103 protein-coding genes (2 of these 103 only partly in view) are annotated in these 113,662 nt (G+C 73.0%); 41 read left to right on the forward strand and 62 right to left on the reverse strand.

What is annotated here, in order from left to right; all coding sequences use genetic code 11:
- The 7 genes in view from IE237_RS04670 to IE237_RS04700 are tightly spaced (at most 17 nt apart) and all read right to left on the reverse strand, a layout consistent with a single transcriptional unit that may run on beyond the window.
- Window positions 1–2,390, reverse strand: the 5' portion of a protein-coding gene (locus tag IE237_RS04670; protein ID WP_189800461.1) for an NADH-quinone oxidoreductase subunit G. The gene continues 109 nt to the left of window position 1, outside the view; 2,390 of the gene's 2,499 nt are visible here — the first part of the coding sequence; it begins with the start codon at window positions 2,388–2,390; its stop codon lies beyond the left edge, outside the window.
- Window positions 2,387–3,739, reverse strand: a complete 1,353-nt coding sequence (gene nuoF / locus IE237_RS04675; protein ID WP_189800462.1) for an NADH-quinone oxidoreductase subunit NuoF — start codon at window positions 3,737–3,739, stop codon at window positions 2,387–2,389. The genes IE237_RS04670 and nuoF overlap by 4 nt, the downstream gene beginning before the upstream one ends.
- Window positions 3,736–4,476: an NADH-quinone oxidoreductase subunit NuoE gene (gene nuoE / locus IE237_RS04680; RefSeq protein ID WP_189800463.1), complete on the reverse strand. Its 741-nt coding sequence runs from the start codon at window positions 4,474–4,476 to the stop codon at window positions 3,736–3,738. Before nuoE ends, nuoF begins: the two co-directional genes overlap by 4 nt.
- A complete protein-coding gene (locus IE237_RS04685) occupies window positions 4,473–5,795 on the reverse strand; it encodes an NADH-quinone oxidoreductase subunit D (protein WP_189800464.1) in 1,323 nt (440 codons plus the stop codon). The genes nuoE and IE237_RS04685 overlap by 4 nt, the downstream gene beginning before the upstream one ends.
- Complete coding sequence (locus IE237_RS04690) at window positions 5,792–6,523, reverse strand: NADH-quinone oxidoreductase subunit C (RefSeq protein ID WP_189800465.1); 732 nt, start codon at window positions 6,521–6,523, stop codon at window positions 5,792–5,794. The genes IE237_RS04685 and IE237_RS04690 overlap by 4 nt, the downstream gene beginning before the upstream one ends.
- Window positions 6,520–7,074 (reverse strand): NuoB/complex I 20 kDa subunit family protein, encoded by a 555-nt coding sequence (locus tag IE237_RS04695; protein WP_189800466.1) that lies wholly within the window; start codon window positions 7,072–7,074, stop codon window positions 6,520–6,522. The genes IE237_RS04690 and IE237_RS04695 overlap by 4 nt, the downstream gene beginning before the upstream one ends.
- A gap of 17 nt (window positions 7,075–7,091) precedes the next feature.
- Window positions 7,092–7,451 (reverse strand): NADH-quinone oxidoreductase subunit A, encoded by a 360-nt coding sequence (locus IE237_RS04700; protein WP_019888619.1) that lies wholly within the window; start codon window positions 7,449–7,451, stop codon window positions 7,092–7,094.
- Window positions 7,452–8,121: 670 nt separating this feature from the next.
- Between IE237_RS04700 and IE237_RS04705 the strand changes: the two genes are divergently transcribed.
- Entirely contained in the window at window positions 8,122–8,997 is an 876-nt protein-coding gene (locus IE237_RS04705; RefSeq protein WP_189800467.1) for a C40 family peptidase, read from the forward strand.
- A gap of 86 nt (window positions 8,998–9,083) precedes the next feature.
- Here the strand turns inward: IE237_RS04705 and IE237_RS04710 are convergent, their stop codons facing one another.
- Both IE237_RS04710 and IE237_RS04715 read right to left on the reverse strand, forming a co-directional pair.
- Window positions 9,084–10,370 (reverse strand): geranylgeranyl reductase family protein, encoded by a 1,287-nt coding sequence (locus tag IE237_RS04710; RefSeq protein WP_189800468.1) that lies wholly within the window; start codon window positions 10,368–10,370, stop codon window positions 9,084–9,086.
- Window positions 10,371–10,497: 127 nt separating this feature from the next.
- Complete coding sequence (locus IE237_RS04715; RefSeq protein WP_189800469.1) at window positions 10,498–11,190, reverse strand: demethylmenaquinone methyltransferase; 693 nt, start codon at window positions 11,188–11,190, stop codon at window positions 10,498–10,500.
- Between the two features lie 206 nt (window positions 11,191–11,396).
- Here IE237_RS04715 and IE237_RS04720 point away from each other — a divergent pair, with 206 nt between their 5' ends.
- Both IE237_RS04720 and IE237_RS04725 read left to right on the forward strand, forming a co-directional pair.
- A complete protein-coding gene (locus IE237_RS04720) occupies window positions 11,397–11,957 on the forward strand; it encodes a SigE family RNA polymerase sigma factor (protein WP_189800470.1) in 561 nt (186 codons plus the stop codon).
- An 8-nt stretch (window positions 11,958–11,965) separates the two neighbouring features.
- The gene (locus tag IE237_RS04725; RefSeq protein WP_189800471.1) at window positions 11,966–12,808 is read left to right on the forward strand and encodes a hypothetical protein; all 843 of its coding nucleotides are present in this window, start codon (window positions 11,966–11,968) and stop codon (window positions 12,806–12,808) included.
- A gap of 13 nt (window positions 12,809–12,821) precedes the next feature.
- Here the strand turns inward: IE237_RS04725 and IE237_RS04730 are convergent, their stop codons facing one another.
- The 3 genes from IE237_RS04730 to IE237_RS04740 all read right to left on the reverse strand — a co-directional run bounded on the left by IE237_RS04730 (window position 12,822) and on the right by IE237_RS04740 (window position 15,790).
- Window positions 12,822–13,421 (reverse strand): hypothetical protein, encoded by a 600-nt coding sequence (locus IE237_RS04730; RefSeq protein WP_189800472.1) that lies wholly within the window; start codon window positions 13,419–13,421, stop codon window positions 12,822–12,824.
- Window positions 13,422–13,428: 7 nt separating this feature from the next.
- Window positions 13,429–14,628 carry a cyclic dehypoxanthinyl futalosine synthase gene (gene mqnC / locus IE237_RS04735; RefSeq protein ID WP_189800473.1) on the reverse strand — a complete coding sequence of 400 codons (1,200 nt, stop codon included), beginning with the start codon at window positions 14,626–14,628 and terminating at the stop codon, window positions 13,429–13,431.
- 289 nt (window positions 14,629–14,917) lie between these two features.
- On the reverse strand, window positions 14,918–15,790 hold the full coding sequence (locus tag IE237_RS04740) for a menaquinone biosynthetic enzyme MqnA/MqnD family protein (RefSeq protein WP_189800474.1): 873 nt from the start codon (window positions 15,788–15,790) through the stop codon (window positions 14,918–14,920).
- Window positions 15,791–16,050: 260 nt separating this feature from the next.
- On the opposite strand from IE237_RS04740, the gene IE237_RS04745 reads away from it, so the two are divergent.
- Entirely contained in the window at window positions 16,051–16,254 is a 204-nt protein-coding gene (locus IE237_RS04745) for a cold-shock protein (protein WP_041130679.1), read from the forward strand.
- Between the two features lie 100 nt (window positions 16,255–16,354).
- Here IE237_RS04745 and IE237_RS04750 read toward each other — a convergent pair whose 3' ends face one another.
- Window positions 16,355–17,191, reverse strand: coding sequence for a M23 family metallopeptidase (locus IE237_RS04750; protein WP_189800475.1), 837 nt, complete (start codon window positions 17,189–17,191; stop codon window positions 16,355–16,357).
- 154 nt (window positions 17,192–17,345) lie between these two features.
- Between IE237_RS04750 and IE237_RS04755 the strand changes: the two genes are divergently transcribed.
- The 11 genes from IE237_RS04755 to IE237_RS04800 all read left to right on the forward strand — a co-directional run bounded on the left by IE237_RS04755 (window position 17,346) and on the right by IE237_RS04800 (window position 33,484).
- Window positions 17,346–17,744, forward strand: a complete 399-nt coding sequence (locus tag IE237_RS04755; protein WP_189800476.1) for a DnaJ family domain-containing protein — start codon at window positions 17,346–17,348, stop codon at window positions 17,742–17,744.
- 23 nt (window positions 17,745–17,767) lie between these two features.
- A complete protein-coding gene (locus IE237_RS04760) occupies window positions 17,768–18,277 on the forward strand; it encodes a mycothiol transferase (RefSeq protein ID WP_189800477.1) in 510 nt (169 codons plus the stop codon).
- Between the two features lie 84 nt (window positions 18,278–18,361).
- Entirely contained in the window at window positions 18,362–20,587 is a 2,226-nt protein-coding gene (locus IE237_RS04765; RefSeq protein ID WP_189800478.1) for an FG-GAP-like repeat-containing protein, read from the forward strand.
- A gap of 110 nt (window positions 20,588–20,697) precedes the next feature.
- On the forward strand, window positions 20,698–20,883 hold the full coding sequence (locus IE237_RS04770; RefSeq protein WP_189800479.1) for a hypothetical protein: 186 nt from the start codon (window positions 20,698–20,700) through the stop codon (window positions 20,881–20,883).
- A gap of 253 nt (window positions 20,884–21,136) precedes the next feature.
- Window positions 21,137–23,398 (forward strand): FG-GAP repeat domain-containing protein, encoded by a 2,262-nt coding sequence (locus IE237_RS04775; protein WP_189800480.1) that lies wholly within the window; start codon window positions 21,137–21,139, stop codon window positions 23,396–23,398.
- Window positions 23,399–23,463: 65 nt separating this feature from the next.
- Complete coding sequence (locus IE237_RS04780) at window positions 23,464–25,704, forward strand: FG-GAP repeat domain-containing protein (protein WP_189800481.1); 2,241 nt, start codon at window positions 23,464–23,466, stop codon at window positions 25,702–25,704.
- Between the two features lie 83 nt (window positions 25,705–25,787).
- A complete protein-coding gene (locus IE237_RS04785; protein WP_189800482.1) occupies window positions 25,788–28,037 on the forward strand; it encodes an FG-GAP repeat domain-containing protein in 2,250 nt (749 codons plus the stop codon).
- A 100-nt stretch (window positions 28,038–28,137) separates the two neighbouring features.
- Window positions 28,138–30,345, forward strand: coding sequence for an FG-GAP repeat domain-containing protein (locus IE237_RS04790; RefSeq protein ID WP_189800483.1), 2,208 nt, complete (start codon window positions 28,138–28,140; stop codon window positions 30,343–30,345).
- Window positions 30,346–30,450: 105 nt separating this feature from the next.
- Window positions 30,451–32,685 (forward strand): FG-GAP repeat domain-containing protein, encoded by a 2,235-nt coding sequence (locus IE237_RS04795; RefSeq protein ID WP_189800484.1) that lies wholly within the window; start codon window positions 30,451–30,453, stop codon window positions 32,683–32,685.
- A 41-nt stretch (window positions 32,686–32,726) separates the two neighbouring features.
- On the forward strand, window positions 32,727–32,849 hold the full coding sequence (locus IE237_RS40475; RefSeq protein ID WP_229842289.1) for a DUF397 domain-containing protein: 123 nt from the start codon (window positions 32,727–32,729) through the stop codon (window positions 32,847–32,849).
- Window positions 32,846–33,484, forward strand: coding sequence for an HAD family hydrolase (locus IE237_RS04800; RefSeq protein WP_189800485.1), 639 nt, complete (start codon window positions 32,846–32,848; stop codon window positions 33,482–33,484). Before IE237_RS40475 ends, IE237_RS04800 begins: the two co-directional genes overlap by 4 nt.
- On the opposite strand, the gene IE237_RS04805 is transcribed toward IE237_RS04800, so the two are convergent.
- Together IE237_RS04805 and IE237_RS04810 are read right to left on the reverse strand one after the other, a co-directional pair.
- On the reverse strand, window positions 33,466–34,749 hold the full coding sequence (locus tag IE237_RS04805) for a tachylectin-related carbohydrate-binding protein (protein WP_189800486.1): 1,284 nt from the start codon (window positions 34,747–34,749) through the stop codon (window positions 33,466–33,468). The genes IE237_RS04800 and IE237_RS04805 overlap by 19 nt on opposite strands.
- A gap of 73 nt (window positions 34,750–34,822) precedes the next feature.
- Window positions 34,823–36,088, reverse strand: a complete 1,266-nt coding sequence (locus tag IE237_RS04810) for an alpha/beta fold hydrolase (protein ID WP_189800487.1) — start codon at window positions 36,086–36,088, stop codon at window positions 34,823–34,825.
- A 168-nt stretch (window positions 36,089–36,256) separates the two neighbouring features.
- Between IE237_RS04810 and IE237_RS04815 the strand changes: the two genes are divergently transcribed.
- The 3 genes from IE237_RS04815 to IE237_RS04825 all read left to right on the forward strand — a co-directional run bounded on the left by IE237_RS04815 (window position 36,257) and on the right by IE237_RS04825 (window position 39,692).
- Complete coding sequence (locus tag IE237_RS04815; RefSeq protein ID WP_189800488.1) at window positions 36,257–36,811, forward strand: nitroreductase family protein; 555 nt, start codon at window positions 36,257–36,259, stop codon at window positions 36,809–36,811.
- Window positions 36,812–36,947: 136 nt separating this feature from the next.
- Window positions 36,948–37,622 carry a DUF998 domain-containing protein gene (locus IE237_RS04820; protein WP_189800489.1) on the forward strand — a complete coding sequence of 225 codons (675 nt, stop codon included), beginning with the start codon at window positions 36,948–36,950 and terminating at the stop codon, window positions 37,620–37,622.
- A 99-nt stretch (window positions 37,623–37,721) separates the two neighbouring features.
- Entirely contained in the window at window positions 37,722–39,692 is a 1,971-nt protein-coding gene (locus tag IE237_RS04825) for a serine/threonine protein kinase (protein ID WP_189800490.1), read from the forward strand.
- Here the strand turns inward: IE237_RS04825 and IE237_RS04830 are convergent.
- Both IE237_RS04830 and IE237_RS04835 read right to left on the reverse strand, forming a co-directional pair.
- Complete coding sequence (locus IE237_RS04830) at window positions 39,662–40,081, reverse strand: Zn-ribbon domain-containing OB-fold protein (protein ID WP_189800491.1); 420 nt, start codon at window positions 40,079–40,081, stop codon at window positions 39,662–39,664. The genes IE237_RS04825 and IE237_RS04830 overlap by 31 nt on opposite strands.
- Window positions 40,081–40,530 (reverse strand): DoxX family membrane protein, encoded by a 450-nt coding sequence (locus tag IE237_RS04835; RefSeq protein WP_189800492.1) that lies wholly within the window; start codon window positions 40,528–40,530, stop codon window positions 40,081–40,083. Before IE237_RS04835 ends, IE237_RS04830 begins: the two co-directional genes overlap by 1 nt.
- A 152-nt stretch (window positions 40,531–40,682) precedes the next feature.
- Between IE237_RS04835 and IE237_RS04840 the strand changes: the two genes are divergently transcribed.
- The 4 genes from IE237_RS04840 to IE237_RS04855 all read left to right on the forward strand — a co-directional run bounded on the left by IE237_RS04840 (window position 40,683) and on the right by IE237_RS04855 (window position 45,842).
- Complete coding sequence (locus tag IE237_RS04840; RefSeq protein ID WP_229842247.1) at window positions 40,683–41,846, forward strand: flavin-containing monooxygenase; 1,164 nt, start codon at window positions 40,683–40,685, stop codon at window positions 41,844–41,846.
- Window positions 41,847–41,997: 151 nt separating this feature from the next.
- A complete protein-coding gene (locus tag IE237_RS04845; protein ID WP_189800494.1) occupies window positions 41,998–44,220 on the forward strand; it encodes an acetate--CoA ligase family protein in 2,223 nt (740 codons plus the stop codon).
- Window positions 44,211–45,053, forward strand: a complete 843-nt coding sequence (locus tag IE237_RS04850; RefSeq protein WP_229842291.1) for an enoyl-CoA hydratase/isomerase family protein — start codon at window positions 44,211–44,213, stop codon at window positions 45,051–45,053. The genes IE237_RS04845 and IE237_RS04850 overlap by 10 nt, the downstream gene beginning before the upstream one ends.
- Before the next feature lie 189 nt (window positions 45,054–45,242).
- Window positions 45,243–45,842 (forward strand): flavin reductase family protein, encoded by a 600-nt coding sequence (locus tag IE237_RS04855; protein ID WP_229842248.1) that lies wholly within the window; start codon window positions 45,243–45,245, stop codon window positions 45,840–45,842.
- On the opposite strand, the gene IE237_RS04860 is transcribed toward IE237_RS04855, so the two are convergent.
- From IE237_RS04860 to IE237_RS04870, 3 genes are all read right to left on the reverse strand, one after another.
- Window positions 45,829–46,335: a hypothetical protein gene (locus IE237_RS04860; RefSeq protein WP_189800495.1), complete on the reverse strand. Its 507-nt coding sequence runs from the start codon at window positions 46,333–46,335 to the stop codon at window positions 45,829–45,831. The two genes, IE237_RS04855 and IE237_RS04860, sit on opposite strands and share 14 nt — an antisense overlap.
- Before the next feature lie 23 nt (window positions 46,336–46,358).
- Complete coding sequence (locus IE237_RS04865) at window positions 46,359–47,660, reverse strand: MFS transporter (protein ID WP_229842249.1); 1,302 nt, start codon at window positions 47,658–47,660, stop codon at window positions 46,359–46,361.
- Between the two features lie 186 nt (window positions 47,661–47,846).
- Window positions 47,847–49,100 (reverse strand): MFS transporter, encoded by a 1,254-nt coding sequence (locus tag IE237_RS04870; protein ID WP_189800497.1) that lies wholly within the window; start codon window positions 49,098–49,100, stop codon window positions 47,847–47,849.
- 58 nt (window positions 49,101–49,158) lie between these two features.
- On the opposite strand from IE237_RS04870, the gene IE237_RS04875 reads away from it, so the two are divergent.
- Window positions 49,159–50,139, forward strand: a complete 981-nt coding sequence (locus IE237_RS04875) for a GlxA family transcriptional regulator (RefSeq protein WP_229842251.1) — start codon at window positions 49,159–49,161, stop codon at window positions 50,137–50,139.
- Window positions 50,140–50,170: 31 nt separating this feature from the next.
- Here the strand turns inward: IE237_RS04875 and IE237_RS04880 are convergent, their stop codons facing one another.
- Together IE237_RS04880 and IE237_RS04885 are read right to left on the reverse strand one after the other, a co-directional pair.
- Window positions 50,171–51,220, reverse strand: a complete 1,050-nt coding sequence (locus IE237_RS04880; RefSeq protein ID WP_189800498.1) for a Zn-dependent alcohol dehydrogenase — start codon at window positions 51,218–51,220, stop codon at window positions 50,171–50,173.
- The gene (locus IE237_RS04885) at window positions 51,217–52,149 is read right to left on the reverse strand and encodes an SDR family NAD(P)-dependent oxidoreductase (RefSeq protein WP_189800499.1); all 933 of its coding nucleotides are present in this window, start codon (window positions 52,147–52,149) and stop codon (window positions 51,217–51,219) included. The genes IE237_RS04880 and IE237_RS04885 overlap by 4 nt, the downstream gene beginning before the upstream one ends.
- Before the next feature lie 101 nt (window positions 52,150–52,250).
- On the opposite strand from IE237_RS04885, the gene IE237_RS04890 reads away from it, so the two are divergent.
- Window positions 52,251–53,177, forward strand: a complete 927-nt coding sequence (locus tag IE237_RS04890; protein WP_189800500.1) for a cyclase family protein — start codon at window positions 52,251–52,253, stop codon at window positions 53,175–53,177.
- A 202-nt stretch (window positions 53,178–53,379) separates the two neighbouring features.
- Here IE237_RS04890 and IE237_RS04895 read toward each other — a convergent pair whose 3' ends face one another.
- The 4 genes from IE237_RS04895 to IE237_RS04910 form a co-directional block, all read right to left on the reverse strand.
- Window positions 53,380–53,820, reverse strand: a complete 441-nt coding sequence (locus IE237_RS04895; protein WP_189800501.1) for an ATP-binding protein — start codon at window positions 53,818–53,820, stop codon at window positions 53,380–53,382.
- A 363-nt stretch (window positions 53,821–54,183) separates the two neighbouring features.
- On the reverse strand, window positions 54,184–55,119 hold the full coding sequence (locus tag IE237_RS04900) for an acyl-CoA dehydrogenase family protein (RefSeq protein WP_189800502.1): 936 nt from the start codon (window positions 55,117–55,119) through the stop codon (window positions 54,184–54,186).
- A gap of 5 nt (window positions 55,120–55,124) precedes the next feature.
- On the reverse strand, window positions 55,125–56,261 hold the full coding sequence (locus IE237_RS04905; RefSeq protein ID WP_189800503.1) for an acyl-CoA dehydrogenase family protein: 1,137 nt from the start codon (window positions 56,259–56,261) through the stop codon (window positions 55,125–55,127).
- A complete protein-coding gene (locus tag IE237_RS04910; protein ID WP_189800504.1) occupies window positions 56,261–57,469 on the reverse strand; it encodes an amidohydrolase family protein in 1,209 nt (402 codons plus the stop codon). Before IE237_RS04910 ends, IE237_RS04905 begins: the two co-directional genes overlap by 1 nt.
- Window positions 57,470–57,643: 174 nt before the next feature.
- Here IE237_RS04910 and IE237_RS04915 point away from each other — a divergent pair, with 174 nt between their 5' ends.
- Window positions 57,644–59,158, forward strand: a complete 1,515-nt coding sequence (locus IE237_RS04915) for a class I adenylate-forming enzyme family protein (protein WP_189800505.1) — start codon at window positions 57,644–57,646, stop codon at window positions 59,156–59,158.
- On the opposite strand, the gene IE237_RS04920 is transcribed toward IE237_RS04915, so the two are convergent.
- Window positions 59,130–59,504 (reverse strand): STAS domain-containing protein, encoded by a 375-nt coding sequence (locus IE237_RS04920; RefSeq protein ID WP_189800506.1) that lies wholly within the window; start codon window positions 59,502–59,504, stop codon window positions 59,130–59,132. The two genes, IE237_RS04915 and IE237_RS04920, sit on opposite strands and share 29 nt — an antisense overlap.
- A gap of 159 nt (window positions 59,505–59,663) precedes the next feature.
- Between IE237_RS04920 and IE237_RS04925 the strand changes: the two genes are divergently transcribed.
- Window positions 59,664–60,245, forward strand: coding sequence for a sigma-70 family RNA polymerase sigma factor (locus IE237_RS04925; protein ID WP_189800507.1), 582 nt, complete (start codon window positions 59,664–59,666; stop codon window positions 60,243–60,245).
- Window positions 60,242–61,540 carry a DinB family protein gene (locus IE237_RS04930; protein ID WP_189800508.1) on the forward strand — a complete coding sequence of 433 codons (1,299 nt, stop codon included), beginning with the start codon at window positions 60,242–60,244 and terminating at the stop codon, window positions 61,538–61,540. Before IE237_RS04925 ends, IE237_RS04930 begins: the two co-directional genes overlap by 4 nt.
- A gap of 107 nt (window positions 61,541–61,647) precedes the next feature.
- On the opposite strand, the gene purU is transcribed toward IE237_RS04930, so the two are convergent.
- Window positions 61,648–62,499: a formyltetrahydrofolate deformylase gene (gene purU / locus IE237_RS04935; RefSeq protein ID WP_189800509.1), complete on the reverse strand. Its 852-nt coding sequence runs from the start codon at window positions 62,497–62,499 to the stop codon at window positions 61,648–61,650.
- 59 nt (window positions 62,500–62,558) lie between these two features.
- Window positions 62,559–63,002 carry an SCO4402 family protein gene (locus IE237_RS04940; protein WP_189800510.1) on the reverse strand — a complete coding sequence of 148 codons (444 nt, stop codon included), beginning with the start codon at window positions 63,000–63,002 and terminating at the stop codon, window positions 62,559–62,561.
- A gap of 203 nt (window positions 63,003–63,205) precedes the next feature.
- Between IE237_RS04940 and IE237_RS04945 the strand changes: the two genes are divergently transcribed.
- Window positions 63,206–64,471, forward strand: a complete 1,266-nt coding sequence (locus IE237_RS04945; protein ID WP_189800511.1) for an ABC transporter substrate-binding protein — start codon at window positions 63,206–63,208, stop codon at window positions 64,469–64,471.
- A 6-nt stretch (window positions 64,472–64,477) separates the two neighbouring features.
- On the opposite strand, the gene IE237_RS04950 is transcribed toward IE237_RS04945, so the two are convergent.
- Complete coding sequence (locus IE237_RS04950; protein WP_229842254.1) at window positions 64,478–65,863, reverse strand: hypothetical protein; 1,386 nt, start codon at window positions 65,861–65,863, stop codon at window positions 64,478–64,480.
- Between the two features lie 179 nt (window positions 65,864–66,042).
- Complete coding sequence (locus IE237_RS04955; RefSeq protein ID WP_189800512.1) at window positions 66,043–67,425, reverse strand: NsdA family TPR-like regulatory protein; 1,383 nt, start codon at window positions 67,423–67,425, stop codon at window positions 66,043–66,045.
- Between the two features lie 289 nt (window positions 67,426–67,714).
- Between IE237_RS04955 and IE237_RS04960 the strand changes: the two genes are divergently transcribed.
- From IE237_RS04960 to IE237_RS04970, 3 genes are all read left to right on the forward strand, one after another.
- Window positions 67,715–68,377 (forward strand): bifunctional DNA primase/polymerase, encoded by a 663-nt coding sequence (locus IE237_RS04960; RefSeq protein WP_229842255.1) that lies wholly within the window; start codon window positions 67,715–67,717, stop codon window positions 68,375–68,377.
- A 75-nt stretch (window positions 68,378–68,452) separates the two neighbouring features.
- Window positions 68,453–69,319: an ABC transporter ATP-binding protein gene (locus tag IE237_RS04965; protein WP_189800514.1), complete on the forward strand. Its 867-nt coding sequence runs from the start codon at window positions 68,453–68,455 to the stop codon at window positions 69,317–69,319.
- Window positions 69,316–70,965, forward strand: coding sequence for a transporter (locus IE237_RS04970; protein WP_189800515.1), 1,650 nt, complete (start codon window positions 69,316–69,318; stop codon window positions 70,963–70,965). Before IE237_RS04965 ends, IE237_RS04970 begins: the two co-directional genes overlap by 4 nt.
- Here the strand turns inward: IE237_RS04970 and IE237_RS04975 are convergent.
- Entirely contained in the window at window positions 70,952–71,854 is a 903-nt protein-coding gene (locus IE237_RS04975) for an aminoglycoside phosphotransferase family protein (protein ID WP_189800516.1), read from the reverse strand. The two genes, IE237_RS04970 and IE237_RS04975, sit on opposite strands and share 14 nt — an antisense overlap.
- A gap of 144 nt (window positions 71,855–71,998) precedes the next feature.
- On the opposite strand from IE237_RS04975, the gene IE237_RS04980 reads away from it, so the two are divergent.
- Complete coding sequence (locus tag IE237_RS04980; protein ID WP_189800517.1) at window positions 71,999–72,577, forward strand: GNAT family N-acetyltransferase; 579 nt, start codon at window positions 71,999–72,001, stop codon at window positions 72,575–72,577.
- Between the two features lie 69 nt (window positions 72,578–72,646).
- On the opposite strand, the gene IE237_RS04985 is transcribed toward IE237_RS04980, so the two are convergent.
- The 3 genes from IE237_RS04985 to IE237_RS04995 form a co-directional block, all read right to left on the reverse strand.
- The gene (locus tag IE237_RS04985) at window positions 72,647–73,864 is read right to left on the reverse strand and encodes a peptidase inhibitor family I36 protein (protein ID WP_189800518.1); all 1,218 of its coding nucleotides are present in this window, start codon (window positions 73,862–73,864) and stop codon (window positions 72,647–72,649) included.
- 84 nt (window positions 73,865–73,948) lie between these two features.
- Complete coding sequence (locus IE237_RS04990) at window positions 73,949–74,938, reverse strand: alpha/beta fold hydrolase (protein WP_189800519.1); 990 nt, start codon at window positions 74,936–74,938, stop codon at window positions 73,949–73,951.
- A gap of 739 nt (window positions 74,939–75,677) precedes the next feature.
- Window positions 75,678–76,367, reverse strand: coding sequence for an iron-dependent transcriptional repressor DtxR (locus tag IE237_RS04995; RefSeq protein ID WP_053644941.1), 690 nt, complete (start codon window positions 76,365–76,367; stop codon window positions 75,678–75,680).
- A 162-nt stretch (window positions 76,368–76,529) separates the two neighbouring features.
- Here IE237_RS04995 and IE237_RS05000 point away from each other — a divergent pair, with 162 nt between their 5' ends.
- Window positions 76,530–77,285, forward strand: coding sequence for an SIS domain-containing protein (locus IE237_RS05000; protein WP_189800520.1), 756 nt, complete (start codon window positions 76,530–76,532; stop codon window positions 77,283–77,285).
- A gap of 29 nt (window positions 77,286–77,314) precedes the next feature.
- Here the strand turns inward: IE237_RS05000 and IE237_RS05005 are convergent, their stop codons facing one another.
- Window positions 77,315–77,650 (reverse strand): hypothetical protein, encoded by a 336-nt coding sequence (locus tag IE237_RS05005; RefSeq protein ID WP_229842256.1) that lies wholly within the window; start codon window positions 77,648–77,650, stop codon window positions 77,315–77,317.
- A gap of 100 nt (window positions 77,651–77,750) precedes the next feature.
- Window positions 77,751–78,638 (reverse strand): NAD(P)-dependent oxidoreductase, encoded by an 888-nt coding sequence (locus tag IE237_RS05010; RefSeq protein ID WP_189800521.1) that lies wholly within the window; start codon window positions 78,636–78,638, stop codon window positions 77,751–77,753.
- Between the two features lie 64 nt (window positions 78,639–78,702).
- Here IE237_RS05010 and IE237_RS05015 point away from each other — a divergent pair, with 64 nt between their 5' ends.
- Window positions 78,703–79,053 (forward strand): winged helix-turn-helix transcriptional regulator, encoded by a 351-nt coding sequence (locus IE237_RS05015; RefSeq protein WP_189800522.1) that lies wholly within the window; start codon window positions 78,703–78,705, stop codon window positions 79,051–79,053.
- 121 nt (window positions 79,054–79,174) lie between these two features.
- Here IE237_RS05015 and IE237_RS05020 read toward each other — a convergent pair whose 3' ends face one another.
- Together IE237_RS05020 and pdxH are read right to left on the reverse strand one after the other, a co-directional pair.
- Window positions 79,175–80,503: a PAS domain-containing protein gene (locus tag IE237_RS05020; protein ID WP_189800523.1), complete on the reverse strand. Its 1,329-nt coding sequence runs from the start codon at window positions 80,501–80,503 to the stop codon at window positions 79,175–79,177.
- 339 nt (window positions 80,504–80,842) lie between these two features.
- A complete protein-coding gene (pdxH, locus tag IE237_RS05025; protein ID WP_229842293.1) occupies window positions 80,843–81,472 on the reverse strand; it encodes a pyridoxamine 5'-phosphate oxidase in 630 nt (209 codons plus the stop codon).
- A 222-nt stretch (window positions 81,473–81,694) separates the two neighbouring features.
- Here pdxH and IE237_RS05030 point away from each other — a divergent pair, with 222 nt between their 5' ends.
- Window positions 81,695–82,795: a citrate synthase 2 gene (locus IE237_RS05030; protein ID WP_189800525.1), complete on the forward strand. Its 1,101-nt coding sequence runs from the start codon at window positions 81,695–81,697 to the stop codon at window positions 82,793–82,795.
- A gap of 244 nt (window positions 82,796–83,039) precedes the next feature.
- Here the strand turns inward: IE237_RS05030 and IE237_RS05035 are convergent, their stop codons facing one another.
- Entirely contained in the window at window positions 83,040–84,080 is a 1,041-nt protein-coding gene (locus tag IE237_RS05035) for an isopenicillin N synthase family dioxygenase (RefSeq protein WP_189800526.1), read from the reverse strand.
- Between the two features lie 124 nt (window positions 84,081–84,204).
- On the reverse strand, window positions 84,205–84,327 hold the full coding sequence (locus IE237_RS41280; protein WP_267259004.1) for a hypothetical protein: 123 nt from the start codon (window positions 84,325–84,327) through the stop codon (window positions 84,205–84,207).
- Window positions 84,328–84,447: 120 nt separating this feature from the next.
- On the opposite strand from IE237_RS41280, the gene IE237_RS05040 reads away from it, so the two are divergent.
- A complete protein-coding gene (locus IE237_RS05040; protein WP_189800527.1) occupies window positions 84,448–85,485 on the forward strand; it encodes a M4 family metallopeptidase in 1,038 nt (345 codons plus the stop codon).
- A gap of 34 nt (window positions 85,486–85,519) precedes the next feature.
- Here IE237_RS05040 and IE237_RS05045 read toward each other — a convergent pair whose 3' ends face one another.
- From IE237_RS05045 to IE237_RS05055, 3 genes are read right to left on the reverse strand one after another with little or no spacing between them, the layout of a single operon-like run.
- The gene (locus tag IE237_RS05045; RefSeq protein WP_189800528.1) at window positions 85,520–86,119 is read right to left on the reverse strand and encodes a TetR/AcrR family transcriptional regulator; all 600 of its coding nucleotides are present in this window, start codon (window positions 86,117–86,119) and stop codon (window positions 85,520–85,522) included.
- Window positions 86,107–86,835 (reverse strand): enoyl-CoA hydratase family protein, encoded by a 729-nt coding sequence (locus IE237_RS05050; protein WP_189800529.1) that lies wholly within the window; start codon window positions 86,833–86,835, stop codon window positions 86,107–86,109. Before IE237_RS05050 ends, IE237_RS05045 begins: the two co-directional genes overlap by 13 nt.
- Window positions 86,832–88,406, reverse strand: a complete 1,575-nt coding sequence (locus tag IE237_RS05055; protein ID WP_189800530.1) for an AMP-binding protein — start codon at window positions 88,404–88,406, stop codon at window positions 86,832–86,834. The genes IE237_RS05050 and IE237_RS05055 overlap by 4 nt, the downstream gene beginning before the upstream one ends.
- Window positions 88,407–88,608: 202 nt before the next feature.
- Here IE237_RS05055 and IE237_RS05060 point away from each other — a divergent pair, with 202 nt between their 5' ends.
- Window positions 88,609–89,136 carry a hypothetical protein gene (locus tag IE237_RS05060; RefSeq protein WP_189800531.1) on the forward strand — a complete coding sequence of 176 codons (528 nt, stop codon included), beginning with the start codon at window positions 88,609–88,611 and terminating at the stop codon, window positions 89,134–89,136.
- A gap of 21 nt (window positions 89,137–89,157) precedes the next feature.
- Here IE237_RS05060 and IE237_RS05065 read toward each other — a convergent pair whose 3' ends face one another.
- The 5 genes from IE237_RS05065 to IE237_RS05085 are packed head-to-tail and all read right to left on the reverse strand — an operon-like array spanning window position 89,158 to window position 96,286.
- Window positions 89,158–90,291: an acyl-CoA dehydrogenase family protein gene (locus IE237_RS05065; RefSeq protein ID WP_189800532.1), complete on the reverse strand. Its 1,134-nt coding sequence runs from the start codon at window positions 90,289–90,291 to the stop codon at window positions 89,158–89,160.
- Window positions 90,288–92,174, reverse strand: coding sequence for an acetyl/propionyl/methylcrotonyl-CoA carboxylase subunit alpha (locus IE237_RS05070; RefSeq protein WP_189800533.1), 1,887 nt, complete (start codon window positions 92,172–92,174; stop codon window positions 90,288–90,290). Before IE237_RS05070 ends, IE237_RS05065 begins: the two co-directional genes overlap by 4 nt.
- A 7-nt stretch (window positions 92,175–92,181) precedes the next feature.
- The gene (locus IE237_RS05075) at window positions 92,182–93,780 is read right to left on the reverse strand and encodes an acyl-CoA carboxylase subunit beta (RefSeq protein WP_189800534.1); all 1,599 of its coding nucleotides are present in this window, start codon (window positions 93,778–93,780) and stop codon (window positions 92,182–92,184) included.
- The gene (locus IE237_RS05080; RefSeq protein WP_189800535.1) at window positions 93,777–95,498 is read right to left on the reverse strand and encodes an acyclic terpene utilization AtuA family protein; all 1,722 of its coding nucleotides are present in this window, start codon (window positions 95,496–95,498) and stop codon (window positions 93,777–93,779) included. The genes IE237_RS05075 and IE237_RS05080 overlap by 4 nt, the downstream gene beginning before the upstream one ends.
- Complete coding sequence (locus IE237_RS05085; protein WP_189800536.1) at window positions 95,495–96,286, reverse strand: TIGR03084 family metal-binding protein; 792 nt, start codon at window positions 96,284–96,286, stop codon at window positions 95,495–95,497. Before IE237_RS05085 ends, IE237_RS05080 begins: the two co-directional genes overlap by 4 nt.
- 228 nt (window positions 96,287–96,514) lie before the next feature.
- Here IE237_RS05085 and IE237_RS05090 point away from each other — a divergent pair, with 228 nt between their 5' ends.
- Entirely contained in the window at window positions 96,515–99,010 is a 2,496-nt protein-coding gene (locus tag IE237_RS05090) for an FtsX-like permease family protein (protein ID WP_189800537.1), read from the forward strand.
- Here IE237_RS05090 and IE237_RS05095 read toward each other — a convergent pair.
- On the reverse strand, window positions 99,007–99,429 hold the full coding sequence (locus IE237_RS05095; RefSeq protein ID WP_189800538.1) for a hypothetical protein: 423 nt from the start codon (window positions 99,427–99,429) through the stop codon (window positions 99,007–99,009). The two genes, IE237_RS05090 and IE237_RS05095, sit on opposite strands and share 4 nt — an antisense overlap.
- A gap of 165 nt (window positions 99,430–99,594) precedes the next feature.
- Window positions 99,595–100,740, reverse strand: a complete 1,146-nt coding sequence (locus IE237_RS05100; RefSeq protein ID WP_189800539.1) for an acyl-CoA dehydrogenase family protein — start codon at window positions 100,738–100,740, stop codon at window positions 99,595–99,597.
- Window positions 100,741–100,898: 158 nt separating this feature from the next.
- On the opposite strand from IE237_RS05100, the gene IE237_RS05105 reads away from it, so the two are divergent.
- Window positions 100,899–101,477 carry a TetR family transcriptional regulator gene (locus IE237_RS05105; RefSeq protein ID WP_189800540.1) on the forward strand — a complete coding sequence of 193 codons (579 nt, stop codon included), beginning with the start codon at window positions 100,899–100,901 and terminating at the stop codon, window positions 101,475–101,477.
- 229 nt (window positions 101,478–101,706) lie between these two features.
- Here the strand turns inward: IE237_RS05105 and IE237_RS05110 are convergent, their stop codons facing one another.
- From IE237_RS05110 to IE237_RS40480, 3 genes are read right to left on the reverse strand one after another with little or no spacing between them, the layout of a single operon-like run.
- Window positions 101,707–102,459, reverse strand: a complete 753-nt coding sequence (locus IE237_RS05110; RefSeq protein WP_189800541.1) for an HAD family hydrolase — start codon at window positions 102,457–102,459, stop codon at window positions 101,707–101,709.
- Window positions 102,456–102,827 (reverse strand): LysR family transcriptional regulator, encoded by a 372-nt coding sequence (locus IE237_RS05115; protein ID WP_229842257.1) that lies wholly within the window; start codon window positions 102,825–102,827, stop codon window positions 102,456–102,458. The genes IE237_RS05110 and IE237_RS05115 overlap by 4 nt, the downstream gene beginning before the upstream one ends.
- 53 nt (window positions 102,828–102,880) lie before the next feature.
- A complete protein-coding gene (locus IE237_RS40480) occupies window positions 102,881–103,954 on the reverse strand; it encodes a ScbA/BarX family gamma-butyrolactone biosynthesis protein (RefSeq protein ID WP_229842258.1) in 1,074 nt (357 codons plus the stop codon).
- 133 nt (window positions 103,955–104,087) lie between these two features.
- Between IE237_RS40480 and IE237_RS05125 the strand changes: the two genes are divergently transcribed.
- Complete coding sequence (locus IE237_RS05125) at window positions 104,088–104,708, forward strand: ScbR family autoregulator-binding transcription factor (RefSeq protein WP_189800542.1); 621 nt, start codon at window positions 104,088–104,090, stop codon at window positions 104,706–104,708.
- Between the two features lie 94 nt (window positions 104,709–104,802).
- Here the strand turns inward: IE237_RS05125 and IE237_RS05130 are convergent, their stop codons facing one another.
- From IE237_RS05130 to IE237_RS05160, 7 genes are all read right to left on the reverse strand, one after another.
- On the reverse strand, window positions 104,803–105,843 hold the full coding sequence (locus IE237_RS05130; RefSeq protein WP_189800543.1) for a DMT family transporter: 1,041 nt from the start codon (window positions 105,841–105,843) through the stop codon (window positions 104,803–104,805).
- Between the two features lie 103 nt (window positions 105,844–105,946).
- The gene (locus IE237_RS05135) at window positions 105,947–107,545 is read right to left on the reverse strand and encodes a class I adenylate-forming enzyme family protein (protein WP_189800544.1); all 1,599 of its coding nucleotides are present in this window, start codon (window positions 107,543–107,545) and stop codon (window positions 105,947–105,949) included.
- 30 nt (window positions 107,546–107,575) lie between these two features.
- The gene (locus IE237_RS05140; protein WP_189800545.1) at window positions 107,576–109,252 is read right to left on the reverse strand and encodes an aminotransferase class I/II-fold pyridoxal phosphate-dependent enzyme; all 1,677 of its coding nucleotides are present in this window, start codon (window positions 109,250–109,252) and stop codon (window positions 107,576–107,578) included.
- Between the two features lie 192 nt (window positions 109,253–109,444).
- Window positions 109,445–109,630: a DUF1272 domain-containing protein gene (locus tag IE237_RS05145; protein ID WP_189800546.1), complete on the reverse strand. Its 186-nt coding sequence runs from the start codon at window positions 109,628–109,630 to the stop codon at window positions 109,445–109,447.
- A 100-nt stretch (window positions 109,631–109,730) separates the two neighbouring features.
- Window positions 109,731–110,108, reverse strand: coding sequence for a VOC family protein (locus IE237_RS05150; RefSeq protein ID WP_189800547.1), 378 nt, complete (start codon window positions 110,106–110,108; stop codon window positions 109,731–109,733).
- Between the two features lie 20 nt (window positions 110,109–110,128).
- A complete protein-coding gene (locus IE237_RS05155) occupies window positions 110,129–110,320 on the reverse strand; it encodes a hypothetical protein (protein ID WP_189800548.1) in 192 nt (63 codons plus the stop codon).
- Between the two features lie 21 nt (window positions 110,321–110,341).
- Window positions 110,342–111,256, reverse strand: a complete 915-nt coding sequence (locus IE237_RS05160) for an EamA family transporter (protein WP_189800692.1) — start codon at window positions 111,254–111,256, stop codon at window positions 110,342–110,344.
- A gap of 175 nt (window positions 111,257–111,431) precedes the next feature.
- On the opposite strand from IE237_RS05160, the gene IE237_RS05165 reads away from it, so the two are divergent.
- On the forward strand, window positions 111,432–112,292 hold the full coding sequence (locus tag IE237_RS05165) for a LysR family transcriptional regulator (protein WP_229842259.1): 861 nt from the start codon (window positions 111,432–111,434) through the stop codon (window positions 112,290–112,292).
- Between the two features lie 28 nt (window positions 112,293–112,320).
- Here the strand turns inward: IE237_RS05165 and IE237_RS05170 are convergent, their stop codons facing one another.
- Window positions 112,321–113,662, reverse strand: the final stretch of a protein-coding gene (locus tag IE237_RS05170; RefSeq protein WP_189800550.1) for an FAD-binding and (Fe-S)-binding domain-containing protein. The gene runs 1,499 nt beyond the window's last position; the window shows 1,342 of its 2,841 coding nt (coding positions 1,500–2,841); its start codon lies off the right edge, out of view; it ends in the stop codon at window positions 112,321–112,323.

Below are 113,662 nucleotides of genomic sequence, written 5' to 3' on the forward strand. Positions count from 1 at the left end.
TTCAGCGGGAGCCAGACGACGCGGTCGGGCATCTCGGTGACCTGGAGCGGGAAGGCGACGGAGCCCGCGGGGCCGGTCACCTCCAGGACGTCGCCGTCCTTGACGCCGGTGTCGGCGGCGGTGGCGGCGGAGAGCCGGGCGACCGCCGCGTGACGGGTGCCGGCCAGGGCGGTGTCGCCCTCCTGGAGCCTGCCGAGGTCGAGGAGGAGCCGGTGTCCGGCGAGGACGGCCTCGCCGTCGCCGGGCCGGGGCGCGGGCACGCCGTGCCCGGTGGGCTCGGAGGCCCGCTCCTCGGTCCAGCCGCCGAGCCGGTCCAGCTCCCGGCGCACGGACCGCAGGTCGGGCAGACCGAGGTGGGCGTCGAGGGCGTCGGCCAGCATGTGCAGCACGCGGGCGTCGCTCGGCGCGAGCGGCCGGGTCATCTGCTCGGGCTTGAGCGCCGCCTCGAAGAGCCGGGCCCTGCCCTCCCAGTTGAGGAAGGTGCCGGGCTTCTCGGCGACGGCCGCGACCGGCAGGATCACGTCGGCGCGCTCGGTGACCTCGCTCGGCCGCAGCTCCAGGGAGACCACGAAGGCCGCGTCGAGGGCTTCACGCGCGCGTGCCGGGTCCGGCAGGTCGGCGACCTCGACCCCGGCGACGAGCAGCGCGCCGAGCTCGCCGCCGGCGGCGGCCTCCACGATCTGGCCGGTGTCGCGGCCGTAGCGGTGCGGGAGTTCGCGGACGCCCCAGGCGGCGGCGACCTCCTCACGCGCGCGGGGGTCGGTCGCGGGCCGGCCGCCGGGCAGCAGCGCCGGGAGCGCTCCGGCCTCGACGGCGCCGCGTTCGCCGGAGCGGCGCGGGATCCACACGAGGCGGGCGCCGGTCGCGGCGGAGGCGCGCAGGGCGGCGGTGAGCGCGCCGGGCACGCCGGCGAGCCGCTCGCCGACGGCGAGGACGGCGCCCTCCTGTCGGAGGGCCTCGGCCGCGGCCGCGCCGTCCTCGGAGAGGCCGACCCGGGAGGTGAGGGCGTCGAGCCACTCGGTCTCGGTGCCGGGGGCGGCGGGCAGCAGGGTGCCGCCCGACTTCTCCAGGCCGCGGGTCGCGAACGGGGCGACGGCGTAGGTCTTCTGGCCGTGCTTGCGCCAGGCCTTGCGGAGCCGCAGGAAGACGCCGGGGGCCTCCTCCTCGGACTCCAGACCGACGAGGAGCACCGCCGGGGCGGCCTCCAGCGAGGTGTACGTGACCCCGCTGCCGTCCAGGTCGCGTCCCCGGCCCGCGACGGCGGAGGCCAGGAAGTCGGCCTCCTCGCCGGAGTGGATCCGGGCCCGGAAGTCGATGTCGTTGGTGTCGAGGGCGACCCGGGCGAACTTGGCGTACGCGTAGGAGTCCTCGACGGTCAGCCTGCCGCCGGTCAGGACGCCGGTCCGGCCGCGGACGAGGCCGCGGGCGGCGGCCTCCAGGGCCTCGGGCCAGGAGGCGGGCTCCAGCTCACCGGTCTCGTGGTTCCGGACGAGCGGGGTGGTGAGCCGGTCGCGCTGCTGGGCGTACCGGAAGCCGAAGCGGCCCTTGTCGCAGATCCACTCCTCGTTGACCTCCGGGTCGTCGGCGGCGAGCCGTCGCATGACCTTGCCGCGCCGGTGGTCGGTGCGGGTGGCGCAGCCGCCGGCGCACTGCTCGCAGACGGACGGCGAGGAGACGAGGTCGAAGGGGCGGGAGCGGAAGCGGTAGGCGGCCGAGGTGAGGGCGCCGACCGGGCAGATCTGGATGGTGTTGCCGGAGAAGTACGACTCGAAGGGGTCGCCCTCGCCGGTGCCGACCTGCTGGAGCGCGCCGCGCTCGATGAGCTCGATCATCGGGTCGCCCGCGACCTGGTTGGAGAAGCGGGTGCAGCGGGCGCACAGGACGCACCGCTCGCGGTCGAGCAGCACCTGGGTGGAGATCGCGACCGGCTTCTCGTAGGTGCGCTTGACGCCCTCGAAGCGGGACTCGGACTGCCCGTGGGACATGGCCTGGTTCTGCAGGGGGCACTCGCCGCCCTTGTCGCAGACGGGGCAGTCCAGCGGGTGGTTGACGAGCAGCAGCTCCATCACGCCGTGCTGGGCCTTCTCGGCGACGGGGCTGGTCAGCTGCGACTTCACCACCATGCCGTCGGTGCAGGTGATGGTGCAGGAGGCCATGGGCTTGCGCTGGCCCTCGACCTCGACGATGCACTGGCGGCAGGCGCCGGCGGGGTCGAGGAGCGGGTGGTCGCAGAAGCGCGGGATCTCGATGCCGAGCTGTTCGGCGGCGCGGATGACGAGCGTCCCCTTGGGGACGGAGATCTCGGCGCCGTCGATGGTCAGCGTCACGAGGTCCTCGGGCGGCACCGGCGCGCTGCCGCCGCCACTGGGGGTGGACGCGATGACGGTCATGCGGTCACCTCCTTGTGGTTGTCCGCCCAGGCGGTCGACTTGGCCGGGTCGAAGGGGCAGCCCTTGCCCGTGATGTGCTGCTCGTACTCCTCGCGGAAGTACTTCAGCGAGGAGAAGATCGGCGATGCGGCGCCGTCTCCGAGGGCGCAGAACGACTTGCCGTTGATGTTGTCGGCGATGTCGTTGAGCTTGTCGAGGTCGGACAGGGAGCCCTTGCCGGCCTCGATGTCGCGCAGCAGCTGGACGAGCCAGTAGGTGCCCTCGCGGCAGGGAGTGCACTTGCCGCAGGACTCGTGGGCGTAGAACTCGGTCCAGCGGGTGACGGCCCGCACGACGCAGGTGGTCTCGTCGAAGCACTGGAGCGCCTTGGTGCCGAGCATCGATCCGGCGGCGCCGACGCCCTCGTAGTCGAGGGGCACGTCGAGGTGCTCGTCGGTGAACATCGGGGTCGAGGAGCCGCCGGGCGTCCAGAACTTGAGCCGGTGGCCCGGGCGCATGCCGCCGCTCATGTCGAGGAGCTGGCGCAGGGTGATGCCGAGGGGGGCCTCGTACTGGCCGGGCGAGGCGACGTGCCCGCTGAGCGAGTACAGCGTGAAGCCCGGGGACTTCTCGCTGCCCATCGACGTGAACCATTCCTTGCCGCGGTGGAGGATCGCGGGAACCGAGGCGATGGACTCGACGTTGTTCACCACAGTGGGGCAGGCGTACAGACCGGCGACCGCGGGGAAGGGGGGTCGCAGCCGGGGCTGGCCGCGGCGCCCTTCGAGCGAGTCGAGCAGGGCGGTCTCCTCGCCGCAGATGTACGCGCCGGCGCCGGCGTGCACGGTGAGTTCGAGGTTCAGACCGCTGCCGAGGATGTTCCGGCCGAGGTAGCCGGCCGCGTAGGCCTCGCGGACGGCCTCGTGGAGGCGGCGCAGGACGGGGACGACCTCGCCGCGCAGGTAGATGAACGCGTGCTCGGAGCGGATCGCGTAGCAGGCGATGATCATTCCCTCGATGAGGGAGTGCGGGTTGGCGAAGAGGAGGGGGATGTCCTTGCAGGTGCCGGGCTCGGACTCGTCGGCGTTGACGACGAGGTAGTGCGGCTTGCCGTCGCCCTGCGGGATGAACTGCCACTTCATGCCGGTGGGGAAGCCGGCGCCGCCGCGTCCGCGGAGCCCGGATTCCTTGACGTACGCGATGAGGTCGTCGGGGCTCATCGCGAGGGCCCGCTTGAGGCCCTGGTAGCCCTCGTGCCGTTCGTAGGTCTCCAGGGTCCAGGAGTTGGGCTGGTCCCAGAAGGCCGACAGGACGGGTGCGAGCAGTTTCTCCGGGCTGCTGTTGTTGATCTCGGCGGCCAAGGTCATCACTCCCCCTCCTGACTGGCTGCCTCACCGCGCGGGTGGACGATTCGGTGGTGCGGGGTCTCGCCCTTGGCCAGGCGCAGGCCTACGAGGGAGGCGGGGCCCGCGCCGCCGGTGGCCTCGACGGCGCCGGGGCGCTCGTCGGGGAAGCCGGCCAGGATGCGGGCGGTCTCCTTGAAGGTGCAGAGCGGGGCGCCGCGGGTGGGTTCGACGGTGCGTCCGGCCCGCAGGTCGTCGACCATCTTCTTGGCGGACTCGGGCGTCTGGTTGTCGAAGAACTCCCAGTTGACCATCACGACGGGCGCGAAGTCGCAGGCCGCGTTGCACTCGATGTGTTCGAGGGTGATGCTGCCGTCGTCGGTCGTCTCGTCGTTGCCGACGCCGAGGTGGGCCTTGAGCTCCTCGAAGATGGCGTCGCCGCCCATGACCGCGCAGAGCGTGTTGGTGCAGACGCCGACCTGGTAGTCGCCGGAGGGCTTGCGCCGGTACATCGTGTAGAAGGTGGCGACGGCGGTGACCTCGGCGGTGGTCAGGCCGAGGAGCTCGGCGCAGAACCGCATGCCGGTACGGGTCACATGGCCCTCCTCCGACTGCACGAGGTGCAGCATCGGCAGGAGCGCGGAGCGGGAGTCCGGGTAGCGGGCGATGATCGCCCGCGCGTCCTCCTCCAGGCGGGCGCGGACGTCCGCCGGGTAGGAGGGCGCGGGAAGCTGGGGCATCCCGAGGCTGACGTTCTCCGTCATCGGTCGACGCCTCCCATCACGGGGTCGATGGAGGCGACGGCGACGATGACGTCGGCGACCTGGCCGCCCTCGCACATCGCGGCCATGGCCTGGAGGTTGGTGAAGGACGGGTCGCGGAAGTGCACCCGGTAGGGGCGGGTGCCGCCGTCGGAGACGACGTGGACGCCGAGCTCGCCCTTGGGCGATTCGACGGCCGCGTAGGCCTGCCCGGCGGGGACCCGGAAGCCCTCGGTGACCAGCTTGAAGTGGTGGATCAGGGCCTCCATGGAGGTGCCCATGATCTTCTTGATGTGGTCCATGGAGTTGCCGAGGCCGTCGGCGCCGAGGGCGAGCTGCGCCGGCCAGGCGATCTTCTTGTCCCCGACCATGACCGGGCCGGGCTCCAGGCGGTCGAGGCACTGCTCGACGATCCGGAGGGACTGGCGCATCTCCTCCAGGCGGACGAGGAAGCGTCCGTAGGAGTCGCAGGTGTCGGCGGTGGGGATCTCGAAGTCGTAGTTCTCGTAGCCGCAGTACGGGTCGGTCTTCCGCAGGTCGTGCGGGAGGCCCGCCGACCGGAGGATCGGTCCGGTGGCGCCCAGCGCCATGCATCCGGTGAGGTCGAGGTAGCCGACGTCCTGCATGCGGGCCTTGAAGATGGGGTTGCCGGTGGCGAGCTTGTCGTACTCCGGCAGGTTCTTCTTCATGGTCTTCACGAACTCGCGCACGGCGTCGACGGCGCCGGGCGGGAGGTCCTGGGCGAGGCCGCCGGGGCGGATGAACGCGTGGTTCATGCGCAGGCCGGTGATCAGCTCGTACAGGTCCAGGATCATCTCGCGGTCCCGGAAGCCGTAGATCATGATCGTGGTGGCGCCGAGCTCCATGCCGCCGGTGGCGATGCACACCAGGTGGGAGGAGAGCCGGTTGAGCTCCATGAGGAGCACCCGGATGACGCTGGCCCGGTCCGGGATCTGGTCGGTGATGCCGAGGAGCTTCTCCACGCCGAGGCAGTACGCCGTCTCGTTGTAGAACGAGGTGAGGTAGTCCATGCGCGTGACGAAGGTGGTGCCCTGCGTCCAGGTCCGGTACTCGAGGTTCTTCTCGATGCCGGTGTGGAGGTAGCCGATGCCGCAGCGGGCCTCGGTGACGGTCTCGCCGTCGATCTCCAGGATGAGGCGGAGCACGCCGTGGGTGGACGGGTGCTGCGGGCCCATGTTGACGATGATGCGCTCGTCGTCGGCCTTCGCGGCGGACTGGACGACCTCTTCCCAGTCGCCGCCGGTCACCGTGTAGACGGCGCCTTCTGTCGTCTCGCGGGGAGACGCGTGGGAAGTGCTCACGAGTACGACCTCCGCTGGTCCGGAGCCGGGATCTGGGCGCCCTTGTACTCGACGGCGATGCCGCCGAGGGGGTAGTCCTTGCGCTGCGGGTGGCCCTGCCAGTCGTCCGGCATCATGATCCGGGTGAGGGCGGGATGGCCGTCGAAGACGATGCCGAAGAAGTCGTACGTCTCGCGCTCGTGCCAGTCGTTCGTCGGGTAGACGGCGACGAGGGACGGGATGCGCGGCTCGGTGTCCGGGGCCGAGACCTCCAGGCGGATCAGCCGGCCGTGGGTGAGCGAGCGCAGGTGGTAGACGGCGTGCAGCTCGCGTCCCTTGTCGCCGGGGTAGTGGACGCCGGAGACGCCGGTGCAGAGCTCGAAGCGGAGCGCCGGGTCGTCCCGCAGGGTGCGGGCCACGCGGACGAGGTGTTCACGCTCGATGTGGAAGGTGAGCTCGCCGCGGTCGACGACCGTCTTCTCGATCGCGTTCTCCGGGAGGAGCCCCTGCTCCTCCAGGGCGCCCTCCAGCTCGTCGGCGACCTCGTCGAACCAACCGCCGTAGGGGCGGTTGGCCGGGCCGGGGAGCCGGACGGAGCGGACGAGGCCGCCGTAGCCGGAGGTGTCGCCGCCGTTGTTGGCGCCGAACATGCCGCGCTGGACGCGGACCTCCTCGCCGTGGTCCCCGCGCTGGCCGGGCAGGTTCTGCCCGCTCAGCTCCTTCTCGGGGTTCGGGGTTTCGTCACTCACTGGAGCAGACCCTTCAACTCGATGGTCGGCAGCGCCTTGAGTGCCGCCTCCTCCGCCTCACGGGCCGCCTCCTCGGCGTTCACGCCGAGCTTGGAGGTCTGGATCTTCTGGTGGAGCTTGAGGATCGCGTCCAGGAGCATCTCCGGACGCGGCGGGCAACCGGGCAGGTAGATGTCGACCGGCACGATGTGGTCGACGCCCTGCACGATCGCGTAGTTGTTGAACATGCCGCCCGAGGAGGCGCAGACGCCCATGGAGATGACCCACTTGGGGTTGGGCATCTGGTCGTAGACCTGCCTCAGGACGGGCGCCATCTTCTGGCTCACCCGGCCGGCCACGATCATCAGGTCGGCCTGGCGCGGCGAGCCGCGGAAGACCTCCATGCCGAAGCGGGCCAGGTCGTACCGGCCGGCTCCGGTGGTCATCATCTCGATGGCGCAGCATGCGAGGCCGAAGGTCGCGGGGAACACGGACGCCTTGCGCACCCAGCCCGCGGCCTGTTCGACCGTCGTCAGCAGAAAGCCGCTCGGGAGTTTCTCTTCGAGTCCCATAGGTGCCCCTCAGCCCCTCAGTCCCATTCCAGGCCGCCGCGCCGCCACACGTACGCGTAGGCGACGAAGACGGTGAGCACGAAGAGCAGCATCTCCACGAGCCCGAAAAGCCCCAGGGCGTCGAAGGTGACGGCCCAGGGGTAGAGGAAGACGATCTCGATGTCGAAGACGATGAAGAGCATCGCCGTCAGGTAGTACTTGATCGGGAAGCGGCCGCCGCCGGCCGGAGTGGGCGTCGGTTCGATGCCGCACTCGTACGCCTCAAGCTTTGCCCTGTTGTACCGCTTTGGCCCGATAAGCGTGGCCATGACCACGGAGAAGATCGCAAACCCCGCACCCAGGGCACCGAGCACGAGGACGGGCGCGTACGCATTCACGCTCCTCGCTCCTTCCAGTCGTCCTTGACCGTTGGACCGCACCGCGGGCCGTGAAAGATCGCCCCCATGTGAGGCAGTTCACAAGCCCGGCTGCCCCGCATCTTATGCCCGCCCCTCTGTGATCTGCGACACGGGGTACAGCAACGACTTTGTGATCTCCACCACCTGACGAAGGATCATGAAGTCGGATGAGCGGTGATCTTGTTGCGCGAAGCGCCCAGGTGATCACCAGATGTGACATCCGTACCGGAAATCGCTGCTCGGAGGGGGTGTCGCACTATCAAGTGTTGCCCTCTACAGGCAAATTGGTGATGGAACGCGTCCGGGTGATAAAGGAACCGCCCGTCGCCCGGTCGGGGGGTCCGGCGTACAGAGGTGGACGCGTGCGCGTTTTCACGAGCGTTCGCGAGACGGCAGTGTGACCTGCGTCACCTCACAGGAACCTCAAAAGAAGAGGGCTTGGCCATCGGCGTCAAGGGATGGTAAGCGTCGGGCAATTCGGGCGTTTCAATGAAAACCCGTGATCAAGGGCCGGATGACCCATGCCCGATTTGCCCGTTACGGCGTCAATAAGGGTGTCACGGAAGCGGATTCAGAGGTTCCGAACGTAACTGTGGCGCAACCCACGTTTCTTGAAGGGAACCGCGATGCCCTGATAGCGGTTGTACCCATGTCCCACACCGCTCACATACCCAGCCACCGGAAGCCCCGCCGCAGCGCCTCGAAGCTGGCGCTCCGCGCCGGAGTTGCCGGTGGCGTCCTCGGCACCATCGCGGTGGCCGGTGCTGCCGGGCCGGCCAATGCCGAGCCGGTGACCGAGACCATCGAAATGCCCACCCTGGGCTCCCTCGACGCCGGCACCGGTCTCGCCAGTGCCGTCGCCGCCTCCGCCGAGGCCTCCCAGCAGGAGGCCCTCGACCAGAGCCTGCAGACGCAGGAGAACGCCGCGCTGCAGAAGGCCGCCAAGGAGGCCAAGCAGGCCAAGGCCGAGGCCGACCGCAAGGCCGCGGCCGAGCGCGCCGAGAAGGCCCGCCTCAAGGCCGAGCAGGAGCGCAAGGAGGCCGCGGAGCGCGCCACCCGCGACAGCGCGCGCACCCAGCTCTCCACCACCAGCTCCTCGAACGACAACGGCTCGTCGTCCGACAGCGGCTCCACCGCCTCGCAGAGCAGCAACGAGACGCAGGCCCCCTCCGGCTCCGCCGCCGCGATCGTGGCCTTCGCCCGGGCCCAGATCGGCGACGCCTACGTCTCCGGCGGCACCGGCCCCAACTCCTGGGACTGCTCCGGCCTCGTGCAGGCCGCCTACCGCGCGGCCGGCATCGACCTGCCCCGCATCTCGTACCAGCAGTCGAGCATGGGCACCTCCGTCTCCCTGAGCAACCTGCAGCCGGGCGACGTCCTGTACTGGGGCAGCCGCAGCGGCTCGTACCACGTCGCCATCTACGTGGGCGGCGGCAAGTACGTCGGCGCGCAGAACCCGTCCAGCGGCGTGGTCGAGCACACCATGGACTGGGACACCCCCTCGGGCGCCGTCCGCATCCTCTGATTCCGGCGCCATCACGCTGAGAAGCCGTCACTCCTCGGGGGAGTGACGGCTTCTGGCTTTCCCGCCCCGTTCGGGGCCGGGGCCGGTCAGGCCTTGGGGGCCACCTTCGAGAGGCCGTTGATGATGCGGTCCATGGCGTCGCCGCCCGTCGGGTCGGTGAGGTTCGCCAGCATCTTGAGGGTGAACTTCATCAGCAGGGGGTGGCTCAGACCGCGCTGGGTCGCGATCTTCATGATCTTCGGGTTGCCGATGAGCTTCACGAACGCGCGGCCCAGCGTGTAGTAGCCGCCGTAGGTGTCCTTGAGGATCTGCGGGTAGTTCCGCAGGGCCAGCTCGCGCTGGGCGGGCGTCGCGCGGGCGTGCGCCTGGACGATGACGTCCGCCGCGATCTGGCCCGACTCCATCGCGTAGGCGATGCCCTCGCCGTTGAACGGGTTGACCAGACCGCCCGCGTCACCGACGAGCAGCAGGCCCTTGGTGTAGTGCGGCTGGCGGTTGAAGGCCATCGGCAGGGCGGCGCCGCGGATCGGCTGCGTCATGTTCTCCGGGGTGTAGCCCCAGTCCTCCGGCATGGAGGCGCACCAGGCCTTGAGGACCTCGCGCCAGTCCAGCTCCTTGAAGGCGGAGGAGGAGTCGAGGATGCCGAGGCCGACGTTGGACGTGCCGTCGCCCATGGGGAAGATCCAGCCGTAGCCGGGCAGGAGCCGGTCCTGCGGGCCGCGCCGGTCCCACAGCTCCAGCCAGGACTCCAGGTAGTCGTCGTCGTGGCGGGGGCTCTCGAAGTACGTGCGGACCGCGACGCCCATCGGGCGGTCCTCGCGGCGGTGCAGGCCCATGGCCACGGAGAGCCGGGTGGAGTTGCCGTCGGCGGCGACGACGAGCGGCGCGTGGAAGGTGACTTCGCGCTTCTCCTCGCCCAGCTTCGCGTGCACACCGGTGATCCGGCCCGTACGGTCGTCGATGATCGGCGCGCCGACGTTGCAGCGCTCGTACAGCCGGGCGCCGGCCTTCTGCGCCTGGCGGGCCAGCTGCTCGTCGAAGTCGTCGCGCTTGCGGACGAGTCCGTAGTCCGGGTAGGAGGCGAGATCCGGCCAGTCCAGCTCCAGCCGGACGCCGCCGCCGATGATCCGCAGGCCCCTGTTGCGCAGCCAGCCGGCCTCTTCGGAGATGTCGATGCCCATGGAGACGAGCTGCTTGGTGGCGCGCGGGGTGAGGCCGTCGCCGCAGACCTTCTCGCGGGGGAACGCGGTCTTCTCCAGGAGCAGGACGTCGAGTCCGGCCTTGGCCAGGTAGTACGCGGTGGTGGAGCCGGCCGGGCCTGCCCCGACGACGATCACATCAGCGCTGTGCTCGGAGAAGGGCTGCTCGGTCACGGCGGATCTCCCGAAGGGGTCGAGGGAAGGATGGGGAAAGTCTATGAGCGGCGGGGTTTCGCCTTGAAGCCGCGGTCGCGGCCGGTCGAGCCGTGAAGGTCACGCCTTGAAGGTCAAGCCGTGAAGGTCACGCCTTGAACCCCCGGTGCAGGGCGACGATGCCGCCCGACAGGTTCCGGTAGGCCACCTTCGACCAGCCGGCCTTCTGCAGCAGGCCCGCCAGCGTCGGCTGGTCCGGCCAGGACTGGATGGACTCGGCGAGGTACACGTACGCATCGGGGTTGGAGGACACCGCGCGGGCCACCGGCGGCAGCGCGCGCATCAGGTACTCCTCGTACACGACCCTGAAGGGCGCCCAGGTGGCGTGCGAGAACTCGCAGATCACGACGCGGCCACCGGGCTTCGTCACGCGGTACAGCTCGCGCAGCGCCTGGTCGGTGTCCTGGATGTTCCGCAGCCCGAAGGAGATGGTGACGGCGTCGAAGACGTCGTCCCGGAACGGCAGCTTCGTGCCGTCGCCCGCCGTGAACGGCATCCACGGGTGGTTCTTCTTGCCGACCCGCAGCATCCCGAGGGAGAAGTCGCACGGGACGACGTACGCGCCCGCCTTCACGAACGGCTGCGAGGAGGTCGCGGTCCCGGCGGCCAGGTCGAGGATCTTCTGCGCGGGCCGCGCGTCGACCGCCTTCGCGACCTCCTTGCGCCAGCGCCGGTCCTGGCCGAGGGAGAGGACGTCGTTGGTCAGGTCGTAGTTCGCCGCCACATCGTCGAACATCGTGGCGACTTCGTGCGGCTGCTTGTCCAGGGATGCGCGGGTCACTGGCGTTCGGCCTCGCAGTGTCGGGAAGGGGCGGACCCGCCCATTCTGGCAGGCGGGGCCCCCGTGGAGGCTCAGCGGGCCCGCTGGACCGGACGGCCGCGAAAAACCCGCCGGTACCGCTTCAACCTTTTGGGCCCGAGCGTGCTCAAGGAGGGATGAGGTACATGACAACGGCCGCCACCGGTGGCAAGGAAAGCGGGAGTGTGATGGCGGTACCGACCGAAGTGAGACGCCAGGCGGCCGACGGAGCGTGGGAGGCAGCCGACGGGTCGGTCGCCGGGTTCGAGGAGTTCGCCCGCGCCGGACAGCAGCGGCTGTACCGCACGGCGTACCTCCTCTGCGGCGACCCCGAGGCCGCCCGCGACCTGACCCAGACCACGCTGGCCAGGCTGTACCAGCACTGGCGGCGCGTCGGCACCGCCGACCATCCGCACGCGTACGCGAAGACGGTGCTGACCCGCATCTTCCTGGCCGAGCGACGGCGCAGGCTGCGCGATCTGCTCGCCTTCACCCGGACCGGCGGAATGGCCCCGGCGCCCTCCGCCGACCACGCCGACCTGCGCGTCACCCTGCTCGCGGCGCTCGCCGAACTGCCGCCGCGGGCCCGCGCCATGGTCGTCCTGCGCTACTGGGACGACCAGAGCGTGGCCTCCGTGGCCTCCCAGCTGCGGTGCAGCGAGGCCACCGTCAAGAGCCAGTGCTCGCGCTCGCTCGTCCGACTCCGCGCACGCCTGGGCGACGCGTGGCTCTACTCCACAGGAAGCTGAGGTCCACCGTGGACACCGATGAGATCACCCTGCTCCGCGCGGCCATGGACCGGACGGCGGACGGCCTTCCCCAGCTCCCCGACCTCGTCCCGCTCGCGGTGCGCGAGGGCCGCAGACGCCGGGTCCGGGCCCGGCTCGCGATCGTCACGACCGCGTTCGGTGCGATCACGGCGGGGGCGCTGGGGCTCACGCTGTTGCCGGGATCGAACACGGACGTCACGATGCCCGCCGTCGCGCCGTCGTCGCCCGGTGCGAGCGCGAGCGCTCAGCCGAGCAGGAGCTACCCGCCCGTCGTCGTGACGCAGACCCCGGGTGCCACATCGCCTGACAACCCCGACAACCCCGACAACCTGTCCGAGGCCGAGCGCGAGCGCCGCGCGGCCCACCAGCAGCGGGTGGCGGCGCTGCTCGACGAGCTGCTGCCTCCGACGGTGACCGAGATCCGGCCGGTGAAGGACGAGGTGAGCGTGTACCGGATCAAGGCGGGCGGCGAGACCTTCCGCATGACGGTGTCGGTACGGCCGGCCGACAAGCGCACCGTACCGTGCGTGAGCCTTCCGGAGCGGCACTACGTCTGCGAAGTCACGACGCTGACGTACGCCACGAACCGTGAGGCTCAGCTCTTCTCGTCGGGGGGAGGCGCGCAGGACTCGCAGTCCTCGTCGTACCTGCGTTTCCTGTACAGCCGGAGCCGTGTCGCGCTCGGCGTCGATTCCGACGCCGGGAAGGTGCCGGTGACACCGCGACAGCTCCTGGTCGTCGTCAAGGACCCGCGCTTCCTCGATCTGCTGCGGGACACGGACGTGAAGCCGGTCGAGGGGAAACTGCCGCCTCCGGTCGTGGGTGGCTGAGGCGCCGGCTCGGCTACCGCCGCCGGAACACCAGTCGGCCGCCCAGAACGGTCGCCACGCAGGTGGACGGGCCCAGGCGGACCAGGGTCGCCCGGTCCGGGACGTCGAACACGGCGAACCGAGCCGGGCCGCCGGGTGCCGGGCGGGGCAGCAGGACGAGCGGGCTCGGTGAGAGGGACGGCGGTCCGGGCATCGTGGCGGGGCGCTGCCCGACGGCGAGACCGGCCCGGCGCACCGCGTCCACGGCGGCCCGGCCGCGCAGTTCGCCGGCGACGGCGACCGTCCCGTGCGCGAGGAGCCGCTGCACACCGCGGCGCGCGGAGGCACCGCGGCGGGCGGGGTCGGCCCGGAAGATCTCCCGCGCCCGCTCGCCTGTGATCGGCTCGGTGCCGAACTCCGCGGCCTCCCGGGGGTCCGGGTGGTACGTCTCCTCGAGGAGCTCGGGCGCGTACGGGTTGAGGAGTCCCGGCGTGAGGATGCCGGGCCACCGCCGCACCCGCGCCTCGGGGCGGAGCGCGGCCAGGTCCTCGTACGGGCCGACGGCGGCGACGAGGGCGCCGTCGACCAGGACGGCGCTCTCGGGCGTCGCCTCGGCGACGTGGAGGGTCAGCACGCGCGCGTCAGTTGGCGTCGAGGAGCTTCAGCTCGGGGTGCGCCGTGCCGCCCTCGATCGCCGTGGAGGAGATGTGCGAGGCGACGCGCTCGTCGACCGGGTCGTTCGCCGGGTCGTCGTGGACGACGATGTGCTCGTACGTCGTGGTGCGCTGCGCCGGGACGCGGTCCGCCGTGCGGATCATGTCGATCATCTCGCGCAGGTTGGAGCGGTGCTTGGCGCCCGCCGAGGAGACGACGTTCTCCTCCAGCATGATCGAGCCGAGGTCGTCCGCGCCGTAGTGCAGGGTGAGCTGGCCGATCTCCTTGCCCGTGGTGAGCCAGGAGCCCTGGATGTGGGCGACGTTGTCGAGGAAGAGCCGGGCGATGGAGATCATCCGCAGGTACTCGAAGAGCGTGGCCTGCGTGCGGCCCTTGAGGTGGTTGTTCTCCGGCTGGTAGGTGTACGGGATGAAGGCCCGGAAGCCGCCCGTCCGGTCCTGCACGTCACGGATCATCCGCAGGTGCTCGATCCGCTCGGCGTTGGTCTCGCCGGTGCCCATCAGCATGGTGGAGGTCGACTCGACGCCCAGCTTGTGGGCGATCTCCATGATCTCCAGCCAGCGCTCGCCGCTCTCCTTCAGCGGGGCGATCGCCTTGCGGGGCCGCTCGGGCAGCAGCTCGGCGCCGGCGCCCGCGAAGGAGTCGAGACCGGCGGCGTGGATGCGGGTGATCGCCTCCTCGACGGAGACGCCGGAGATGCGGGCCATGTGCTCGACCTCGGAGGCGCCGAGGGAGTGGATGACCAGCTGCGGGAAGTCCTTCTTGATGGCGGCGAAGTGCTTCTCGTAGTACTCGACGCCGAAGTCCGGGTGGTGGCCGCCCTGGAACATGATCTGGGTGCCGCCGAGCTCCACGGTCTCCGCGCAGCGGCGCAGGATGTCGTCGAGGTCCCGGGTCCAGCCCTTCTTGGTGTCCTTCGGGGCGGCGTAGAACGCGCAGAACTTGCACGCCGTCACGCAGACGTTCGTGTAGTTGATGTTCCGCTCGATGATGTACGTCGCGATGTGCTCGGTCCCCGCGTACCGGCGGCGGCGCACCGCGTCGGCGGCGGCGCCCAGCGCGTGCAGGGGCGCCGAGCGGTAGAGGTCGAGCGCCTCCTCGGGGGTGATCCGGCCACCCGCGGCGGCGCGGTCGAGAACAGACTGGAGTTCGGCCTTCTCGGTCACCGGGTGCGTCCCTTTCGGAGGGGTTCTGATCGACCGAACCAGCCTACGCCAGGGCTCTCCGCCGCTTCCGCAGGGTGCGGTTCGGCGGCCGCCCGAGTCCGGGGAGGGCGAGCGGCGGGCGGGAGTCCGGCGAATATCCGGTGAATTCCGGGTGCGTCGCGGGCGCGGCTCATTACCGGCGGCCGGGGCGGGCGGCCGCATTCCCGGTCGGTGTCCGGAAAGGCCCGCCCGGCGCGCGGGAGGGCCTACCGGTATTTCTTTCCCGCACCATTCCGCGCGGCTCCGCGGCTTATCGCGCCGGGGGCGGCAGGAGTTCCACCGCGACGTCCGCCGGGAAGCCGGTCGTGGGGCCGGTCCGGCGGGCGAACTCCCGTACTCCCGCGAGCTGCTCGGGGCCGAAACGGAAGTCGAGGGTGCGGAAGTACCGCTCCAGGAGTTCGGCGTCGAAGGTCTCCCAGCGGGCGGCCTGCTCGGCGACCTTGGCGACCTCTTCGAGGGAGAGGTCGCGCGAGGCCAGGAACGCCTGGTGGACCTCGTGGACGGTCTCCGGCTCGCGCGCCAGGAAGTCCTTGCGCACCGCCCACACGGCGAAGACGAACGGCAGGCCCGTCCACTCCTTCCACATGAGCCCCAGGTCGTGGACCTGGAGGCCGAGCCGGGGCGCGTCGTGCAGGGAGGCCCGGAGCGCGGCGTCGCCGATGAGGACGGCGGCGTCCGCCTCCTGCATCATCAGGCCGAGGTCCGGCGGGCAGGTGTAGTAGTCGGGCTGGACCCCGTACTGCTCGGCCAGGAGCAGCTGGGCGAGGCGTACCGAGGTGCGGGAGGTGGAGCCGAGGGCCACGCGCGCGCGGTCGAGCTCCTCCAGGGGCCGCTGGGAGACGATCACGCAGGACATGACGGGACCGTCGCAGCCGACGGCGATGTCCGGGAGCGCGACCAGGCCGTCCGCGTTGCGGAGGTATTCGACGAGGGTGATGGGCCCGATGTCGAGGTCGCCCCGGACGAGCCGCTCGCTGAGCTTCTCCGGGGTGTCCTTGGTGAGCTCGAGATCGAGGAGCGTCCCGGTCCTGGCCAGACCCCAGTAGAGGGGGAGACAGTTCAGGAACTGGATGTGTCCGACGCGGGGCCGGCTGCGCTGCTGGTCGTCGGTTGCTTTGTCCACATCGCGAGGCTAGACCCGTCTCGCACTGTGGGCATCGGCGGGGCACGCGCGTCAGCACACGGAACGGAATCAAACATGCGAGTGACGTGATCTTTCCCTCTACCGCCCCGAGCACCCTGCGTGCTACGCTCAACGCAAGTTGCAGTTTGGTTTCCCTTGCAGTACAGAGCCTGCGGAGCATGTGACCCGCAGGCTTTTGTAGTTTTCAGACTTGTTTCAGGTTCTGGAGCAGGGCGACCCTTTGGCCCATAGGAGGGCTCATGGCTACCGGAACCGTGAAGTGGTTCAACGCTGAAAAGGGCTTCGGCTTCATCGCCCAGGACGGCGGCGGCCCGGATGTCTTCGTCCACTACTCCGCGATCAACGCGAACGGCTTCCGTTCGCTCGAGGAGAACCAGGTCGTGACCTTCGACGTCACGCAGGGCCCGAAGGGCCCGCAGGCGGAGAACGTCTCCCCGGCCTAAGTTGCCCGGGTCGGCGGACACGCACGACTAGAGCAGTACCCAAGGAGCCCCGCTCCGTGCCTCACGGCACGAGCGGGGCTCCTGCCTTTTCCGGGGCGCCTCAGCAGTCCGGGATCACGGTCCCGTTGTTGTCGCGGGCCTCGTCGTCGCCCCAGCGGGACAGGTAGTACGCGGACACGTACGCCCCGTTGCCGTTCTTCCCGGCGTACACGGTGTCCAGGTCGGTCCGCAGCCACCAGTGGTTGTAGTTCCCGGAGCCGTCGCGGACCTCCGCGCCCCAGACCTTGCAGTACACGTAGTTCGTGCCCGCGTTCAGCAGGCCCTGCGGGTCGTTCGTGTTCGCCTGGGCGTAGCCGGTGGCCTGGGCGAAGGTGTCGACCCAGTACTTTCCGCCTCCTCCGCCCGAGCAGCCGTTGTCGCTGGTCAGGGACTTGGAGCCGTAGGAGCCGGGGTAGGGGGCGAGGGAGACGCCGTTGATCACGATGCTCTGGCCGACGCCGTTGTAGAGCTGCTCGTAGTGGATGTGGGCGCCGGAACTGTTGCCGGTGCTGCCGGTGGTGCCGATCTGCTGCCCCTGGGCGACCTGGGCGCCGTCGGCGACGGAGTAGGCGCTGAGGTGGAAGTAGTACGTCTTCCAGCCGCCGCCGTGCTCGATCACGATGTAGTTCCCGGCGCCGGTCGGCTGGGAGTAGCGGCGGGCGGTGCCGGACGCCGAGGCCAGGACCGGGGTGCCGGCGGTGGTCCCGCCGTCCGAGCGGACGAAGTCGAGCGCCTGGCGGACCTCGGCCGAGTGGTGGCTGTAGGTCCAGGTCTGCCCGCAGGGGTAGGGCGCCTTGAAGAGCGGCGCGGCCTGGGCGGGGGTGGTGGTGACGAGCGCGGTGAGCAGGCCCGCGACGAGCGCGAGGAGGGTGCCGAGGGGGGTGATCCGTGCACGCATGCGTCCTCCGGTACGGGGGGGTCGGGGATCGGCGGAACATGGGCGGAGCAAGGGTCGACGCGCGTTGAACGGACCACAGAGTGCCGGAAGATCGCGTGTCGCAGTAGCCCGCGAGGACCACACCCGTACCGCGGCGCTTACGTAGTCTGGACACATGACCGAACGCAAGCCGCCCGGAGTCAGCTTCGAGTCGTTCGTCGACAAACAGATCCGCGAAGCCGCGGAGCGCGGCGACTTCCGGAGCCTGTCCGGCTTCGGCAAGCCCCTCCCGGACGACTCGGCCCCGTACGACGAGCTGTGGTGGATCAAGGGAAAGATGCACCGCGAGGGCGCGTCCGTCCTGCCGCCCTCCCTCGCCCTGCGCAAGGAGGCCGAGGACGCGGAGGCGGCGGTGGCCGCGGCCGTTTCGGAGAGCCAGGTCCGGCGCATCCTCGGGGAGATCAACACCAAGATCGCCGAGGCCCTGGTCCGCCCGCCGGCAGGTCCCCCGCTGAACCTGAGGCCGTTCGACGTGGAGGCGGCCGTGGAGCGGTGGCGGCAGGAGCGTCCGTAGGTCCCCGACCCCGAGGAGCCCCCATGAACAGCGCCGGTCTGCTGGTCGACTCGTTCGGCAGGATCCGTGAGGTCGTCCACGAAGCCGTGGAGGGGCTGACGGACGAGGAGCTCGCCGTACGGATCGATCCCGACGCCAACTCGGTCGCCTGGCTCGTCTGGCACCTCACCCGCATCCAGGACGACCACCTCGCGGACGCCTTCGGCACGGAGCAGCTGTGGACCTCGGACGGCTGGCGGGACCGCTTCGGCCTGCCGTTCCCGCCGGCGGCCACCGGTTACGGGCAGTCGCGCGCCCAGTCCGGGAAGGTCCGCGCCCCGGCGGAGCTGCTGCTCGGCTACCACGACGCCGTGCACGCCCGCACGGAGGAGCTGGTCCGCGCGGTCACGAACGCGGACCTGGACCGTGTCGTCGACACCGCCTGGGACCCGCCGGTCACCCTGGGCGTCCGCCTGGTGTCGGTGATCGCGGACGACCTCCAACACGCGGGCCAGGCGGCGTACGTGCGGGGCGTGGTGGAGCGGCGGGGGTAGCCGTACAACCCCGGGGCCTCCTCGGAAGTCTGACCGGGCGCTTCGCGCGCGAGTGCGGGGCGCTCGGTCTCCCGGAGGAACCCCTTGGATGCTGTACGCACGCCCCGCCGGCGGCTCGTCACCGCTGTCACGACCGTCCTGGCCCTCACCCTCGGCGCGGGTGCTCTGACCGTTCCGGCGACCGCCGCCGGGCCCTCCGCCGCGGCGGCGGAGGCCGGCGCGCAGGCGGTCGTGCCGTTCCCCCGCGGGGGGACCGTCGCCGCCGCGGGGCGGACCGGGTTCCTGACGCTCACCGGTGACGGCCAGGGCATCAGTCAGGTGTGGCACGCGTACGCGGGCGGCACGACGACCTCCTTCGGAAACCTGCGGGTCGTACGCCCGTCCTTCGCCTCCGACGTGCTGTCGCTCCGGGGCCCGAACAGCCTCGACCTGCTGGACACGGTCTCGGGCCGACAGGTCTCCGTCGCCCTCCCCTCCGGCGCCACGGCCTTCTCCGGTTCCGTCGGCTGGAACGTCTTCGCGCGCGCCGGCGCCGGGATGAGCCTGGTCACCGTGGCGGCCGACGGCACCTCGACCACGCGGACCGTGAGCGGGCTGCCCGCCCTCTCCGGCAAGGCGTACGTCGTCGCGGGCACGGCCTCGCACGGGCTGCTGAGGTACCAGACCTCCGCCGGCAAGGGACAGGTGTGGAACTGGGCCCTGGTCGACCTGGCCACGGCCGCCGTCACCGAGAAGCGGCAGGTCGGTCCCGCGCCCGAGAACTGGGACGGCGAACTCGCCGTCTCGGCCACCCGGGTCGCCTGGGTGGAGGGGTCGTCGCTGCTCGTGGTCGAGCGCGGCACCGGGAAGGCTCCGCAGCGCATCCCGCTGAGCAGCTCCGAGAACATCTCGCTCGGTCTGGTCGGCGACTGGGTGACGTACGCGCAGCGCGACGGGCTCGACGCCGTCCGCACGGACCCGCTGTACGCGCTGACCGCGCGGAACCTGAGGACCGGGGCCACCCGCAAGGTCCTGGAGCACCTGACCTCCTCCGCCGTCGACCCGGCGGGCGCGCTGCTCGCGCGCGGCGGGACGGTGACGAACGGCGAGGGGCTGTACCGCGTCGCGCCGGGCACGGACGGCGTGCCGGCCGCCACCCTCGTGGCGACCACGGGCGAGCCCACGAAGGTCACGCTGCTCGGCAGCGACGTGCCCGCCACGGTCTCCCCGCGGGCGTCCGACGGCCGGATCCCGCTCGCGTGGAGCCTGTCCCGGACCAACGTCGACCTGACGGTCACCCTGCGCCACACGAAGACCGGGGTGACGAAGCGGCACGACGTGACCCCGGGGTACGACGACGGCCCGCACCTCGTCCGGTTCACCTGGAGCGGGGACGTCGCCCGGAACGGGGACCCGGCCATGCCGTCGGGCGCCCCGGCGGGGGCGTACACCTGGCGGATCGACGCCCGGCCGCGCAACGGCATCGGGCCGACGCTGACGAAGACCGGCTCGTTCACGCTCGTGCGCAGGACCGCGCCCCACGACTTCGCCGGGAGCAACAACGGTTCCCCCGACGTGATCTCGCGTGACGCGAAGGGACGGCTGCGGTTCGGCGAGCTGATCCCGTCGGAGGACTTCCCCGGCTCCTTCTTCGAGCACGAGGGCAGCCTCGTCGGCTCGGGCTGGGGCGCGTACGACAAGATCGAGGCCACCGGGAACCTCGGCGGCTCGGGCGCCGGCGACCTCGTCGCCCGCGACCGTTCCGGTGTCCTGTGGCTGTACAAGGGCCGCGGGGACGGCACCCTGGCCGCCCGCGGCCGCATCGGCGGCGGCTGGGGCACGTACAACCGGCTGGCGGGCGGCAGCGACCTGACCGGGGACGGACGGCCCGATCTCGTCGCCACCGACGCCTCGGGCGCCCTCTGGCTGTACAAGGGCACCGGAGTGGACACCGCTCCGTTCGCCGCGCGCCGGAAGATCGGCACCGGCTGGAGCGGCTACAACGACATCGTCGCCACGGGCGACCTCGCGGGCGGGCCCGCCGGGGACCTCCTGGCCCGCGACGCCTCCGGCACCCTGTGGCTCCATCTCGGCAAGGGCGACGGCACCCTGGCCGCCCGCACCAAGGTCGGCAGCGGCTGGAACACCTACACCCACCTCGTGGGCGTCGGCGACGTCGACCGGGACGGACGCCCCGACCTGTACGCGGCGGGGCCCGGCGGCACCGCGTTCCTCCACCGGGGGACGGGCGCCTGGAGCGCACCGTTCCGCCCGCGCGCGGAGATCGGTGTGCTCCGGGAGTACGGGAACGCCTACGACCACTTCGCGTAAGGACAGGTTTTCGGCCGTCCGGCGTACAACCTCTTGATCCTCTCGGGTGTCTGACCGAACGTCGCACACGCGCTCGCGTGTGCGACGTTCGGTTCTCACGGGGGAAAACCTTGAACGCAGCACGCATCACCCACCCGACCCACGGCCCGGCCGCGGCGAAGACCGTCTTCCCGACGGGGGGCGGCGCCCGATCCGTCGTCGCCGTCAAGGTCGTGACGCTCCGCGACGCCTTCGCGGCACCCGCGTCCGGCGAGGGCCCGAAGGGCGCCACCGGCCCGTACGGCCCCGCCGCCTGACGTCTCCCGAGGCCTCGCCACGCCTCCCGGGCGCCTCTCCGCCTCTCCGCCTCTCCGGCACGCCTTCCGACGCCTCACGGCGTCTCACGGCGCGCCCTCCGGCGTGTCCTGACGCCTTCCGACGCCTCCGACGTCTCCCGGCCTCGCACGGCGTCTCCCGGCGTCACACGGCGTCACACGAAACAGACGCACCACCGGGGCGCGCCGCCACAGCCGCGCCCCGTCCTTCCTCCCTCCTTCGAAGGACTCGTACGTGTCTCTGAACCGCATTCCCCGGCGCCGTCTCACGGCCGCCGTCACCGTCGTCCTCGCCCTCACGGCGGGCGCGGCCCTCACCGTCACCCCGGCGACCGCCGCCCCCGCGCCCGTGGGCGCGTCCGCCACCGCGGCCGCGGCCGCGATCACCATCGCCGACGACATCCACCTCGTCAGCGCGGGCAGCACCGGCTTCCTGAGCCGCCGGAGCCTCAACGACTACACGACCGAGTACCGGTGGACGAGCTACGCGGACGGCACCACGAAGATCCTGGACGCCCGGACCCACTACGCCGGCGGCCGCTCGGACTACGTCGTCGGCCGCAAGGAGGCCCAGTCCGGCTACACGCTGTACGACATGGCCGATCCCGGCGCCCAGCCGATAGGGATGACGTACGGCGACTCCCGCTACTCCCTCGCCGGGGTGTCCGGGCAGTCCCTGGTCATGACGGCCGTCGACAGGGACGGGGCGCTCGACGCGTTCCTCATGAGCCGCGCCAGTGGCTGGTCGACCTCGCCGACCACCCGTGACGTGCCGCTCCCGGCCGACGCGCGCGACGTACGCGTCGCGGCCACCGCCGCCGACACGGTGCTGATCCAGTACCGGCAGGGCACCGGCGCCGAGGCCGAGTACCGCCTCGCCGCCGTCGAGCTCGCCACCGGCGAGATCAAGGAGACGGTCCAGGTCGGCACCAAGGCGCCCCGGAGCGGTGTCTACCTGACGGCCGACCGGTTCGCCTGGGTCGAGAACCCGACCGGGACCTCCGCGCAGCTCGTCACCGTCCCGCGCGGCGGCGGCGACCGGACCACCGTGCCGCTCGGCGTGACGACCCAGGGGGCGGGGCTCGACGTCGCCCTCGTGGGCGGCTGGGCGGTGACCGCGCAGCCGGGCGGCGGCAGCGCCACCGACCCGTCCGCGCAGTACCCGCTGACCGCCCGCTCCCTGAGCAACCCGACCGGCCACGTCAGGCTCCTCGACCACGTCGACTCGATGGCGACGGCCCCCGACGGCTCCGTCCTCGTGCGCGGCGGCTCGGTGGCGAGTGGCGAGGGCGTCTACCGGATCGCCGCCGACGCGACCGGCACCCCGGTCGCCTCCCTCGTCGCCACCACCGGCAGGCCGACCCAGCTCGCCGTCACGTCCACGCTCGTCCCGGGCACGGTCGACCTCGACGCCGGCGGCGACCGCGCGACGCTCGCCTGGACCCTGAACCGGTCCAACGCCCAGGGCACCGCGACCCTGCGCCACGTGGCCACCGGCAAGAAGGCGGAGCTGGCCTTCTCCGGGTACGACGGTCCGGTCAAGGCGACGAGCACCGTCACCATGAACTGGGGCGGTCTCGTCGCCCGGAACACCGGCGACATCGGCGGCTTCGCGCCCAGCGGCGACTACGTCTGGGAGCTGAGGGCCAAGCCGCTCAACGGCATCGGACCGGACCTCGTCCGGACCGGCACCTTCAAGGTCCTCCGTAAGACGGGCCTGCACGACCACACGGACAACGGCAGCCCGGACCTGCTCGCGCGCGACGCCTCGGGCCGGCTGTTCCGCGACGACACCGTGAAGACCCCGTCCTCCTCGGAGGTCTACTCGACCGGCCGGACCCGGATCGGCACCGGCTGGCAGATCTACAACCAGCTGGAGGCCGTCGGCAACATCGCGGGCGGTGCGGCCGCGGACCTCGTCGCCCGCGACACCTCCGGTGTCCTGTGGCAGTACCTGGGCAAGGGCGACGGCACCTTCGCGGCCCGCACGAAGATCGGCGCCGGCTGGAACGCGTACAGCAGGATCACCGGCGGCAGCGACCTCGACGGCGACGGCAGGTCCGACCTCCTCGCCACCGACACCGGCGGCGTCCTGTGGTTCTACAAGGGAACGGGCAAGTGGGACGGCGCGTTCGCGGCCCGCGTCCGGGTCGGCGCCGGCTGGAACGCGTACAACCAGATCACCGCCGTCGGGAACATCGCGGGCTCGGCCCACGGCGACCTCGTCGCCCGTGACACCGCGGGCGTCCTCTGGCTCTACCAGGGCAACGGGAACGGCGGCTTCGCCGCCCGCGTGAAGATCGGCAGCGGCTGGGGCTCCTTCACCTCCCTCGTCGGCGTCGGCGACTACGACCGCGACGGCCTGAACGACCTGTACGCGGTCGGGGCCTCCGGCTCGCGGCTCTACTCGGGCACCGGCAGCGCGACCGGCCCGTTCAAGCCGGGCGTCTTCACCTCGGTGCACTCGGACGCGGCCTCGTTCAACTCGGTCTTCTGACCACGGCCGCGCCTTCCGGAGACCCCCCGGTCCTTCTTCCGAGAACAGCGAAAAGGGAAGTGAACGTGAAGCACACCCGCACCTCCGGCCGTCGTCTCGCGGCCGCCCTCCTCACCCTCTCCACGGTCACCGCCGTGGCGGGGACCCTCGTCACGGTCCCGGCCGTCGCCGCCACGCCGGCCGCCACGGCCGGAGTCACGGCCGCCGCCGACGCGACGAACCTGCCCGTCGACGCCGAGGTCGTCAGCGCCGGCACCACCGGCTACCTCACGTCCCGCAAGGACGAGGCCGGGACCGCGATCCTGGAGTGGCACGCGTACGCCGACGGATCGGTGACATCGGTCGGCACCGGCGTCGTCGGCTACGACAGCAACTCCGACCTCCTCGTGACGGGCGACGGAAGCACCCTCTCCGTACGGGACATGAAGAACGGCGGCGCCTGGCGCGCCTCCTTCAACATCGGGGCCGAATTCCCGTCCGGCGCCACGAAGCTCGTCGGCGTGGTCAACGAGAACCTCTTCGTCAGCGTGGCGACCACCGAGGACTACCACGAGCTGTGGCAGCTCTCGAAGGCCAACGGCGTCACCAGGAAGACCAAGCTCTCCTCCCGCCCCAAGAACATCGACTACAAGGTCGTCGCCTCCTCCGGCAACGACTTCGTCGTCCTGGGCAGCGTCCGCGAGCCGTACATCCCCACCGACCGGATCGTGTACTGGTACGCCAAGTCGAACGTCGCCAACGGCTCCGTCCTCGACTGGGGCGGCAGCTCGGGCACCGCCGCGTGGGACCAGTCGTCCACCGGCGCCCTCACCGCCTCCTGGGAGGCGTGGGTCCGCACGGCACAGGACGGCGGCCCGGAGATCGGCGCGCACAGGCTCGGCACCGGCACGACCACCCGCATCCCCCTGACCGGCGCGCTGACCCGTGCCGTCGTCGCGGGCATCGTCGGGGACACGGTCCTCTACGGCGTCCCGGGCACCGCCACCGCGGAGACGCCCGGACCGCTGTACGCGCGGAGCCTCACCGACGCGGCCGCCCAGCCGTACAAGGTCCTGGACAACTTCTCCAGCGTGGCCCACGCCCCCGACGGCTCCCTGCTCGTACGCGGCTTCGGCCCGGACGGCGACGGCATCTTCAGGGTCTCCGGCAGCGGCGGCGCCCGCCCGACGGTCGCTCTGGAGGCCACCACCGGCCGGGTCATGGCCGTGCGGTTCGCCGACGCCGAGGTCCCCGCCCACGTCGACCTGGAGAAGGCCGGCACCACGCTCCCCATGGAGTGGACCCTGTCGCGGGCCAACGCCACCGTGGACCTCACGCTCACGCACGTCACCACGGGCAAGAAGCTCACCAAACGCCTGGACACCCCCCTGCCGGGGAATCGTTTCACCTACGCCTGGGACGGCGTCCTGGACGGCATCAGCGCCCCCAACGGCAGCTACACCTGGAAGGCCACCGCCGCACCGACCGACGGCATCGGCGGCCCGGCGAGCATCTCCGGCAGCTTCCAGGTCGTGCGGCAGGCCAACGCGCACGACCTCAACGACAACGGCTCGACCGACGTCATCGCCCGGGACGCCTCCGGCGCCCTGTGGCGGGACGACCTCTTCGACTGGCCGGTCGGCGGGCAGGCCGAGCCCGCCCGCCGGACGAAGATCGGCACGGGCTGGCAGACCTACAAGCAGATCGAGGCCGTCGGCAACATCGCCGGCACCTCCCACGGCGACCTGATCGCCCTGGACGGCTCGGGCACCCTCTACCACTACCTCGGCAAGGGCGACGGCACCCTCGCCGCCCGCGTGAGGATCGGCGGCGGCTGGGGCGGCTACAAGCAGCTCGCCGGCGGCTCCGACCTCAACGGCGACGGCCGGTCCGACCTCCTCGCCACGGACACCGCCGGCGTCCTCTGGTTCTACAAGGGCACCGGCTCCACCACCGCGCCCTTCGCCGCGCGCGTCCGCGTCGGCGGCGGCTGGGGCGGCTACAACCAGATCACCGCCACCGGCAACATCGCCGGAGGCCCGGCCGGAGACCTCGTCGCCCGCGACACCGCGGGCGTGCTGTGGCTCTACCTGGGCTACGGCAACGGCACCTTCGCGCCCCGTATCAGGATCGGCGGCGGCTGGGGCGGCTTCTCCCAGCTCGTCGGCGCCGGTGACGTCACCGGCGACGGCCGGCCCGACCTGATCGCGTACGGATCGGCCGGCACGTCCGTCTACCGCTCGACGGGCTCCACCACCGCCCCGTTCAGCCGTCAGTCGACGTCGCTGTACGCGGGCGAGGGCACGAAGTTCACCAGCGTCGCCTGATCTCGTACAACCTTCCGATTCCCCCGCAAGTCACAGCGGATGCGCACGGACCACCGGGCGCATCCGCTTCTTGTGGGGGGATCTTGTACCGCGCCCGTCTCTCCGGCCGCCGACTGGCGACCGCCGTCCTCGCCCTCGCGACCGTCACCGCCGTGACGGGAACGCTCGTCACCGCCCCGGCGGCCTTCGCGGCGCCCGTGGCGGCGCCCCTCGCGGCGCCCCTCGCGGTGAACGACACCGCCGCGGTGACCATTCACGCCTCCGACGAGGTCGTCAGCGCCGGCACCACCGGCTTCCTGACCTCCCGGCCCGCCTGGGACGGGGCCGGCGGCAGGACCTTCGCCTGGACGTACTTCGCGGACGGCACGACGGTCCCGCTGCCGGGCGACCGGGCCTTCGCCACCGGCTCGGACATCGCCGTCACCGGTGCCGGCACGACGTACACCCTGCGCGACATGGCGAAGCCCGGCAGCTCCCCCACGAGCATCGACCTGGCGGCCGCCCTCGGCCCCGACGCCGTCCTCGTCGGCGCGGTCGGCTCCGTCCTGTTCGCGACGAAGCCCGACACGCACGGCAGGCTCGACCTGTACCGGGTCACCGCTGCGGACGGGGCCGTCCACCAGCGGAAGATCTCGTACGGCACCCGGAACACGGGCTACAAGATCGTGGGCTCCGGCGGCGGCGAGGTGCTCATCCTCGGCTCCGCCGACGACGGCGGGACGACGGCCTACTTCTCCACCACGTACCGGCTGTCCGGCGGTGGCACGGACGACCGCTACGAGGACACGGAGCCCGTGGACCGGTGGACGGCGGCCTCGACCGGCGGCATCACGCCGACGCACCTCGCCTGGACCGAGCGCAGGATCGACCCGAACGGCGCGTCCAGCAAGACCGAGGCCGTCGTCCACGACCGCGCGAACCACACCTCGACGCGCCACGACCTGGGGTGGACGGCACGCGTCGCCGTGGCCGGGGTCATCGACGACTGGTTCCTCTACGGACTTCCCGACGGCATCAACGGCTCCAGGGACCCGCTGAACGCCCTGGCCGCCCGCTCCGTCAAGGGAACCGCCACGGTCAAGCTCCTCGACCACTCCACCTCCCACGCCACCGCACCCGACGGCAGCGTGCTCGTGCGCGGCGGGACCGTCGCCGAGGGCGAGGGCCTGTACCGGATCTCGCTCGACACGGAGGGCACCCCGGTGGCGACCATGGTCGCGAGCGCGGGGAGGTCGACCGCGCTCGAATGGGTCGGCCACAAGGTCCCCGAGGTTCTGGACGGCGACCGCAACCCGATCGGGACCGAGTGGACGTTCAACCGGGGCCATGTCCTCCTGGACCTCACCTTCCGACACGTCGCGACGGGCAGGACGTCCCACCAGGGGCACTACCTGCCGCTCTTCAGCGAGAGCATCCCCTGGAACGGCGTGATGGACGACGGGCTCCCCGCCACCAACGGCGACTACACCTGGGAGGCCGTGGCCGCGCCGTCGAACGGCATCGGCGGGCCGGTCACCGCCTCCGGAACCACCCGACTGGCCCGCACGGCGAACCCGCACGACTTCACCGACAACGGCTCGGCCGACCTCCTCGCACGGGACGCCTCCGGCACCCTGTGGCGGGACGACACCTACGACTGGCTCGACGGCGGTGGTCTGTACGCCGCGAAGCGCACGAAGATCGGCACCGGCTTCCAGGCGCACACCCTGATCGAAGGCGCCGGAGACCTGGCGGGCGCCCCCGCCGGCGACTTCGTCGCGCGGGACGGGTCGGGCGTCCTGTGGAGCTTCCTCGGCAAGGGCGACGGCACGTTCGCGCCGCGCACCAGGATCGGCGGCGGCTGGAACGTCTACGACAAGATCGCCGCGGGCTCCGACCTGACCGGCGACGGCCGCCCCGACCTCGTCGCCACCGACAAGGCCGGCGGCCTGTGGCTCTACAAGGCCACCGGCAACTGGGCCACCCCCTACGCGCCGCGCACCAGGATCGGCACCGGCTGGGGCATCTACCACCAGATCACGGCCGTCGGCGACACGGTGGGCACGCCCGCCGGAGACCTCGTCGCCCGGGACACCTCGGGTGTCCTGTGGCTGTTCTCCGGCAAGGGCGACGGAACCTTCCTGCCGCGCGTCCGGATCGGCGGCGGCTGGAACGCCTTCACCCAGCTCGTCGGCATGGGCGACGCCGACAACGACGGCCGGGGCGACCTGCTCGCCTACGGCGCGGGCGGCACGTACGTCTACCTGGGCACGGGCACGGAGTCGGCGCCCTTCACCAGGATCTCCACCAGCCTGTACCGAGGCGAGGGCACGAAGTTCAACTCCGTCTCCTGATTCCCGGGCGCGACACGTACAACCATTCGGCCCCTTGAACAGTCATGCGGGCATGGCGCGTTCGGCGCCATGCCCGCATCTCACTGGGGGATCACCGCTCTTGTCCCGCGCACACGCCTCCCGCCATCGGCTCGCCCTGGCCGTCACCGCCGCCCTCGCCGTCACGGTGGGCACCCTCGTGGCCGTCCCGGCCGGGGCGGCGACCGGCGCCGTGACGTCGGCCGCAGCCCCGGCGGCACCGCAGGACCTCGTCGCCTATCCCGGCGGATCGATAGCGGGCTCCGGCCCGTCGGGCTACCTGACCATCCGGTCCGTCGACGGGAAACTCCACTACGGGTGGACCCGTTACACGGACGGGGTCACAACCCCCCTGCCCGACGGGTCCTACACGTCGAACCAGCGGACGGACGCCGTCACGAAGGCCGACGGGACCGTCTACACGACGTACGACATGGCCACCGGCGCCGAGACCTCCGTCATCGACATCGCCCCGCTGGGCGACGGCTTCGACCGCGCGCGGGGCGCCGGATCCGCCCTCGTCGCGACGAAGGCCAACGCCACCGGCGGCCGGGACATCCACGTCATCCGCAAGCAGCGCGGCACGCTCGTCGACGACAAGGTGACCGGCCTCCCCGCGGACGCACTGATCACGCGCATCGAGATCGACTCCCCCGAAACCGCCGTGGTCCTCTACACGGGCACCGTGGACGGGACGCCCAGGAGCCGCGCCGCCGTGGTGGACCTCCAGTCCCACACGGTCACGGAGGAGTACGACACACAGCGGGTCACGGCGAAGAGCGACACCGCTCTTTCCGCCACTCACATCGCCTGGGTCGAGCAGCCCACGGATGTCGAGTCGACCTTGGTCATCGTCCGACGTGACAGCGGCCAGACCGAGCGCGTGCCCCTGGGCGCCGCCCAGAACGTGCCGATCGGGCTGGTGGGCGACTGGCTGACGTACGGGCAGCCGGGAGGCTACGTAGCCTGGGAGTCGGATCCTCTGCACGCTCTGACCGCCCGCTCCCTCACCACCGGCGCCACCGTCAGACTCCTCGACGACCTCACGCAGGCCGTCCCGGGTCCCGGGGGCACGCAGACGGTGCGCGGCGGAACCCTCGCCGGGGGCGAGGGCCTGTACCGCGTCTCCGTCGGGGCGGACGGCGTCCCCTTCACCGAGCAGGTGGCGAGCAGCGGCGTGCCGACCGCGCTCGCTCCGGTGAGCGATCGCGTCCCCCAGGTGATCGACTTCGACCTCACTCCCGCCCCGGTCCACCTGAGCTGGACCTTCAGCCGCAAGGCGGACGTGCGCGTGGAGCTGACGCACGACGCGACGCGGAAGACGGTGCGGCTCAGGGACCCCGCCGACGGGTCGGGCACGAACTCGGTGAGGTGGGACGGTCTGCTCGACGCGTCCGACCACCGATTCCCCGCCTACAACGGTTCCTACACCTGGCACATGACGGCGACGCCGGCCAACGGCATCGGCCCGGCCGTGGAGAAGAGCGGCACCTTCACGATCGTCCGCAAGCCCGTCCCGCACGACTTCACGGACGACGGCACCACCGATCTGCTCGTCCGCGACGGATCCGGCGGCCTCTACCGATACGACGCGATCTTCACCCTCGGGTCATGGCCCCATCTGGACCCCGTGCGGCTCGGCGAGGGCTTCGACGTCTACGACCAGCTCCTCGCCCCGGGAGACATCGGCGGCTCCTCGGCCGCCGACGTCCTCGGCCGCGACAGGAGCGGCGTCCTGTGGCTCTCCACAGGCGCCGGACAGACCCTCGTGGCCCGCACGAAGGTCGGCGGCGGCTGGAACATCTACAACAAGATCACGGCCGGCGGCGACCTGACGGGCGACGGCCGTACCGACCTCGTCGCCACCGACAAGGCCGGCGACCTCTGGCTCTACCGGGGCACCGGCTCGGCTGCCGCACCCTTCGCCCCGCGCACCAAGATCGGTCACGGCTGGGGCATCTACGGCAAGATCGTCGCCACCGGGAACATCGGCGGCGGCACGGCCGGTGACCTCGTCGCCCGCGACACCTCCGGTGTCCTGTGGCTGTACCTCGGCAAGGGCGACGGCACCTTCGCCGCCCGCACGCGGATCGGCGGCGGCTGGGGACCGTACAGCCAGTTCGTGGCGCTCGGTGACACCGACCGCGACGGTCGCCCCGACCTGCTCACGCAAGACCCTGCCGCAGGGGACCTGTTCCTCTACAAGGGAACCGGCAACTGGAAGGCCCCCTTCGAGCCACGCGGAGCGGTCTTCAACAGTCTCGGAGGGACCCCTCTCACCCTGTTCTGACGGGTCTTCGGGACGGTCGCCCGGACCGTCCCGCCGACCGACCGGTCCTTCACGCGCGTCTCCGACAGGCCGGCCCGAAGCGACGGGCCCAGAGAAAGCAGACCCTTGAACCTCACCCGCAGCACCCGGCGCCGGCTCGCCGTCGCGATCACCCTCGCCGTGACCACCGGCGCCCTCGCCTCGCCCGCCGTGGCGGCGACCGGCACGCGCCCCGCGTCGGCGGCCGTCACGGCGGGCCCGCAGGCCACCTCCGTGCCCACCCTGCCGCAGGACTCCCGGCTGGTCGGCAACGGCCCGTCCGGATTCCTCACCCGTCACAACGACGGTGGCTTCTCCTGGACCCGGTACGCGGACGGCGTCACGACCGCTCTGCCCGCGGGCTCCCGGGGGACCGTCCGCGCGGACACCGTCGTGGCCTCGTCCGGAACCAGCCACACCCTGTACGACATGTCCGGGGCCTCCTCGCCCGTGACCATCGACACCGTCTTCCTCGGCGCGGGCGCCAGCCTCGTGGACCTGGTCGGCAGCACCCTCGTCATGAGCGTCCCCCGGGCCGACGGCACCGAGGGCCGGGACCTCCACCTCGTCGGCGAGCGGGACGGCAAGGTCGTCGACCGGCCGATATCCGGGCTGTCCAAGGGCATGGCCGCGAACTCCCTCTCCAGCCGCGCGGACTCGCCGGACACCCTGTCCCTCCTGTACTACGAGCTCGTGAACAACGGCGCCGAGTGGCACGTGGCCGTCGTGGACGTGGCCACCGCCGCGGTGGTGGAGGAGCGCCGGGCGCCGCGTGCGAGCTGGGGGACCGATGTCACCCTGTCCGCCACCCATCTGGCCTGGGTCGACGACCCGGACGTCACCGGGGCGGTGTCCCTGGAGGTGGCCCGCAGGAACGAGCCCGACACCACGAGCATCCCCATCGGCTCCGGGGACCGGGTCCAGGCCGAGCTGATGGGCGACTGGCTCGCGTACGGGGAGACCCTCACGACCTCCCGCCCCAGTGCCCTCTACGGGCTGACGCTCCGCTCGCTGACGACCGGTCGGACGGTCAAGGTCCTCGACACCGTGGAGGCCATCCGCAGCCAGTCGGACACCGAGCTCCTCGTGCAAGGCGGCACCGTCGCCCAGGGCGAGGGCATCTACCGGATCGCCCCCGGCCCCGACGGCACGCCGACCGCCACCCTCGTGGCGAGCATGGGGCTGTCCATCGTCCTCCAGGTCGTGGAGCAGTCCGTTCCCGCCACCGCCGACTTCCGCACGACGCGCGGCGACGTGACGCTGTCGTGGCGCTTCGCCGGTCCCCTCCTCCCCACGTCGGCCCGGATCGAGCTGATCCACACCGCCTCCGGGAAGCGGATGACGGGCACCGTGAACGTGGACAACGCCGGGTGGGCCACCCTGAAGTGGACCGGCCTGCTCGACGACTTCTACACGGCGAAGAACGGCGACTACACCTGGCGGATGACGGCGGCCCCCCGCAACGGCGTCGGACCGTCCGTCGAGAGGACGGGCACGCTCAAGGTCGACAGCGGGCAGGCGGCGCACAACTTCTCGGACAGCGGCTCGCCCGACCTCCTCGTCCGAGGAAACGACAACCTGTACGTGTTCGACGGCCGCAAGGCGCTCGAATTCGCCCACACGGGCGCCCCGACCGCGACGAACGCCGGAGCCGGCTGGGCCGCCTACGACCGGGTCCTCACCCCCGGAAACGTCAGCGGCGCCCGGTACTCCGACCTCGTGACGCGGGACGGGACCGGCACGCTCTGGATCCACCCGGGCACCGGCGACGCCGCCGCCCCCTTCGCGCCGCCCGTCCGCGTCGGCGGCGGCTGGAACACGTACAACGACATCACCGGCAACGGCGACCTCGACGGCGACGGCCGTCCCGACCTGGTCGCCGCGGACAAGGCCGGCAACCTCTGGTTCTACAAGGGCACCGGAAACGCCGCCGCGCCCTTCGCGCCCCGCAGGAAGACCGGCCACGGCTGGGACATCTACAACAAGCTGGTCGCCACCGGGAACATCGGCGGCAACCCCACCGGCGACCTCGTCGCCCGCGACAAGGCCGGCGTCATGTGGCTGTACCTCGGCAAGGGCGACGGCACCTTCGCCGCCCGCACACGGATCGGCGGCGGCTGGAACGCGTACAACGAGATCGTCGCCGTCGGCGACACCGACCGCGACGGCCGCCCCGACCTCCTGGCCAACGGGCGCACCGGTCACCTCGACAGCACCCTCGCCCTCTACCGGGGCACCGGCGACTGGAAGGTCCCCTTCGCCCCGCGCGCCGGAGCCACCACGATCCTGCCCGCCCCCGGCTGGTACACCACCCTGTTCTGACCGGTCACCGGCCCGTCGGCGGGACGGTCGCCCACACCGTCCTGCCGACCGGCCTCTCCTTCACCACCGTCCACGTCCGCGACTCCAAGACCCCCGACGGCCCCCAACTCGCCGTCTCCCCCGCCTCCTGGGTCGCGTTCCTGGACGTAGCATCCGGGGCGTGACCTCCATAAAGTTCGTTCTCTTCGATGTCGACGGCACCCTCATGGACGCCGTCGAGAACCAGCGGCGCGTCTGGCACGAGTGGGCCGCGCGGTACGGGCTCGACGGCGCCGAGGTGTACGCCACGGCGCTGCGGACGCGGCCCGTGGAGACCTTCGCGGCCGTCGTGCCCGGCGCGGACCCGGACGAGTGCCTCGCCCTTCTGCACGCGCTGGAGGACGAGGACGTCCGTACGGGTTCGTACGCGGCCTTCGGCGGGGCCGGCGAGCTGCTCCACGGCCTCCCCGCCGACCGGTGGGCGCTGGTGACGTCGAACTACGAGCACCGGGTGCGAGGGCGGTTCGAGCGGACCGGGCTCCCGTTCCCGGGGCTGATCGTCGACGCGGCCTCGGTCGCCGAGGGGAAGCCGTCCCCCGTCCCGTACCTCACCGCCGCCGAGAAGCTGGGCGCGGACCCGGCGGAGTGCCTGGTGATCGAGGACGCGCCGTCCGGGGTGCGGTCGGGGCTGGACGCCGGGATGACGGTCTGGACCGTGAACACCCCGGCGCCGCATCCGGACGCCCACCGCCACTTCACGACGCTCGCGGAGGCGGCGCCGCACATCATGGCGGCCCTGGGTCAGAAGATCGCGTCGTAGATGTCCCAGCCGTGGCCGATCTCCTTGCGGGGAGAGACCGGGACGAGGCGGGAGTCGCGGTACACGCTGTCGTAGGCCCAGAGCTTGCCGGCCGTGTCACGGGCGATGAGGCCGGCGCCGGAGCCGGTCAGTCTCCCGGTCCAGGTGAGGGAGTTGTAGGCGTTCCAGCCGCCGCCCACGCGCGTGCGCGGGTAGAAGCCCGGGAAGCGCGAGCTGTACGCCCAGAGGACGCCGTCCTTGTCCCGGGCCACCGGGCTGTAGCCCTGCGCCTCCCCCGCGATGGCGGTGTAGATGTTCCAGCCGCCGCCCATGTTCCTGCGGCTTTCGAGGGCGTACGCCGGGTCGGTGGCGCCGGTGAACGAGTAGCGCCAGAGCGTGCCGGCCTTGTCCCGGGCCAGCAGGCCGGTGCCGTAGCCGGTGAGGGCGGTGTACTGGTTCCAGCCGCCGCCCACCCTCTGGCGCGGCTTGAACGGGGCGGCCGTGTTGCGCGAGGCCTGGTACCACCAGAGGACGCCGTCCTTGTCGCGGGCCATGAGGTCGCCCTCGCCCGCCGCCGAACGGGTCGTGACGGGCACGATCGCCGTGTAGGCGTTCCAGCCGCCGCCGATGCGCGTGCGGGCCCTGAGCGGCTTGTCGGGGTGACCCGAGCCCTCGTACTGCCAGAGCACGCCGGCCTTGTCGCGGGCGAGGACCGTGGTCCGCAGCCAGGCCTCGGGGGTGCCCTTGACGAACTGGAACGTGACGGGACCTCGGTCGGTGACCTTCCCGGCCTCGTCGGTCACTTCGAGGGTGGCCGTGACCTTCCCGAGGTCGACGGCACCGCTACTGGCGTTCACCCGGATGTCGTACGTCAGGGTCGTCTCGTACCCGGGCTCGGTGTCGACCTCCGGGAGCGCGGCCTCGTTGTACGGGCTGTCCCATGAGCACGGCTGGAACGCACCGCCGTCGACGGCGCAGGTGGAGTCGACGGCGGCGTACGAGGGCAGTTCGTTGCCGGGCACGTACGGCTGCGTCGGCAGCAGCAGCCGCGCCTTCATCCTGCCGCCCGTGTAGTGCGAGAGCGCGACCTTGACCCGCGCGGTCGCCGCCCCCTCCTCACCCGAGGTCACCACCAGCGGGCCGCCCTCCTGGACGACGGTGCCGGTCGCGGCGGCGGCGGTCGTGGCCGGTGGGGCCGGTGCCGCCGTCGCGGCCGTCGTCGCGGTGGTGGTGACGGCGGTCAGGGCCGCCGTCACCACCAGGGCCGTACGCGTACTTCTTCTCATGCAACACCCCCAGAAGATCTCGATGGCCGGTTGGACCGCCGAGGGGCTCGCACGGTTGTACCCGGGCGCCGTGTCAGCCGCGCGCGAGCCTGTCGAACCAGCGCACGATCTGAGGTCCCGCCTCCTTGAAGGAGCCGTTGTGGTCGGTCTTTCCGTGGTCGATCACCGGGGCCTTCACACCGTGACGGGCCAGGTCGGCCGCGCAGTGGACGGAGTTGGCGATCGCCACGTCCGTGTCGCCGGCCGCGCTGTGCAGCCGTACGGGCACGCGGGGCTTCCAGTCGCAGGTCCCGTCCTGCGCCTTCAGCGCGGCCAGCAGTCCGCCGTCCGGGTGCCGCAGCCGCTCGTAGAAGCCGTCGGTCAGCAGTTCCTTCACCGAGCCGGGCAGCCGGGTGACGATGTCCTCCTCGGTGTGCCGGGTGTCGAAGAGTTGCTCCACGTACCCCGCGTAGGGCTGCCGGAAGGCCTCGGCCGGGTCGCCGTAGACGGGGTGCAGCCTGTTCTGCGCGGTGAGGAAGTACGACATGTAGAAGACACCGCTGATGTCGTTGACGCGGCCGTCGAGCAGGGCGGGGATCTCGGCGCCCTGCAGGTCGTACGGTCCCGCGACCGGTGCGAGCGCCCGCAGCCGGAAGTGCCGGTCGGCGCCCCGCGCCAGCTCGCGGCCCAGCGCCATGGCGACCTGGCCGCCCTGGGAGAACCCGGTGCCGTACACGTCTCCGGTGAGCGGCCTGCCGAGGGCGCCCGCGGCGGTGCGGGACGCCCGCAGCATGTCGAGCGAGGCGGAGACGGAGGAGGCGGTGTCCATGTACGGGTGGAGGCCGGGGCCCTTGCCGAGCCCGAGATAGTCCGGGGCGGCGACGGCGCGGCCCGCGGAGGCGTGCAGATAGGGCGCGTACAGGCCGAAGTCCTCGGCGACGGACGGCGCGTAGTCGCGGTGGACCATCGTGCCGTGCGTGTCGGCCACCAGGTCGAGCCGGCGCTCGCCTCCCTTGGGGAGCACCAGCAGGCCGGTGGCGGTGGTCGGTGCGCCCTGCGGGGTCAGGGTCCGGTAGGTGATCCGGTAGCCGCGCACACCGTGCCGCACGGTCGCCGGGTCGATGCCGGCGCCCTTGAGGAACGCGGCGACCTCGGCCCTGCTCAGGTCGGCGACGGGAGTGACACCGAGAAGGGCCCCGCGCGCCGCGCTCTGCTGCACGGGGCGGGGTTCGGACGCCGCGACCGCCGGGGTGGCGGCGAGGGCCGTGAGGACGACTGCGGTCGCGGTGGCCAGGGACCGGCGGACTCGCCGGCGCTGCGCCGCCCGCCGGAAGGGGGTGCGGGTCGTGGTGTGGGTCATGGCGACGACGCTACGGAGCGGCCGGCCGCCGGGACATCCGACGGCCCCCCGGCCGGCGGTGTGGCCAGCCCCACCCCGGAATCGCGGAATCCCCCCAGGTGGAGGCGAGTTGGGGCGGCGGCGATCCGTGTCGGAATACGTCTGCGCGGTGACCCGTTGGACCGGGACATGCAACGTGATCTGGAACTGTCCGGCGGCCTGCACCCTCTGCTCGCGGGACGGTTCAGCCCCTACCGGTTCGACCCGTCCGGCACCGTCGACGACCACGCGCTGAATCTGCTGCTGGAGGCCGCGCGGTGGGCGCCGTCCGCCGGGAACTCCCAGCCGTGGGGCTTCTTCGCGAGCCGGCCGGGCGAGCCGGGGCACGAGCGGGTGGTCCGCCACCTCGCGCCCAGCTCGGCCCGGTGGGCGAAGGACGCGGGGCTGCTCGTCGTCACGCTGACGCGCCGCCACGTGGGCGACACGGAGCTGCTCTACTCCGAGTTCGCGGACTACGACCTCGGCCAGGCCATCGCCCACATGACCCTCCAGGCCGAGGCGCTGGGGCTGGCGTCCCACCAGTTCCGGGCCTTCGACATGGACGGCCTCACCGAGGAGCTGGGCCCGAATCCGGGATGGTCCATCGTCTCCATGGTCGCGCTGGGGAAGGCCGCCGAGGAGCGGCCGGAGACCCGCGACCGGCGCAGCGTCGCCGATCTGCTGTCCGCCCCCTGGTCGCAGTAGCGCGCTCCTCGAACTCCCCTGCTTCCGGCCGCAGTAGGGCCTTCCCCACCCCCTTCCAGGGGGTTCGTCGGCGTGTCCGGGTCCGGCGCCGCGTGATCGGCTGTCCGCAGGTGATCGCGCGACGGAAGGCGGACGGGTGAGGGTTCGGATCGGGTACGCGGCATGGATCGTGGGCGTGGCGCAGTTCTTCGTCGTCCACTGGATCACCGAGTCGGCCTGGGACAGGCCGTACAGCTGGGCGCGGAACAACATCAGCGACCTGGGCAACGCGCACTGCGCCCTGCAGGCGGAGCCCGAGCCGCGCTACATCTGCTCCCCCGAGCACGGGCTGATGAACGGTTCCTTCGTCGCCCTGGGAGTACTGCTCGTCGTCGGCGTCGCCCTGACCGGCGGCGCCCCGTGGCGCGGGGGCCGGGCCGCCACCTTGGCCCGCCTGCTGCTCGCCTGCTCCGGCGTGGGGTTCGTCCTGGCCGGGCTGGCTCCCGCGGACGTCGACGAGAACCTGCACGTCCTGGGGGCCCTCCTGATCATGGCGGCGGGCAATGCCGGTCTCGCCCTGGCGGGGTTCACCCTGGCGGGGCACCTGCCGTCCTCCCTGCGGTGGGGCAGCGGCCTGCTGGGGGTCACGGCGCTCACGACCCTCGGGCTGTTCCTCTCCCGCCACTACCTCGGCCTCGGCATGGGAGGCATGGAACGCGTCGCCGCTCTTCCCCTCCTGTTCTGGGCGTTGACCGTCGGCGTCCACGGCGTCGCCCGCCCCGGCGAGACGCGGCGACGAATCCCCAACAACAGCCTGGCAACAGGGATCTGACCTCCGTTCAGATCGCAAACGTGCTCGGCTACTGTGTGGCCCATGCAGGGGGAACCGGAAGACCAATCCAGTGTGGACAGTTTGAGCGGCAGTGGGGCAATGCCGCTGGAGTCGGGCGACCCGCGGCAGATCGGGGCGTTCAGGATGCTCGGTGTGCTCGGGTCCGGGGGGATGGGGCGGGTCTATCTCGGGGCCGTGCCCGGGAAGTTCGCGGCGGTGAAGCGGGTCCTTCCCGTGCTCGCCGAGGACGTCGACTTCCTGAGCCACTTCGGGCACGAGCTCGACAACCTGGCGCGGCTGCCCGCCGGCGCCAACACGAAGCTCCTCGCGAGCGACCGCACGGCGAAGCCGCCGTGGTTCGCGACCGAGTTCATTCCCGGCATCACCCTCAACGAGGCCATCCGGCTCAACGGCGGCCCGCTGTCCGGCGGCGCCCTGTGGCGGCTCCTGCGGGACGCGGCGGCGGGGCTGCGGGTGGTGCACGGCGCCGACATGGTGCACCGCGACCTCAAGCCGTCCAATGTGATGCTGACCGGCGGCGGCCTCTCGCTGATCGACTTCGGCGTGGCCCGCGCGGCCGACCAGAGCCGGCTGACCAAGACCGGCATGGTCATCGGCACCCCCGCCTACATGGCGCCCGAGCAGGCCGTCGCCGACCGCCGGCTGACCGGTGCCGCCGACGTGTTCGCCCTGGGCAGCCTGCTGCTGTACGCGGCGAACGGGCGGCCTCCGTTCGGGGACGGTTCCGGGCCCGACCTCCTCTACCGGGTCGTCCACGGCGAGCCCGACTTCGGGCGGCTCACGGAGGGCGACCCCGAGCTCGCGGAGCTCGTACAGAGGTGTCTCGCCAAGGATCCGGCGGACCGGCCGACGGCCGACGAGCTCGTCACGCTCACCGAGGAGCGGGCGGCGGGCGCCGTCTGGCCGGAGGCCGTCGCCGAGCGGATCGCCGAGCGGGCCGTCTTCGCCGCCGGGGCTCCCACCGCCGAGCAGCTGGAGGAGCTGGAGCGGACCGACCCGGCCCAGGACGTGGCCACGGCCCCGCTGACGCCGCAGGCCCCGAAGGAGCCCGCGACCGCCTCGCCCGACCCCCTGGCCGTCACCGGCCGGGGCGCCTCCGATCCGCCGCGGTGGCGCCGCAACAAGTTCGTCATGCTCGCCGTGCCCGTGGTCGTGGCGACCGGCACCACCCTGACCGTCGCCCTCGGCCCGTACGAGATCGGCCGTCTGGGCGCGGCCCCGGAGGCGTCGCCGCCGCCGTCCTCGGTGGCCTCGCAGCCCGCTTCCGTACCGCCGTCGTCCACGACGGGGACGCCGTCGGCCACGCCTTCGGGCAAGCCGTCCGCCAAGCCCTCGGGCACGCCGCCGGCCGGGTCGACGGCCCCGCCCGCGGGCGCCTCCGGCGGCGGCGACGCGGGTGGCACCGGCACCCTGTCCGGCGGTTCCGGCGATGCCGGGGGCGGGGGCGGGTCCGTCACGGGCGGCACGTCCGTGACGGGCGGCGGGTCCGTGACGGGCGGCGGGTCGAACTCCTCCTCGGTCTCGGGCGGCTCGGGCTCGGGCTCCGGCTCGAATTCGGGTTCCTCCGGCGGTACCACGACCCGTCCGACCCCGAGGCCGACGACGAAGGCGCCCGCGCCTCCGCCGCCCACCAGCTCGGCGCCCTCGGGGACGTACTCCCTGAAGAACGCGTCCGACGGCACCTGTCTCGGCGAGTACAACGCGGGGTTCGGTGTCTTCGCCAACACCTACGAGTGCGGTTCGGCGCAAGGCGCCAGGCCCATCTGGTACGGCTGGACGTACAAGGCCGGTGCGAACGGCACCTTCCGGCTGGTCAACCGGCAGAGCGGCCACTGCCTCGACCCGAACGGGACCACCGGCGCCACCGCGGTCCCCTGCGACGGCTCCAGCGACCAGTCGTGGCGCATCCAGGCCACGACTCCCAACGGGCGGACGCTCATGAACGTGGGCCAGGGCAAGTGCATCATGGCCGGGCCCCCGTTCACGATGATGGCCACCTGCGACCCGGGCGACCTCCGTCAGCTCTGGCGGAACGTCTCGCCCGTCTGAGCGACGCCGAAGACGGGGACGGTCACGTCACCTTCCGTGCGGAAGGTGACGTGCAGCTCCATCCCGATCCTCAGGTCGTCCTCCGCCACCCCCACGACCTCCGTCATCATGCGCGGGCCCTCGGCGAGGTCGACGACGGCCGCGACGTACGGGACGCGGTCACCGAAGGGCGGGAGGTCGTTCCGGTGGACGACCGACCAGGTGTAGAGGGTGGCGCGGCCGCTCGCCCGCTCCCAGCGGACGTCCTCGCTCCAGCAGTGCGGGCAGAACTCGCGCGGGTAGTGGTGGGCGCGGCCGCAGGCGGCGCAGTGGCGCAGCAGCAGGTGTCCTTCGGCGGCGGCGTCCCAGTAGGGGCGGGTGAAGGCGTCGACGTCGGGGGTGGCCGTCATCAGAAGAGTCCGATCGCGGAGTCGAGGGACCAGGTCTGCCAGGACATGGCGAGGAGGGCGACGAGGGAGATGAGCGCCATCATCGCGTTCTGCCCCTGCTCGGCCCAGTCGTGGATCATCAGGACGAGGTAGAGGAGGTTGAGGAGGAGGCCGCCGACGAGGGCGACGGGGGTGAGGAAGCCGGCGATCAGGCCGAGGCCGAGGGCGAGTTCCGCGTAGACGACGACGTACGCCATGAGCTTGGGGCGCGGGGCGACGACGGTGTCGAAGCCGTTCTTCACGGCCGCCCACCTGTGCTTGCCGGCGACGTCCGCCGCCCAGGCCATGCCGGTGCCGCGCTCGAACCAGCCCTTCTTGTCCTTGTGGCGCCAGCTCTCCAGCCACCACAGGCCGAGGCCGATGCGGAGGACGGCGAGCCATTCGGCGCCGCTGAGCCAGACGGTCTGCATGGGGGACCTCTCCACGAACTGGATCTGACGGTACGTCAGTTCAGCGCAGGGCGGCGAGCGAGCGCAAGAGGCCGGTCCGCGTGACCGATTCGCAACCGAAATCCGTCATGACCGAGACCCACTGTGTGTACACGTCATTACGCTCAGCATTCATGGTCATCACGCCCCCTGCACCTCCCGTCCACCCCGTGTACGTCATCGGTGGTGGGCCCGGCGGGCTCGCCGTCGCCGCCGCCCTGCGCGCGCGGGGCGTGCGCGCCGTCGTCCTGGAGAAGTCCGACGCCGTCGGCGCCTCCTGGCGCGCGCACTACGACCGGCTGCGGCTGCACACCACCCGGCGGCTCTCCGCCCTCCCCGGACTCAGGATGCCCCGCTCCTTCGGCCGCTGGGTCGCCCGCGCCGACGTCGTCCGCTACCTGGAGACGTACGCGGAGAAGCACGAGCTGGAGCTCGTGACCGGGGTCGAGGTCCACCGGATCGAACGGGCCGGCGGGGACTGGATCCTGCACGCCACCGGGGGGCGCCGGCTCACCGGGCGGGCGGTGGTGGTGGCCACCGGCTACAACCACACCCCGCACCTGCCCGAGTGGCCGGGCCGAAGCACGTACGAGGGCGAGTTCTGCCACGCGCGCGCGTACCGCGCCCCCGGTCCGTACGAGGGGAAGGACGTCCTCGTCGTCGGCGCCGGCAACACCGGCGCCGAGATAGCCGCCGACCTCGCCGACGGCGGGGCGGCCCGGGTGCGGCTCGCGGTGCGGACCGTCCCGCACATCGTGCGCCGCACGACCCTCGGCTGGCCCGCCCAGCGCTCCGGCATCCTGGTGCGACGGCTGCCGGCGGCCCTCGTCGACCGGCTGGGCGCGCTGCTCGCCCGGTTCGCCACGCCGGACCTCACGGCGCACGGGCTCCCCCGGCCGGAGAAGGGCCTCGCCACCCGGCAGCGGGAGGGCGCGATCCCCGTGCAGGACGTCGGCCTGATCGACGCCGTACGCGCCGGGAAGGTCGAGATCGTCGCCGCCGTGGAGGCCTTCGAGCACGGCGAGGTGGTCCTCGCGGACGGCAGCCGGATCGCCCCGGACGCGGTGATCGCGGCCACCGGCTACCGGCGCGCCCTGGAGCCGCTCCTCGGGCACCTGGACGTGCTCGACGGAGGCGGGCTGCCGGTGACGCACGGGGCGCGGAGCCCGCGCGAGGCGCCCGGGCTGTACTTCACGGGTTTCACGAACCCGATCAGCGGGATGTTCCGGGAGCTGGCGCTGGACGCGGAGCGGATCGCGCGGCGCATCGCGCGGAGCGCGCCGAAGCCCTCCCGCTGAGGCCGGGCCCGGCCCACGGGCGTCCACTGTCCGCCGAGGACCGCCCCGGCCGTACGACTCCTCGGCGCACACCCATTCCTGACTGGCCGTCAGTTCTGTAATCTGACTGAGCGTCAGGTGTATACGGATGGGTGAAGGGCGGGCGACACACATGCTTGGATCGACACACGGCACCTTCACCACCGATCTCCGCGCCCGCGTGGTCGCCTGCGGGGAGACACCCCGGGACGCCGTGCACGGCGTCACCGCCGTCGCCGGCGACGTGGACGTCAGCGGGCGGCCGCTGCACGCGCCCGTCCCCGACCTCGACCGCTTCTTCCGGCCCGAGTCCGTCGCCGTCATCGGCGCCTCCGACACCGAGGGCCGGCCCAACACCGGCATCACCCGGCAGCTGCTCGCCTGGGCCGAGCGGGTCGGCGCCCGGCTCGTGCCCGTGCACCCGACCCGTACCAGCGTGTTCGGGGTCGACTGCGTGCCCTCCGTCGGCGCGCTCACCGAACCCGTCGACCTCGCCGTCCTCCTCGTCGCCGACCCGCTGCCCGTGATCGAGGAGCTCGCCGAGACCAAGGTGAGGTTCGCCGTCGCCTTCGCCTCCGGCTTCGCCGAGACCGGCGAGACCGGCGCCGCCGCACAGGAACGCCTCGCCGCCGCCGTGCGCCGCTCCGGGCTCCGCCTCCTCGGCCCCAACACCAACCTCAACGCCTTCGAGCGCTTCCGCGACGACCTCGAAGGCCCCGCCGTCGCCCTGATCACCCAGTCCGGCCACCAGGGGCGGCCCGTCTTCACCCTCCAGGAGCTCGGCGTCCGCCTCTCCCACTGGGCGCCCACCGGCAACGAGGCCGACCTGGAGACCGCCGACTTCCTCTCGTACTTCGCCGGACGCCCCGAGGTCGGGGCCATCGCCTGCTACGTCGAGGGGCTCAAGGACGGCCGCTCCTTCCTCCTCGCCGCCGACCGGGCGGCGCGCCACGGCGTCCCGGTCGTCGCCGTGAAGGTCGGCCGCACCGAGACCGGCGCCCGGACCGCCGCCTCCCACACCGGCAAGCTCACCGGCGCCGACCGGGTCGTCGACGCGGCCATGCGGCAGTACGGGGTGATCCGGGTCGACGGCCTCGACCAGCTCCAGGACACCTCGGCCCTCCTCGCCCGCGCGCGCCGGCCGCAGGCCGACGGGGTCGTCGTCTACTCCATCTCCGGCGGCACGGGCGCCCACTTCGCCGACCTGGCCACGGCGGCGGGGCTCGAACTGCCCACGCTCCACCAGGCCAAGCAGGACGAACTCCACCAGTGGATCCCGGAGTACCTGAACGTCGCGAACCCCGTCGACAACGGCGGGCACCCGGTGGGCGACTGGCGCGGCCGGAAGATCATCGACGCGATCCTCGCCGACCCGTCCGTCGGGGTGCTGATCTGTCCCATCACCGGGCCCTTCCCCCCGATGAGCGACAAGCTCGCCCAGGACCTCGTCGACGCGGCCGAGGCCACCGACAAGCTGGTCTGCGTGGTCTGGGGCTCCCCGGTCGGCACCGAGGCGGCCTACCGCGAGACCCTCCTCGGCTCCTCGCGCGTCGCCACCTTCCGTACGTTCTCCAACTGCATCGGGGCCGTGAAGGCCTACCTCGACCACCACCGCTTCACCGCCTCCTACCGCTCCCCCTTCGACGAGGCGCCCCGCACCCCCTCCCCGTCCCTCCGCAAGGCCCAGGCCCTCGTACGGCCCGGCCGGCGACTCAGCGAGCACGCGGCGAAGCAGCTGCTGAGGGCGTACGGGATACGGGTGCCGCGCGAGCAGCTCGTCACCAGCGCCGCGGCGGCCGTCCGGGCCGCCGGGCTCGTCGGCTACCCGGTCGTGATGAAGGCCTCCGGCGCGCAGCTCGCCCACAAGACGGAGCTGGGCCTGGTGAAGGTCGGCCTCACCTCGGCCAGCCAGGTGCGCGACGCCTACCGCGAGCTCACCGACATCGCCCGCTTCGAGGGGATCGACCTCGACGGCATCCTCGTCTGCCAGATGGTCGGGCGCGGGGTCGAGATGGTGGTGGGCGTGACCCACGACGCACTCTTCGGCCCGACGGTCACGGTGGGCCTCGGCGGGGTCCTGGTGGAGGTCCTGAACGACACCGCCGTCCGCGTCCCGCCCTTCGGCGAGCACGAGGCCCGCTCGATGCTCGGCGAGCTGCGCGGCCGGGCCCTGCTCGACGGCGTACGGGGTGCCCCGCCGGCCGACGTCGACGCGCTGGTCGAGGTCGTGCTCCGGGTCCAGCGGATGGCCCTCGAACTCGACGGCGACCTCGCCGAACTGGACATCAACCCGCTGATGGTGCTGCCGCGCGGGCAGGGGGCGGTGGCCCTGGACGCGCTGGCGGTCTGCCGATAGGAGCTCCTGTGTCCGATGTGCTGCACACCGTCGAGAACGGCGTCTCGTGGATCACGCTCAACCGCCCCGAGGCGATGAACGCGGTCACCTGGGACCAGCGGGAGCGGATCATCGCCCTCCTCGCCGAGGCCTCCGCCGACCCGGCCGTGCGCTGTGTCGTGGTGACGGCCACCGGGCGCGGCTTCTGCGCGGGCGCGGACCTGCGGGGCGCGCCGGCCGCCGGGGGGCGGAGCGAGAGGGGGGCCCCCCCGGCCGAGGGCCGGGGGAGCGTGGCGGGGGACGTGGCCCGGATGATCCGCCTCGGCGCGCAGCGGTTCATCGGCGCCGTCATGGACTGCGAGAAGCCGGTCATCGCCGCGGTGAACGGGACGGCGGCCGGGATCGGGGCGCACCTCGCGTTCGCCTGCGACCTGGTGCTCGCGGCGGACTCGGCGCGCTTCATCGAGGTCTTCGTACGGCGGGGGCTCGTGCCCGACGGCGGCGGCGCGTACCTCCTCCCCCGGCTGATCGGGCCGCAGCGGGCGAAGGAGCTGATGTTCTTCGGCGACGCGGTGGGGGCGGCGGAGGCGAAGGAGCTGGGCCTGGTGAACCGGGTCGTCCCGGCGGACGAACTGGCGAAGACGGCCCGGGACTGGGCCGAACGCCTCGCCCAGGGCCCGACACGGGCCCTGGCCCTGACGAAGCAGCTGGTGAACGCCTCGCTGGACGTGGACCGCTCGACCGCCTTCGCGGCGGAGGCGACGGCCCAGGAGATCAACATGACCACGAGGGACGCGCAGGAGGGCGTGGCGAGCTTCGTGGAGCGCAGGGAGGCGCGGTACGAGGGCCGCTAGGGCCTGTCTTTCGGATCAGGCCGGGCTCGCGGGGCCTGGCACGCACCCTGATCCGGCCTGATCCGAAAGACAGGCCCTAGCCGCGCGTCCTCGCGCGCGGCGCGGCGAGGCGCGCATCCGGAAGTGACCGTGGCCGTCGTCCCCCAGGGGTTCCTATCTGACGAACCGTCAGTTTCAATGGACGGTGTGATGGGACACGCAGGGATGGCGGCCACCGTCGTCCGACACCTGAGAGCGGCCGGTTCGCCCACGGCCGTGGAACCACTGCCCCGGCCGGCCCTGCGCGCGGTCGGGGAGGACGAGCGGGCGCCCGTCGACCCCGGCGAGTTCCGCCGCGTCCTCGGGCACTTCGCCAGCGGCGTCACGATCGTGACGGCCCTCGACGCGGACGGACCGGCGGGCTTCGCCTGCCAGTCCTTCGCCTCCCTCTCCCTCGACCCGCCCCTGGTCGCCTTCATGGTCGCCCGGACGTCGACGACCTGGCCCCGGATCGCCGCGGCCGGGACCTTCTGCGTCAACGTCCTGGGCGCCGGACAGGGCGCGCTGTGCCGGTCGTTCGCGGTGAGCGGCGCCGACAAGTTCGCGGGCGTGGAGTGGGGCCCCGCCCCGGTCACGGGCTCCCCGCGGCTGGCCGGCGCGCCCGCCTGGATCGACTGCGCGATCACCGCGGTCCACACGGGCGGCGACCACCTGATCGTGGTCGGCCGGGTCGCATCGCTGGGCGCGGAGCAGGAGAGCGAGCCGCTGCTCTTCCACCAGGGGCGGTTCGGGGACTTCAGCCCTCGATGACGCCGGTGTAGAGCCCGATGCCGCCGAGCATGAAGACGCCGAGGACGGCGACCGTCCCCCACAGGAGCAGGGAGACGAAGTAGCCCCTGCGCGCGGGGCGGGTCAGCACCGCCGCCACGGCCAGACAGACCGCTGCCACGGCCCACCCCCACCAGCCCGCGAGCGGCAGGAGGAGGGCCCCGGCGGCGGCCGACAGGAGCACCTGCCACCCGAGCGGAGGGCCGCCGGCCCGGCGCGCCAGGCTCTCGCCGAGCAGCACCGCCGGCACCACGACCACCGCGGAGACCGCGGCGGCGGGCAGCAGCGCCATCAGCGGCAGGAACGGGAGCGCCAGCAGCTGCAGGGCGCTGACACCCCCCTCGCCGAGCTCCGGCCGCCCGGAGTCTCCGAACACCACGCCCAGCACCATCGCCAGCGCCGCTTCGAGGAACAGCGCGAGGATCGAGACCCGCAGCATCCGGGCAAAGCTCCGCCCGCCTTCAGGACCGCTCATCGGCGATCACCCCCTGAGGATCATCATGCTCCCGCCGGGGAGAGCAGCTCCGTCCGGGGTCGGCTGATGACGAGGGCCATCAGGGCCGCCGCCGCGCACAGCGCGCCCGAGGCGTACCAGACGACGTCGTACGTGCCGAAGACGTCGCGGGCCACGCCGCCCGCGAAGGCGACGGCCGCCGCGCCGACCTGGTGGGAGGCGAGGACCCAGCCGAAGACGATCGCCGAGTCCTCGCCGTAGTGCTCCCGGCACAGCGCGATCGTCGGCGGGACGGTGGCGACCCAGTCCAGGCCGTAGAAGACGATGAAGAAGAGCATCGGCGGGTGGACGGAGGGGGCCAGGAGCATCGGCAGGAAGAGGAGGGAGACGCCGCGCAGGGCGTAGTAGACGGCCAGCAGGCGGCGCGGCGAGAAGCGGTCGGTGAACCAGCCGGAGGCGACCGTGCCGACGACGTCGAAGACGCCGATCACCGCGAGGAGTCCGGCCGCGGCCGTCACCGGCATGCCGTGGTCGTGCGCCGCCGGCACGAAGTGCGTCTTGACCAGGCCGTTCGTGGAGGCGCCGCAGATCGCGAAGGAGCCGGCGAGGAGCCAGAACGGGCCGGTGCGGGCGGCCTTGAGGAGGACGGTGACGGCGCGGCGGGCGGCGCCGGGGACGGGCGCGGGCTTCTCGGCGTACTCCCCGCCGTACGGGGCGAGCCGGACGTCCGCCGGGTGGTCGCGGAGCAGCAGCCACACGAAGGGGACGACCGCGAGGGCGGCGAGCGCCACGGTGACGGCGGCGGGGCGCCAGCCGTGGTGCTCGACCAGCCAGGAGAGCAGCGGCAGGAAGACCAGCTGGCCGGAGGCTCCGGCGGCGGTGAGGATGCCGGTGACCAGGCCGCGCCTCGCCACGAACCAGCGGTTGGTGACGGTCGCGGCGAAGGCGAGGGCCATGGAGCCGCTGCCGAGGCCGACGAGGACGCCCCAGTAGAGGACGAGCTGCCAGGCGGCCGTCATCCACACCGTCAGGACCGACCCGGCGGAGATGATCGTCAGGGCGACGGCCACGACCCGGCGGATGCCGAAGCGGTCCATGAGGGCGGCGGCGAAGGGGGCGGTGAGGCCGTAGAGGGCGAGGTTCACCGAGACGGCGAAGCCGATCGTCCCCCGCGACCAGTCGAACTCCTCGTGCAGCGGCTCGATGAGCAGGCCCGGCAGGGAGGCGAAGGCCGCGGCGCCGATGATCGTGACGAAGGTGACCGCCGCGACGAACCAGGCACGGTGGACGCGGCGGCGGGGTGCCTTTTCGGGCGTACGGGCGGGGGTCTCGGTTGTCTGGGCCATGCCACTGAGCATCCCGGCCCGCGCCCTCCCCGGCCATTGGCCCGAATGACAGGTTTCCAAAGGATCGGGACACACGCAGCGGGCCACACACCCGTGCGCGCGCCGGAGCACCCGCCGGGGCATCAGGCACCGCGCCGGGACACCCGCCGGGGCATCAGGCGCCGCGCCCGGACACCCGTCGGGGCATCAGGCGCGCGGCAGCGTCCTGATCGGTCTCACCACCAGCAGCGCCGCGACCACGAGCACCGCGATCCCCGCCCCCGTGAGCAGCACCTCCTCCGTGCCGACCGCGGCCGCCACCGGCCCCGACAGGGTGCGGCCGACGCCCATCATCAGGAGGGAGCCGGCCACGTCGTACGCGTGCATCCGGTTCAGGGCCTCCTGCGGCACGTGCGTCTGGACCGAGGTGGACCACATCACCAGCCAGAAGGCGAAGGCCGCCCCGCCGATGAACTGGCCCGCGCCGAGGACCGCGACCGGGGCGCCCAGGCCGAGCAGGAGCAGGTTCACGGGGAGGCCGACGAGCGCCACCGCGCCCGCCGCGAGGGGGCGGCGCGGGCGCAGCCGGATCGCGAGGAGGCCGCCGGCCGCGCTGCCGGCGCCGTTGACGGCCATGAGCACGCCGTAGGCGGCCGAGCCGTGGTCCTCGGTGACCAGGCTCGCGGTGAGCGGGACCATGGGGCCGGCGACGGTCAGCCCGTACACGGTCCAGATGGAGATGACGCCCCAGAGCCAGCTCCTGGCACGGAACTCCTTCCATCCGCCCGCGAGTTCGGCGCCGAGGGAGTCGCGACGGGTGGAGTCGGAGGGTATCGGGGCGAGGCGCATGAGGGTGAAGCAGACGGCGCTCACGGCGAAGGTGACGCCGTTGACGGCGAAGGCGGCGCCCGCGTTCCACACGGCGACGAGCAGGCCGGCGGCGGCCGGTCCCGCCATGGTCATGAGGGCCTCGACGACCCGCAGGACGGCGTTGGCGCGCTGCACGTCGGGGGCGATGCGGGGGATGGTGGAGGCGACGCCGGGCTGGAAGAGGGCGGCGCCGACGCCGCTGAGCACGGACAGGCTGTAGACCGCCCAGAGCGGCGGGCTGCCGAGCGTGAAGGAGACGGCGAGGACGGCGGCCCCGGGCAGCCGCAGGAGGTCGGCGATGATCATCATGCGGCGGGCGGTGAACCGGTCGGCGAGGACGCCGCCGAAGAGCACGAAGACGGCGAAGGCGGCGGTCCAGCCGCCGAGCGCGTAGCCGACGGTGGAGCCGGAGTGGCCGGCTCCGAGGAGTCCGGCGGCGAAGGCGACCGGGACCATGCCCTCGCCGAAGACGGCGACGCCCCGGGCGACGAAGAAGAGCCGGAAGTTGCGGTTCCACAGCGCGGGCGGCACGACCGGGGCGGGAATCCGCTCGGCGGCCTCAGACTTGTACGTGTTGTCCGTCACGGACAAGTAGAGCTACCAGTGGGTGGTCTGGACCACCACCGATTTATGAAGGGGGGCGCTGCTCGTGCCGCCGCCGCACCGCGTCGCCGTTCTCGCCCTGCCCGGCCTGCTCCCCTTCGAGCTGGGCATCCCGCACCGCATCTTCGGCCGTGCGAAGGACGCCGAGGGCCGCCCGCTGTACGAGATCGTGACCTGCGCCCCGGTCGCGGGCCCCGTCCCCACCGACGCCGACTTCTCGATCCACGTCGAGCACGGCCCGGAGGCCCTCGCCACCGCCGACACGGTCGTCGTGCCCGCCTCGTACGAGCTCGGTCCGGTCTACGACGAGGGACGGCTGCCCGAGGAGCTCGCCGCCGCGCTCGCGCGGATCCGGCCGGGCACCCGGCTGGTCTCCATCTGCACCGGCGGGTACGTGCTGGCCGCCGCCGGCTTCCTCGACGGGCGCCCGGCCACCACCCACTGGGCGTCCGCCGCGCACTTCCAGCGCCTCTTCCCGAGCGTGCGGGTCGACGCGGACGTCCTCTTCATCGACGACGGCGACGTCCTCACCTCGGCCGGCGTGGCCGCCGGGATCGACCTGTGCCTGCACATCGTGCGCCGCGACCACGGCACGTCCGTCGCCAACGACGTCGCCCGCAGGACCGTCGTACCGCCCCACCGGGACGGCGGCCAGGCCCAGTACATCGAGCGGCCCCTGCCGGAGACCGGCAGCCACACCACGGCGACCGCGCGGGCCTGGGCGCTCGCGCACCTCCACGAGCCGATCCAGCTGCGGGACCTCGCGGGGAAGGAGGCGATGAGCGTCCGGACGTTCACGCGCCGCTTCCGCGACGAGGTCGGCATCAGCCCCGGCCAGTGGCTCACCCAGCAGCGCGTCGAACGCGCCCGGTACCTCCTGGAGTCCACCGGCCTGCCCGTCGACCGGGTCGCCCAGGACGCCGGCTTCGGCACGGCCCAGTCGCTGCGCGTGCACCTGATGACCGCGATCGGCGTGACCCCGACGTCCTACCGCCGCACCTTCCGCACGGGGGCGGCCTCCGGCTGAGCCGACCCGCCCCCGTGCGGAACGCCCGTGCTCAGAAGGTCAGCACCCCCCGCGCCACCTTCCCCCGTTCCGCGTCCGCGGCGGCGCGGGCGAAATCCTCCACGGGGTACGTCCGGGTCACCAGCTCGTCGAGGAGCAGGCCTCCCGAGCGGTACAGCTCCGCGTAGAGGGCGATGTCCTTCTGGGGGCGGGAGGAGCCGTACCGGCAGCCGAGGATCGACTTGTCCAGGAACATCGCCGCCGGCAGGAAGCTCACCTCCGCCTTCGGCGCGGTCATCCCCAGCAGGACCGCCTGACCGTGCCGGTCGAGGAGGTCGATCGCGGTCCTGACGAGGCCGGTGTGGCCGACGCACTCGAAGACGTGGTCGGCGCCGGTGGGCAGGATCTCCCGCACGCCGTCGGCGGACGCGAGGAAGTGCGTCGCGCCGAACTGCCGGGCGACCGCCTCCTTCTCCGGGTTCGTGTCCACGGCGACGATCGTCAGCGCGCCCGCGATCCGGGCGCCCTGGAGGACGTTGAGGCCGATGCCGCCGGTGCCGATGACGACGACGGTGTCGCCGCGGCCGACCTTCGCCCGGTTCAGTACGGCTCCGACGCCGGTGAGGACGCCGCAGCCCATGAGGGCGGCGGAGGTCAGCGGGATGTCCCGCGGGATCTTCACGGCCTGGACGGCCTTGACCACGGTCCGCTCCGCGAAGGACGAGTTCGAGGCGAACTGGAAGAGCGGCTGCCCGTCGCGCGAGAACGGCTGCCCCGGCATCCCGATCGCCTTCCGGCACATGGTCGGCCGGCCCCGGTCGCAGTCGGCGCAGGCGCCGCAGTTCGCGAGCGTCGACAGGGCCACGTGGTCGCCGGCGACGACGTGGGTGACCCCCGGGCCCACGGCCTCCACGACCCCGGCGCCCTCGTGGCCGAGGACGACGGGCGGGGGGAACGGGATGGTCCCGTCGAGGACGGACAGATCACTGTGGCAGAGCCCGGCGGCGGCGATCGCCACGAGCACCTCGCCGGGACCGGGGTCCCGCACCTCCAGGTCGTCGACGACCTGGACCTGCTTCCCGTCGAAGACGACGCCCCTCATGACCCGGCCCCCCCGGCGGCGTTGGGACGCTCGCCCGCGGCGGCGGCCCGGGCCATCTCCTCCAGCCGGGCGAGCATCGGCATGGGGTCCGTCCCCACCGTCCCCGGCAGGAAGTCCGCGATGCGTTCGGGGGTCCAGGCGCCGCCCTCCGCGTAGCCCGCGCGCAGCTCCCGGGGCTGCGCCCAGACCGCGATCTTGGGGCCGGCGATGGTGTACACCTGGCCGGTGATCCGCTCCTCGCGGGCCCGCTCGCTCAGCAGGTAGACGACGAGCGCCGCCACGTCCTCCGGCTCGCCGATCTCCTTGAGCTCCATGGGGACGTTCGCCGACATCCGGGTGCGCGCCACCGGCGCGACCGCGTTCGCGGTGACGCCGTACTTGTGGAGGCCGAGGGCCGCGCTCCGTACGAGCGAGATGATCCCGCCCTTCGCCGCGGAGTAGTTGGCCTGGGCCACGGAGCCCTGGTGGTTGCCGCTGGTGAAGCCGATGAGGGTCCCGGTGCCCTGCTTGCGCATGACCGCCGACGCCGCCCTGAAGACGGTGAAGGTGCCCTTCAGATGGGTGGCGACGACCGGGTCCCACTCCTCCTCGGACATGTTGAAGAGCATCCGCTCGCGCAGGATGCCGGCGACGCACACGACCCCGTCGACGCGCCCGTACGCGGTGAGGGCGGCCTCGACCACCCGGGCCCCGCCCGCCATCGTGGAGATGTCGTCCGCGACGGCGAGGGCCGTACCGCCCGCCGCCTCGATCTCCTTCACGACCGAGGCCGCGATCTCCGAGGTCGGCTCACCGCCCTCGATCGACACCCCGTAGTCGTTGACGACGACCTTCGCGCCCTCCGCCGCGCACGCGAGGGCGACGGCGCGGCCGATGCCGCGCCCCGCCCCCGTCACGGCGACGACCTTGCCAGCCAAGAAGTTCCCCACGCCCGGCCCCTTCCCGCACTTTCTGACGGTCCGTTAGATTCGTTCGTCGTCAGGATTCTACGGTCCGTCAGATACCGGAAAACAAGACCCCGGAGGCCCCGATGTCTCTCCCCGCCGCCTTCCACGAGATCGCCAAGCGCGTCAACAACTGGGGCCGCTGGGGCCAGGACGACGAGATCGGCACGCTCAACCTCGTCACCGACGAGGTCGTGCGGGAGGCCGTCGCCACCGTCCGCACCGGCCTGCGCGTCCCGCTCGCCGTCGACCTCAAGCAGGACGGCGTGCAGACGGGCATGATCCCCGGCCGGGTGAACCCGCTCCACGTCATGGTCCAGGTCAACCAGGAGCTCTTCGGCCCCGGCACGGTCGCCACCAGCGACGACGCCGTGACCCTCGGCCTCCAGGCCGGCACCCACTGGGACGCCCTCACGCACGTCTCCCACTCGGGCCGCATCTACAACGGCCGCCCCGCCGCCTCGATCACCCCGCACGGCCGCTCCGAGTTCAGCGGCATCCACACGGCCCGTCACCTCGTGAGCCGCGGGGTCCTCCTGGACGTCGCCGCCGCGAAGGGCGTGGACCGGCTGCCCGGCGACCACGCCGTGACGCCCGAGGACCTCGACGAGGCGGCCGAGTTCGGCGGGGTGACGGTACGGTCCGGGGACGTCGTCCTCGTACGGACCGGGCAGATCCAGGCGTACCTGGCCGGGGACAGGCACGGGTACGCCTTCCCGTCACCCGGCCTCTCGGTCCGCACGCCCGAGTGGTTCCACGCCCACGACGTCGCGGCCGTCGCCAACGACACGCTCACCTTCGAGATCTTCCCGCCCGAGATCGAGGACCTCTGGCTGCCCGTGCACGCCCTCGACCTGGTCGAGATGGGCATGCTCCAGGGGCAGAACTGGAATCTGGAGGCTCTGTCCACAGCCTGTGCACAAGAAGGGCGCTACGCCTTCCTGCTCTCCGCGATGCCCGAGCCCTTCGTCGGCGGTACGGGCACACCGGTGGCCCCGGTCGCCATCCTGTAGGCCTTCACGGGCGGCAGCCCTGCCGGGCCTTCACAGGCGGCATCCCTGCGGGACTTCACGGGCGGCGGCGCGCTCGCACGCGCCCCGAGCACGGCACGGCCCGCCGCCACCCGGCCACGACCCGCACACGCCGAGGGCCACGGCCCTCGGCTCCCCTCGCCACGAATCGCTCACCCCAGAGTGGGCAAAACGGAACGAATCGTCAACAGCGCACCCGATGGGGCGACAGAGAGGACACGGGCGACACGGGCGCGACCCGGTCCACCTCGCACCAGATGCTCTTGCCGACCGCCTCCGGCTGCCAGCCCCACCGGTCCGCGAGGCCGTCCACCAGCTCCAGGCCGCGCCCGTTGGTGTCGTCGCCCTCCGCGTGCCGGGGCCGCGGCGGGCAGTCGCTCGCGTCGGCGACCTCGACCCGCACCCCACGGCCCTCCGCGGCGAACAGCATCCGCAGCACGGCCGGGCAGCCCGTGTGCACCACGGCGTTGGTCACCAGCTCGGAGATGAGGAGCACCAGCGTCTCGGCGAGCGGCTCGTCATCCCCTATGCCCGACCCGGCGAGTCGCGAACGGGCCCACTTCCGGGCTCGTCCCACCTCTGCCGGGTCCGGCCCGACCTCCAACTGAACCTGAAGTACCTGCACCGCTCACACCATCCGAACCGGCGGACACACCTTCACGGAACGTGATTCCCTTGTGGGACAGCATGGTTGACGTACAGTCACCGCAACAAGCGCTTCGGGCATATTCCAGCGCGAAGGAGTACGCATGGTCCATACTGTGCGACGCACGCTGCGGGCAGTCGAACGCCGGGTGCGAGCGGCGGGCATTCCCGGCCGCGGGGCCGCCGCAGGGGCGACACCGGGACGATCCGGGGCATCGAGCACTCGCATCCCACGGAGCGTACCGGAGGCGGAGGCCGACTCCGGGCCGTGACGGCCCCGCCGAAGGACACAACCCGATATCGACATTCCGTGACGCCCGGGACGCGCAGCGCTACGTACGGATCACAGTGCGGCGGCCACCTCCTCCTCCGCCCGCGCGGCGGGCAGCCGCAGCTCGGCCCGCACCCAGGCCCGCTTCAGGTGCAGGTGCACATCGGCCTCCCAGGTGAAGCCCATCCCGCCGTGCACCTGGAGGCAGTCCCGCGCGTTGCCGACCGCCGCCTCGTCGGCGAGCAGCTTGGCCCCCGCGATCTCGACGGGGTCGCCGGTGACGGCGGCGGCCCGGACGGCGGCGCGGGCGAGCTCGGTCCGCACGAGCATCCCGGCACAGAGGTGCTTCACCGCCTGGAACCCCCCGATCACCTGCCCGAACTGCGACCGCTGCCGCGCGTACGAGACGGCCGCGTCGGTGGTGGCGGCGGCACTGCCCACCTGCTCGGCGGCGGTGAGGAGAACGGCGTCCGTTGTGGGCAGTCGTCCCGCTGGGGCCGGACGGGTGGGCACAACGGACGGCGCCCCTGCCGGGCCCAGGCTCTCCGCACCTACGGCGCCCACAGGACCGGGCAACCTGTGCAGCGGCGTCAGCGGATCGACCGACCGCACCCGGACCGCGCCCGTGACATCGCCCAGCACCACGTCCGCCTCGTCCAGCCAGGGGACCAGGCCCTCCGAGGCGGCGGTCACCACGACGGACCCGTCCGCCGCCCCCGGCACGGACCCCGCGGCCACGTGCGTGGCCACCAGCGGCCCCGGCAGCAGCACCCTCCCCGCCTCCTCGAAGACGAGGACCGCCTCCGGGAGCCCGAGCCCGACACCCCCCTCCGCCTCCGGGAGCCGCAGCGCGAAGAACCCGGCCGCGCCGAGCTCCCGCCACAGCTCCCGGTCCAGCGAAGGGGCGTCGACGGCCGCCCGCAGCGCCTCCCGGCCGAAGAGGCGCGCGAGCAGTTCCCGTACGCCTCGCCGCAGCGCCCGCTGGTCCTCGGTGAGTCGGAAGTCCATGGGGGTCACCGGCCCTTCGGCAGGCCGAGGATGCGCTCGGCGACGATGTTGCGCTGGATCTGGGAGGTGCCGGCCGCGATCGTGTACGAGAGCGAGGACAGCCGGTCGAGGGTCCAGTCGCGGCCGAGGTCGAGCGCGTCGGGCCCCAGGACGGCGGCGGCCGCGTCGTACAGCTCCTGGCGGGCGTGCGAGTAGTGCAGCTTGAAGACGGAACCGCCGGCGCCGGGGACGCCGCCGGTCGCCTGGGCCTCGCTGACGTTGGCCTGGACGATCCGCCAGAGCGCCTGGAACTCGGCGGAGAGCCTGCCGAGCCGGCGCCGCAGGACGGGGTCGTCCCAGGTGCCGTTCTTCCGGGCCGTGCGGGCGAGTTCGCCGAGGAGGCGGCGGCAGGCGACGACCTCGCCGACGAAGGCGGTGCCGCGTTCGAAGGAGAGCGTGACCATGGTGACCCGCCAGCCGTCGTTCTCCTCCCCCACCCGGTTCTCGACGGGCACCCGCACCTCGTCGAGGAAGACCTCGGCGAACTCGGTCGACCCGGCGAGGGTGCGCAGCGGCCGTACGGTGATGCCGGGGGCGTCCATGGGCAGGGCGAGCCAGGTGATGCCCCGGTGCTTGGACGTGGCCTCCGGGTCCGTGCGGACGAGGAGCTCGCACCAGTCGGCGACCTCGGCGTGCGAGGTCCAGATCTTCTGCCCGGTGACGACGTACGCGTCCCCGTCCCGTACGGCCCGGGTGCGGAGCGAGGCGAGGTCCGACCCGGCGTCCGGCTCGCTGAAGCCCTGGCACCAGACCTCGTCGCCGCGCAGGATCGGCGGCAGCCACCGCGCGCGCTGCGCGGCCGTGCCCTCGGCGGCGATCGTGGGTCCGGCGTGGAGGAGGCCGACGAAGTTGGCGCCGACGTAGGGCGCCCCGGCGAGCTCGGTCTCCTCCAGGAAGATGAGTCGCTGGGTCGGGGAGGCGTCCCAGTGGGTGTCGGCGTATCCGGCGTCGTACAGGCGGCGCTGCCAGCCGCAGTCGTAGGCGCGGCGGGCGGGCCAGTCGAGCGGGTCGGGCCGCCCGGGGAGGCCCGGCAGGGTGGCGGCGAGCCATTCCCGCAGGCGGGCGCGGTACTCCTCCTCCTCGTCGGTGCAGGAGAGGTCCATCAGGCGGTCCGGCGGTCGCGGTCGAGGTCGAGGCCGAGCATGCGGATGGCGTTGCCCCGCATGAGCTTGTAGACCGTCTCGTCGTCGAGGCCCTGGACGTGGTCGAGGGCGACCTCCTTGGTGTGCGGGAAGGTCGAGTCGACGTGCGGGTAGTCGGTCTCGAAGGTGGCGTTGTCCCGGCCCACCACGTCCAGCGAGGCGATGCCGTGCTTGTCGCGGAAGAAGCAGCAGAAGATCTGCCGGTAGTAGTACGTGGACGGGGGCTCGGGGACGATGTCGCGGACGCCGCCCCAGGCGCGGTGCTCCTCCCAGACGTCGTCGGCGCGTTCGAGGGCGTAGGGGATCCAGCCCATCTGGCCCTCGCTGTAGGCGAGCTTGAGCCGGGGGAACTTCACCAGGACCCCGCTGAAGAGGAAGTCCATCATCGAGGCCATGGCGTTGTTGAAGCTGAGGGAGGCCTGGACGGCGGGCGGGGCGTCGGGCGAGGCGGCCGGCATCTGGCTGGACGACCCGATGTGCATGTTGACCACCGTGCCGGTCTCCTGGCAGACGGCGAAGAAGGGGTCCCAGTAGCCGGAGTGGATGGACGGCAGGCCGAGGTGGGTGGGGATCTCGGAGAAGGTGACGGCCTTGACCCCGCGGGCGGCGTTGCGCCGGATCTCGGCGACGGCGAGGCCGATGTCCCAGAGGGGGATGATGCAGAGCGGGATGAGCCGGCCGCCGCTGTCGCCGCACCACTCCTCGACCATCCAGTCGTTGTAGGCGCGGACGCAGGCGAGGGCCACCTCCTTGTCCTGGGCCTCGGCGAAGGTCTGCCCGCAGAAGCGGGGGAAGGTCGGGAAGCAGAGGGAGGCCTCGACGTGGTTGAGGTCCATGTCCTTCAGGCGGGCGGCGGGGTCCCAGCAGCCGCGCCGCATCTCCTCGCGGGTGATGCCCTCCAGGGTCATGTCGTCGCGGTCGAAGCCGACGGCGGCGATGTTGCGCTTGTACGGGAACTTGAGGTCCTCGTAGATCCACCAGTCGGTCGGCGGCCCTTCGGGGTCCATCGTGATCTGGTACTTGCCGGCGACGTAGGCGAGCTCGCCGATGCCGGCCGTGAGGGGCCGGGGGCCGCGGTCGCGGTACTTCTTCGGGAGCCAGGTCTCGAAGAGGTGGGCGGGCTCGATCACGTGGTCGTCGACGCTGATGATGCGGGGCAGTTCCGTCATGGAGCCTCTCCCGGATTCGGCGGACCGTTCCCGGCCCGTTTCTGATGACCCGTCAGATCTGACGGGATCAGGCTAGCCCCGCACCCCTGGACCGACAAGCGCCGGACCTCTACGCTCACCGCACTATCTGACGGAACGTCAGCCATGAGGAGTACGGACGAGAGGAGTACGGTCATGAACGCGACCGCACACGCCCTGGGCGGGTCCCGCACGCTCTGGGAGCTCGTCGAACGCCGCGCCGCCCTCACCCCCGACCGGCCCGTCCTCCTCCAGGGCGACCGCGTCCTCACCTTCGGCGGCCTCCGCGAGCGCGCCGAACGCTGCGCCGCCGGCCTGTACGAGAAGGGCGTGCGCCCCGGCACCGTCGTCGCCTGGCAGCTGCCCACCCGCATCGAGACCGCCGTGCTCTCCTTCGCGCTCGCCCGCCTCGGCGCCGTGCAGTCCCCGGTGATCCCCTTCTACCGGGACAAGGAGGTCGGCTTCGCGCTGCGCGCCTCCGAGGCCGAGTACTTCGCGGTCCCCGGAATCTGGCGTGGATTCGACCATACGGAGATGGCACGGAGGCTCGGCGCGCGCGGGATCTTCGAGGCTTACTCGCCCGAGAGCCTGCCGGACGGCGACCCGGCCGTCCTGCCGCCGCCGCCCGCCTCCGGGACCGACGTCCGCTGGATCTACTGGACCTCCGGCACCACCTCCGACCCCAAGGGCGTCCTGCACACCGACCGCTCGCTCCTCGCCGGCGGCTCCTGCCTCGCCCACGCCCTCCGGCTGACGGCCGAGGACGTCGGCTCGATGGCCTTCCCGTACGCGCACATCGCCGGGCCCGACTACACGGTGATGCTCCTGCTGTACGGATTCCCCGCCGTGATGTTCGAACAGTTCGCGCTGCCGGAGGCCCTCGACGAGTACAACCGGCACGGCGTGACGGTCGCCGGCGGCTCCACCGCCTTCTACGCGATGTTCCTCGCCGAGCAGCGCAAACAGCCCGGGAAGCCCGTCATCCCCACCCTCCGTCTGCTCGCGGGCGGCGGGGCGCCCAAGCCGCCCGAGATCTACCACGCGGTACGGAAGGAGCTGGGCTGCCGGCTCACCCACGGGTACGGCATGACCGAGGTCCCCATGATCACGATGGGCGACCCCGAGGACACCGACGAGAACCTCGCCACCACCGAGGGCCGGCCGCCCGCCGGGATGGAGATCCGGATCACCGCCGACGGCGAGGTCCGGCTCCGCGGCGAGGCCGTCTGCCGGGGCTATCTCGACCCGGCGCAGACGGCCGCCGCCTTCGACGAGGACGGCTTCCTCGTCACCGGCGACGTCGGGCACCTCACGCCCGGCGGCCACCTCGTCCTCACGGGCCGCATCAAGGACATCATCATCCGCAAGGGAGAGAACATCTCGGCCAAGGAGATCGAGGACCTCCTCCACCGGCACCCGGACGTGGGCGACGCCGCCGTCATAGGCCTCCCGGACGCCGAGCGCGGCGAACGCGTCTGCGCCGTCGTCGAACAGCCCCCGGGCGCCGCCCCGCTCGGCCTCCCGCAGGTCACGGCCTTCCTGCGGGAGGCCGGACTCTCCGTCCACAAGCTGCCGGAACAGCTGGAGGTGGTGGACGCGCTGCCCCGCAACGAGACCCTGCGGAAGGTGCTGAAGTACAAGCTCAGGGAGCGCTTCGGCACGAGCCCGTGAGGGCCTCCGGCAGGTCCTCGTACACGTCGAAGAGACGGCGCACGCCGAGCGCGGAGAGCACCCGGCCGACATGACCGTCCCGGTCGTCGGGCTCCACGGGAAGGATCAGGCGGAGCCGGCCGCCGCAGGAGCGGAGCAGCCGGCGGGAGGCGATCAGCACGCCGACGCCGCTGGAGTCGCAGAACCGCACGGCGGACAGGTCGATCACCAGGTCGTGGCGGCCGCCCGCGACGGCGTCGTGGACGCGGCGGCGTATCCGGGGGGAGGTGACCAGGTCCAGTTCCCCCCGGACACGGAGGACCGTCCAGGGGCCGTGCTCGTCCTCGTCGACCTCGATCGTCGTCACGGACGCCGCCTGCCCCGCCGGCAGACGCCGAAACCCCCGTGGCGAGGGATGACGCTTTCCTTACCATCGGCGGCGGCGTCAAGAGCGCACTTGCGGCAAACAGGAGTGCGTTGTCGGAGCGGCCCATTACTTTGGAGGAGAACCGGGACGGAGGGCCTCATGGCGATGGACACACCACCGCGCTGGGACCGCAGGATGCAGCAGCGGCTGGCGCGCGGGGAGGCCGCTGCCCTCGGCGAGTTCTACGACCGGTTCGCCGCCCTCGTCCACAGCCTCGCCCACCGGGTCCTCGACGACGACGACGCGGCCGACCAGGTCACCCGCGAGGTCTTCGGCTACATCTGGGAGAACCCCGACTCCTACGACCCGAAGCAGGGCAACATGCGCTCGTGGGTCGCCAAACTGACCCAGCGGCAGGCCGTGCACCGGCTGCGGCAGGCCGAGACCCTGGCGTACGCGGAGACGGGACTCGGCTCCGCCGAGGAGCTGGAGCAGAAGGTCCACCGGGCCACGGTCGCCGCCCGCGCCGACTACATCGTGACCTCCATGCCCGCCCCGCTGCGGGCCGCGCTCGAACTGGCGTACTTCCAGCGGCGCGACTACCGCCAGACCGCCGCCGACCTCGGCGTCACCGAGGACGAGGCCCGCCGGCGCCTCCGGCTCGGACTCCAGCTGCTCTCCTCCGCGAACACCCGGCCGCTCGAAGGATCCTCTCCGCCCGGCTACGGACGGACGCCGTGACCGGGGCGACCGGCGACGGCGACGAGGTCGCGCGCGCCCCCTGGATACCGGGACCGCGTCGGGCGGCCGACGACCACGCGGACCTGACGGCACGGCTGCCGGAGGAGGCAGAGGAACCGGACGTGGACGACCCGGACGTGGACGACCCGGACGTGGACGACCCGGACCTGGACGACCCGGACCTGGAGGTACCGGTCCTCACCCACGACGTGCTCAAGTCCCTGCTCGGGGCCTGGGCACTTTCGGCGTGCTCCACCGGTGAGAGCAGGGCCGTCGAGAACCACCTCACCGTCTGCGCGCCCTGCGCCGACGAGGCCCTCCGGCTCCGCGACGCCGTCGCGCTCCTCCACGAGGACCGCGACCTGGACCTCGACCCGCTGCTCCGCTCCCGGGTCCTGGAGAACTGCCTGGGCCGCCGCCCCGCCCGTATCCCCGTCCCCGACTGGGTCACGCCGTACGACGCGGAGACCGCCCGGCTCGACGCGCTCCTCCGGGACATCGGCGAGTCCGAGTGGCACGCGCCGGTGCGGCTCAAGTGGTACGAGGAGGACCGCGTGATGCGCCGCAAGGCCACCGTCGCGGCGGTCATCGGCCACCTCCTGGCCGTGGACGGCCTGGTGTCCACGGCACTCGGCCTGGACGACCCGCTGGGCGCGGGCGTGCCGGAGCTGTCGCCGACGGAGCGGACGGAGGCGCTCTGGTCGGCCCTGGACCGGCCGCCGAACCGCTCGCTCCGGGGCCCCTGGCGGGACCAGTCGCACACGCTGATCCGGACGGTCGCGTTCGCCGGCCGAGGGGTGGCGGACCTGACGGTCACGTACAAGGACTTCGCCCTCCCCCTCCGGGACTCCCTCCTGGAGCGGGCCTTCGAGTGCTGGCTGCACGCGGACGACATCGCGAACGCGGTGGCGTACCCGTACGCGCCGCCGAGCGGCGCGCACCTCCACGGGATGATCGACCTCGCGGCCCGGCTGCTCCCGGCGGCCCTCGCGAACCGCCGCCGCACGGGCCTCGCGTCCCCGGCCCGCCACCTCGTCGCGGCGGGCGCGCCCGGCCGCTCCCTCCACCTGGAGATCGAGGGCGCGGGCGGCGGCCACTGGTACATCGCGCTGGACTCGCCGGCGGCGGTCGGCTCGGCGGACCACGCGGTCGCGCAGGTGGCGATGGACGGGGTGGAGTTCTGCCAGCTGGTGGCGGGGCACATCACGCCGGAGGAGGCGGCGGCGGGGCAGGACGGCGACCGCGAGGCCATCAGGGACGTCCTGGCCGCGGCGGCGTCCTTGAGCCGCCTGTAGCCGCCGTCGCGGGCTGCGCCCACCGCCGTGTGGGCAATCGTCCCGCAGGGCGGAACGATTGCCCACAACGGCGGGGCGCGGCCCACACGGGCGCGGGGCGCGTCGGGTCAGGCGAAGACGACCGTGCGGCGGCCGTTCAGGAGGATGCGGCGTTCCGCGTGCCACTTGACCGCCCGCGCCAGCGCCTGGCACTCGACGTCCCGCCCCGTCGCCACCAGCTGGTCCGGCGTCACCTCGTGACCGACGCGCTCGACCTCCTGCTCGATGATCGGCCCCTCGTCGAGGTCGGCCGTCACGTAGTGCGCGGTCGCGCCGATGAGCTTGACGCCGCGCGCGTGCGCCTGGTGGTAGGGCTTGGCGCCCTTGAAGCTGGGGAGGAAGGAGTGGTGGATGTTGATGATCCGCCCGGAGAGCTGCTTGCAGAGGTCGTCGGAGAGGACCTGCATGTAGCGGGCGAGGACGACCAGCTCGACGTTCTCCGCGCGGACGAGGTCGAGGAGCTCGGCCTCGGCCTCCGCCTTGGTGTCCTTCGTGACGGGGATGTGCCGGAAGGGGATCCCGTAGGAGCCGACCAGTTCCTCGAAGTCCTGGTGGTTGGAGACGACCGCGACGATCTCCACCGGCAGCGCCCCGATCCGCGACCGGAACAGCAGGTCGTTCAGGCAGTGGCCGAACTTCGAGACCATCAGCACGACCCGCATGGGCTGGTCGGCCCGGTTGATCTGCCAGTCCATCGCGAAGGAGTCGCCGACGGCGGCGAAGCTCGCCCGGAGCTTGTCGACGTTCACCGGGGACTCGGCCGAGAAGTGGACCCGCATGAAGAAGAGACCGGTGTCACGGTCTCCGAACTGCTGGCTGTCCTCGATGTTGCACCCGGTGATGAAGAGGTAGCTCGACACGGCGTGCACGATGCCCTGCTTGTCCGGGCACGAGAGGGTGAGGACGTACTGGTCGGTCATCCCGTCAGCCTGCCACAGACGTCTCGCCGGGAGGACCACCGTCCGTCAGGCGGAACGCCTCAGGACCGGGTCATGATACGGAGCACGTCGAGGGAGCGCGGGGGCGTGTCGGGGTCCTCCCCGTCGGCCTGCGCCATCCGTACGTGCGCCTCGCGGGCGGCGCGTACGGCCTCGGGCCAGCCGGGGTGCTGGAGATAGGCGGACACCTGGGCGTCCGGGCCGACCTGGTGCATGATCCTCAGCACCCGGAGGACGGCGACGTCGACGAGGGCGGCCTCGCCGGTGTCCCGGAAGATCGAGCCGACGTACTTCTCGGCGGACCAGTTGTCGAGCCAGGTGTCCTCGACGAGGCGGTAGACGGCGTCGGTGACGTCGCCGTACCCCTCCTGGCCGGCCAGCCAGGTCGTCTCGTGGAATCCGGGGTCGGAGAGCATGTGCAGCGCCGAGCGCACGTTGCTGCGCCAGCGCCACCACGGCATGTCGTTGAGCGGCATGCCGCCCATGGTGGAGGAGCGACGGCCGCGACGGGAAGAGTTAACCGAACCGGAGACTGGACTGGACACGTTTCGATCGTACGTTCCCTTGTCCGGTAAGCGGACTCGCCCCCTCCCCATCCGGCCGCGGCCCCCGTAATTCACCTTCACGTCACCCATCGTTGAACCATGCTCACTCCCGCGTTACCCGTGAGGCGGAAATGTGCATGCCCATGACCGGTAGGCGACTGACCTCACTCCTCGCGTACGTCACGACCGCGGCGGCCGGAGCGTCGCTGCTCACCGGGTGTGGCGTGCTCCCTGGGGCCACGGGGGGCTCCAGGGAGCCCGTCACGGTGATGACCTGGGCTCCCGACCAGACCCGAGCGACCAATATGCCCGGAATGCCCGCCATGGCGCAGACCTACGCCCGGTGGGTCAACTCCCAGGGCGGCATCGACGGACACGAACTGCGCGTCCTCACCTGCAACGAACAGAACACCACCGCGGGCGCCGCCGCCTGCGCCCGCCGGGCCGTCCGCGAGAACGCGGTGGCCGTCGTCGGCTCGTACAGCCAGAACGGCCGCGCCTTCATGGCCCCGCTGGAGGCCGCCGGCATCCCGTACATCGGCGGTTACGGCATCGCGGAGGACGAGTTCACCAGCCCGATCTCCTACCCCGTCAACGGCGGGGTGGCCTCCCTCGTCGCCGGGCACGGCATGCAGCTCGCCGGCTCCTGCGACCGGGTCTCCCTCGTCCGCCCCGACACCACCGCGGGCGACAAGCTCCCCGAGCTCCTCAACTCCGGCCTGCGGAAGGCGAGTCACCGGACCGCCGTCGACATCCCGGCCCTGGAGGACGCCGCCGAGTACACCCAGCAGGCCGGCCGGGCCCGCAGCCGGGCCGGTGACGAGAAGGGCTGCGTGACCGCCGTCCTCGGCGAACGCACCCAGACCTTCTTCGACTCCTTCCGCCGGCTCCCCGAGCAGCGCGAGCGGGAGAAGCGGGACGCCGTACGGATCTCCTCGGTCCTCGGCAGCGTCGACCAGCCCGTGATCGACCGCACCGGCGGACCCCACAGCCCCTTCGAGGGCGCGTTCGTCACCGGCTGGTACCCGGAGGCGGGCGACCGGAGCTGGGCGCCGATGCGCAAGGTCATCCAGCAGCACGCCTTCGCCGACAACCGGGTCGACCCCGCCGACGCCGGCGTACAGACCACCTGGATCGCGTACACGGTCCTCAAGGACGTCGTCGAGTCCCTGGACCAGGACACGATCACGGCCGGGCAGATCAGCCACGCCCTCGACCGGGGCGAGCGGATCGACACCGGCGGCCTCACCCCCAGCCTGCGCTGGAAGTACGAGGACCTGCTCGGCGCCCCCGGCTTCACCCGGATCGTCAACCACGAGGTGACCTTCCAGGTGGTGCGCCAGGGGCGGCTCGTGGCACAGAAGCCCGGCTTCGTCGACGTCGGCGAGACCGTCCTCAGCGCCCCGTAGGCCTGCTCAGAGCTGCGTCCAGCTCCGCTTCTCCAGGCCGTACTTCGTGGCGGTCGGGTTCCACAGCCCGGCCGCCGTCTTCTTGGCGTTGGTGGCCTCGCCGCTCTTCGCGTCGCCCGCGGACTTCTGGCTGGTCGAACGGGCGTGACCGCCCTTGCAGGCCTTCTTGCCCTTCATCTGGTCGGCCCAGGCCGCGTAGTGGTCGTCGGCGGCGGCCGAGGCCTGCCAGGCCTTGGTGAGCGCCGCCGTCAGCGCCGCGTTGTCCGGGATCTTGTCGACCGACAGCGCCTGGAGCTTGGTGATCAGTCCGCGGCGCTGCTCGGCGGCGCCCCGCAGGTCGCTCGCGGCCTGGTCGAGGTTCTTGCACTGGTTGATGGACGCGACCGAGCTGATCACCGTCTCACGGCTGCTGCTGCTCGTCGCGAGGAGCTTGCTGAGCTCCTGTGCCTGCGGCTCCGCCGGGTCGGCCGGCTTCTCCGTGGGCTGCTCGGCCGAGGCGGAGGGCGCGGCCGAGCTCGCCGCCACGTTCTGCCCGCCGGTCTTGGGGTCCTTCTCCTCGTCGCCGCCGCTGAGCAGCGCGCCGGCACCGAGGCCGACGACCGCGCAGCCGACGACCACGGCGGCGATCAGCGCGACCGGCGACTTGCGGCGCGGCGCGGGCTCGTCGTCGTCGTAGTAGGCGTCCTGGAAGCCGTACTGCTGCGGGGGCTGGGGCGGCTGGTGCTGCTGGGGCTGCTGGTACGGGGCCGGGCCCGGCTGCTGGTAGCCCTGCGGCGCGTGCGGCTGCTGGGGCGGCCGCGGCGCCTCCGTACGGAAGAGGTTGTCGAACTCGGCGGGCGGCTGCCGCTCACCGGGCGTCTGCGCCGGTACGGGGGCGATGTACTGGGTCGCGTCCGAGGCACCGGCGGGACCGGGCCCCTGGTGCGCGAGCGGGCCCGTGCCGAGGAACTGGGTGTCGGAGCCCCCGCCCTGCTGCGGCGGCACCGGGGCCATGAACTGGGTCGCCTCCGAGGCGCCGGCCGGCGGCGGGTAGCCGTACCCCGGCTGCGGGGCGGCCTGGACCGGCGGCATCCCGCCGTGCTGCGGCGGCATCCCCTGCACCGGCGGCATCCCGCCCGGGACCGGCGCGATGTGCTGGGTCGCCTGCATGTCGGCGGCGGCCGGGGCACCGGGCCCCGGGTAGCCGTAGCCGGGCTGCGGCGGGGCCTGCTGCGGCGGTATCGGCGGCAGGTACTGGGTGGACTGCATGTCGGCGGCGCCCTGCGGCGCCTCCGGGGGCAGCGGCTGCGCGGGCGGCAGCGGCTGCCCGCCCGGCGCACCACCGGCGGGGCCCCAGGGGCCGCCCCACGGCTGACCGCCGCCATGCTCCGGACCCTGTCCGTTCTGCGTCACCGGGACTCCCACTGATGGACCAACCTACGGAATCGTCGGCTCACGCTACCGGGTGCGCCCAGGCCTCCGCACACACGTGTGAGACCGGTTACACAACCTGTTCACGGAAGGGGCGCGGGCGTCCGGGGCCGATCCGGCGGATCGGCCGCGCGAGCCCGGCCTGATCCGAAAGACGGGCCCTAGGCGGCGTACAGCTCCAGCCGCGCGCCGAACTCCCGCACCACCGCCTCCCCCGCGTACGGCTCCAGGCGCTCCCTCAGATCGTCCAGGTACTCCGCGCCCCGCGACGACCGCAGCGTGCCCAGCAGTTCGAGCGCCTTCGTGCCCGTCCGGCAGGCCTGCTCCACCTCCCGCTGCTGCACCTGCGCCGAGGCGAGCAGCGCCAGGCCGATCGCCCGCCGCCGCGCCCGCGACTCCGGATGACCGGCGATCGACTCCTCCGCCGCCCGCGCCGCCGCCTCCGCCTGCCCCAGGTCCCGGTGGCAGTGCGCCAGTTCGTCCGCGAGGTAGGCCGCGTCGAAGTGGGCGATCCACGCCGGGTCGTCACCCGCCTCGGGATCGGCCCGGTCGAGCGCACGCACGGCGAGGCCCGCCGCCGCCTCGAAGGCGCGCACGTCGCCCATCAGCGCGTGCCCGCGGGCCTCCGCCGCGAGGAACATCGCCTCCGCGCGCGGCGGCACCTTCCCGCGCGCGCCCTCCTGCGCCGCCCGCGCCAACTGGGCGATCTCCCGCGGGTTGCCGAGCTGCGCGGCGAGGTGGCTCATCGAGGCGGCGAGCACATAGCCGCCGTACCCCCGGTCCCCCGCCGCCTGCGCGAGCCGCAGCGCCTGGATGTAGTACCGCTGCGCGAGCCCCGGTTCACCGGTGTCCACCGCCATGTACCCGGCGAGCTCGGTCAGTCGGGCGACGGCCGCGAAGAGCTGCCGGCCGACGGCCTCCCGGTACGAGCCCGACAGCATCCCCGACACCACGCTGTTGAGGTAGTGCACGACCACCGGCCGCACATGACCGCTGCCGAAGCGCCGGTCGAGGTCGACGAGCGCGGCCGTCATCTCCCGTACGGCCGCCACGTCCGCGACCCCGACGCGGGCCCCCGCCATCCGGGCCACATGCGCGTCGGGCCCCGTGATCAGCCAGTCCCTGCTGGGCTCGACCAGGGCCGAGGCCGCGACCGTCGAACCGTTCAGGAAGTCCCGGCGCCCCACGTCGCTGCGCCACAGCTCGCAGACCTGCTCGATCGCCCCGGGCACGGTCGGCGCGAACTGGAGCCCCACCCCGGCGGCGAGGTTCCGGCCGTTGGCCATGCCGACCTCGTCGATCGTGACCGTGCGGCCCAGTTTGCGGCCCAGCGCCTCCGCGATGATCCCGGGCGCCCGGCCGCGCGGCTGCTGCCCGCGCAGCCAGCGCGCCACCGACGTCTTGTCGTAGCGCAGGTCGAGTCCGCGCTCCGCGCCGACCATGTTGACCCTGCGGGCGAGACCGGCGTTGGAGCAGCCGGCCTCCTGGATGAGCGCCTGGAGCCGTTCGTTGAGCTGACGCGGAACGAGTGGCCTGGCTGCCATGAGTACCCCCTGAGGCCGTGCGGTGATCACGAGAGAACTGATCAATGCCCGGCGAATATGCGGTCAATGCAGATGTGAACACGCGAAACCGGACACGTCGGCCGCGAGTCCGAAGCCACCCGCCGCCGGAGCCCCCACCTGTGCGTACCCACCCCCGCTCCCCTCCCCTCCGCGCGCCCCCGCCCGTGCACCCATGCGCCCCGCGTGCAGGATCGATGCGTCAACACGCTCGCCGCCGCGCCCGTAACCCCAGGTGGCGGGGGAAGTTGTGCTCACCGTGGAAGAGACCATGGGAGTCACGGACGCCGCACAGATCCCCAAGCAGCGGGGCGAGCAGCTGCTGGACAGCGCCGTGCGGTACGCGGAAGAGCGGCACTGGGACGTGTTTCCCGGGACCTGGCTGGAAGCCGTCGAGGGCAGGGAGCGCTGCTCCTGCGGCGCCGACGCGTGCGCCGTGCCCGGCGCCCACGCGGTCAGGCCCGACTGGTCGACCCAGGCGACCGGGAGCGGGGTCGGGGCGCGGCGGATGTGGTCGAAGACGCCGAAGGCGTCGATCCTGCTGCCGACCGGCCGCACCTTCGACGCGATCGAGGTGTCCGAGTCGGCGGGCTTCCTGGCGCTCGCCCGGATGGAGCGCATGGAGCTGACGCTCGGCCCCGTGACCTGCACCCCGGACCGCCGGATGTACTTCTTCGTCCTGCCCGGCGCCGCCACCAAGGTGCCGGACCTGGTCCGCAAGCTCGGCTGGGCCCCGGCCTCCATCGACCTCGCCACCCGTGGCGAGGGCCACTACGTGGCGGCCCCGCCCACCCGGATCGGCGGCTTCGGCGCGGTGCAGTGGGCCCGGCGTCCCACCCCGGCGAACCGGTGGCTGCCGGACGCGGAGGAGTTGATCAGCGCCCTCGCGTACGCGTGTGGCCGGGAAGCGGCGGAGGCGAGGAGCCGCACGTAATCACCTGGGAGCCCGGTCGGCCGCGCCCTTAGGGTGTCCCCGTACACACGGGGACGACCGAAAGGTTGACGGACCATGCCTGACCAGGCATTTGACGGAGCGTTCGACAAGGCGGGCACCGCACCGGGGGAAGGTGCGGTGCCCGCGGTGCGCGTCGAGGGGCTGTGGAAGCGTTTCGGCCAGCAGATCGCGGTGAACGGGATCGATCTCGTCCTGCCCGCGGGCCGGTTCATCGGGCTCGTCGGGCCCAACGGGGCCGGCAAGACCACCACCCTCTCCATGATCACCGGCCTGCTGCGGCCCGACCACGGGCGGATCCTCGTCGCCGGGCACGACGTGTGGGCCGACCCGGAGTCGGTCGCCGAGGTCAAGGCCCGCATCGGGATCCTGCCGGAGGGACTGCGGCTCTTCGAGCGCCTCTCCGGCCGTGAACTCCTCGCCTACAGCGGCCGGCTGCGCGGTCTGCCCGGCGCCGAGGTCGACAAGCGGGCGGCGCAGCTCCTCGACGTGCTCGACCTGACCGGCTCGCAGAACAAGCTGGTCGTCGACTACTCGACCGGCATGCGGAAGAAGATCGGCCTCGCGGCCGCGCTCCTCCACAATCCCGAGGTCCTCTTCCTCGACGAGCCCTTCGAGGGCGTCGACCCGGTCTCCGCGCAGACCATCCGCGGCGTCCTGGAGCGGTACACCTCCTCCGGCGCGACCGTCGTCTTCTCCAGCCACGTCATGGAGCTCGTCGAGTCGCTCTGCGACTGGGTCGCCGTCATGGCGGGCGGCCGGATCCGGGCGCAGGGCCCGCTGGCCGAGGTGCGGGGCTCGGCGTCCTCGCTCCAGGAGGCGTTCCTGGAACTCGTCGGCGCGAACGGCCGCTCGGCGGCCGGGGACTCGCTGGACTGGCTGGGCGGCGGTTCGGGTGCGGGCGCGGGCGGTACGCAGCGATGAGCGCCGCCACCTCTCCCGCCACCTCTCCCGTCACCACGACCGCTCCCGTACCGTCGCTCACGTCCGTCTTCGTCCGGCTCAAGCTGGCGCTGCTGCGGAACGGGCTGCGGCAGTCCGGCGGGCGGACCGTCGCGTACATCCTGTCGATCGTCTTCGGCGCCGTCCTCGCCGCGGCCATGGTGCTGGCCTTCGTCCTCCTGCGGGGCAGCGCCGACGCCGACACCGTCGCGATCCTCCTCACCGGGGTCCTCGCGCTGTCCTGGACGGTGATGCCGCTGTTCATCCCGAGCGGCGACGAGACCCTCGACCCCTCGCGGCTCGTGATGCTGCCGCTGCGGCCCCGGCCGCTGGTCCGGGCGCTGCTCGTGGCCTCCCTCGTGGGCGTCGGCCCCGCCCTCACCTTCGTCCTGGCCCTGGGCGCGGTCCTGGCCCTCGCGCACGGCGCGGCCGCCACCGTCCTCGCCGTCCTCGCCGTCCCGCTCACCGCGGTGACGTGCGTGGCGCTGTCCCGGGCCGTGGCCGCCGCCAACGTCCGGCTCCTGACCTCCCGCAAGGGCCGGGACCTGGCCCTGCTGAGCGGTCTGGTCATCGCGGTCGGCATGCAGTTCGTGAACTTCGGCGCCCAGCGGCTCGGCCGGGCCGGCGGCCTCGAATCCCTCGAACCGGCGACGGCCGTCGTCGGCTGGCTGCCGCCGGCCGCCGCGATCGGCGCGGTCGACTCCGCGAGCAAGGGCGACTACGCCGTGGCGGCGGCCCGGCTGCTGCTCACGGCGGCGGTCCTCGTGGCGCTCGTGTACTGGTGGCAGCGGAGCCTGGTGCGGCTGATGGTCGAGCCGGACGGCTCCACGATCGGCGCGGCCTCGGACGCGGGCGCCAAGGAGAAGTCCGCCGGTTCGGGGCTGCTCGCCCGGGTCCTGCCGGGCGGACGCACCGGCGCGGTCATGGAGCGCAGCCTGCGGTACATCTGGCGCGACCCGAAGACGAAGGCGGCGTGGGTGACCTCGCTCGCCATCGGCCTGATCGTCCCCCTCTTCAACGCCTTCCAGGGCGCGGGCTCGATCTACTTCGCGTGCTTCGCCTCCGGCATGCTCGGCATGCTGATGTACAACCAGTTCGGGCAGGACAGCTCGGCGTTCTGGATGGTCGCCCAGACCGTCTCGACGGCGGCCGACGCGTACGCCGAACTCCGGGCGCGGGCCCTGGCCCTGCTCGCGATCACGCTGCCGTTCACGGTGCTCGTGACGGGCGTGACCGCCGCCGTCCTCGGCGACTGGGGGCAGTTCCCCGAGGCCCTCGGCCTGGCGCTCGGCCTGCTCGGCGCGATGGTCGGGACGGGCGCGGTGACCTCGGCGAGCTTCCCGTACTCGATCCCGCAGGACAGCGGCTACAAGAACGTGGCGCCGGGGCAGGGCGGCCTGGCCTGGATCTCGATCATGGGCGGCATGCTCGCGGCCGGTGTGCTGTGCTCCCCGCTCATCGGCGCGACGGTCTACCTCCACGTGTCCGACCAGCAGTCCCTGCTGTGGCTCCTCCTCCCGGCCGGCGCGCTCTACGGCGCGCTCCTGATCCTCGCGGGCCTCAAGCTGGCGGCCCCGCGGACGGCGAAGCGCCTGCCGGAGATCCTGACGGCGGTCAGCAAGGGGTAGGTGCCCCCAGGACGCGGGTGAGGGCGGCGCGGCCGGCCGGGCCCCAGGTCGGCTTCCCGCCCGGGAGGCCCCGCTCGCCCGCGCGGCCGATGGCGATGAGCCCGGCCGCGCGGAGCAGCGCCCAGCCCCGGGCCCGGCGGACGGTGGCCTCGTCGCCCTTCCCGTACGCGTCGAGGAACGGCTCGGCCGCGCCCTCCGGCAGCAGCAGCCAGGCCGCCGAGAGGTCCGTCGCCGGGTCGCCCGCGCAGAGTTCGCCGAAGTCGAGGACGCCGGAGAGGGTGCCGTCCGCGACGGCGACGTTCGCGGGATGCAGATCCCCGTGCAGCCACACCGGCGGGCCCTGCGGACCGGGCGCGGCGAGGGCGTCCTCCCACACCCGCCGTACGACCGCCGGATCGGCGTGGTCGGCCAGGAGCGGGAACCCCTCCTCGAACCCCGCCACGAAGCCCTCAAGCGGGACCCCCCGGTCCGGGTTGGCGGGCGCCTCCCCGGGCGCCTCCCGGTGCAGCGCCCGCAGGAAGCCCCCCAGGGCCACGGCCGCGTGGCCGCCGCGCGTGACGGGGGTCGCGTCGCCCGGCTCGCCCGGCACCCAGCGGGCCACCGTCCAGGTCCCGGGGAAGCGGGCGGACGGCTCCCCGGTGCGCACGGGGACGGGCACGGGCAGCGGGAGCAGCGGCGCCAGCGCGGGCAGCCAGCGGTGCTCCTTGCGCAGCAGGCCCGGGGCCCGTTCGGTACGGGGCATCCGTACGGCCAACTCGTCGCCGAGCCGCCACATCTGATTGTCCCAGCCACCCGGCACCCGCCGCAGCGGCAGCGCCGCCAGGTCCGGGTGCTGATCCCGGAGCAGCGCCCGTACGAGACTCTCGTCGTGATCCACCGCGTCCCCCATGATGCCTCTCCTCCGATCGGCCGACCGGCTTGGAGCCTACGCAGGGAGAACACCGGAACGCCGACCACGAGCCGGCGGGGGCGACCGCGCCGGGCCCGTGGAAATCCCGTTGCCCCGGTGACCGGGCCCCACGATCCTCACCGCATGGACCTCTCACCGCCCGAGCAGGGCCCCGACACCCGCATCGAACTCCCCGACGGGCTCACGCTCCGCGCCTTCGAGGGCGAGGAGGACCTCCCGGAGTTCTTCCGGGTGATCGACGAGTCCGTGGAGCACCTGGGCCCGTGGATGCCGTGGGTCGCCCGGCACGGCCACGGGGAGACGGCCGCGTTCCTGGGCGGCAGGGCGGAGCTGTGGGCGCGCGGGGAGCAGTACAGCTACGCGATCGTGCTCGACGGGGCCATCGTGGGCTCCTGCGGACTGCACCGGCTCGACGACACCCCGGACGGCGCGATCGAGATCGGCTACTGGCTGCACCCGTCGGCCACCGGCCGGGGCCTCGCCACGCGCGCCGCCCGCGCCCTGGTCGAGCAGGCCTTCCGCCTGCCCGGCGTGACGACCGTCGAGATCGTCCACGACGCGGCCAACCACGCGAGCGCCGGCGTCCCCGCCCGCCTCGGCTTCGACGGCGACCTCCGCCGCCCCCACGAGCCGACCGCCCCGGCGGAGACGGGCGAGGACCGGATCTGGCGGCTGCGGAAGCCGGCGGCTCGGCCCTCCTGACTTCCGCAAGCCCGCGCCTCTGGTCACCTTCGTGCTGGAGAAGTCGGCGCTCACCCAACCGCTCAAGGGTCAGAACGCGTTCAGGTCCATCCAGTTCTCGTCCTCGGGGGCGCCCGGGTACAGCCCGCCCGTGCCCTTTCCGGAGTAGAGGACGAGGCAGCCCACGCCCCGGCATCCCTCGCCGACGTAACTGCTGTGGGAGAGGGTCGCGAGGTCGTTCCGGCCGTCGGCGTCAAGGTCTCCGAGGGGGAGGAACGAGGCCATGGCGTTCCAGCCGCCGGAGCCGATCAGCACGCGCGCGCCGACGCCGCCGGTGGCGGTGCCCGGGTAGAACCAGAGCTTGCCGGTGGCGGCTTCGCGGGCGATCAGGTCGGGCCGGTTGTCGCCGTTCATGTCACCGGGTCCGACCAGCGCGTTCATGGTGTTCCAGCCGCCGCTGCCGATGAGCTTGCGGGCACCGAGTCCGGTGGCCGTGCCCGGGTACAGCCACAGCTTGCCCGTGGACCTCTCGACGGCGAGGAGGTCCGAGCGGCCGTCGCCGGCCAGGTTGCCGAAGGCGGTCACGTGGTTCATGGCGTTCCAGCCGCCGGAGCCGATCAGCCTGCGGCTGCCGAGGGCTCCCGTACCGGTGCCCGGGTAGAGCCACAGCTTGCCCGTGGACGCCTCGCGGGCGATGACGTCCTCGCGGCCGTCACCGCTGAAGTCACCGTGCCGGGTGAGGGTGCTCATGGCGTTCCAGCCACCGGTGCCGACCAGGCGGCCGGTGTTGTCACCGGGCAGGAACCAGAGGCGGCCGGCCTCGTCGCGGACGATGACGTCCGACTTCCTGTCGGCGTTCATGTCGCCGAAGCCCGCCGCCTTGGGCGCGGTGTACGCGGCCCACGCCGGGTAGGGCGGAAGGACGCACTCGCGCTCGGTCGGGACGAACTTCACCGAGCTGACGCTGCTCCACGAGTAGCCCCACTCGGTGCCCGCCGGGTCCGGGCCCCAGATGGAGGTGCCGCCGTCGACGTCGTAGTTCGGGGCGTCGTACAGGCAGGCGTACTTGTTCGTGTGGTTGACGACCGACTTGAACGTGTTGTCCCACGTCCCGAGCGTCGCCCGGTTCACGTTCGTCTTGTACATCGTGCCGGTGCCGTTGTCGGACTTCCAGGCACAGAAGTAGCCGGACGGGCAGTCGCGGATCGCGGCCTGCGCCGGTACCGCGCCCGCGCCGAACAGGCCGAGCGAGGTGAGCCCCAGCGTCGTGGCCACCGTGGCCAGGCGCCGCAGCATGGAATTGCGCATCGTTCTCCCTCCCACCGGCGCGGAGGCGTGCTGCTCGACGCGCCGTGGGAGGGACCGTACAGTGCCGGATTCCGGGGGACGCCGTCAGGGGGTGAGCACCCCGTTCAGGAAGGGCTCGACGGCCTCGGCCCAGGCCTCCGGGTGGGTGTAGTGGAGGAGGTGGCCCGCGTCGGGGATCTCCGCGTACGCCCCGTGGGGCAGGACCCTGACCATCTCCTGGGCCTCCGCCCGGCCCAGTTCGCCGTCGAGGCCGCGGACGACGAGGGTGGGGCAGCGGACCTGGGCGAGGGAGTCCCAGTGGGCGTCGTGGACCCAGGTCTCGCGGGAGGTCAGCATCTGCTCCGGCTCGAAGACCGGACGCCAGCCTTCGCGGTGCTCGGCCATCACCTCGGCGAAGAACGCGCCCCGCGCCGGGTTCGGGGTCTCCACCCAGGGGTCCTCGTCGCCGAACCAGCGGTGGACGGCCTCCAGCGACGGGAAGGGCGCGGGCCAGCGGCGGAACCAGTCCTGCCAGGCGCGCTGCGAGGCCGCGCCGAGGGCCGAGGCCCGCATGTCGCAGATGACGAGGGCGCGGACGAGGTCGGGGCGCTCGGCGGCCAGCTGCCAGGCGGTCAGGGCGCCCATGGAGTGGCCGACGAGGGTGACGGGGCCGAGGCCGAGCTGCTCGACGACGGCGGCGGCGTCCGCCACGTACGCCTCGCGGGTGAAGGGGCCGGCCACGGGCTTCTCGCTCGCGCCGTGGCCGCGCTGGTCGAGGGCGACGACCCGGTGGCCGCCGGTGAGGCGGCGGACGGCGGGGGCCCAGTGGCCCGCGTGACCCATCAGGCCGTGGAGGAGTAACACCCCGGGGACGGGAGCCTGCGAGCGTGACCCGGCCGCCTGCGGGGCCGGGGGGAGCTGCGGGGCTCGTGCGGGGCGGGGGACGGGCCGGCCGCCGGGGCGCGCGGCGCTGTCCGGGCCGGGCTGCGGGACGATTCCGGGCCCGGCGGGTCCGGCCGCGTGGTCCGGGGCCGTGTGGTCCCAGGCAGCCAGCCGGACGCCGTCGGCCCCGGTGACGTCGAGTCGTCGCGCCATGGATCCGGCACCCCCTCTTTTCCGTCGAACCTCGCCAGACTATCGAACTCGCATTCGAAAATGCGCTCCTGCCACACAACACCCCTCGTTCGAGTGACAGGGCTCAAGGATTGACGCGCGCTGCCGAGGGGAGATCTTGAGCGGGAGGCGGACCACTCGGGGAAAAGGGGTCCGAGGGGAATGACCTTGAGAGCTCGGGGCTCCAGGTCAGCACAGGGGAGGACAGGCCCCGGCGCCGGAAGGCGCCGGGGCCCTCTGTCGTCCATGGCCCTCATGACCCCACCCCCCTCCGCACCCGGCCCCCACCAGCGTGGCACGGCGAGGGCGCGGGCGTGGCGATTCCGGCGTAAAACGGGGCGCACGACAGGTCGTTGGGCCACCGAGGCCGATCCGATGCGGCTTCGTGACCCGGATCCGCACAACCGGATCACGCTCGCACGGGTCAACGAGGCAGCTCTCTGGTCACCGTCGAGGACGATCCGGGAGCGGTTCCCTGGTGGTCGGTGCTCGGCTGGAGCGTCGGCTTCCCCGCCGCGTACACCGGCTACGTCTGGTGGACCACCACCGCACACGGCGGTGTGACGGGCCTCCTTCGTGGTCGCGCAGTACCACTTCGGCGCCCTCGCCGCCCTCGGCCTGCTCGCACTCGGCCTGTGGGGCGTCCTGGCGCCGTACCTCTGACAGCGGTACGCGAAGGAGGGGCCGCCCGGGCGGCCCCTCCCTCACCTGCCTGCCGGCCTCAGCGCTTCGCGACGAACACGTGCGCCGCGACCTCCGCGTCCAGCTCCGCGGCCTCGCCGCTGCTGCCCACCAGGACACCGCCCGGCGACTCCGACACCGACACCACGGAGCCGGGCTGCACGCCCGCCCTCCGCAGCGTGTACATCAGCTGGGCGTCCGTCTGGATCGGCTCGCCGATCCGACGCACGACCACCGTCTTGCCGCCGCTCGCGTCCAGATCGGCGAGCGACACCATCGAGTCGTCCAGGAACGCCTCGGCCTCCGCCTTCTCGCCCAGCTCCTCCAGGCCCGGGATCGGGTTCCCGTACGGCGACTCCGTCGGGTGACGCAGCAGCTCCAGAACCCGCCGCTCCACGGCCTCGCTCATCACGTGCTCCCAGCGGCACGCCTCGGCGTGGACCTGCTCCCACTCCAGGCCGATCACGTCCACGAGCAGACACTCGGCGAGACGGTGCTTGCGCATCACCCGGGTGGCCAGGCGGCGGCCCTCGTCCGTGAGCTCCAGGTGCCGGTCGCTCGCCACGGCCACCAGGCCGTCGCGCTCCATGCGCGCCACCGTCTGGCTCACCGTCGGGCCGCTCTGGTCGAGCCGCTCGGCGATCCGGGCACGCATGGGGACCACACCTTCTTCCTCCAGCTCGAGGATGGTGCGGAGATACATCTCCGTTGTGTCGATCAGTCCGGACATACGTGCCCCTCGATGAGTCGTGCGCTGGCCCTGCCCCAATTCTGACGCATCGGACCGACAACCGGGCCTCGCCGGGGTGAGGCGGTATTGACAGAGCAATGGTCCAGACCGCACCGTGATCCGCGACCTCGGCGACAGCCACGACGAGAAGGAGCCGCCGCGATGGGCGAGAGCAAGCTGGCCGGACAGTTCTTCGACGCCGCGATCGGCCTGCTCCAGCAGGTGCGCGACGGGGACTCCGCCGAGATCGCCGCCGCCGGAGCCGCGATCGCCGGAGCCGTCGCGAACGGCAACCGCCTCTTCGCCTTCGGCGCCGGACACTCCTCCCTCGCCGCCCAGGACGTCGTCTACCGGGCCGGCGGCCTCGCCCTGATGAACCTGCTCGCCGTCCCCGGCGTCGTCGGCGTCGACGTCATGCCCGCCACCCTCGGCTCCGCCCTGGAACGCGTCGACGGCCTCGCCGGCGCCGTCCTCGACTCGTCCCCCGCCAAGGCCGGCGACGTCCTGATCATCATCTCCCTCTCCGGGCGCAACGCCCTGCCCGTGGAGATGGCCATGAACGCCCGCGCGCTCGGCCTCACCGTCATCGGCGTCACCTCGGTGGCGTACGCGACGGAGACGAAGTCACGGCACGTCTCGGGGACGTACCTCAAGGACCACTGCGACATCGTCCTCGACTCGAAGATCGCCATCGGGGACGCGGAACTCACCCACGAGGGCATCGAGGCGCCCTTCGCGCCCGCCTCCACCGTCGTCACCAGCGCCCTCATGCAGGCCACGATGGCCGCCGCCGCCGAGGAGCTCGTACGCCTCGGCATCGAGCCGCCGCTGCTGCGCTCCGGCAACGTCGACGGCGGACACGAGTGGAACGGGCGCGTGATGACCGAGTACGCCGACCGGATCTTCTTCCGGCACTAGGCCGGTCCGGCTGGGCCGGACCGGTCCGGCTACGCCGCCGGGCGCGGGGCCTTCCCGTGCGGGTCCCTCCCGCGCGGCGGGGCCATCAGCTGGCTCGCCCCGATGCAGACGAGGCCGCCGAGCACGAGCGCGTTCTGGCCGAAGAACCGGACCTCCCAGGAGGGGTCCGGCACGACGCCGAAGTACACCAGACCCGGCAGGAAGACACCCAGGCCCGTCAGCACGGCCCCGGTGCCCAGCAGCCGGGGCCTCGTGACGTGCCGCCGCGACCAGGGCGGGACCCACCCCGTACGGAACGTCACCACGCCCAGCGCGATCGACAGCACCCCCAGGAGCATCCCCGCTCCCACCACCCACACCAGCATGACGCCCCCCACGGCTCTTGGAACTGAGCCCATCGTCGCCCCGCGCTCCGGAGGCCGTCCATGCCGGATCCCGGCAGGATTCACCCCCCTCCGCTGCCCGTCAGCCGCGGTCCAGGACCTGGGTGACGCTCGTGAAGCCGTCCGCGCCGTGGCCCCGGTCCACCGCCCGGAGCGCCAGGGCCTCGGCCGCCCGCATGACGCTCGCGTCGATGCCGTGCGCCTCCGCGGTGTGCACCACATGGGCCATCGTCGACACGGCCGAGGTCAGCGGATTGCCCTCGCCCGAGTACGAGCCGCCGTCCACGTCCTCCGCCCACTCCTGGAACAGCGGCGGCAGGATCGCCCCGATGCCCTGGGCGAACGGCGCGAGCTCCCGCGCCGAGATGCCTTCCGCGCGGGCCACCGCGAGGGCGTGCACGTACCCCGCCATCGACGTCCAGAAGATGTCGAGCAGCGCGACGTCGTACGCCGCGGCCCTGCCGATGTCCTCACCGAGGTGCGTGTGCGTACCGCCCAGGGCGTCGAGCACCCCCCGGTGCTCGCCGTACAGCGGCTCCGGGCCGCTGTGCAGGAACACCCCGGCCGGCGTCCCGATCGTCGGCGTCGGCGTCATGATCGCGCCGTCCAGGTAGCCGACGCCGTGCTCCGCCGCCCAGCGGCCGGTGTCCCGGGCACGCTCCGGGGTGTCGGCGCTGAGATTCACCACGGTCCGGCCCTTGAGCGCGTCCGTGACGGCCGACTGCCGCAGCACCGAATCCGTGGCGTCGTAGTTGACCAGGCAGATCACCGTGAGCGCGCTCGCGGCGACCGCCTCCTCGGCGCTCGCGGCCAGGACCGCGCCCCGCGCGGCGAGGTCACTCTCCCTGCCCGGGGTGCGGTTCCACACCGTGGTGCGCACCCCGGCGTCCAGGAACGCGCCGGCCAGCGCCCGGCCCATCGGACCGAGACCGAGAACGGTGACCGAAAACTGCTCGTCGGAAGAGGACATGACGGAACTCCCTTGTACATACGTGAGACACAGAGACGACTGAGGAAGAAGGAGAGGGACGCGCATGACACGCCTCCGGGCCCAGGACACGAACGTCTGCGGCGTCACGGCCGCGATCGCCGTGATCGACGGCAAATGGAAGACGTCGCTGCTGTGGCTGCTGGAATCCGGCCCGCACCGTCCCGGCGAACTGCGCCGCAGGGTCCCCGAGATCAGCGAGAAGGTGCTGACCCAGGCGCTGCGGGAGATGGAGACGGACGGTCTCGTGCACCGCGAGGTGCACGACGTGCTGCCGCCGAAGACCGTCTACTCGCTGACGGAATTCGGTCGCGAACTCTCCGGACTGCTCGGCCCGTTGTCGGACTGGGGCCATCGCCGGCTGGACCGGCTGGCGGAGGCGCGGGCCGCCTCCTGAGGCCCTGTCGCTCCCCTCTCCGTCCCGGGCCACCACCAGGTTCTCCCGGGCGCCGGACCCCGACAAGTACCCACAAAAAAGTGGGTGTACGGAGAGACCCCCGCCCCCGGGGACCCTCCCGCTACTCCTGGTCGGCCAGGTCCAGGGACGCCGCCACCCGGGCCGCCACCGCCTCCGCGTACACCACGTCCTCGCGCTCGAACGGCCGGCGGCAGGCGGCCCGCAGGAACGTCAGGACGCCCAGGGTCCGGCCCCGGGAGCGCAGGACCACGCACAGCGCGTGGGCCGCGTCCCCCGGCCACTGGTGGGCCTCCGCCCACACCTCGGCGGTCCGGCCCGCGCTCGCCCGCACCGTGCCCACCCGGTCCCAGGCCTGGAGCGCCGGATGCCTCGGCCCGTACCGCAGCGGGATGCCGCCGCCCACCACGGGCGACGACGGGCCGGGGGCGGCGCCCGCCGGGGTGGCCAGGGCCCGCGTGAGACGCCGCTCGCCCGCCGGACGGTCCACCAGGGCGTGGTCGGCGAACCCGGCCAGGGAGAAGTCGAGCAGCACCGCCGCCGCCTCCGCCGGATCCTCGCACTCCGCGACCGCCGCGCCCGCCCGGTGCAGCTGACTCCACCGGAACCGCAGCCGGTCCGCCTCGCGCGCCGCGAGCCGCTCCTCCGTGACGTCCTGGAACAGCCAGGCCACGCCCAGCGGCACGGGCTGCTCCGCCATCGGCGACGACAGCAGCAGGAAGCCGCTGCGCCAGCACCGGCGCCGCTCCTCCGAGGCCGTCCCGAGCGTCACCCAGACCTCGGCCGGCGCGGGCGGCGTACCCTCCGCCAGGACGTGCTGGAGGGCCGCCTCCAGCTCCTCGGCGCCGTGCGTGACGACGTCACCGAGCGGCCGCCCGAGCAGGGCCGTGCGCCCGGTCCCGAAGGCCCGGGCCGCGTGCGCGTTGACCATGGCGGGGCGCAGATCGGCGTCGACGAGGACGACGCCCCAGGAGGCGTCGTCGAAGAGCGCCTCGCTCAGGGCGACGGAACGCTCCAGATCGAGCTGGACGTGGACCTCGCTGAACGCGCAGTACACCCCCGCGGGGCCACCGTCCGCGCCGCGCACGCCCGCGGCCTGGCTCCGCACGAGGACCCGCCCGCCGTCCTTGCGGAGCAGCACGAACTCGTGGACCTGACGGCCGGGGCCCTTCATGGCCCCCATCAGCCGGCCCAGGGTCTCCTCGGCGTCCGCGCTCCGCGCCGCCCAGCCCTCGAACCCGCGCCGCCCGACCGCCTCCCCGGCGGACCAGCCGAGAATCCGCTCGGCCTCCCGGTTCCAGTGCGTGACCGTCCCGTCGGCGTCGAACGCGCAGAGCGCGGCGTCCATCCCGTCGAGCAACGCGGCCAACAGATCGGCCCCCGCCCCCGGGACGGACACGGCATCGCTCGTGGCCCCCGTGAATGCACTCATCCAGGCACCCCCCATGCTGCGACCATTCAACTGGAACGTGACACAGAGCACACCCCTGTTCCGCGAATTGAATAAATGGGTTGAGGCGCGCGCGGACGCTTCCTAGGGTGTGGGTACACGCGAAAGGAGGTGATCCGAAAAAATGGTTTCTTTTCGGACTCGTGAGGTGACTGCGGGCTAAGGCCTGCCAGTCGCACTCTGTGCACCTCGGCAGGCCTTCTGCCGAACACCAACGCAGTCACCCGACCCGTGAGTCGCCGGCAGTCCGGCCGGCAGGCTCCGTCCGAACCTAGGCGGACGGTGCCAAGACCCACGGGTCGTCTGCGTTTCCGGCCCCGGTCAGGGTGCCAGTCGCTCCACCCGCCAGGTCCCGGGGGCCTCGTGGACGTAGCGGAGGCGGTCGTGGAGGCGGTTCTCGTGGCCCTGCCAGAACTCGACCGCCTCGGGGACGACGCGGACACCGCCCCACTCCGGGGGGACGGGGACCTGTCCGGGTTCCGGGTAGCGGGCGGCCAGGTCCTCGTAGCGGGCGAGCAGGTCCGCGCGGGAGGCGATGACCTGGGACTGCGGGCTCGCCCAGGCGCCGAGCTGGGAGCCGTGCGGGCGGGTGCGGAAGTAGGCGACCGTCTCGTCGCGGCCGATGTGGACCGCGCGGCCGGTGACGATGACCTGGCGCGCCAGCGGATGCCAGGGGAAGAGCAGCGAGGCGTACGGGTTGGCCGCGAGCTCCTTGCCCTTGCGGGACTCGTAGTTGGTGAAGAAGACGAAGCCGGCCTCGTCGTAGTGCTTCAGGAGGACCGTCCGGGAGGACGGGCGGCCTTCGGGGGTCGCGGTGGAGACGATCATCGCGTTGGGCTCGTGGATCGCCGGGTTCGCGGCGGTCTCCTTGAACCAGCGGGCGAACTGGCCGATCGGTTCGGGCGCGAGGTCGGCCGCGGAGAGCTCCGTGGTGCGGTACTGCTCGCGCATGTCGGCGGGATCCAGGGCGTCGGTCACAGGGCCATCCTGCCGCAGCGCCCCAGTCTGCCCGGCACCACGGGGCGCTAATCCTCTCTCGCCGAATCGGCGGAGTGTGCCGGATGTCACGCTTCCCCGCATCATCGGAACCGTACAGACTCTTCGGCTGGATGACTGTTGATTCCCCACCATCGACCAACACGGTTGATCGATCATCGATAGAGGAGCCGCCTGATGTCCGACTTCGTACCCGGGCTCGAGGGAGTCGTCGCGTTCGAGACGGAGATCGCCGAACCCGACAAGGAGGGCGGCGCCCTCCGCTACCGCGGGGTCGACATCGAGGACCTCGTCGGTCACGTCTCCTTCGGGAACGTCTGGGGGCTGCTCGTCGACGGCGCGTTCAACCCGGGCCTGCCGGCCGCCGAGCCCTTCCCGATCCCCGTCCACTCCGGTGACATCCGGGTCGACGTGCAGTCCGCGCTCGCGATGCTCGCGCCCGTGTGGGGCCTCAAGCCGCTTCTCGACATCTCCGCCGAGCAGGCCCGCGACGACCTCGCCCGCGCGGCCGTCATGGCCCTCTCGTACGTCGCGCAGTCCGCGCGCGGCCAGGGCCTCCCCATGGTCCCGCAGAGCGAGATCGACAAGGCCGAGTCGGTCGTCGAGCGCTTCATGATCCGCTGGCGCGGCGAGCCCGACCCGAAGCACGTCAAGGCCGTCGACGCCTACTGGACCTCCGCCGCCGAGCACGGCATGAACGCGTCCACGTTCACCGCCCGCGTGATCGCCTCCACCGGCGCCGACGTGGCCGCCTCCCTCTCCGGTGCCGTCGGCGCCATGTCCGGCCCGCTGCACGGCGGCGCGCCGTCCCGCGTCCTCGGCATGATCGAGGAGATCGAGCGGACCGGTGACGCCACCGCGTACGTGAAGCAGGCCCTCGACAAGGGCGAGCGCCTCATGGGCTTCGGCCACCGCGTCTACCGCGCCGAGGACCCCCGCGCCCGCGTGCTCCGCCGTACGGCGAAGGAGCTGGCCGCGCCGCGCTTCGAGGTCGCCGAGGCGCTGGAGAAGGCCGCCCTGGAGGAGCTGCACAACCGCCGCCCCGACCGGGTCCTCGCGACGAACGTCGAGTTCTGGGCGGCGATCGTGCTGGACTTCGCCGAGGTCCCGGCGCACATGTTCACGTCGATGTTCACGTGCGCGCGTACGGCCGGCTGGTCCGCGCACATCCTGGAGCAGAAGCGCACCGGGCGGCTCGTGCGCCCGTCGGCCCGCTACACGGGTCCCGGTCAGCGGAACCCGCGCGAGATCGAGGGTTACGAGGACATCGCCGGCTAGATCCGGCGACCGACGGACGACGGTCGGCAACCGACGGTCGGCAACCGACGGCCGGAGCAGGAGCCGGAGCAGGAGCCGGTGGTACCTGGCGAGCCCGCACAGCCCCGCCAGGCCCACCGGCCCCGCACCGTCCGTCCTCAGGCCCGCGAGCCCGACATGGTCCTCAGGGCCGTCGGGCCCGGCCCCTCCTCAGCCCCGCGAGCCCGCACGGCCCTCAGTCCCGCACGGCCCGGAAGGGCGCGTCCTAGACCAGCTGCGCCGACTGGTCCTGCGCGAGCAGGAGGTCCGCGTGGTGGCGGGCCGTGGTCAGCGGGTGGGCGCGGAGCTTGCCCTTGAGTTCGTTGCGGCCGTACTCGGCGAACAGCGGGTTCGCCGGGTCGGCCGTGACGCCGGGGGCGCGGTCCGCGAAGGGGAACTCCAGCGGCGCGATCCGGGCGTCCAGGCGCGGGTTGTAGAAGAACGGCACGGAGAATCGTTCCGTCGCCCCGGGCGGCGAGACCACGCGGTGGTTCGTCGCGATCAGGTAGCCGTTGGTGGCGACCTCCAGGAGCTCGCCCAGGTTGACGACGAAGGCGCCCGGCAGCGGCGGCACGTCGTGGAAGTTCCCGTCCTCGCGCTGCACCTGGAGTCCGCCGACCTGGTCCTGGAGCAGCAGGGTGAGGAAGCCGTAGTCCTTGTGCGCGCCGACGCCCTGGTCGTCGCCCTCGCCGCTGCTGCCCGGGTAGCGCACCAGCTTGAGGTGCGGGTGGGCGCGCGGGCCGAAGATGTCGTCGTAGAAGTCCGCGGGCGCGCCGATGGAGGCGAGCAGCTCGTGGAGGAGGCGCTCGGCGACGCCGCTGAGGCGGTCGATCCAGTGGAGGGCGGCCGTGCGGAGCTCGGGGAGGGCGGCGGGCCACTGGTTGGGGCCTTCGAGCCACCAGTACGGGGGCTCCCAGGGCGCGGGGTCGCGCGCGGGGCGCTCGGCGCCGATGTCGAGCTGGTCGCGCCAGTCGCGGGCGCCGGCGGTGCGCTCGTCGCCGATGCGCGTGTAGCCGCGGAAGTGCGGCGAGTTGATGTTGTCGAGGGCGAGCCGGTCGGCCTCGGGCAGGGCGAAGAACGCGTGCATGGCGGAGGTGAGGGCCCGCGTCTCGGTCTCGGTGATCCCGTGCCCGATGAGCTGGAAGAAGCCCACGTCGTGGGCGGCCGAGTGGAGCTGCGCGTGCAGCAGCTTCCTGGCCTGGGGATCTCGGTCTGCCGCCGAGAGATCGACGATCGGGAGCTGCGAGGGGTACGAGCTGTTCGTCATGTATGCATCCGCGGGGTGTACGGGTGCCCGGGGCGGCCGCCAAGGGTGGGGCGGGGGCCACGGGTGCCGGTCGGCTGGGGCTCGGACGAGGGACCGAAGGGGTGTGGAGTGGTACCCCGGAAGGTCAGGCGGAGCGGCGACAGCCCATGCTCGTGACGCGGACGAAGTCCACGTGGCGACGGCGTACGAGCAGGAGCATGCAGTCAGCGTACTGCGGGAGGGTCGGGGCGACTGTGGTGCGCGTCACGTCCCGGCCGTGATGGCTCAAAGTCTGTTCAAAGTGGCGCGTGTACGCGAAGATCGCCGCCACGCATGGCGAGTACACGCCAGGCTTCCCGTCGCAGCATCCCATCGCAGGAGGATGTCCATGACCCGCCGCACCTCTCGTGGCCTGGTCGCCGCGGCCGCCGTCACCGTGGCCACCGCCACCGCGGCACTGCTCCCGTCCGCGGGAGCCTCCGCCGCCGCGCCGGCTCAGGCCCGTGTCTTCATGGTGAACCCGGTCCAGTCCTCGGGCGACCAGTCGCTCGCCGACCACAAGGACGCGGCGAGCGACGTCCCCGCCTCCGCGTACGCCACCGTCGCGCTGCGCAACCTCGACGCGAGCGGCGCCCTGTCCGGCAGGTGGGTGGCCGTCCGTTCGGAGACCGGGAACCCGGCGAAGGCCGCCGACGCCGCCTCGTTCGACCGCCATGACGACGAGTTCGAGCAGGTCATGGCGTACTTCTGGGTCAACGAGGCACAGGAGTACCTCCAGGGCCTCGGCTTCGGCAGCGAGCTGCGCGGGGCGAACGACCGGGTGCAGCCGGTCCGCCTCAACCAGTGGGGCGCCGACAACTCCTTCTTCACCGACAAGAAGGCCGAGATCCGCTTCGGCAAGGGCGGTGTGGACGACGCCGAGGACGCCGAGGTGATCGTCCACGAGTACGGTCACGCGGTGCACAACGCCCAGGTTCCGGGCTTCGGCAGCTCCCCGGAGGCGGGCGCGATCGGCGAGGCCTTCGGCGACTACCTGGCCGTGGAGGTCGGCGCGAACGCGGTCACGAAGTACGGCTGGCCGATGAAGGCCGACCTGGCCTGCGTCGGCGACTGGGACTCCACCGGCTACAGCGCGGCCCCGCACTGCCTTCGCCGGATCGACGGGACCAAGACCTACGCGGACCGCGAGGGCGAGGTCCACGCCGACGGCGAGATCTGGTCCCGCGCGCTCTTCGACATCCGGAACAGGCTGGGTGCCCGCACCGCCGACCGGATCATCGTGAACGCGCAGTTCGGCTTCGCCGCCGACACCAGCTTCCAGGACGCGGCCCTGACGACGGTCGCGACGGCGCAGAAGATGTACGGGACGCAGGCCGCGACGGCCGTGCGCGACGCCTTCCGGGCGCGCGCGATCCCGGGGGTCTAGGCCCGCGAGCCCGGCCTGATCGGCAAGACACCCGCTAGTCGGTCAGCGCCTCGTTCACCAGCCGCGCCCACTGGGCCACCACCCGTTCCCGGCGGGCGCGGTCGTCCGTCAGGAGGGTGGCGAGGCCCAGGCCGCGGGCCATGTCCAGGAGGCCCTGGACGGTCTCGCGGACGCCGGGGCGGGACTCGTCGGCGCCCAGGACCTCGACGGCGATGCGGTGGGACTCGCGCCCGACGCGGGCCTCCAGCTCCGTGACCCGGTCGCGGAGCTGGTCCTCGCCGGAGGCGGCGACCCACAGGTGGAGCGCGGCTCGGAAGAGCGGCCCGGTGTAGAGGCCGACGAGGGCGGCGACGGCCTGTTCGCGGTCGTCCGTGCGGACCGCGCGGAGGGCCTGCGAGCGCTCTTCGGCGACGTATTCGACGGCGGCCGTGAACAGGTCCTCGCGGGTGGGGAAGTGGTGCTGGGCGGCGCCCCGGGAGACACCGGCCCGTTCGGCGACGGCCGCGACCGTGGAGCCCGCCCAGCCGTGCTCGGCCAGACAGGACACGGCGGCCTCCAGGAGCCGCTGCCGGGTGGCGCGGCTCCGGTCCTGCTTGGGGTTCCGGTCCGGCTTGGGTGCGGTCAGAGCCGCCATGCGGGGTCCCGTCGTTCGAGGAAGGCCGTCATCCCCTCGCGCGCCTCGGCGGAGGCGAAGAGCGTGGCCGACCTCTGCACGAGGTCCTCCGCGTCGCGTTCGAAGGTCTCCAGGACTCTAGCGGTGACCAGTCGTTTCGCCTCCCGCAGGCCCTGCGGGGAGGCGGCGCGGAGGGAGTCGAGGATGCCGGGGAGCTCCTCGTCGCCGGCCGTCACGAGGCCCATGGCGACGGCCTCGGGGACGCCGAACCGCTCGCCGGTCAGATAGTGCCGGGCTGCCGCGCGGGGTTCGAGCCTCGGCAGGAGGGTGAGGGAGATGACGGCGGGCGCGACCCCGATCCGTACCTCGGTGAGGGCGAAGTCCGCCCCCTCCCCCGCGACCACGAGGTCGGCGGCGCCGAGCAGGCCGAGGCCGCCGGCCCGGGTGTGGCTGCCGGCGGTGACGTGCGCGACGACCGGTTTCGGCAGCTCGACGACCTGGCGGAGCAGGTCCACGAAGGCGTACGGGCTGGGCGGGGCCTTCAGGTCGGCGCCGGCGCTGAACGTGGAGCCGGTGTGGGTGAGGACGACCGCCCGGACCGCCGGGTCCTTGCCGCAGGCGGTGAGCGCGTCGGCGAGCTCGGTGACGAGCGGCGCGGAGAGCGCGTTGCGGGTGGCCGGGGAGTTCAGGGCGAGGGTGGTGATGCCCCGCTCCTCGGTGACGTCGACGAGGGTCATGCGCGGTTCCTCAGTTCCCTTCGGAGGATCTTCCCGGACGCTGCCCGGGGGACGGTGTCGATGAACTCCACGCTGCGGACCTTCTTGTACGGGGAGACCCGCGCGGCGACGTGCGCGATGACCTCGTCCGCGGTGAGGCCGGGCGCGGCGGGCTGACGGACGACGAAGGCCTTGGGGATCTCGGTGCCGTCCGCGTCGGTGACGCCGATGACGGCGGCGTCGGCGATGCCGTCGTGGGTGAGGAGGAGCGCTTCGAGTTCGGCGGGGGCGACCTGGAAGCCCTTGTACTTGATGAGTTCCTTGACGCGGTCGACGACGAAGAGCCAGCCGTCCTCGTCGACGCGGCCGATGTCGCCGGTGTGCACCCAGCCGTCGGCGTCGATCATGGCGGCGGTGGCGTCGGGGCGGCCCAGGTAGCCCTTCATGACCTGCGGGCCGCGGATGGCGATCTCGCCCTCCTCGCCGGGTGCGGCGTCCTTCGCGGGGTCGTCGAGGGAGAGGATCCGCATCTCGGTCGAGGGCAGCAGCCTGCCGACGGTGCCGGGCGGGGGTGCCGGGGCGTCGAGGGGGACGACGTGGGTGCCGGGCGACAGCTCGGTCATGCCGTACGCCTGGCTGACCGGCGGGAGGCCGAGCCGGGCCGAGCAGGCTTCGGCGAGGGCGGCGTCGAGCGGGGCGGCGGCGCTGACGATGTACTCCAGGGAGGACAGGTCGTAGTCGGCGACGGCCGGGTGCTTGGCGAGGGCGAGCACGATCGGCGGGGCCACGTACAGGCCGTTGATGCGGTGGGTCTGGATGGCGCCGAGGAAGGTGTCGAGGTCGAAGCGGGGCAGGACGACGACGGTGGCGCCGGAGCGGAGGGGGGCGTTCATGAGGGCGGTGAGCCCGTAGATGTGGAAGAACGGGAGCACGGCCAGGATGCGGTCGCCCGGGCCCATGGGGATGACCGGCTCCAGCTGGGCGAGGTTGGTGGCGATCGAGGCGTGGGTGAGCATCACGCCCTTGGGGACGCCGGTGGTGCCGGAGGAGTACGGGAGGGCGGCGACGTCCTGGTCGGGGTCGACGCCGGTCTCGGGTACGGGCGCGGTGGAGCCGAGGAAGTCCTGGAGCGAGCGCGCGTCCCCCTGCTCCGTCCGGTCGCAGACGAAGATCTCCTCGATCCCGCCGGCGAGCTCGGCGGCCGCGCGGGCGGAGGCGAGCAGCGGGGACACGGTCACGATCCACCGCGCGGAGGAGTCCCTCAGCTGCTTGGCGAACTCCTCGGGTGTCGCGAGCGGGTGCACGGTGGTGACGGAGGCGCCCGCGCGCGTGGCGGCGTAGAACGCGACGGGGAACAGGACGGTGTTGGGGCTGTGCAGGGCGAGCACGTCCCCCTTGCGCACCCCGGCCTCGGCGAGCCCGGCGGCGACCCGCCGGTGGAACGCGTCGACCTGCCCGTACGTGAGGCTGAGCTCCCCGGCCCCGTCGATCAGGGCGGGCGTGTCACCCCACTCGGCGGCGCGCCCGAGGACGGCGTCGTGGATGGGGAGGGAGACGGTGGGAACGGGCTCGTACGCGCTGTGGAACACCATGCGTTGCCCCCTGGGGAGGTGGAAGGTGATCGCCAGGATCGCTGCTGCGGGCGGAACTTGGGGAGACCTTGTCAGTACCCCGGAGAACAATCAAGCACGCATGCATGATTTGGGGGCGCCCCTTCCCGGGCAGTCGGAAGCGGGCGGACACTGCCGGAAACGGGCACTGCTCGCAGGCCGGCGCGGCTGCCACGCTGCCGCGATGAGAACGAGGTTCAAGGTTCTTGCCGCGCTCAGCGGCGGGCTGAGCACGCTGATGGTCCTCACGGCCGCACTGACACTGCTGCCGGGGCGGCTTCCGCTGCCCTCGTCCACCATCCTGATGAGCATCGCCTTCGCCTCGGTGTTCCCGCTCACGGTCTGGACCATCGTCGAGGGAGTCCGGGCGGGCGCCGAACGCAGCGAGCAGTGGCCGGCCTTCCTGCGCCTGCCGGGCCGGGTCCAGCTGGCCGTCGGCCTCCTGATCGTCACGGCAGCCGTGACCGCCTACGGCAACGCGGTCACCGGCAGCAGCCGGCAGTCCCCCGACGTCCGGGAGGGTCGCTACTACGCGTACGAGACGTCCCCCGGGCGCCGGGGCACGGTCGAGGTCAGCCGGCAGGAGTACGCGGAGCTGACGGAGATCGACCAGCGGGGCTCGCTGGCGATCCCCGGTGCCATGCTGGCCGGCATGACGGCGCTTCTCCTGGTCAGCGGGGAAATGGCCCGTCCCGCGCCGCTCCCCCGCTGACGTCCGCCCCGGACCGGTCCGTCAGTACGACTTGGGCAGGCCCAGGGTCTGGTGGGAGATGTAGTTCAGGATCATCTCCCGGCTGACCGGGGCGATCCGGGCCACGCGGGCCGCCGTGATCAGGCGGGCGAGGCCGAACTCGCGGGTGAGGCCGTTGCCGCCCAGGGTGTGGACGGAGGCGTCGACCGCCCTCACGCAGGCCTCCGCCGCCGCGTACTTCGCCATGTTCGCTGCCTCGCCGGCGCCCACGTCGTCGCCCGCGTCGTAGAGGTGCGCGGCCTTCGCCATCATCAGCCGGGCCAGTTCGAGTTCGATGTGCGCCTGGGCGAGCGGGTGCGCGATGGCCTGGTGGGCGCCGATCGGGGCCTTCCAGACCTGGCGCTCCTTCGCGTACTTCACCGCCTGCGCGAGGGCGTACCGGCCCATGCCGATCGCGAAGGCCGCCGTCATGATCCGCTCGGGGTTGAGGCCCGCGAAGAGCTGCAGGAGGCCCGCGTCCTCGTCGCCCACCAGTGCCTCGAAGGGGAGGTGCACGTCGTCGAGGGTCAGCTCGAACTGCTTCTCGTTCGCGTCGAGTTCCATCTCGATGTGCCGGCGCCCGAAGCCGGGGGTGTCGCGCGGGACGATGAAGAGGCAGGGCTTGAGGCTGCCCGTGCGGGCGTCGGAGGTGCGGCCGACGATCAGGGTCGCGTCCGCGATGTCCACGCCCGAGACGAAGACCTTCCGGCCGTTGAGGACCCAGCCCTCCTCGGTGCGCGTGGCCGTGGTCGTGATGCGGTGCGAGTTGGAGCCGGCGTCGGGCTCCGTGATCCCGAACGCCATCGTCCTCGTGCCGTCCGCGAGGCCCGGGAGCCAGGACCGCTTCTGCTCCTCGGTGCCGAAGCGGGCGATGACCGTGCCGCAGATCGCGGGCGAGACGACCATCATGAGGAGCGGCGCGCCGGCCGCGCCCGCCTCCTCCAGGACGATCGACAGCTCGGCCATGCCGCCGCCCCCGCCGCCGTACTCCTCGGGGAGGTTCACGCCGAGGTAGCCGAGCTTGCCGGCCTCGGCCCACAGTTCCGCCCGGTCGAAGCCGGGGCCGTGGCGGTGGCCGAGCGCGGAGACGGCGGCGCGGAGTGCGGTGAGCTCTTCGGTCTCGATGAGGGTGCTCATGCGGGGACTTCCTCCTGTGCTTCGGTCGAGGCGTGTTCCTGTACGACGGCGAGCAGGGCTCCGACCTCGACCTGGCGGCCGGGGGCGGCGTGGAGCGCGGTGAGCGTGCCGGAGGCGGGGGCGATGACGCGGTGCTCCATCTTCATGGCCTCCAGCCAGAGGAGCGGCTGCCCGGCGGCGACCCGGTCGCCGACGGCGAGGCCGTCCGCGACCCGGACGACGGTGCCGGGCATCGGAGCGAGCAGGGAGCCGGGCTCCCGCTGGTCGGCGGGGTCGGTGAAGCGGGGGCGGGCGGTGAGGCGGTGGCGTCCCACGTGGACGGTGTCCTCGTACGCGGTGACCTCGAAGTGCCGCACCACGCCGGCCACTTCCAGGCTGACGCGGCCGGGCGTCGCCGCCACGACCCGTACGCCCTCCGGGGACGTGATCTCGTATCCGCCGTCCCTGGTGGGCCGGTAGCGGATCTCGTGGTCGCCGTACGTCCTCGTCTCGTCCTGCGAGCGCAGGTTGCGCCAGCCGCCGCCGAACCGGCTCGTGCCGCGGGAGGCCCGGGCGACGGCGGCGGCCGCCGCCGCGTACTCCTCGCCCGGCGGCGGGGTGGTGAGGACGGTCAGGTTGCGGTCGTAGAAGCCCGTGTCGAGGGCTTCCGTCCCGGCGTACTCGGGGTGCTTCAGGGACGCGACCAGCAGGTCCCGGTTGGTGACGGGCCCGTGGACGACGGCCCGCTCCAGGGCGTGGGCGAGCTTGCGGAGGGCCGCCTCGCGGGTCTCGGCGTGGACGATCACCTTCGCGAGCATCGGGTCGTAGTGGACGCCGATCGTGTCCCCGGAGGCGTATCCGGTGTCCACGCGCACGTCCCCGGCGACCTCGAAGCGGTGCAGGACGCCCGTCTGCGGGGCCCAGTCCCGCGCCGGGTCCTCGGCGTAGAGCCGGGCCTCGATCGCGTGGCCGCGGGGGGCGGGGGGCTCGGGTGGCAGGGCCCGGCCCTCGGCGACGGCGAGCTGGAGCGCGACGAGGTCGACGCCGTACACCTCCTCGGTGACCGGGTGCTCGACCTGGAGGCGGGTGTTCATCTCCAGGAAGTGCGCCCGCCCGTCGGCGACCAGGAACTCGACGGTGCCCGCGCCGACGTAGCCGACGGCCTTCGCGGCCCGGACGGCCGTGTCCAGGAGGGAGTCCTCCAGGGCGGCGGGCAGGCCGGGCGCGGGGGCCTCCTCGATGACCTTCTGGTGCCGGCGCTGCAGGGAGCAGTCGCGGGTGCCGAGCGCCCAGACGGTGCCGTGGGTGTCGCAGAGGAGCTGGACCTCGACGTGGCGGCCGTTCTCCACGTACGGCTCGACGAACACCTCGCCGTCCCCGAAGGCGCTCGCCGCCTCCGCCGAAGCCGCCCGCAACTCGCCGTCCAGGGCGGCCAGTTCCCGTACGATCCGCATGCCCCGGCCGCCGCCGCCCGCCGCCGCCTTCACCAGGACGGGCAGGTCCGCCTCGGTGACGTCGGTGAGGGGCGCGATCCCGAGGAGTTCCTTGGCGCGGGTCTTCGACGCCATCGCCTCGATCGCCGCAGGCGGCGGGCCGATCCAGAGCAGGCCCGCGTCGGTGACGGCGCGCGCGAAGTCGGCGTTCTCGGAGAGGAAGCCGTAGCCGGGGTGGACGGCGTCGGCGCCCGCCGCGAGCGCCGCCTTCACCACCAGGTCGCCGCGCAGGTACGTCTCCGAGGGCGCGGCCCCCGGCAGCCGTACGGCGGCGTCGGCCTCCCGGACGTGCAGCGCGCCGGCATCGGCGTCGGAGTACACGGCGACGGTGGAGATGCCCAGTTCGCGGCAGGTGCGGAAGACCCGGCAGGCGATCTCGCCGCGGTTCGCGACCAGTACGGTCGAAATCATCAGTGCCTCACATTCGGAAGACGCCGAAGCCGCCGCGCGCGCCCTCGACCGGTGCCGTGTGGATCGCGGAGAGGCACAGTCCGAGGACCGTGCGGGTGTCGCGGGGGTCGATGACCCCGTCGTCGTAGAGCCGGCCGGACAGGAACATCGGCAGCGATTCGGACTCGATCTGCGCCTCGACGAGCGCCCGGAGACCGGCGTCGGCCTCGTCGTCGTAGGGCTGTCCCTTCGCGGCGGCCGACGCGCGCGCCACGATGGAGAGCACTCCGGCGAGCTGCTGCGGGCCCATGACGGCCGACTTGGCGCTCGGCCAGGCGAAGAGGAAGCGCGGGTCGTAGGCCCTGCCGCACATGCCGTAGTGCCCGGCGCCGTACGACGCCCCCATGAGGACGGAGAGGTGGGGGACCTTCGAGTTCGACACCGCGTTGATCATCATCGCGCCGTGCTTGATGATGCCGCCCTGCTCGTACTCCTTGCCGACCATGTAGCCGGTGGTGTTGTGGAGGAAGACGAGCGGGATGTCGCGCTGGTTGGCGAGCTGGATGAACTGGGCGGCCTTCTGCGACTCGGCGGAGAAGAGGACGCCCTGCGCGTTGGCGAGGATGCCGACCGGATAGCCGTGCAGGCGCGCCCAGCCCGTGGTGAGCGAGGTCCCGTAGAGCGGCTTGAACTCGTCGAAGTCCGAGCCGTCGACGATCCGGGCGATCACCTCGCGCGGGTCGAAGGGGGTCTTGAGGTCGCCGGGGACGATCCCGAGCAGTTCCTCCGGGTCGTACTTCGGGGGCTCGGCGGACGCCGGGTCGGGGTGGGCCTTGCGGTGGTTGAGGCGGGCGACGATCCGGCGGGCCTGGCGGATCGCGTCGGCCTCGTCGACGGCGTAGTGGTCGGCGAGCCCGCTGGTGCGCGCGTGCATCTCGGCGCCGCCGAGGGACTCGTCGTCGCTCTCCTCGCCCGTCGCCATCTTCACCAGCGGCGGGCCGCCGAGGAAGACCTTCGACCGCTCCCTGATCATCACGGCGTGGTCGGACATGCCGGGGACGTAGGCGCCGCCCGCCGTCGAGTTCCCGAAGACGACGGCGACGGTCGGGATGCCGGCGGCGGACAGGCGGGTGAGGTCGCGGAAGAGCGCCCCGCCCGGGATGAAGATCTCCTTCTGGGAGGGCAGGTCGGCGCCGCCGGACTCGACGAGCGAGATGACGGGCAGCCGGTTGGCGTACGCGATCTCGTTGGCCCGCAGGGCCTTCTTCAGCGTCCACGGGTTGGAGGCGCCGCCGCGCACGGTCGGGTCGTTGGCGGTGATGAGGCACTCCACGCCCTCGACGACGCCGATGCCGGTGACGAGCGAGGCGCCCACGGTGTAGTCGCTGCCCCAGGCGGCGAGCGGCGACAGCTCCAGGAAGGGGCTGTCGGGGTCGACGAGCAGTTCGATGCGCTCGCGGGCGAGGAGCTTGCCGCGCGCCCGGTGCCGGGTCGTGTACTTCTCGCCGCCGCCGGCGAGGGCCTTGGTGTGCTCGGCGTCGAGGGCGGCGAGCTTCTCCAGCATGGCCGAGCGGTGGGAGGCGTAGTCGGGTCCGCCGGTGTCGAGGGCGGAGGCGAGGACGGTCACGGGAGTTCCTCCGGGGCGTCGGTCGGGAGGGTGGCGGCCGGGGCGCCGGTCAGCAGGGCCTCCGGTACGTCCACGTGGCGGGAGCGGAGCCATTCGCCGAGGGCCTTGGCCTGGGGGTCGAAGCGGGCCTGGGAGGCGACGCCCTCGCCGAGGATCCCGGCGATCGTGAAGTTCACGGCGCGGAGGTTCGGGAGGAGGTGCCGGGTGACGGTCAGGTCCGCCGTCTCCGGCAGGAGTTCCCTGAACCTCCCCACGGTGAGGGTGTGGGCCAGCCAGCGCCACTCCTCGTCCGTGCGGACCCAGACGCCGACGTTGGCGTCGCCGCCCTTGTCGCCGCTGCGGGCCCCGGCGATCCGGCCGAGGGGCATCCTCCGGGTGGGCCCCTCGGGGGGCGGCGGCGGAAGCTCCGGGTCGGGTACGGGTGCCAGGCCGAGGGTCTTCGGGGGTACGGGGAGCTCCTGCCGGGTCCCGTCGGGGAGGACCGCCGTGTGCGGGACCTCGGCGGCCGGGACGTACGCGGTCTCGAAGACCCCGTAGGGGGCGCCCTTGCCGGGCGGGGCGGTGACGTGGAAGCCGGGGTAGCTCGCGAGGGCCAGTTCGACGGCGGCCCCGGTGACGGTGCGGCCGACCTTCTCGGGGTCCCGGTCGCGGACGACGAGCCGGAGCAGGGCGCTGGCGGTCTCCTCGGTGGGGGCGTCGGGGCGGTCGGTGCGGGCGAGTTCCCAGCGGACCTCGGCGGGCGGGTTCTTCACGAGGGCGTCGTGGACCTGCTCCCGGAGGAGGTCCGCCTTGGCCTCGATGTCGAGGCCCGTGAGGACGAAGACGACCTCGTTGCGGAAGCCGCCGAGCCTGCTGAGGCCGGCCTTGAGCGTGGGGGGCGGGGCCTCTCCCCGCACGCCCTCGATCCGCACCCGGTCGGGGCCCTCCTGGACGAGCCGGACGGTGTCGAGGCGGGCGGTCACGTCGGGGCCGGCGTAACGGGCGCCGGCCGTCTCGTAGAGGAGCTGGGCGGTGACCGTGCCGGTGTCGACGAGGCCGCCGGTGCCGGGGTGCTTGGTGATGACCGCGCTGCCGTCGGCGTGGAGTTCGGCGACCGGGAAGCCGGGGCGGCGCACGTCATGGCCCCGGAAGAAGGCGTAGTTGCCTCCGGTGGCCTGGGTGCCGCACTCCAGGACGTGCCCGGCGACGACCGCGCCGGCCAGCTCGTCGTACGCCTCCGGGCCCCAGCCGAAGTGCCACTGCGCGGGCCCGGTGACGAGCGCGGCGTCGGTGACCCGGCCGGTGACGACGACGTCGGCCCCGGCCGCGAGGCAGGCGGCGATGCCGGCGCCGCCGAGGTAGGCGTTGACGGCGAGGGCGCCGTCCCGGGCGGGCAGCCGGTCGCCCTCGACGTGGGCGATCCGGGTCGGCAGGCCGAGCTTCGCGGCGAGGGCGCGCAGGGCGTCGGCGAGTCCGGCGGGGTTCAGCCCGCCCGCGTTGGTGACGATCCGGACCCCGCGCTCGTGGGCGAGGCCGAGGCCTTCCTCCATCTGGCGCAGGAAGGTCCTGGCGTATCCGGCGGAGGGGTCCTTGAGCTGGTCGCGGCCGAGGATGAGCATGGTCAGCTCGGCGAGGTAGTCGCCGGTGAGGACGTCGAGTTCGCCGCCGGTGAGCATCTCGCGGACGGCGTCGAAGCGGTCGCCGTAGAAGCCGGAGGCGTTGCCGATGCGGAGGGTCACCGGTCCCCCTCGGGGGCGCGGCCCGCACCCGCCGGGCCCGCGAAGGCCTGGGCGATGCCGAGCCAGCGCTCGGCGTCCTCGCCCTCGGCGACCAGGGCGGTGTCGTCGCGGTGGAGGCGCTGGGTGACGAGGAGGCAGAAGTCGAGGGCCGGTCCGGTGACCTTCTGGGCGGCTTCCTCGGGGCCGTACGTCCACGACGCGCCGTCGGGGGCGGTCAGTTCGACGCGGAAGGGTTCGGCGGGCGCCGGAAGGCCCCGGACGAGGAAGGCGTAGTCGCGGGCCCGGTGGCCGATCCAGGCGACGTGCCGGAGCCGGGCGGTGGGCGTGCGGACCGCCCCGAGGGCGTCGGCGACGTCCTGGCCGTGCGCCCAGGTCTCCATGAGCCGGGCGGTGGCCATGGCCTGGGCGCTCATCGGCGGCCCGTACCAGGGGAACCTGACCCCGGGCGGCACCGCGCGCAGGGCCTCCTGGAGCCGCTCGCGGCCCGCGCGCCAGTGGGCGAGGAGCTCGGCGGGCGGCAGCTTCGCGCCCTCCTCCGCGCCCTCGTCGACGAAGCGGTCGGGGGCGGCGAGGGCCTTCTCGGTCTCGGCGGCGAAGGCCTCGGCGTCGGTGGCGGCGAGGAGGGCGGCCCGGTCGGTCCAGGCGAGGTGGGCGATCTGGTGGGCGATCGTCCAGCCGGGCGCGGGGGTGGGCGCACCCCACTGCTCCTCGCTCAACTCTCCGACGAGAGAGTCGAGTTCTTCGCTCTCGTCGCGCAGGTCGTCGAGGACGACGACGGGGTCGGACACGGTGCGCTCCCCTCGGGGGACGGGCGGTCACGGGCCTTCGCCGAGGAGCATGCCAGCGGGACAAGAAACAATCAAGCGTGCTTGCTTTACTTTCTGGCCCTGTCGTGGGGGCGGGAGCGTCATCCCGGAGAGGTACGCGCGGGCCGGTGGCATGCCCCCTTCGGTATGACCTCGGATCGTGCCTGGTGGGGCCGTGCTCGGGCGCCTCTCCCTCCTAGCGTGGAGGGCATGTCGCCGTCACTGCTCACCTTCACCCTCAAGGACTTCCGGGCCCAGCTGCGCCGGCTCGTGCTGACCGGCTCGGCCGTCGCCGTCGGCGTGGCCTTCCTCGTCCTCTCCGTCGGCGGCGCGGGCGCGCTCGTCCAGTCGTACGAGCAGTCGGCCGCCGCCGACGTCGGCGACGCCGCCGTCCAGGTCGTCCCGGGCGGCACCGAGGGCGCGCTGCCCGCCGGCGCCGCGGCGGCCGCCGCCCGGGTGCCGGAGGTGACGTCGGTGGCGGAGCGCCTGGCCGGACACGCCAACGTGATCGCCCCCTCCGGGCGCCCCCTCGACGACCGGGCCCTCGTCACCTCGATCGCCGCCGACCCGGCCCTGCGCTGGCAGCGCCTCGACTCCGGGCGCTGGCCCGAGGGCCCCGGCGAGGTCGTCCTCGACCGGGAGAGCGCGGAACGCGTCGGCGCGGAACCCGGCGGCACCGTACGGGTGACGAGGGCCGACGGCGGCACGGCGGACGTCCGGCTCACCGGGATCCTCGACACCTCCGCGTCGCAGACGCTCGGCTCCCAGCCCGCGATCGGCGTGCCCCACGCCCAGGCGAGGGCATACGCCACGGGGGTACGGGCCACCCACCTCGACCTCTCCGTCGCGCCGGGCGCGGACGCGCTCGCGGTCGCGAGGGCGGCCAAGCGGTCCCTGGGCGGCGGGGTGTCCGCGTACACCCACGCCGGAGCCGTGGACAACGCCCTCCAGGGCGCCGGGACCATGTACGCGATCGTCCTGACCGCCGCCCTGTCCTTCGTCCTCATCGCGATGGCCGTGGCCCGCATGGTCGTCACCCACACCTTCTCCGTCGTCCTCGCCCAACGCGCCCGCCAGCTCGCCCTGTTGCGCTGCGTCGGCACCGACCGCGACCAGCTCCGCCGGATCATCCGCCGCCAGGGCCTCATGCTCGGCGCCCTCGCCTCGGCCGCCGGACTCGCGGCCGGCGCGGCGGCCTGCGCGCTCGGCACGGCGGTGATCAACGGCTTCGCCGGCCTCGGGCCGATCGAGGTCTCCCTGCTGCCGGGCCCCTGGACCTTCGGCCTCGCCGGGGCGTTCGGAGTACTGCTCACCCTGTGGGCCGTCCGCAGGCCGGCCCGGGCCGCGGCGGCCGTGCCGCCGGTCGCCGCGCTCGCCGCGAGCGGCTCCGCGAAGCTGCCCGAGCCGGGCAGCCGGGCCGTCCGCGAGGCGGTGTCGGTGCTGATGCTCGTCGCCGGTGCCGGGCTCCTCGCCCTCGGGGCCTTCGGCGGCTCGGCGCTCTCCCTGCTGGCCGTGACGATCGGCGCGATCGTCTCGTTCTTCGGCGTGCTCCGGTACGCCCAGCACCTGTTGCCGCCGCTCGTCGGGCTGCTCGGGCTCGCGCTCCGCCGCCCGTTCGGGACGGTCGGCAGGCTGTCCGTGCAGCAGCTGCGGGCCAACGCGCGCCGGACCGCCGCCGCCTCCTCCGCGATGCTCGTCGGCGTGACGGTCGCCGTCTCCGCCGTGACCGCGATCGGGGCGGCCCGGGGCGGCCTGGACAGCATGCTCGCCGACCGCATGCCGGCCGTCTTCGCCCTCGACACGGACGCCGCCCGGGTGCCCGCCGACGCGATCGCCGCGCTGCGCGCCGAACGCGGACTGACCGTCACCCCGGTCCGCACCGCGACCCTCACCGTCGACGGCCGGAAGACGGTCGTCGCCGCCGCCGACCCGGCCGGGCTCAACCCGGACGCCGAGGGCGTCGGCGCGGCCCTCACACTCAAGGACGGCGAGGCGATCGCCCTCTCCCGGCGACCGGCGCTGACCGCCTCCGGCACCCGGCTCACGACGGTGAGCGGCGCGGCGGCCCTCCCCGGCTCGCTCCACCCGGACGCCACGGTGTACGTCACGGGGGCCACCCTCGACCGGCTCGCGCCGGGCGCCGCCGTCTCCACCGTGCTGCTCAACCCGGCGGGCGACACCGGCCACGACGCGGCCCGCGCGGCGGTCGACCGGGCGCTCACCCCGCACCCGGAGATCCGGATCGCGGACACCGGGTCCGACGCCGACCTCATCCGCTCCCTGCTCGACCGGATGATGCTGGTGGTCACCGTCCTGCTCGGCTTCTCGATCGCGATCGCCGCGCTCGGCGTCGCCGCCACCCTGATGCTGACGGTGGAGGAGCGCACCCGCGAGTTCGGGATGCTCCGCGCGATCGGCCTCGCGGGCGAGCAGCTGCGCCGGATGCTGACCCTGGAGTCGGTGCTGCTCGCCCTCACCGGGGCGGTCGCCGGAACGCTCCTCGGCCTGCTCTACGGGACGCTGGCCGCCCGCTCCGTCCTGGCGGGCCACGTCTCGCCCCTGGAGGCACTGGCCTCCTCGGGCGGCACGGCCCTGACGATCCTCGGCATCCTCGCGGCCACCGTCCTCACGGGCGTCGCGGCCTCGGTCCTGCCGGCCCGCCGGGTCCGCCGCATGGTGGTCGTGGACGCGCTCCAGGCCGCTTAGCTCCTCTTCCTCCTCCGTACGAGGGAGGCCAGGGCCGTGACGGCGACGACGAGGGCGAGGGAGCGGAGCGGGAGGAGGGTGCCGGGGGCGTCGTCGAGCAGGTCGATGCCGTTCCCCACGGCCGTGATCCACGCGACCGTCCCGACCAGCACCATCGGCCCGACCCGCCGCTCCCCCGTGACGAGCATCCCGATCCACAGGACCAGCGGCATGACCAGGAACGTGTTGATGAGCGCCGTGGTGAACGCCTGGTCGGCGGAGTACCCGGGCCCGGCCCCGAGCGTCGAGGCCGCCTGGCCGGCGAACGACAGATAGAGGGTGTCGGACAGGATCAGATGCGCCAGGGCGACCCCGAGCGCGGAGACGATCAGCGCCTTGAGGAGGCGGGGGGCGCGGGGGGTGGGTGTGGACGGTGCCATGCGCCCTGACTATACGCGCGGTGTATACACCGCGCGTATAGCCCCCTCCGGTCGGAGCCAGGAGACACCGGACCCCTCCGCACCACCCGCCCACGCCGCCCGCCGACGGCGGGACTCGGACGCCGGGTGGCTCAGGCGCCCCTCGGGCCTCAGGCACCCCGCGGCTCAGGCCCCCCGCGGGAAGACCGTCGCCGCGTAGGCCGCGGCCGCCGGTGCGGGCTGGAGGGCCGCGTGGGCGGCTATCGCGTGGATGTCGCGCCAGGCGCGCTCCAGTCCGCCGCCCGCGAGGAGGCCGCGGGCGCCGCCGGTGCGCATGAGGCGCTCCACCGCGCCGGCGAGCAGGTCGACGGCGACGGCCGCGTCGCGCTGGTTGAGGGCGGCGGCCGTGTCGCGGCTGCCGGGGACGGCCCCGGCCGCGTCGTCGGCGCGGGCGGCGGCCGCCTCCAGGAGCAGGCGGGCGGCGTCGATCTCGGCGGAGCAGCGGGCCAGGGTCTGCTGGACCGCCGGGTCGTCGGTGAGCGGCCGCCCGTCGGGGAGGCGGCGCGGGCCGACGAGCCCGGTCCAGGCGTCGAGGGCTCCCCGGGCGGCGCCGAGCGCGGGGACGGCGAAGAGGAGCCCGGCGGCCAGCTGGTAGGGCACCCGGTGGCAGGGGGCCGCGTCGGCGCCGGTGACGCCGGCCACCAGGGCTTCGCGCAGGAAGGTGCGGTGTTCGGGCACGAAGACCCCGTCGACCGTGACGCCGCGACTGCCGGTGGCGCGGAGCCCGACCGCGTCCCAGCCCCCGTGGATCCCGACCTCCTCGCGCGGCACCGCCAGCACCCGGTACGCCGGGGCCCCGCCGCCCGTGTGGTCGAGCGAGGCGAGGAGCACCCAGTCGGCGTCCTCGACCCCACTGGCGAAGGCCCACTCCCCCGACAGGCTCCAGCCGCCGGGCGCGCGGGCGAGCCGGCCGGCCGGGGGCACGATCGCCGCCGCGACGCGCACGTCGGGCGAGTCGCCCCACAGGTCGCGCTGCCCCTCGGGCGGCAGGTGGGCGGCGAGGCGGCCGTGGGCGGCGAGCAGCACCGCGCACCAGGCGGTGGAGGCGCAGGCCGTGCCGACCCCGGCGACCGTGTCGAGCAGTTCGGCGAAGCGGCCGGCCGTGCCGCCCCAGCGGCGGGGCACGAAGTGGCGGGCGAGGCCGGCGGCGGTCATCGCCCCGAGGACCTCGGGGTGGAGCCGGCCGGTCCGCTCCGCCTCCTCGGCGTGCCGCGCGGCGGTGGCCCGGAGGTGGGCGGCGGCGAGGGGGGCGGGGGCGTCGACGACGGTCATGACACGTACTCCTTGCGTGGAGGTTCAGTGGTGGTACTGATGCGAGTAGAAAAAGATTCGGTCCGGAAGGTATTTTCTGAGAGGCCGTCATGAAAGCCATGAAGGCCGCTACAGCGGAAGGAGGCGGACGCTCGGTGAGGCAACAGGACAGGGCCCGCATGACCTATGACCTGGTGCTCGGCGCGGCAGCCGCCGAGTTCGCCCTGCACGGATTCGAGGGGACGAACCTGGCCGACATCACGGCCCGCACCGGACTGACCAAGGGAGCCCTCTACGGACACTTCTCCTCGAAGGCGGATCTCGCCGGAGAACTGACCCGCTCCTTCCAGGCGGCCTGGGCCGACGCCCTCGCCACCGCCGCCGGCGAGGCGGAGGAGAGCGGCGCGGCACTGCCCACCCTGCGGAGACTGCTCCTCGACCTCGCCCGCCGGGTGCACGAGGACGTGCCCTTCGCGGCCGGACTGCGCCTGGTCCTGGACGCCGCCCGCGCGGAGGGAACCGCGCCCGTCCCCCTCGGCGAGCTCTGCCGCGTCGTGGAGCGCCTGGTCCGCAAGGGCCAGGGGGAGGGCTCCGTACGCACCGCCCACCCGGCCGGCCTGCTGGCCCGGCTCGTCGTGGCGCTCCTCGTCGGCGCCCCCGCCGTGGTGACGGCGACGGACGCGACGGGTCCCGCCGGGCTGGTGAGCGAGGTGTGGGACATCCTGGAGCCCGCGCTGTCCGGCTCCCGCGGCGGCTGAGCCGGGAAGGAGCCGGGGCGGAGCCGGGGAACTCCGCGAGGAAGGCATGGGGGCCGCGCACGTGGGGGCTGCGCGGGCGGGGGGAACGGAGCCACGCGGGACGGCGGTCACGCGCGGGGCGGAGACAGCTCCGGGGCCTCGGAACCACCGGGGCGACGGGGCTCTCGTACGGGCGGGGCTTCCGTGACGGGCGACGGCGGCGGAGAGGTCCGCGCCCCGGTCCGGAGCCTCAGGCCGCCCGTGGCGCCGGAGCGGGCGCGGGCCGCGCGGACGCCGGAGGGCCGGCCGGGGCGACGGGCGGGGCCACCGGCGCCGGGCCCGGCAGCCAGGACCAGGACGCCGTCTCCGACAGCGGGGCGGAGATCGGTCCGTCGCCCACCAGGACCGGATGACCGACGGAGCGCAGCAGCGGCAGATCGCTCTCGTCGTCGGCGTACGCGTAACACTCCTCGGCGGCGACGCCGAAGGCCTGCATGATCCGGCCGGCGGCTTCGGCCTTGGCCTCGCCGATCATGGGAGGGCCGGACAGCTCCCCGGTGAGCACGCCCTGCGAGGTCACCTCGGGCACGGTGCACACCACGAGGTCGGCGCCGACCTCCCGGGCCAGCGGGTCGAGGCAGGCGGAGAAGGCTCCGGAGACGAGGACGACCAGGTCGCCGGCGTCCCGGTGGCGGCGCAACGCCTCGTGCACGGGGGTGTGGAGCAGGCCGCCGGCGCGGGCCTTCTCGTACCACTCCCGGCCGCTGGTCTCCAGGTCGTCGAGGTGACTGCCCGCGAGGAAGCGGAAGAAGGAACGGTTCACCTGCTCGCGGGGCACGCCCTCGCGGATCTGGCGCTGGAGCGAGGCGCGGGCCGCGGCGAGCCGGCGGGCGGCGACCTCGCCGCGCCCCCAGTACCGGGCGAGGACACAGGCCATGCTCTTGCAGGTGATCAGGGTCTCGTCCACGTCGAAGAACGCGGCCCGGGCGGGGGCGATGCTCATGCTCTGCCCCCTCTGCCACCGAGACTGACGTCGGCGAAGCGGCCGGTCACGCCGGCCGGTGGGGCCGTCCGACGGTCCCTCGCCCCGCGGCCGTCGGCCGCGCCGGGTGCGGGGTCGGCGATCTCGTACTGCGCCGTGTCGACCAGTTCGAGGATCCGCTCCGCCAGCGGCCGCAGGCGCGCCCCGGCCGGCGTGAGCTCCACGGAGCGGTTGCCGCGCCGCTGGAAGAGCGAGGCCCCCATGTCCTCTTCCAGGCCCTTGATCTGGGCGGTCACCGCGGGCTGGGAGTAGTGCAGGTTGTGCGCCGCGCGGGTGAAGCTGAGCTCCCGGGCCACTTCGCGGAAGGCCCGTAAGTGCTGGAGTTCCATCCTTCTGCCTTTCTACGCTCGTCCGTTCTTCCCTTGACCGTGCGGTCGTACCGTCACGCGCACCGGGCCACGGCCGTGGCGAGGACGCGGGCTCCCTGGGTCGCGGAGAGGCGCACCCGGCCGCCCTCGGCCGGCGCCGCCTCGACGGTCACGGCCTCGGCCAGCTCGCCGAAGACGGCGAAGTCGGCGTCCAGCGAGGTCAGCGCCGCGCCTCCCGCCGTCTCCCGGGCCGCCTGCCGGAAGGCCTCCAGGAGCAGCATCCCGGGCACGTGGTCCGAGGGGTGCTCGAAGTAGCCGGGGTGCGTGGGGTCGACGTGCAGCCGCCATTCCCGGGTGCCGGGCGGCCGGGTCAGGGCCTCCGCTGCGGGTACGGGACGCAGGACGCCCCGGTCGTCGGCGGCACCGGCCGGCACCCCGTACAGGGAGGCGGGGTGGCCGGGCGCCCCGTACTCCGGGGTCCCGTACGCGGAAGCCTCGTACGCCGAAGTCCCGTACTCCGGGGTCCCGTAGACGGAGGAGCCGTGCTCCCGGCCTGTCGGCCGGGCGGTCTCCGCGACCCTGCCGCGCTGCCGGAGCCGTCCGTACCGGACGCCGTCGATCACGACGACGCCGGCGGAGGCGCGGGCGCACTCCCGGCCTCCGACCTCGATCACCATGTCGAAGCGGGCGTCGAAGCGACGCGGGTTCCGCCCCCCGGCGGGCGTCACGACCTTCACGTCGAGGACCACCGCGAGCGGCCCGCAGCCGACGCGGAGGGCGGCCGGGTCACCGATGCGCAGCGACAGGGCCTTGAAGATGAAGTGGTGGCCGAGCGGCACGTCGTGGTAGCGGTGGCTCAGGAAGATGCCGGCCTGCCGCACGGTCTCGACGAGGAGCATGAAGTCGCACTGCCCGGTCTCCTCCGGGCGGTACAGCGCGTGGTTCCGCGGCAGTTGGGCACCGACCAGGAAGCGGTCGGACCCGGCGACGACCGCGTCGGTGAGGAAGACCTCCGTCACCGAGGCGCGGTGCACGAACCGGCGGGAGATCGTGCGGTCGAAGCTCAGGCCCTCTTTGGCCTCCCGTATCAGGGACTCCAGGGACTCGACGGGCGCGAGCGGCTCGACGGGTAACACGGTCTGCAGCACACCGATGGACATCCTTATCCCCCTCAAGGTGAATCATCGTGGCGACGAGGGACCTCGGCGGCCCCTCGGCAGCAAGAAATATACCTTCGAGAATGTATATTGCAAGGCGTAGGCACGAGAGAGGCGGACAGGCATGGCGACACCCCGAAGCGAACCGAAGCACCGGAGCGAACCCAAGCAGGAACGCGCCCGGCGCACGAAGGTCCACATCCTCCGGTCGGCGGCCGAGCTCTTCGCGGAGCGCGGCTACGCGACCGTGACCCTGCAGGACGTGGCCGAACGCGCGGAGATGACCAAGGGGGCGGTGTACTTCCACTACACGAACAAGGAGGCCCTGGCCGTCGCCGTCGTGCAGGAGCACTACTCGCGCTGGCCCGAGATCCTCAAGGGCGCCGAGGGCACGCACGAGGAGCCGTTCGACACGCTCACCTCCGTCCTCGAGACGGTCACCAAGGCGTTCGCGAAGGACATCGTCGTCCAGGCCGGCGCGCGGCTCCAGATCGAGCGGGCGCTGATCGACGCCGAGCTCCCCGAGCCGTACGTCGGCTGGGAGGAGTACCTCACCCGGCTGATCACCGAGGCCCGTGACGCGGGACAACTGCGGGCCGGAGTGGAACCGCGCGCGGCGGCCCGCGTCCTGGTCTCCGCCTTCTTCGGCATGCAGCACATCTCGGACGTCCTCAGCCGGCGCGAGGACCTCGACGAGCGGTACGAGGAGCTGCGGACCGTCCTCCTCGAAGGGCTGCGCGGCTGACCGGCCGCGTGCCCGCCGTGAGATCCCGGGAAACGGCGTGGCCTCCCACGGGTGTGGGAGGCCACGCCGTACGCGTTCAGCGGGTCGGGACCGGTCAGGACCTGCTGCCCGAGGCGACCGGCGCCGGGGCGGCGGCGGAACCCGTACCGGAAGCCGTACCGGAACCGGAACCGGAAGCCACGACCGGGGCCGGGGCGGCGGCGGCCTTCGCGGCGACACGGCGCAGGTACAGGTTGTTGAGGACCAGGGCCGCCGCCGTGAGCGAGGCACCGACGATCTGCATGCCCGCCGGGACGACACCGGTCAGGGCGGAGATCACGAACGCCGTGATCGGCACCACGTCCATGAAGAGGACGCCGTTGAGCGGGCCGAGGTAGCGGTTGCCGAAGTTCCAGCCGAGGACACCGACGAAGCCGGCGATGACGCTCATGTAGGCCAGCTGCGGCAGGATCGAGCCCACGGCGCCCGCCGTCGGGACCGGCACGCCGCCGGCGGCCAGGATGACCGCCGTGATCACGGTGGCGGAGGCGAGACCGAGGACCGTGGTGATCGCGGTGTACTTGATCGGGGACCAGGTCGGGAAGTAGCTCGCGCCCGAGGTGTAGACGACCCAGCACAGCGCGGCGAAGAGCAGGAGCGCGTCGGCGCCGGCGGTCTTCGGGGAGGCGATCAGCGAGCCGATGTCACCGTCGGAGACGACGAGGATGGTGCCGACGAAGGACATCGCGATGAAGACGAGCGAGAACTTCGGCGGAACGACCTTCTTCAGCACCCAGTTCACCAGGAAGCCCATCATGGGCATGGTCGCCATCATGATCGAGGCGTTGAGGGCGCCCCGCTCGCCGATGAGGTCCTGGCCGAAGAAGACCAGGAACTGGAAGCCCGCGAAGCCCGCCGTGCCGAACAGCCAGGCCAGACCGATGCGTTCGCCCTTGAGGCGCAGCCCCTCCCGGCCCTCGCGCAGCCGGAGGAAGACCAGGAACATCGCACCCGCGATGGTGTAGCGCATCACGGTGAAGGTGAAGGGGTCGATGTGCTGCAGGGTGGAGTCCATCAGGGGGAACATCGCACCCCAGGACACCGTGGCCAGGAGGCAGAGGAGAACGCCTCGCGTGTACGTGTTCTGACTGTTCATGAGTCTTCCTGTCGGGCCGGAGCCGGAGGGGACGAAGGGGAGGGGGGCCGGGTCCCGCGGAGGGGGTGCGGGACCCGGCAGGCGGAGGGGGAGGACAGCCGGGTCAGACCCCGGCCGGCTCCGGCTCGCGGGACTCCGCGGGCCGGAGGTCGAGCAGCGGCAGGACCGACTCCAGGAGCTGGGCGGCCCGGACCTTGCCGGTCGGGCTGTACGGGATGGACTCGACCGGCACCACGTACGCCGGGAGGCAGGGCACCCGGCGGGCGCAGGCGGCACTGACCGCCCGGTAGCCGCTCTCCTGACGCTCCGGCGCCACCGGCGTGAAGGGCACGACGAGCACCTCGCCCGCACCGGGGAGGCTCGTCCGCAGGACGGCGGTCTCGCGGACGCAGGGCAGGTCCATCAGGTCGGCTTCGAGGCCGAAGATGTTGACGTCCAGCGGCTTGCCCGCCTCGGCCTTCGCCACGCCGTCGTTGCGGCCGGTGAGTTCGAGCCGGCCCGCCTCGTCGACGAGCCCGCTGTCGCCGGTGAGCAGGAAGCGCTGCGTACGGCCGCCGTAGTCGAGCGTCATGAAGTCGGGCTCGCTCGTCGCGTAACTGTCCATCAGCTGGTAGCTGGCGATGGCGACCCGGCCCCGGCTGCCCTTGGGGAGCGGCTTGTTGTCGGCGTCGAGGACGACGACGGTGTTGCCGGGCATGGGGCGGCCGGAGCGGCAGGGCGCCACGTGCAGCTCCTCGGGGCCGATCATGACGTTCACGCCGGTCTCGGTGGTCCCGTAGTAGAGGTGGAGCACCGGGCCGAGGCGGTCCCAGGCGTTGTTGATGACCCACCGGTTGAGGTGCCGGCCGCCGGAGAGCACGAAGTGCAGGCGGGAGGTCTTGTGCAGGTGCTCCGAGTTCGGGTGGGCGACGACCCGGGCGAGGACGGGCGGCACCATGAGGGTGGTGGAGACGCCCTCGTCCTGGATGATGCGGATGAGCTCCTCGGCGTCGTCGTGCGGGCCGAGGACGACGGTGCCGCCCAGGGTGAGGAAGATGCGCGCCCAGCCCGGCCCGGAGGCGTGGTAGAGCGGCACCGTGACGAGGTGGACGTCCTCTTCGTCGAAGGCGTACTGGTCGACGAGGTCGGCGAAGCGGCGGGCCTCGAAGGAGGTGCGCCGGACCACCATCTTGGGGACGCCGCTGGTGCCGGAGGTGAAGGAGAAGGCCTCGAACGGCTGCTCCACCGGCTGCGGTTCGCCCGGTGCCGACACGAGGAGGTCGGTGAAGCTGACGGAGACGGTCTGGCCGTCGGGCAGGCCGGCGGGCTCGCTGTCGATGAATATGTCGAGTATGTCCCTGCCGTTCGGCCAGCCGCACTCCTCGACGAGTCCCCGGTGGGCCTTCGAGGTGATCACGACGGTCGGCTCCAGCTGGTCGAGCGCGGCGCTGGTCGCGACGGGACCGGCGGTGTAGTCGAGTCCGACGCAGGGGATGCCGAGGGAGCTGACGGCGGCCATCGAGACCACCAGCTCCCAGCTGTTCTCGGCGAGGAAGACCGCGCGGGCGGGCCGGGTCTCGGGCAGCAGGTCCTGGATGGCGCAGGCCACCCGGCTGACCTTGTCGGCGAGGCTCGCCCAGGTCATGCGGGTCTCGCCGTCGACGACGGCGACGCGCTGGGGCCAGCGGGCGGCGTGCTTGCGGATGTCCGCGATCTTGATCATGGAGCTCTCCTCGGGGTCGGGGCGGGCGGTTCAGCCGGTGGCGACGGCGGTCGCCGCGGCCGTGACGGTGGCGGCGGTGGTGGCGGGCGCCGAGACCGCGGCGGCGGCACCGGCGAGCTGCTCGGTCGTACGGGCCGGGCTCGTGCGGGTCTCGACGGTCAGGTGGTCGGCGGTGGCCGGGACGGAGCCGGTGGCGGCGGCCTGGACGGCGAGCTCGCGGGCGGAGACGGTCGGGTTCCGCAGCGTGTAGATCTCGCAGCCGCTGGAGCGCAGGGTGTCGATCTGACTGAGCGTCCGCTCGCAGAGCTTCTCGCCGGGCACCGTGATGGGGATGCCGGGCGGGTAGGCGATGATGAAGTGCTCGGAGGTGCCCGTGGCCAGGGCCGCGGAGGCGCTCCGGTAGGTGCGCTGGATGGTGCGCAGGGCGTCGAGCAGCCGCAGCAGGGTCGCCTCGTCCACACCGATGTGGACGTGGAAGAGGACGGCGTCGCCGCTCTCCCGGGCCACGTACAGCGCGTACTCGTCGAAGAGCATCCGGCGGAAGTCCGCCGCCGTGATGCCGAGGGCGCTGATGTCGACGAGGACCCGGGTGGGGTCGTCACTGACGAGCTGCGCGGCGTCGGTGAGGTGACCGTCGGGCCCGAGCGGGCGGTACGCGGAGAGCCGCGGGTCCGTGGCGAGCTCGACGCGCAGGGTGCGGGCGAGGCCGAGGGAGCGGCCGAGGAGCGACTCGCCCTCGGTCTCGGCCTGGAGCCGGGCCAGGTCCAGGCTCGCGAGCACGGGCCAGCTGGGCGAGGTGGTGTGGTGCTGGAAGAGGGCCTGCGCGGTGCGCTCCTGGGCCTCTCCGTCGCCGATGAGGTGCAGGTACGAGCCCTGGCGGAGCGCCGACATCGACTTGTGCGCGGAGTGGGTGACGGCCACGTTCATGGCGAGGCGGGGGTCGGCGGCGCGCAGCGTCTCGACGGCGTGCAGCGCGGTGAGCGGGCGCAGCCGGGGGTGGAAGCGGTGCACGGCGCCCCAGGCCTCGTCGACCAGGACGGAGACGCCGGGGTGGACGGCGGCGAGTTCGGCGAGGACGGTCGGCAGGTCGTACCGGACGCCGTCGTAGGAGACGGCGGAGAGGACGACGGTGTCGAAGGGCCGGCCCTCGACGGCGGCGGCGCGGAACATCTCCAGGAGCCGGGGCAGGTCCGCGTACGTCCGGGGGCAGCCGTCGCAGCAGCGCTGCATGGGGGCGTACGCGACCTGGACGCCGAGCGAGTTGAGGGCGAAGTGCACCGACTGGTGGCAGGAGCGGTCGGCCAGGACCCGGGAGCCGGGCTGGGTCAGCGCGGTCAGGGCGACCCGGTTGGCGGTGCTGGTGCCGGCGGAGAGGAAGAAGGTGGCGTCGGCGCCGAAGCTGCGGGCCGCGAGGCGCTGGGCCTCACGGAGCGGGCCCCGGGGCCGGAAGAAGGAGTCGAGCATCGTGCCGCTGTAGGACACGTCGGCCGCGAGCTGCGCGACGCCGAAGAGCGCCTCGTAGGTCTCCCGCATGTGGGAGTCGCGGATAGACCGGCCGTGCGAGAGGGGCAGCGCGTGGAACGTGGCGATGTCACGTCGGGCGACTGCGAGCACGGCGTCAGCGAGGGGGGTCCTGCCGTCCGGGTAGGCCCCGGGACGAGCCGGCAGTGTCGCCGGCTCCGGAGTGGAGCTGGTGGATGCGGTCATGCACCCATGAAATAAAAACCTTCGCGAAGGTATCAACTATCATCAGCGACGCTGATGGACGGCCGGGCGGGGCCGCCGCCCGACCAGCGCCGATGACAGCCCGCGACCGGCGGAGCCCTGCGACTGGACGGCGGTGCGGTGACTGGACGGCGGTCCGGCGACTGGACGGCGGTGCCTCGGCCGGACGGCCGGTCAGGCGGCGGTCCGGCGGCGCGGGCGGGCGACGAGTTCGCCGCCGCAGTTGGGACAGACGTCGGCCATCGCGTCGGCGCAGGGCACGCAGAAGGTGCACTCGTGGGTGCAGATCCGCGCGGGACCGTCCGGCGTCAGGGCCTCGGTCTCACAGCGCTCGCACCGGTCTCGCATCTCCAGGGCCATGGTCGGCTCCCCCTCCTCGTACGGCTGAGAACCCCTCCATGATCCTCAGCGGCCCCCGCCCCCGGAAACAGGCCGACGGCCAAGGATCGAAGGGATCGGGTCAGTGCCTGACCAGGCAGAACGGATGCCCCGCCGGGTCCGCGTACACCCGCCAGCTCCGCGTGCCCGCCCCGTCGTCGAGCGGGGTCGCGCCGTGCGCGAGGACCTGCTCGTGGGCCGCGTCCAGATCGGCGACGCCGAAGTCGAGGTGGAACTGCTGGGGGCGCTCCGGGTCCGGCCGGACCGGCGGACGGAAATCGGCGACGCCCTGGAAGCAGAGGACGAGCCCGCCGGGGGTGTGCAGGGTGGACCAGGACGCGCCGAGGGACCAGCGGGGGTCGGGCCGGTCGACGTCCCCGCCGAGCACGGCCCGGTAGAACGCGGAGAGTTCACGGGGCGCGGAACAGTCGAGGACGACGCACTGCAGTTCGGCGATCATGCGCGGAGTCTAAGGGTGGCTCACGAGGTCATCGAGATCACGACGTACCCCATGGCGACGGCCACGAGCAGGAGGCCGACGACGAGGGCGACCAGGGCGAAGCCCAGCAGTCCCGTCACGCCGGCGATCGCCGCCCACCCCCACCGCGTCGCCCGCTCGGCCCGCCGGAGCACCTCTCGGCCCTCCGCGCCGTCCCACCCGTCGTCGTCCATGACCCCTCCCCGTCCCGGACCCTACTCCGCGCGGCGGGCCGCTCTCGCCTGGGTACGGACCGCGCCCATGCTCGCACCGATGACGAGGGCGATGGCGAGGGCGTCGGTGGCGGACAGGGCCTGGCTCAGGACGAGGAAGCCGGCCGCCGCCGCGATGGCGGGTTCCAGGCTCATCAGGATCGCGAAGGTGGGCGCGGGCAGGCGGCGCAGGGCGAGGAGTTCCAGGGTGTACGGGAGGACCGAGGACATCAGCGCGACGGCGAGGCCCAGGCCGATCGTCGACGGCACGAGGAGCTTGTCGCCCGCCTCCGCGATGCCGAGCGGCAGGCTGAGGACGGCGCCGAAGGCCATGGCGAGCGCGAGCCCGTCGGCCTGCGGGAAGCGGCGGCCGGTGCGGGCACTGAAGACGATGTAGGCGGCCCACATCGCGCCCGCCGCGAGCGCGAAGGCCGCGCCGAGCGGGTCGAGGCGGTCGAAGCCGCCGCCCCCGAGGAGGACGACGCCGCCGAGGGCGAGCCCGGCCCAGAGGAGGTTCATCAGGCGGCGCGAGGCGCCGACGGAGAGGATCAGCGGGCCGAGGACCTCCAGGGTCACGGCGGCGCCCAGCGGGATCCGGTCGGCGGCCTGGTAGAAGAGGATGTTCATGCCGGCCATGGCGGTGCCGAAGGCGACGATCGTCCCCCAGTCGGCGCGGCCGTAGCCGCGGACCTTGGGCCGGCAGACGACCAGCAGGACGGCGGCGGCGAGCACGAGCCGGAGGGTGACGACGCCGAGCGCGCCCGCGCGGGGCATCAGGAGGACGGCGACGGCGGAGCCGAACTGCACGGAGAGCCCGCCGGCGACGACGAGCGCGACGGGCCCGAGCCGACGGCCGGCCGGGGGCCCGGCCGTCCCCGACCCCACCGCGGGCGCGGCGGGCGCCGCGGCCGGGGCCATCTCCTTGACCGGACTGTCCACCGACGGCTCCTCACACACGCAAGTTCATTAGACTGGACCCTCGGTCCAGAATAATGCACCCCCGTCCGGACCGCAGCCGGGATTCCCCTCCCACGCTACGAGCCCCTGCGCGGCACCGGAAATGCCGATTGCGCTGCGGTTATGCTCCGGGCGCATGAGCATCGAGCTGCGCCACCTCCGCTGCTTCCTCGCCATCGCCGAGGAAGCCAGCCTCACCAGGGCGGCCGCCCGGCTCCACCTCACCCAGCCCGCCGTCTCCCGCACGCTCGCCGCCCTGGAACAGCACCTCGGCGCCCGGCTCGTCGACCGCTCCACCCACCACCTCGCGCTCACCGCCGAGGGCCGCGCCTTCCAGGACCGGGCGGCCGCCGCGCTCGCCGCCTTCGAGGCCGCCGTCGACCCCGCGCGCCTGCGCCACCGCCCGCTGCGCCTCGGACACGCCTGGTCGGCCTTCGGCCCGTACACCACCCCCCTGCTCCGGCGCTGGCAGCGCGCCCACCCCGAGACCCCGCTCGAACTGCTCCGCATCGACGACCGCACCGCCGGTCTCGCCCGCGGCGAGGTCGACGCGGCGCTGCTGCGCGGGGCGGTGGAGGCGCCCGGCCTCGTCACCGCGGAACTCACGACCGAGATGCGCGTCGCCGCCCTCCCCGCCGACCATCCGCTCGCGGACCGCGCCCGGCTCGCCCTCGACGACCTCGCCGGCGAGACGGTCGTCCTCAACACCGTCTCGGGCACCACCACGCTGTCCCTCTGGCCGGCCGCCGCCCGCCCGGCCGCCACCCTGACGGTCGCCAACACCGACGACTGGCTCACCGCGATCGCCGCCGGCCGCGGCATCGGCGTCTCCTCCGCCTCCACCGCCGCCCTCCACCCCCACCCGGGCGTCAGCTACCGCCCCCTCCCCGAGGCGCCCCCGCTCCCGGTCGTCCTGGCCTGGCGCGACGCCTTCCCGCACCCGGCGACGGGGGCGCTGGTGACGATGGCCCGGGAGATCGTGAGGGAGGCGGGGTAGCGGACGCCCTCACGGTGGCGCGGTCCGGTCAGCGCGCGCCGTCGAAACCCGGCCCCGGTGTTCCCGGCCCGGCCCGGGGCACCTCCTCCACGCCCTCCGCGAGGAGTTCCACCAGGTGCCGGGCCCTGCGGTCCGTCAGGTCCCCGATCTGGGTCCGGCACGAGAAGCCGTCCGCCAGGACCTCCGCGTGGCCCGCCCCTCGCAGGGCCGGCAGGAGTTGGTCCTCCGCACATGCCACCGAGACCTCGTAGTGGCCGGGTTCGAAGCCGAAGTTGCCCGCGAGGCCGCAGCAGCCGCCCGCGAGGTCGCCCGTGAGGCCGGCGCGGGCCCGCAGGCGGCGGTCCGCCGCGTCGCCCAGGACGGCGTGCTGGTGGCAGTGGGTCTGGCCGGTGACCGGGCGGTCGAGGCGGGGCGGGGTCCAGTCGGGCGCCAGGGTCTCCAGGGCTTCCGCGAAGGTGCGGACGGAGGCGGCGAGGCGGGCCGCGCGGGGGTCGTCCGGCAGCAGTTCGGGCAGGTCGGTGCGGAGGGTCGCCGCGCAGGAGGGTTCCAGGACGACCACGGGCCGGACGGGACCAACGGCACCACCAGGCCCACCGGCCCCACCAACCCCCGTCCCCTCCCCCATCACGTCCAACGTCCTCCGCATCACCTTCCGCGCCGCCCCCAGCTGCCCCGTCGACACGTAGGTCAGCCCGCAGCAGACCCGCCCGGGCGGCAGTTCCACCCCCAGGCCGGCGTCCTCCAGGACGCGGACGGCCGCCTCACCCACCTCCGGCGCCAGGTGGTTCGTGAAGGTGTCCGGCCACAGGGTGAGCGACGGCGGGCGGTTCGAGGCGCGCTCGGCGAACCAGGACACGAAGGACCGCTCCGCCACCCTCGGCATGGTCCGCTCCGGCGTCACCCCCGCGAGCCGCGCCGCGAAGGGCAGCCCCATGGCCGCGTTGAGCCCGCGCCCGAAGTGCGCCAGCCAGCTCGGGAGGCGGCCCATCGTCCAGTGCGAGCGGGGCCGCGCGAAGGGCCGTCGCGCGTAGTGCCGGTCGAGGAACTCCGCCTTGTACGCCGCCATGTCGACGCCCACCGGGCAGTCGCTGCGGCAGCCCTTGCAGGACAGGCAGAGGTCGAGCGCCTCCCGGACCTCCTCCGAGCGCCACCCGTCGGTGATCACCTCGCCGAGCGCCATCTCGTGCAGGAGGCGAGCCCGGCCCCGCGTGGAGTGCCGCTCCTCCCCCGTCGCCCGGTACGAGGGACACATCACGCCCGGACCCGCGCTCGGGCCGTCCACCCGGCACTTGGCCACGCCGACGCACCGCGCGGCGGCCCTGCCGAGCCCCACCACCGGCAGCCCTTCGAAGCGGAGACCGGAGTCCAGC

The sequence above is a fragment of the Streptomyces tanashiensis genome, assembly GCF_014648895.1.
Lineage (GTDB): Bacteria > Actinomycetota > Actinomycetes > Streptomycetales > Streptomycetaceae > Streptomyces > Streptomyces tanashiensis.

Coding starts and splice junctions, on each gene's coding strand:
- IE237_RS04705 (WP_189800467.1), top strand. CDS start 8,122: ATGTCCCACACCGCTCACATACCCAGCCACCGGAAGCCCCGCCGCAGC.
- IE237_RS05155 (WP_189800548.1), bottom strand. CDS start 110,320: ATGGACGACGACGGGTGGGACGGCGCGGAGGGCCGAGAGGTGCTCCGG.
- IE237_RS04745 (WP_041130679.1), top strand. CDS start 16,051: ATGGCTACCGGAACCGTGAAGTGGTTCAACGCTGAAAAGGGCTTCGGC.
- IE237_RS04955 (WP_189800512.1), bottom strand. CDS start 67,425: ATGGCAGCCAGGCCACTCGTTCCGCGTCAGCTCAACGAACGGCTCCAG.
- IE237_RS05050 (WP_189800529.1), bottom strand. CDS start 86,835: ATGACCCTCGTCGACGTCACCGAGGAGCGGGGCATCACCACCCTCGCC.
- IE237_RS04815 (WP_189800488.1), top strand. CDS start 36,257: ATGCAACGTGATCTGGAACTGTCCGGCGGCCTGCACCCTCTGCTCGCG.
- IE237_RS04830 (WP_189800491.1), bottom strand. CDS start 40,081: ATGACGGCCACCCCCGACGTCGACGCCTTCACCCGCCCCTACTGGGAC.
- IE237_RS04750 (WP_189800475.1), bottom strand. CDS start 17,191: ATGCGTGCACGGATCACCCCCCTCGGCACCCTCCTCGCGCTCGTCGCG.
- IE237_RS04985 (WP_189800518.1), bottom strand. CDS start 73,864: ATGCGCAATTCCATGCTGCGGCGCCTGGCCACGGTGGCCACGACGCTG.
- IE237_RS05035 (WP_189800526.1), bottom strand. CDS start 84,080: ATGACGAACAGCTCGTACCCCTCGCAGCTCCCGATCGTCGATCTCTCG.
- IE237_RS05090 (WP_189800537.1), top strand. CDS start 96,515: ATGTCGCCGTCACTGCTCACCTTCACCCTCAAGGACTTCCGGGCCCAG.
- IE237_RS05150 (WP_189800547.1), bottom strand. CDS start 110,108: ATGATCGCCGAACTGCAGTGCGTCGTCCTCGACTGTTCCGCGCCCCGT.
- IE237_RS04910 (WP_189800504.1), bottom strand. CDS start 57,469: ATGACGGAACTGCCCCGCATCATCAGCGTCGACGACCACGTGATCGAG.
- IE237_RS05010 (WP_189800521.1), bottom strand. CDS start 78,638: ATGTCCTCTTCCGACGAGCAGTTTTCGGTCACCGTTCTCGGTCTCGGT.
- IE237_RS05165 (WP_229842259.1), top strand. CDS start 111,432: ATGAGCATCGAGCTGCGCCACCTCCGCTGCTTCCTCGCCATCGCCGAG.
- IE237_RS04865 (WP_229842249.1), bottom strand. CDS start 47,660: ATGGCCCAGACAACCGAGACCCCCGCCCGTACGCCCGAAAAGGCACCC.
- IE237_RS04980 (WP_189800517.1), top strand. CDS start 71,999: ATGGACCTCTCACCGCCCGAGCAGGGCCCCGACACCCGCATCGAACTC.
- IE237_RS04890 (WP_189800500.1), top strand. CDS start 52,251: ATGTCTCTCCCCGCCGCCTTCCACGAGATCGCCAAGCGCGTCAACAAC.
- IE237_RS04825 (WP_189800490.1), top strand. CDS start 37,722: ATGCCGCTGGAGTCGGGCGACCCGCGGCAGATCGGGGCGTTCAGGATG.
- IE237_RS05040 (WP_189800527.1), top strand. CDS start 84,448: ATGACCCGCCGCACCTCTCGTGGCCTGGTCGCCGCGGCCGCCGTCACC.
- IE237_RS05110 (WP_189800541.1), bottom strand. CDS start 102,459: ATGAGCATCGCCCCCGCCCGGGCCGCGTTCTTCGACGTGGACGAGACC.
- IE237_RS05130 (WP_189800543.1), bottom strand. CDS start 105,843: ATGAACAGTCAGAACACGTACACGCGAGGCGTTCTCCTCTGCCTCCTG.
- IE237_RS05140 (WP_189800545.1), bottom strand. CDS start 109,252: ATGACCGCATCCACCAGCTCCACTCCGGAGCCGGCGACACTGCCGGCT.
- IE237_RS04900 (WP_189800502.1), bottom strand. CDS start 55,119: ATGGACTTCCGACTCACCGAGGACCAGCGGGCGCTGCGGCGAGGCGTA.
- IE237_RS04940 (WP_189800510.1), bottom strand. CDS start 63,002: ATGGGCGGCATGCCGCTCAACGACATGCCGTGGTGGCGCTGGCGCAGC.
- IE237_RS05005 (WP_229842256.1), bottom strand. CDS start 77,650: ATGCTGGTGTGGGTGGTGGGAGCGGGGATGCTCCTGGGGGTGCTGTCG.
- IE237_RS04860 (WP_189800495.1), bottom strand. CDS start 46,335: ATGAGCGGTCCTGAAGGCGGGCGGAGCTTTGCCCGGATGCTGCGGGTC.
- IE237_RS05115 (WP_229842257.1), bottom strand. CDS start 102,827: ATGGAACTCCAGCACTTACGGGCCTTCCGCGAAGTGGCCCGGGAGCTC.
- IE237_RS04695 (WP_189800466.1), bottom strand. CDS start 7,074: ATGGGACTCGAAGAGAAACTCCCGAGCGGCTTTCTGCTGACGACGGTC.
- IE237_RS04760 (WP_189800477.1), top strand. CDS start 17,768: ATGAACAGCGCCGGTCTGCTGGTCGACTCGTTCGGCAGGATCCGTGAG.
- IE237_RS04915 (WP_189800505.1), top strand. CDS start 57,644: ATGAACGCGACCGCACACGCCCTGGGCGGGTCCCGCACGCTCTGGGAG.
- IE237_RS04835 (WP_189800492.1), bottom strand. CDS start 40,530: ATGCAGACCGTCTGGCTCAGCGGCGCCGAATGGCTCGCCGTCCTCCGC.
- IE237_RS04720 (WP_189800470.1), top strand. CDS start 11,397: ATGGCGGTACCGACCGAAGTGAGACGCCAGGCGGCCGACGGAGCGTGG.
- IE237_RS04975 (WP_189800516.1), bottom strand. CDS start 71,854: ATGGGGGACGCGGTGGATCACGACGAGAGTCTCGTACGGGCGCTGCTC.
- IE237_RS04755 (WP_189800476.1), top strand. CDS start 17,346: ATGACCGAACGCAAGCCGCCCGGAGTCAGCTTCGAGTCGTTCGTCGAC.
- IE237_RS04970 (WP_189800515.1), top strand. CDS start 69,316: ATGAGCGCCGCCACCTCTCCCGCCACCTCTCCCGTCACCACGACCGCT.
- IE237_RS05160 (WP_189800692.1), bottom strand. CDS start 111,256: ATGGCCCCGGCCGCGGCGCCCGCCGCGCCCGCGGTGGGGTCGGGGACG.
- IE237_RS05065 (WP_189800532.1), bottom strand. CDS start 90,291: ATGAGCACCCTCATCGAGACCGAAGAGCTCACCGCACTCCGCGCCGCC.
- IE237_RS04925 (WP_189800507.1), top strand. CDS start 59,664: ATGGCGATGGACACACCACCGCGCTGGGACCGCAGGATGCAGCAGCGG.
- IE237_RS05135 (WP_189800544.1), bottom strand. CDS start 107,545: ATGATCAAGATCGCGGACATCCGCAAGCACGCCGCCCGCTGGCCCCAG.
- IE237_RS05145 (WP_189800546.1), bottom strand. CDS start 109,630: ATGGCCCTGGAGATGCGAGACCGGTGCGAGCGCTGTGAGACCGAGGCC.
- IE237_RS05055 (WP_189800530.1), bottom strand. CDS start 88,406: ATGGTGTTCCACAGCGCGTACGAGCCCGTTCCCACCGTCTCCCTCCCC.
- IE237_RS05020 (WP_189800523.1), bottom strand. CDS start 80,503: ATGAGTGCATTCACGGGGGCCACGAGCGATGCCGTGTCCGTCCCGGGG.
- IE237_RS04945 (WP_189800511.1), top strand. CDS start 63,206: ATGACCGGTAGGCGACTGACCTCACTCCTCGCGTACGTCACGACCGCG.
- IE237_RS04840 (WP_229842247.1), top strand. CDS start 40,683: ATGGTCATCACGCCCCCTGCACCTCCCGTCCACCCCGTGTACGTCATC.
- IE237_RS04995 (WP_053644941.1), bottom strand. CDS start 76,367: ATGTCCGGACTGATCGACACAACGGAGATGTATCTCCGCACCATCCTC.
- IE237_RS04990 (WP_189800519.1), bottom strand. CDS start 74,938: ATGGCGCGACGACTCGACGTCACCGGGGCCGACGGCGTCCGGCTGGCT.
- IE237_RS05095 (WP_189800538.1), bottom strand. CDS start 99,429: ATGGCACCGTCCACACCCACCCCCCGCGCCCCCCGCCTCCTCAAGGCG.
- IE237_RS05100 (WP_189800539.1), bottom strand. CDS start 100,740: ATGACCGTCGTCGACGCCCCCGCCCCCCTCGCCGCCGCCCACCTCCGG.
- IE237_RS05125 (WP_189800542.1), top strand. CDS start 104,088: ATGGCGACACCCCGAAGCGAACCGAAGCACCGGAGCGAACCCAAGCAG.
- IE237_RS05045 (WP_189800528.1), bottom strand. CDS start 86,119: ATGGCGGCTCTGACCGCACCCAAGCCGGACCGGAACCCCAAGCAGGAC.
- IE237_RS05060 (WP_189800531.1), top strand. CDS start 88,609: ATGAGAACGAGGTTCAAGGTTCTTGCCGCGCTCAGCGGCGGGCTGAGC.
- nuoE (WP_189800463.1), bottom strand. CDS start 4,476: ATGACGGAGAACGTCAGCCTCGGGATGCCCCAGCTTCCCGCGCCCTCC.
- IE237_RS05030 (WP_189800525.1), top strand. CDS start 81,695: ATGTCCGACTTCGTACCCGGGCTCGAGGGAGTCGTCGCGTTCGAGACG.
- IE237_RS04880 (WP_189800498.1), bottom strand. CDS start 51,220: ATGAGGGGCGTCGTCTTCGACGGGAAGCAGGTCCAGGTCGTCGACGAC.
- IE237_RS05015 (WP_189800522.1), top strand. CDS start 78,703: ATGACACGCCTCCGGGCCCAGGACACGAACGTCTGCGGCGTCACGGCC.
- IE237_RS05070 (WP_189800533.1), bottom strand. CDS start 92,174: ATGATTTCGACCGTACTGGTCGCGAACCGCGGCGAGATCGCCTGCCGG.
- IE237_RS05000 (WP_189800520.1), top strand. CDS start 76,530: ATGGGCGAGAGCAAGCTGGCCGGACAGTTCTTCGACGCCGCGATCGGC.
- purU (WP_189800509.1), bottom strand. CDS start 62,499: ATGACCGACCAGTACGTCCTCACCCTCTCGTGCCCGGACAAGCAGGGC.
- IE237_RS04905 (WP_189800503.1), bottom strand. CDS start 56,261: ATGGACCTCTCCTGCACCGACGAGGAGGAGGAGTACCGCGCCCGCCTG.
- IE237_RS04810 (WP_189800487.1), bottom strand. CDS start 36,088: ATGACCCACACCACGACCCGCACCCCCTTCCGGCGGGCGGCGCAGCGC.
- IE237_RS04805 (WP_189800486.1), bottom strand. CDS start 34,749: ATGAGAAGAAGTACGCGTACGGCCCTGGTGGTGACGGCGGCCCTGACC.
- IE237_RS04965 (WP_189800514.1), top strand. CDS start 68,453: ATGCCTGACCAGGCATTTGACGGAGCGTTCGACAAGGCGGGCACCGCA.
- IE237_RS04960 (WP_229842255.1), top strand. CDS start 67,715: ATGGGAGTCACGGACGCCGCACAGATCCCCAAGCAGCGGGGCGAGCAG.
- pdxH (WP_229842293.1), bottom strand. CDS start 81,472: ATGCGCGAGCAGTACCGCACCACGGAGCTCTCCGCGGCCGACCTCGCG.
- IE237_RS04855 (WP_229842248.1), top strand. CDS start 45,243: ATGGGACACGCAGGGATGGCGGCCACCGTCGTCCGACACCTGAGAGCG.
- IE237_RS04845 (WP_189800494.1), top strand. CDS start 41,998: ATGCTTGGATCGACACACGGCACCTTCACCACCGATCTCCGCGCCCGC.
- IE237_RS05105 (WP_189800540.1), top strand. CDS start 100,899: ATGACCTATGACCTGGTGCTCGGCGCGGCAGCCGCCGAGTTCGCCCTG.